Raw genomic sequence first — 108,696 nt, forward strand, 5'->3', positions numbered from 1 at the left:
CGAAGGTCTGCACGTGGTCGCCGCGCTCGCTCTGGCCCCAGCCGTCGGTCACGCGCGCGAGCCGTTCGCCGTCGTCCGGATTCAGCCCCATGTTCCCGAACAGCGCCCGTGCCTTGTCGACGCGTTCGTCGATCGGCCTGGAGGTATCGAAGATCTCGCCGTTGCGGCCGAGGATGGCGTGCATCGCTTCGTGCTCGAGCGTATCCGAGCCGTCTTCGAGCGAGGACACGGGCAGGTAGACGTGATCGCCGACGGTCACTCCGCCCGTGCCGGGGTACCTCTTCTGGTATTCCTCGTCGCTGAGCACCGTCACCGGCACGCCCAGCCGCTTCGCCTCGGCCAGGATCTTCGCCGCCGTCGGCGAGGCCTGCGCCGACTTCGCCTCGTAGCGCTCGAGCAGAACCGGACCCAGCGCCTCCTGGTACGGCGCGATCCGTGCCTGGTAGTCGGCCTTGGCCTGCTCGTAGGCATCGGTGCTCACGAAGTCCCTCGGATCGGGCTCGCCGAGCTTCAACTGCTCGTACTCCACTTCCAGCTTGGCCGTCTTCACCTGGCCGGCATGTAGCGTCTTGGCGAAGTCGTACGCGAACGAGCCGAAAATTCCGCCGGGAAAATCCTCGCGCTTCGGAGGATTGGCTTCGAGGTCGCGCAGGCGCTGCTTGGCCGCGTCCAGTCCGGGAGAAACCGATGGCGCCCCGGCGACACCGCCGATGCCGTTGCCCGTCGCGCCGCCGGCGGCGCCTCCCACGCCGGGAGGTGCGGGATCGTTCGGCTCCGGGTAGTACGGCTGCGCGTCGACGACCCGGGCGGAATCGGCTCGCGCGGGAATGCGGATGGCCTGGTCCGGATAGATCACCTCGGGATTGACGATCGCAGGATTGGCGGCCGCCAGGTCGGTGGCCGACACGCCGAACTTCTCGGCGATCGCCGGCAGCGTATCGCCGCGCTGGGCCACGTGGATCTGTCCCTGTTCGGCCAGGGCGTCGCTGCCGTATCGGACGGCGGATACCGGTGCGATGGACATGCCGTACTCCCGCGCTCGACGCGCTCTCCGTCCCGTTCCGCGGGACTCGAAAACCCAGTACATGCCCCATGCGGCGACGTTTCAATCCGGGTTTGCCCTAGGGAGGCGGCCTCGACGGCCATCATTGCCGCGAAGGCGGCACTTCCATCTTGCGGTTGATCGCGCCGGAGAAAAACACAAAGGCTTCGCCTCCGGCGGCCGAAGAAAAACGCCCCGCGTCCCGTACGGCGGCGACCGAACCCCTGCGGACGCGCTGGAGCAAGCTCCCGGATTGGACGACAATTCGCCTTTTCCGCGACCGGAATCCCCATGGACTACACCGCCCGCCCCCGTCTGGAAGCCGAACTCGATTCGATCCGCGACCAGGGCCTGTACAAGACCGAGCGCATCATCACCACGCCGCAGTCGGCCGAAATCCGCACCACCGACGGGCGCGAGGTGCTGAACTTCTGCGCCAACAACTACCTCGGCCTGGCCGACCATCCGGACATCATCGCGGCGGCCAAGGAAGCGCTCGACACGCACGGCTTCGGCCTCGCCTCGGTGCGCTTCATCTGCGGCACGCAGGACCTGCACAAGCAACTCGAGAAGACCATCTCGACCTTCTTCGGCACCGACGACACGATCCTCTACACCAGCTGCTTTGACGCCAACGGCGGCCTGTTCGAGACCATCCTGTCGGACCAGGACGCGGTGATCTCCGACGCGCTCAACCACGCCTCGATCATCGACGGCATCCGCCTGTGCAAGGCCGAGCGCCGCCGCTACGCCAACGGCGACCTCGACGAGCTGGAAAAGCACCTCAAGGAAACGCAGGACAAGCGCACGCGCCTGATCGCCACCGACGGCGTGTTCTCGATGGACGGCTACATCGCCAAGCTCGACCGCATCGTCGAGCTGAAGAAGAAATACGACGCGCTGCTGATGGTCGACGACTCGCACGCGACCGGCTTCGTCGGCCCGACCGGGCGCGGCTCGGCCGAGCTGCACGGCGTGATGGCCGAAGTGGACGTGTTCACCTCCACGCTCGGCAAGGCGCTCGGCGGCGGCTCCGGCGGCTTCACCACCGGGCGCCAGGCGATCATCGACCTGCTGCGCCAGCGCTCGCGCCCGTACCTGTTCTCCAACACGCTGCCGCCGCCGCTGGTCGCGGCGTCGATCAAGGTGTTCGAGATGCTGTCGTCGAGCACGGCGCTGCGCGACAAGGTCAACGACAACGCGCTGTACTTCCGCAGGCGCATGACCGAGGCCGGTTTCGACATCCGCCCCGGCACGCATCCGATCGCGCCGGTCATGCTCGGCGACGCCAAGCTCGCGCAAGCCTTCGCGCAGGAGCTGCTGGCGGAAGGCATCTACGTGATCGGCTTCTTCTACCCGGTCGTGCCGCAGGGCCAGGCGCGCATCCGCACGCAGATGAGCGCGGCGCACACGCACGAGCAGATCGACCGCGCGGTGGAGGCGTTTATCAAAGTGGGGCGCAAGCTCGGCGTGGTCGCCTGAGGCTCGCGCGAGGACGGCCGCCGCCGCAGCGGCGACCGTCGAGAGGGCTTACTTGCGCTCGAACCAGTCGCGGTATTCCGCTTCCGAAATGCGGCCGTCGCGGTCCGTGTCGATCTGCTCGAACTGCTTGAGCACGGACGGGAACGGAATCAGTTCTTCCTTCGTCAGATAGCCGTCGCGATTGGTGTCGGACTCGGTCCATTCCGGCGCCTTCGGCGGAGGATTGGGATCCTTGGCGGTAGGCACCGCGGTCTGCGCGAACGCGAGCGCCGGAGCACAGGCGATCAGCGTGACCAGCAGCGACGTGCGGAATGTCTTCTTCATGGCGCTCTCCGTGAGGGAACGCCTGCGATGGTCGGCAAGCCCGCCTTGCCCTCGTCTGAACGCGCAGTGCCGCGAGCCAAGCGCGGTTCAGTTTCACGACGCGCTCTCACTCGCGTTCGCGCGCACGCGCGAGCGCCGCGTCGAGAACCGGATCGCGCAGTTTTGCGTAGTCGTCGAACGTGTAGTCCACGCGCAGGTCCGGCTCGAAACTGGCGACACGGGTCGGATACAGCCACAGAATCCAGAAGCAGCCGGCCTGGCCGAAGCACGACTGCGCGTAGTCGTGCAGTCCGGTCGCGTAACCGATCGCGAGCCTGGAGTTCGGCAGCTGCAGCGTGCCGCCCTCGGCCCAGAAGCGGACGCGGTCGCCGACCGGTTCGCCGATCACGCGCAGCTTGCCGCCGGCGTGCTCCTTCAGCAGCGCGAGATTCACGTTGCCGGCCGAGAACGTCCATGCGCCGGTCAGCACGTAGACGCGCTCGATCGAGTCGGTCAGCGTCGCCAGCCGCCGCATGAACGCGGTGGTCTTGAGCAGGTTGCCGCCCTGGTCCAGGCGCAGGTCGAGCACGATCGCGCGCGGCCGCGCGGCGACGATCTCGCGCTCGGCGCGCTGCAGGAACTCGCCGATCGGATGTCCCGGCTCGTCGGAATTGCTGCGCAGCTGCACGTAGTGGATCGAGCCGCCTTCGAGCGGGCCCGACTGGAACGGCGTGGCGTAGTCGCGCAGGAACAGCGGCAGCGGTGCGTCGGCCGACAGCAGCGCGGTCCAGTCGGCGGCCTCGTTCTCGATCCGCTGCGGCGACAGGTAGCTGTCGGAGTAGACGCGCGGAGCGTCAGGGTCGGGCGGATCGGCGGCGAGGCTCAGTTCGCGCTCGGAACCGTCGCGCAGGATTGCGCGCAGGCTCAGGCGCTCGGGCGATTGCGCCAGGCCCGCCGCGTGCAGCAGCGGCGGGGACTCGAGAAAGAACACCGCGGCGAACTGGTCGTAGTGGTTGCGCGGACCGCCGAAGTATTCGTACATGCGCTGCGCGACCTCGTCGACCGGATGGCCGTCGATCGCGACCAGCTTCGCGCCGAGCAGCTCGGCGCAGGCCGGCCGCGCGCGCAGCACGTGGAAGCCGTCGGCGAAGCGATAGAGCCGGCACGGCAGCCGCGCCTGGCTGCGCGACAGCGGGCCGGGATGCACGCGCGAGTGACCGTTGTCGGCCAGCGCGGCCATGCGCGAGACGGCGAGAGCGAACGCCGCCGGCGACAGTGAACCGGCCTGCGCGAGGTATTCCCGGCGCAGCGCTTCGGCGCGCTCGCGCGCCTGCGGCGTGTAGCTTCGATCCAGCTCGAGGTAGTGACGGAAGTAGTCCAGGTCCTGGCGCTGCGCCGTCGCCGCGTCGGCGGGCGGCGGATAGTGCGCCGCCGGCGGATCCGGATAGAACGTGTGCAGGAACGCGTACGCCACGCCCGCGCCCGCGAGCACCAGCACGAGCAGGAAACCGCCCGACCATTTCACCCACCGCCGAATGCCGGCCATCACCACCTCCGAAGTTCAGACGAATCCGCAACGCACCGGCCCGGCGCGTCGGCGGGATTCAAGCCGATGCGCCGGTGCGCGACAGCTGCGCCGCTTCGTCGGCGGTCAATCGGCGCCAGGCGCCCTTCGCGAGGGTGCCCAACGCCAATTCGCCGACCGCCACGCGCACGAGCCGCAGCACGCCGATGTCATGGGCATAGAGCACGCGACGGATCTGTCGGTTGCGCCCTTCGTCGAGAACGACCTCGAGCCAGGCGTTGCGGTCGCCGCGGCGCAGCTCGCGCACGGCCTTCAGCGCAAGGCGTTCGCCGCGGTCCTCGACGCCGGCCTGCAGTGCGGCGAGCAGGTCCGCGTCCGGCAGCCGGTCGATCTGCACGTGGTAGGTCTTGTCCAGGTGCGTTTCGGGCGCGCTGATCGCGGCCGCCCAGGCGCTGTCGTTGCTGAACAGCAGCAGCCCCTCGCTGGCGCGATCGAGCCGACCCACCGGCGCCACCCATGGCAGGCCCGCGTGTTCGAGCAGGGCGTAGACGGTGTCGCGGCCGCGCTCGTCCGAGGCAGTGGTGACGTAGCCGCGCGGCTTGTTCAGCATGAGATAGACGCGTTCGCGCGCCTGGATCGCGGCTCCGTCGACGGTGATGCGTTCGCGCGCCGCGTCGGTCGGCCGCTCCGGATCGCGCACGACGCGCCCGTCCACGCCGACGCGACCTTCCTCGATCCAGCGCGCGGCCTGCGTGCGCGAGGCGACACCGAGCTTGGACAGCACGCGCGCCAGGCCGTGGCGCGGAGCGGCGGGCCGCGAAGGCGCCGTGGACCGCCCGGGAATGCGCGCGGCGGGACGACGCGGCATGCCGTCAGCGACGCGAGAAGCCGTCGTGCCGCTGCTCGGCCAGCTCCTCGCGCAGCACCGACTCGACCTCGGCCGCGGGCGGTCCCTGCTGCAGCCAGGCCTCGAGCTGTGCCAGAGCCTGCATGTCGCCGCTGGCGATGACTTCGACGCGGCCGTCGGCGAGGTTCTTTGCGTAGCCGCTCAGGCCCAGCTGCTGCGCGCGCGCCTGCGTGGAGGCGCGGAAGTACACGCCCTGCACGAGACCGGAAACCAGGAAGCGCGCGCTGGCCACGGCGTTGCGGCTATTTCTTCGCCGCCGCGATCGCCTTGTCCAGGTCGGTCGCGGTGATCGGCCCGGTGAACTTCTTCGCTACGCTGCCGTCCGGCGCGATCAGATAGGTCGTCGGCAGGCCGCGCGGCGTCTCGAAGTCCGCCGGCGGCTTGTACACGTCCACCAGCGCCAGCGGGTACTTCACCGGATGCGCCTTGGCGAACGCCTCGACCTCGGCCTTGTCGGTGTCCTCGTAGGCCAGGCCGATCGCGGCGACGTCCTTGCGGCCGGCGACGAATTCGGAGATGTCCGGCATCTCCTTGATGCACGGCGAGCACCACGTCGCCCAGAAGTTCACGATGACCCACTTGCCGCGCTCGGCGGCGAGATCGAAGGTGCCGCCGTCGAGGGTGGCGACCTTGAGCGCGGGCTGTTTCGGCGTCTGCGCGGTGACCGTTCCCGCGGCCGCGACGAACGCGGCGAGGCCGAACGCGGCGCACAGGCGCAGCAGGCGTGATCGTTTCATGCGGGCTCCGATGGGTGCGCCGGCGGCGCGGACGCGGACGGCGATGGTACCTGCAGCGGGAACAGCGCGGCCAACGGCACCGCGAGCTCCTCGCGCAGGGTGCGGCCGAGTTCGTCGAGCACCTGCCGCGCCGGCGGCTGCAGACTGCCGGCCGAAGCGTGCCGGTCGAGCGGCAGGCGGTAGCCGCCTTCCTCGTAGATCTCCAGCAGGTCGATCGCGGCGAGGTCGCGCACGACCATCCATTCGCCCAGCTCGCCGCGCTGGATCAGGCCGACGCGGTGCAGGTCGCCGAGGTAGCGCTGCAGCAGGTCGTCGGTCAGGTACGGCTCGCTGGCGAGAAGGTTCGTGCTGTGCAGCCCGCGGCCTTCGCGCTGCGCGTCGGCGAAGCACGACAGCACGCGCAGCAGGCCGGTGAATTCCTGCCCGCGCGGCAGCAGCTGGTCGGCCGGACGGTAGTCGAACGCGCTCAGCGAGGCGGTGATCGAGGCGCCGAGCAGCACCACGATCCACGACAGGTAGATCCAGAAGATGAAGATCGGCACCAGCGCGAGCGCGCCGTAGACCTGCTGGTAGCTGGCGTACTTCGTCGCGTACAGCGCGAAGCCGCGCTTGGCCGCCTCGAACAGCACCGCGGCGATCAGCGCGCCGATCACCGCGTGCGCGATGCGCACGCTGCGGTTCGGGATCACCACGTAGGCCGCGATCATCGCCGCCCAGACGATCAGGAACGGCAGCGCGGCGAGCACGCGCGCCTTGATCGAGAACTGCGCCTCGGCCACGTCGATGAACGGCAGCGCGAACGCGTAGGAGCTGATCGCCAGCGCGGCAACCAGCAGCAGCGGTCCGAGCGTGAGCGCGGTCCAGTAGATGATGAAGCGCGAGGTGGCGCCGCGTGCGACCTGCACGCGCCAGATGCGGTTGAACGCGTCCTCGATGCTCATCATCAGCGACACCGCGCTGAACAGCAGCACCAGCACGCCGACCGCGGTCGCCTTGCTCGCGCTGTCGGCGAACTGCGTGATGTAGCCCTGCACCGTGCTGCCGGCGGCGGGCACGAAGTTCTCGAACACCCAGCTGGTGATCTGATCGCGCCAGCCGGCGAAACCGGGGAACGCGGCGAGGATGCCGAGCACGGCGGCGGTCAGCGGCACCAGCGCGAACACCGAGGTGTAGGCCAGCGCGCCGGCGGTCTGCATGCAGCGGTCTTCGAGGAAGCGCTGCCAGGTGAAGCGCAGGAAGGCACCGACGCGATCGCGGTCGCGCAGCGATCTGGCAAACTTCCGGATGGATGCGAACATGACGTCGAGACTAGCGCAGTGCGCCGGCCCGACCAACCCGGAGACTGCAATGGGCGAAATCCTGGTCCTCTACTACAGCCGCACCGGCAAGGTCGCGCAGCTCGCGCGCCTGGTCGCGCGCGGCGTCGAGGAGGCCGGGCTTTCCGCCCGCCTGCGCAGCGTGCCGCCGGTGGCGCCCATCGAGGAATCCGCGGCCGCAGGCCGCGCCGAAGCCCCTTCTCCCGCAAGCGGGAGAAGGTGGTCCGAAGGACCGGATGAGGGGAACCGAAACGCGAGCTTTCTCGTTCCCGATCAAGGCGCGCCGTACGCGACCCGCGGCGACCTGCACGACTGCGCCGGCCTCGTGCTCGGCAGCCCGACGCGCTTCGGCAACATGGCCGCGCCGCTCAAGCACTTCATCGATTCGACCGCGGCCGAGTGGGCCTCCGGCACGCTGGTCGGCAAGCCCGCCGGCGTGTTCACCTCGACCGGCACCATGCACGGCGGCCAGGAGACGACCCTGCTCTCGATGATGCTGCCGCTGCTTCATCACGGCATGCTGATCGTCGGCGTGCCGTACACCGAAGCGGCGCTGCATCGCACGGCCGGCGGTGGATCACCCTATGGCGCCAGCCACGTCGCCGGCGCGGGCGGCGACAACGCGATCAGCGAGGACCAGCGCATGCTCGCGCGCGCGCTGGGCCGGCGCGTCGCCGAAGTCGCCGCCAGGCTCGGAGCCCGCGCATGATGCCGCTTCGGCTCGGATTGCTGGCCTGGGCACTGCTCGTGCTGCTGCAGCCGGCCTGGTACCTGTGGCTGGCGCCGCCGGCCGGAGGCCGCGGCGACCTCGCCCTGCTGCTGACCCTGCCGCCGCTGCTGCTGCCCCTGCTCGCGCTGCGCACGGGCGCGCGACGCGCCCTGCTCTGGGTCGGCGTGCTGGCCCTGTTCTACTTCTGCCACGGCGTCGTCGCCGCCTGGACCTATCCGGCCACGCGCGTGCCGGCGCTGCTCGAAGTGCTGCTGTGCGTCGTGCTGATCGCGCTGCTCGGCTGGGACGCGCGGCGCCGACCGCGCTGACGCCGCCGCCGTGAAGCGCCGCCGGCGCCGCGCCTAGGCCGCCTGGTCGTTGCGCCGCTTGCACTGCTCGTGCTTCACGCGCAGCGCGTCCGGCAGGCGCTCGGCGAGGAAGTCGACGAAGGCGCGCACGCCCGGCAGCAGGCCGCGCCGGCTCGCATAGACGAAGTGCGCGATGCCCTGCGGGATGCTCCACTGCGGCAGCAGCACTTCCAGTTCGCCGCGCGCGATCGCCGGCGCGCAGACGAACTCGGGCAGCGCGGCGACACCCATGCCGCGCTTGGCCGCTTCGTAGAGCACGTTGAACTCGCCGCAGATCAGGCGCGCCTGCAGTTCCACGTTGAGCCGCTGGCCGTCGGCGGCGATCAGCTCCAGTGTCTGCGCGCCCTCGTGTTCGTACCAGGACAGCAGCGGCAGCGATTCGAGATCGGCCGGCGCCGACGGGCGGCCGCGCGCGTCGAGGAAGTCCTTGCTCGCGCACAGCACGATGCGGCTGAGGCCGACGTTGCGCAGGATCAGGCTGGTATCGGTGTCGAGCTTGTCGCGCACGCGGATCGCCACGTCGATGCCTTCGCCGATCAGGTCGACGCGGCGGTCGTTGGCCAGCAGGCGCACCTGCACCTTCGGATGCGCGGTGAGGAAGTCGGGCAGGATGTGCGCGATCACGGTCTGCGCGATCGACACCGGGCAGCTCACGCGCACCACGCCACGCGGTTCGGCGCTGAGTTCGGCGACCGCGTCCTGCGCCGCCTGCGCTTCCTCGAGCATCGCCCGGCAATGCCCGTAGAAGCGCTCCCCCACCTCGGTGACGGCGAAGCGCCGGGTGGTCCGCTGCAGCAGACGCACGCCCAGGCGCTCCTCGAGCAGGGCGACGCGCTTGCTCAGGCGCGATTTCGGCACGCCCAGCGCCCGCCCGGCGGCCGAGAAACCGCCGTGCTCGACCACGCTGGCGAAAAAGCGCAGGTCGTTCAGGTCGGCCAGAGCGCCGACGGTCATCAGGTTCATCGTTTCACCTCGCGAACGATCCATCCGAATATTGCGGACTTATCGAGGCATCGTACACGCAATACCTTGTTCGCGTCGCCGGAAACGGCTTTCCACGAACCGAGGCCAGCCATGAACCTGCTGCATGTCGACTCCAGCGCGCTCGGCGCGCATTCCGTCTCGCGCGAACTGGGTGCGGCCCTGGTCGACGCCTGGAAGCGCCGCAATCCGGGCGCGCCGGTCGTATACCGCGATCTCGCCGCGCAGCCGCTGCCGCACTGGGTGCCGGTCGCCGACGCGAACGACCCGGCCGTGCGCGCCAACGACGAGGTGCTGCAGGAGTTTCTCGCCGCCGACACCGTGGTGATCGGCGCGCCGATGTACAACTTCGGCATCCCCAGCTCGCTGAAGGCCTGGATCGACCGCATCGCGATTTCCGGCAAGACCTTCCGCTACTCCGCCGACGGCCCGGAAGGGCTGGCTGGCGGCAAGAAGATCATCGTCGTCTCCTCGCGCGGCGGCGTCTATTCCGGCGCCTCGCCGTCCGCGACGGCCGACTTCCAGGAACCCTACCTGCGCCAGGTGTTCGGCTTCCTGGGCATCACCGACATCGAGTTCGTGCGCGCCGAGGGCGTCAATCTCGGCCCGGAGCAGAAGGCGCAGGCGCTCGCCTCCGCGCGCGAGTCGATCGAGGATTGCGCCCGCATCGCCGCATGAGCGACCGAACCAGCGTTTAGCCCCCGACGGATTCATGGACCGCATCGGCGCCGTGCTTGCTGCATGAGCCTCCATTTTCGCCTTGGAGGCCAAGAGCGAGATGGACTCCCGCTTGCGCGGGAGTGACGCCGGAAGGGTGGGATGCGTCGAACCTCCGCTCGGGGCGAGTCGCTCAGACTCGCAACTCGCTCAAGCTGGCGACTTGCCCAAGTTCGCGACTTGCCCAGCCTCGCGACAACCCGCCCACATCGGCGTCATGCCCGCGTACGCGGGCATCCATTTTCGCTTTGGAGGCTACGGGCAAGATGGATTCCCGCCTCCGCGGGAATGACGACGCGGGAACACATCATCGCGAGCTACGGAGATTTGTCGGACAATTGCCGACCCGACAGAATCCGTCGCCATGTCCGCACCGCCGCTCCCGCCGTTCGAGACGCACCTCGTCGACAATCAGCCGCCGGAATTCGCGCCGCGCGACCTGTGGGCCGACGACGTCGCCCTGCGCGAGGCGCTCGGGCGTGAAGGCGCCGGCGCGTACACCGGGCGCGTCGCGGCCTACGGCAGGCTCGCCGGCGACGAGCTGTACGCGCTGAGTTTCGACGCGCATCGCGACAAGCCGCGGCTGCGCACGCACGACCGCTACGGCCACCGCATCGACACGGTCGAGTTCCATCCCAACTACCACCGCATCCTGCAGGCCGCGGTCGAGCACGGCGTGGCCGGCCTGTCGTGGGCGGAGGCGGCGCCCGGCGCGCACGTCGCGCGCGCGGCGCTGTCCTACCTGCACCATCAGGTCGAACCGGGCACCAGCTGCCCGCTGACGATGACGCACGCCGCCGTGCCGGTGCTGCGTCACGCGCCGGCGCTGCGCGAATGGGCCGACAAGGTCGCCGCCTGCCGCTACGACCCGCGCGACGCCGCGATCGCGGCCAAGCCCGGCGTCATGCTCGGCATGGGCATGACCGAGAAACAGGGCGGCAGCGACGTGCGCGGCAACCGCACGCAGGCGACACCGGGCGCAGGCGCGGGCGAGTACACGCTGGTCGGGCACAAGTGGTTCTTCTCGGCACCGATGTGCGACGGCTTCCTCGTGCTGGCGCAGGCACCGGGCGGACTGAGCTGCTTCCTGCTGCCGCGGCGCCTGCCGGACGGCACCAGGAACGCGTTCCGCCTGATGCGGCTGAAGGACAAGCTCGGCGACTGGAGCAACGCCTCCAGCGAGGTCGAGTTCACCGGCGCGACCGCCTGGCTGGTCGGCGCGGAAGGACGCGGCATCGCGACGATCCTCGAGATGGTCATGCTGACGCGGCTGGACTGCATGCTCGGCTCGGCCGCGCAGATGCGCATGGCGCTGGCGCACGCGCTGCACCACGCCGCGCATCGCCACGCGTTCGGCCGGCGCCTGCTCGACCAGCCGCTGATGCGCAACGTGCTGACCGACCTCGCGCTCGAATCGGAAGCCGCGCTGGCACTGGCGATGCGCGTGGCGCGCGCGGTGGACGCGTCGCCGCGTGACGCGCGCGAAGGCGCGCTGGCGCGCGTCGCCACCGCGATCGGCAAATACTGGGTGTGCAAGCGCGCGCCGGCCTTCGTCAACGAGGCGCAGGAATGCCTCGGCGGCGCCGGCTACGTCGAGGAATCGATCCTGCCGCGGCTGTACCGCCAAGCGCCGCTGAACTCGATCTGGGAAGGCTCGGGCAACATCCAGTGTCTGGACGTGCTGCGTGCGCTGTCGCGCGAACCGGAATGCGGCGCGGCGCTGCTCGCCGAACTGGACGAAGCGCGCGGCCTCGACGCCGCCTACGACGCCGCGCTGCCCGCGCTGAAAGAGGCGCTGTCGCCGCAGAAGATCGAGGAAGCCGACGCGCGCCGGCTGACCGAGCGCCTCGCGCTGGCCCTGCAGGCCGCCGTGCTGCTGCGCGCCGGCAGCCCGGCCGCGCCGGCGTTCTGCCGCAGCCGTCTGCGCGGCGAACACGGGCTCGGCTTCGGCACCCTGCCCGCCGCGCTGGTCGACGAAGCGCTGATTGCCCGGGCGCTGTAGGCGACGGTCCGCACCGCATGAACTTCTCATCCTCGATGCTCCGGATCTCGGGGCGTCGATGAGAATGCCAAGCTCGAACATCAACCCCGCTTCTGCAACCCTCCAACGGAACGACCCATGCAGCATCTGACCATCGTCACCACCGGCGGCACGATCGACAAGATCTACTTCGACGACAAGTCCACCTTCCAGATCGGTGCACCGCAGATCGGCGAAATCCTGCAGCAGCTCGGCGTCGCCTTCAGCTTCGAGGTGGTGCCGGTGCTGCGCAAGGACAGCCTGCATCTGGACGACGCCGACCGCGCCGCGGTCCGTGCCGCGATCGAACAGCAGACGCACCGCCACATCCTGATCACGCACGGCACCGACACGATGGTCGAGACCGCGCGCGCGCTGGCCGGCCTCGCCGGCAAGGTCATCGTGCTCACCGGCGCGCTCAACCCGGCGCTGTTCAAGGGCTCGGACGCGGTGTTCAACATCGGCTGCGCGGTCGGCGCGGTGCAGACGCTGCCCGATGGCGTCTACATCGCAATGAACGGGCGCATCTGGGACCCGGCACGCGTGCGCAAGAACGTCGAGGCGAACCGCTTCGAAAGCCTGTAGCGGCCTTTCGAAAAGTGCGGCCAGGCCTGGCCGCGGGTGGATGGCGCGAAGGCTCCGCCCGGCCAAGGTTCAACGACTCGCGCGGTGCCACGATCGAGGGCGATCAAAAAAAACGGCGGCCGGATCGCTCCGGCCGCCGTCGTTTCATCGCGTCCTGCGATGGCTTGCCGTCAAGGCGTGTAGCTCGGCGTCAGGGTGACGCCGGAGAACGTCGTGTAGGCGCGCACGCCGACGTAGTACGTCCCGGGCGTCGGCGCGGTCCACGAGCAGGTCTCGTTGTTGCCGGTCAGGTACGGACGGCAGGTGTAGCTCGAGGTCGACGGGGCGCCGCCGAGGCGGACGTACAGGTCCGCATCGCCCGTGCCGCCGCTGATCTTGATCGACAGGTTGCTCGCGCCGGAGGGCACCACCAGCGTGTAGGTCGGCGTCCAGTTGCCGCTGGTCGCGGACAGGCCGGTGACCGGCACGCCGTTGGTCAGCGCGGTGCCGCCACCGCCGCCGGCGGTGTAGCTGCCGGTCAGGCTGAGGCCGCTGAACGTCGAGTACGCGTTCACCAGCACGTAGTAGGTGCCGGCCTGGGCCGTGGTGATGCTGCACGTCTCGCTGTTGCCCGAGTTCCACGAGCGGCAGTCGTAGCTCGCGGTGGTCGGTGCGGAACCGAACTTCACGTACAGGTCGCCGTCGCCGCTGCCGCCGGAGGTGACGAACTTCAGGTTCGTCGCGCCGGCCGGCACGCTCAGCGTGTAGGTCAGCGAATTGCCGGTCGTCGCGGTCAGGCCGGTGACGGCCACGCCGTTCTGCAGCACGTTGCCGCCACCGCCGCTGGAGACCGTCACCGACTGCGTCTTGGTGTTGGTCAGGCCGCCATTGTCGGTCACCGTCAGCGCGACGCTGTAGGTGCCGGCCGCGCCGTAGGTGTGGCTGGGGCTGGTCGCGGTCGAGGTGCCGCCGTCGCCGAAGTTCCACGAACGCGAGCTGATGCTGCCGTCGCTGTCGGTCGAGGAATCGGTGAAGTTCGCGGTCAGGCCGCTGGTCGTGAAGCTGAAGTTCGCGACCGGAGCGGCGTTGGAGCCGCCGCCGCTGACGGCGTCGAGCGTCTTCTTGGCGTCGATGATGCCGGCGCCGCAACCGCCCGAGCAGCTGCCCGGCAGCGGACGCGCGTTGGCGGTGATGTAGTTCTTCACCTGGTCCGGCGTCAGCGAGCCGTTCTTCGACAGCACCGCCGCCGCCAGCGCCGCCACGTGCGGCGAGGCCATCGAGGTGCCGGCGTAGTAGGCGTAGGTCTCGCTGCCCTGCGTCGTGGTACCGGAGTTCAGCGTGGACAGGATGTCCGCGGTGCCGCCGGTGCCCGCGCCGCCCGGCGCCGACACGACGATCGTGCTGCCGTAGTTGGAGTACGACGCGCGCGAACCGGCCTTGGTCGTGGCCGCAACCGAGATCACGCCGCTGCAGTTCGCCGGCGAGGAGTTGGTCACGTTCTGGTTCTCGTTGCCGGCCGCGACCACGAACACCGAACCATTCGTGCGCGCGGTGTTGATCGCCGCCTGGAACGAACCGCAGGCGCCGCCGCCGCCGAGGCTGAGGTTGAGCACGCGCGCCGGATTCGCGTTCGCCGGGATGCCGCTGACCGAGCCGCCCGACGCCCACACGATCGCGTCGACGATGTCGGACACCGAACCGCCGCACTTGCCGAGCACGCGCACCGGCACGACCTTCGCGCCGTAGGCCATGCTGGCCACGCCCTTCGCATTGTTGGTCAGCGCGGCCACCGTGCCGGTCACGTGCGTGCCGTGCCAGCTCGAATCCGCGGCCGGATACGGAGAGCACTCGGTGCTGTTGTTCCAGTCGCCTTCGTCGTTCGGGTTCGAGTCGCGGCCGTTGCCGTCGCGCGCCGTCGCCGAGCTGCTGATGAAGTCGTAGCCGCCGACGATCTGCCCGGTCAGGTCGCTGTGCGGCGTGATGCCGGTGTCGATCACGGCGACGTTGATGCCGCTGCCGGTCGAAACGTCCCACGCGGCCGGCTGGTTCACGCCGCCGGTCGGATCGGTCAGGTCCCACTGGCTGCCGTAGTTGGTGTCGTTGGGGCTCAGCACCGCACGCATGACGCGGTCCGGCTCGACGTATTCGACCGACGGGTTCTTCGCGAACGCGACCATCACCTGGCGCGCGTTCTCCGCGTACGAGGCGAAGCGCTGCTTGTCACCCTTCACGGTGACGAGGTCGGCGCCGGTGGCCAGCACGCGCACGTGCTCGACCTGCAGGCCGGTCTCCGCCGCGACGCGGTCGAAGTCCGACTGCTTGGCGGCCTGCTGCAGGCGCGGCGCGCTGCCTTGCGCGTAGGTCACGATGTAGCTCTGGTACAGCACCTGCTCGGAAGCCGCGGCGAAGTTCGCGCGGTCCGCGTAGGTCTGCAGATCGGCCGCACTCACGATACCGGCGGCCTGGGCTGCCGAAAAATAGCCGGCAGCGAGAATGGCGCCCGCGAGCACGGAGCGCCGCATACGACTGTGCGAAAGGGTCATCACTGGTTGTATCCCCAAGCGTTGGAGTGGACGAAGCCGCCGTACGAGCACGACGGCCGTTCTGCGAATTCCTTCCGCCCCGCGGTCGCGTCCACCTCGGCTTCGGTCTTCCTCTCACAGTCCGCCGCCAGGCTTTGCTGCGACGGTGTCGCGCATCGCTGCCCGACACCGCGGTACCGGCGCTCCGCAATCCACACAGCCGCGGGGCGCGGCCCGACGCTAGCACCGTACCCGGCCGTATGCCATGAACGGCCGCACATAAATGACGAATGGCATTTGCAAAATCTGAACAAATCAGATCGGCGGGAAACCCGCCCGGCGGCCTTCCGGCGAGGCGCCCTTCAGCGGTCCGCGAGCGTACGCACCGGCCTGGGCCGGCGCAGCCACAGCACGAACGTGAGCAGCAGCAGGCCCGGCGGGGCCCAGTACATCGTCTTGATCCAGCGGTGCTGGTTGTTCCAGGCCGGTCCCAGGACCAGGTCCATCGCGACCGTCTTGTCCTCGCCGATGCGGTCGAAGCTTTCGGACAGGGCCGCGGTCAGGCGCGAACGGCCCAGGCTCTGCAGGAGCGGCACCGCCTCGTCGAGCGGCGCGCCGAGCGCGATGTAGGTGGCCGCCAGCGGTGCTTCGCGGCGCGCCGATCCGGCGATCGACGCACCGACCTCGTCCAGCACCGGCACGGCGCCCCACACGACGAGGTCGTAGAGCAGCGCGATCAGAAACAGCGACAGCGAGAACAGGTGCAGACGGCGTCTCATGAGCCCTCCCCGATCCGCCCATGCTAGAACGAAACGCGCCCGCCGGAATGACGGCGCGTTCTCGTTCGGCGCGTGCTCAGTACATCATGCCGGTTTCCAGCCGCGCGGCTTCCGACATCATGGTCTGGTTCCACGGCGGGTCGAACACCAGGTCGACGTCGGCCTCGGCCACCGTCGGGATCATCTCCAGCTTGGTGCGCACGTCGTCGACGAGGATGTCGCCCATGCCGCAGCCGGGCGCGGTCAGGGTCATGCGCACGTTGACCTTGCGGCGGCCGTCGTCCAGGCGCTCCAGGTCGCAGTCGTAGACCAGGCCCAGCTCGACGATGTTGATCGGGATTTCCGGATCGAAGCAGGTGCGCAGCTGCTGCCACACCAGTTTCTCGACCTCGGCGTCGCCGGCGTCCTCCGGCAGCTCCAGCGCGGCCGGCGGCTCCTTGCCGAGCGCGTCCGCGTCGGAGCCCTGGATGCGGAACAGGTTGCCGTCGACGTACACGGTGAAGCTGCCGCCGAGCGCCTGCGTGATGTAGCCGACCTGTCCGGCGGGCAGGGTCACGGCCTCGCCCTGCGGCACCATCACGGCGGCGCAGTCGCGCTCGAGGCGGATCGGTTCGGATGTCTGGCTGTAACCCATGGTTCTCCGTGGTCGGCCGCGGTGCGCAATCGGCCGCGCATTATGCCGGCGGCGGCAGGCCGGCGCTCAGGCTTCTTCGAAATCGGGGCGACCGCGGGCCGCTTCAATGCGCCGTCGTTCAGCGCAGGCCGATTTCCTGCAGGCACTTGCCGAACAGCTTCATCGCCGCCTCGATGTCGGCCGGCGGCAGGCTGGCGTAGCCGAGCACCAGGCCCGGGCGCGCCGGTGGCTTCATGCAGTACGGCGCCACCGTGTACAGGCCCAGGCCGCGCTCGCGCGCGTGTGCGACCAGGCGCTCGCAGTCGCCGTGGTTGGCGCGCGTCAGCCACGCGGTCAGGTGCATGCCGGCATTGGAGTCGACGACCTCGACGGTGTCGCCGGCGTGCTTCGCCAGCCCGTTCAGCATCGCCGCGCGGCGCGCCCGCAGCGCCAGCGCGGCGCGGCGCAGGTGGCGCTCGAAGCCGCCGCTGCTCATCAGGTGCGCGAGCGCGGCCTGCTCGAGCGAGTTGTTGCCGCGGTCCTCCAGCCACTTGGCCGCGACGAAGGCGTCGCGCAACGCCGCCGGCAGCACCATGTAGCCGAGCCGCAGCGCCGGAAACAGCGCCTTGGAGAAGCTGCCGATGTAGATCACGCGGCCGTCGCGGTCGAGCGACTTCAGCGCCGCGAGCGGGCGGCCGCCGTAGCGGAACTCGCCGTCGTAGTCGTCCTCGATCAGCCACGCGCGCTGCGCGGCGGCCCAGTCGAGCAGCTCGACGCGACGCGCGAGCGGCAGCAGCGCGCCGGTCGGGAACTGATGCGAAGGCGTCACCACCGCCAGCCGCGCGCTCGCCGGCAGCGCCGCCGGCACCAGACCGTCGGCGTCGACGCGGCAGCCGCGCGCGTGCGCGCCGTGCGTGGTGAAGGCCTGGCGCGCGCCGCGGTAGTGCGGGTCCTCCAGCACCACGGCGTCGCCGGGCTCGAGCAGCACGCGCGCGGCCAGCGAGAACGCCTGCTGCGTGCCGGACACGATCAGCACGTCCTCGGCGGCGGTCGGCACGCCGCGCCGGCGCGACAGGTAGTCGCAGATCTGCTCGCGCAGCGCAGGCAGGCCCTGCGCGTCGGGATAGTCGAACTCGGCGTGCTCGGCGGCGCGACTGACCTCGCGCCGCCAGACGCTGGCCAGCAGCGGATTCACCAGCGGCAGGCCGTACTGCAGGTTGTAGCGCAGGTCCAGATGCTGGCGGCCGGGAATGCGCCGACCGTCGGTGTGCGTCAGCGCGCGGCGCGCGAACGCCGACAGCGGTGCGATCAGCACGTTGGAGGCACGCCGCGGCGGCGCGGCGCTGCCGACGTTGGCGACGAAGCTGCCCGAACCCACGCGCCCGAGCAGGAAGCCCTCCGCCTGCAGCTGTTCGTAGGCGGCGAGCACGGTGTTGCGCGAGAGATCGAGTTCGCGCGCGAGCGAGCGGCTCGCCGGCAGGCGCGCGCCGGCGGCGATGCGCCCGTCGAGGATCGCGCCCTTCAGCGCGCGGATGAGCTGTGCGTAGCGGGCGCCCTGGCCGTCCAGGTCGAGGTACATGATTGGCCCCATCGATGAGCGGGATCTTGGAACTACATGGTACCAATAAGCGGAGCTACGGTAGGCCACCTTCCGCCACGGAACGCCCATGCCGATCCGCATCGACCTTCGCCGGGCCGTCGAACGCCCTGCTCCCTCCGGCCTCAACCTCGGGATGGCTGCGCATGCAGGCTGAAACCGCGATGCGCACGCCAGCCCGCCACCGCGTCCAGCGCACCAGGCAGCGCGCCAGCTACGAGCGCGAGGCGATCCACGCGATCCTCGACGCCGGCATGCTCGCGCACGTCGGCTTCTGCATCGACGCGCAGCCTTTCGTCATCCCGATGCTGTACGCGCGCGACGGCGACGCCGTGCTGCTGCACGGCTCGATCGCCAGCCGGCTGATGCACCGGCTCGGCGAAGGCATCCCCGCCTGCCTGAGCGTGACACACGTGGACGGGCTCGTGCTCGCGCGCTCGCACTTCCATCACTCGGTCAACTACCGCTCGGTGGTCGCGTTCGGCCGCGCCACGCTCGTCGAGGACCCCGTGCACAAGGCCGCTGCGCTGGCGCACTTCGTCGACGCGCTGATCCCCGGCCGCGCCGCCGAGTCGCGCCCCGCCGACCGCAACGAACTCGCCGCGACGCGCGTGCTGCGCCTGGAGATCGAGGACGCCAGCGCGAAGGTACGCGACGGCGGTGTGAAGGAGGATGCGGCCGATCTCGCCCTGCCGTACTGGGCCGGCGTGGTGCCGATCCGCACGCAGCACGCCGCGGCCCAGCCGGATGCATCGGCGGGCGACATGGGCCTGCCCGCCTCGGTGCTCGCCCTGCTCGCGCAAGGAGCACGCGCATGAGCCGCCATCCGCACACGAAAACAACCGACGTAGCGGCGCTGCGCATCGTCGACGTCAACGACGCGTCGGGATCGGTGCGCGAGCCCGAATGGCTGGCGAAATCCGAAGCGGTCCACCGGCAGCTGCGCCCGCATCTGCCGTCCGACTACGAAGGCAAGATGCTTCGCGTGTTCGCCGGCGGCGGCCGCCTGTGCGCCGCCGTGCGCGACGGCGTGGTCGTCGGCGTCGCGGTGTACCGCATCCACGAGAACACGTTCGACGGCAAGCACATGTACGTCGACGACCTCGTCACTGACGAGGCGCGGCGATCGGAAGGCGTCGGCGAGATCTTGCTCGACCACCTGCAGAAACTCGCACGCGACGCGGGCTGCCAGGCGTTCACGCTCGACTCCGGCACGCAGCGCCAGCGCGCGCACCGCTTCTACTTCCGCCACGGCCTGACCATCGTCGGCTTCCACTTTTCCAGGCCGATGTCCGAACGTTAGCCACGTGCGGAAATCCCACATCGACGAGGCCATCCGATGAAGCTGGATTCCGCCGACAAGGCCGAACGCTTCGCCGCCCTGCACGGGCAGCCGCGCGCCTTCGTCATCGCCAACGCCTGGGACGCCGGTTCCGCGCGCCTGCTCGCCGGACTGGGTTTCGACGCGCTGGCAACCTCGAGCGGCGCCAGCGCCGCGGTGCTCGGCCGCCGCGACGGCCGCATCACGCGCGAGGATTCGCTGGCGCTGGTACGCGCCGTCGTCGAGGCGACCGCACTGCCGGTGTCGGCTGACCTGGAGAACGGTTTCGGCCCGTCCACGCAGACCGTCACCGAGACGATCCGCATGGCGGCCGAAGCCGGGCTCGTCGGCGGCTCGATCGAGGACTTCAGCGGCGACAAGGAACAGCCGATCTACGACCTCGGCCACGCGGCAGAGCGCATCGCGGCCGCTGCCGAGGCCGCCCGCGCGCTGCCGTTCCGCTTCACGCTGACCGCGCGCGCCGAGAACTTCCTGCACGGCCGCGCCGATCTGGACGACACCATCCGCCGCCTGCAGGCCTACGAGCGCGCCGGCGCCGACGTGCTGTTCGCGCCGGGCCTGCCGGATCTGCCATCCGTGCGCGCGGTCTGCGCCGCGCTGTCCCGGCCGGTGAACTTCATGGCCGGCATCCGCGGCCGCTCGTTCGACCTCGCCGCACTGGAGGCTGCCGGCGTGCGGCGCGTGAGCCTGGCGACCTCGCTCTACCGCGCCGCGATGACTGGCCTGCTCGAAGCGGCGCGCGAGGTGCGCGAGAACGGCCGCTTCGGCTATCTCGACCGCAGCCTCACGACGGCGGAACTGAACGCGTTCCTGCGCGAGGAGCGCTGACGCGCCGCGACGCACGACGAATCCGCGGCGCGCCGCTATCATCGGTCGTTTCGCGCCAGGGGTCGGCGCCGGATCGACACGATGAATGCAGCATCCGCCACGCCACGCCTGTTCGGCCTCGCCGTCGCCCTGATGTACGCCCTGGCGGGCGGAGCGATCTGGTGCCTGCTCTCGCTGTACTCGCGCGGCGATCTGGCCGGCTTCTCGTTCCTCGTCGCGCTGGCCGTGGTCTGGCAGCTGCGCGGCAACGGCTACGCCGGCCGCTGGTCCGGCGCGCTGATCGCCGCGTTCTGCGTGGCGCTGGCGTCGGCGTACTCGTTCTACCTGCAGGCCGTCGCGCAGGTCGCGGCGATGCTCGGCCTGCCGATGCGCGCGGCGCTGCTGCAGATGGAGCCGGGCATGGCGCTGGCGATCGCGCGGGCGAACTTCAGCGGCTGGAGCGCCGTCGTGGTGATCCTCGCCGTGCTCTTCGCCGCCGGCGCCACCGGGTTCACGCCGGCGCGCGACCGCGCCGCGTAGGCCGCACGCGACGGGTCGAGTCCACGGCCGCCCGGCGCAGTCCGGCGAACGCCGCCGCATCCGCCTCGAAACACGCGAGCAGCCACTGCGCGACGGCGGCGACACCAGCCTGCCGGCGCGCCTCGCGATGACTGAGCATCCACAACGGCCGTTCGAGCAGCGGTTCGCGCCCGCCGAGCCGGCGCAGACCCGGCAATGCGTCGCCGACGAAGCACGGCAGGATGCCGCGGCCGACACCGCCGGCGATCGCGCCGGCCAGGCTGTGCGGGCTGTTCGAGCGGAAGCGGATGCGGCCGCCCTCGCGATGCCGTTCGAGCCAGTGCATTTCCGGCGTGTGCGCGAGATCGTCCTGGTAGGCGACCCAGCAGCCTTCGGCGCGGCGCGCGGCGTCGGGATCGGCGCTCTCGTACAGGGCGTGACCGCAGTCGACGAGCTTGCGGATCAGAAAGTCGCCGCTGTCCGGACGCGCGAGGCGGATCGCGATGTCCGCCTCGCGGCGCGAGATGCTCAGGTTCTCGTTGCTGGCGATCAGCTCGATCTCCAGGGCCGGATGGCGCTCGTACAGCGGCGCCAGCCGCGGCGTCAGGTAGTCGATCGCGATGGACGCGACCGAGGTGACGCGCACGAGCCCGGCGACGTCGCCGCGGCCGCTTGCGGCGACGCGCTGGATGCCGGCCACGCTTTCCTCGATGCCCTGCGCGCGCTCGAGCACGCGCGCGCCGACCGCGGTCGCGATCCAGCGCCCCTCGATGCGCTCGAACAAGGTCGCGCCGAGCCGCCGTTCCAGCGCGCGCAGGCGGCGCGCGACCGTGGTCTGGTCCACGCGCAGGCGGCGCGAGGCGGCGGCCAGCGAACCGCCGCGGCCGATCTCGACCAGAAAACGCAAGTCGTCCCACTGCATGATCGGCTCCTTCGGTGCCCTGCATTCTTGCAGGTTCGACCTGCGCGTTCGTGAATTCACGCAGGCCTCGGCGGCGGCTAGCCTGCGCTTCCCGACCCGATCTCCGAAGGAGTGCCCATGTCCCGTCCCGTCACCCTGCGCGACCTTTCCGGCCAGTCCGCCGCGCCGGCGCCGCTGTCCGAAACCGCACTGATCCTCGTCGATGCGCAGAACACCTATCGCGAGGGCGTGATGGCGCTCGACGGCGTCGAGGCCGCCCTGCAGCGCTGCGCCGAGCTGCTCGAGCGCGCGCGCCGCGCGAACGTACCGGTGATCCACATCCAGCACGATTCCGGCCCCGGCACGCCCTACGACATCCGCGCGCGCATCGGCGCGATCGCCGGCGAAGTCGCGCCACGCGCCGGCGAGCCGGTCGTGGTGAAGAACTTCCCGAACTCCTTCGTCGGCACCGACCTCGATGCACGCCTGAAGGCAGCTGGTCGGCAGCAGCTCATCGTCGCCGGCTTCATGACGCACATGTGCATCAACTCGACCGCGCGCGGCGCGTTCAACCTCGGCTACGGGGTGACCGTCGCCGGCGACACCACCGCCACGCGCGCATTGCCGGGCGCCGACGGCGGCATCGTCGCCGCGAACCTCGTGCAGGCGGCGGCGCTGGCGGCGCTCGGCGACCTGTTCGCAGTGGTCGTGCCGCAGGCCTCGGACATTCCCGACTGAAGCTCAGGGACGGATCGTGATCGGCGTGCCGACGTCGATCGAGCCGTACAGCTCCTTCATGTCGGCGTCGTCGAGCGCGATGCAGCCCCAGGTCCAGTCCGATCCCGAACCCCTGCCGTGCACGAAGATGTCGCCGCCGAGCGCCGTGTCCGCCGGCGGCGGCCGATGCGCGTCGATCGCGCGCACGATACGGTCGCGCTGCGTCTTCGTGATGCGCTTTTCGCGCAGGCCGCGCTCGGCGTCGTCCGCATTCGGATAACTGACGCCGAGCGACAGGTAGAACTGGCTGCGCGGATTCCTGTGCGAGATGAAGTAGCGCCCTTCCGGCGTCGCGCGATCGCCCTGCCGGCGCTTGGGCGGGACCGGATTGCTGCCCAGGCCGATGCGATAGGTCTTGCGCAGCGCATCACCGGAATACACGCGCAGCTCGCGCCCGGCCTTGAACACCTCGATGCGTGCGTCGGCGATCGGTGCGGCGGCCCGCACGCCGCCGGCGAACACGGCGCAGCCCGCCGCGACGGCGAGCAGGAGCGTCCGCGGCGCGAAGCCGTACACGCGCCGCTCAGTGTCCGCCGCCGCCCTCGATCGCCTTCAGCTCGGCGATCAGCTGGTTCGCCGCTTCCTTGCCGTCGGCGTACAGCATGCGCGTGTTGTCGGCGTAGAACAGCGCGTTCTCGATGCCGGCGAAGCCGGTGCCCTTGCCGCGCTTGATGACGATGGTCTGCCGCGAGTCGACCACGTCGAGGATCGGCATGCCGAAGATCGGCGAGGACTTGTCGGTCTTGGCGGCCGGGTTCACCACGTCGTTCGCGCCGATCACGATGGCGACGTCGCAGGTCTTGAACTCGGGATTGATGTCGTCCATGTCGGCGATCAGGTCGTACGGCACGCCGGCTTCGGCGAGCAGCACGTTCATGTGGCCGGGCATGCGCCCGGCGACCGGGTGGATCGCGAACTTCACTTCCTTGCCGGCCTTGATCAGCGCCTGCGACAGCTCCCAGATCTTGTGCTGCGCCTGCGCCACGGCCATGCCGTAGCCCGGCACGATGATGACCTTCTCGGCCATGTACAGCAGCGAGGCGGCGTCGGCGGCCTCGATCGGCTTCTGCGCGCCGGCGATCGCCGCGCCTTCGCCGCCGCCGCCGAAGTTGGAGAACAGCACGTTGCTGATCGGCCGGTTCATCGCCTTGGCCATCAGCTGGGTCAGGAAGGTGCCCGCCGCGCCGACCACCATGCCGGCGACGATCAGCGCCTCGATGCCCATCGCATAGCCTTCGAACGCGACCGCCAGACCCGTGAACGCGTTGTACAGCGAGATCACCACCGGCATGTCGGCGCCGCCGATCGGCAGGGTCATCAGCACGCCGAAGGCCAGCGCGAGCAGGAAGAACACGACGACCAGGCTCGCGTCGAGCTTCCAGAACACCAGCGCGAGCCCGGCCAGCACCGCCGCCGCGAAGACGAGGAAGTTGACCGCCTGCTGGCCGCCGAAGGTGAAGCGCTTGTCCATGCGGCCGTCGAGCTTGGCCCAGGCGATGATCGAGCCGGTCATCGAGATCGCGCCGATCAGCGCACCGGTCACGGCCAGCAGCAGCGTCGCCAGCGGCGGCGCGATGCCGGCCTGGGTGAACTTGAGCAGCTCGCCGGCGCCGATCGCCGCGGCCGAGCCGCCGCCCATGCCGTTGAACAGCGCGACCATCTGCGGCATGTCGGTCATCGCGACCTTCTTGCCCCACAGCCAGGTCGGGATCACGCCGAGCGCGATCGCGGCGACGATGTAGCCGAGGTTGTGGCCGCGCGTGATCGCGAACGTCGCCAGGGTCGCGATAACCATGCCGACGCCGGCCCAGACGATGCCCTTGCGCGCGGTGACCGGCGAGGACATGCGCTTGATGCCGAGGATGAACAGCACCGCGGCTAGGAAGTAGCTGGCCTTGGCGAGCCAGACGAGCGTGGTCTGCAGGTCCATCGCGCTCATCCCTTCTTCTCGCCCTTGCTCGACTTGAACATCTCGAGCATGCGTTCGGTGACGACGTAGCCGCCGGCCGCGTTGCCGGCGCCGAGCACGACGCCGATGAAACCGATCGCGATCGCCAGCGGCGACTCGGCGTGCGCCAGCGCGATCATCGCGCCGACCAGCACGATGCCGTGCACGAAGTTCGAGCCCGACATCAGCGGCGTGTGCAGGATCACCGGCACGCGGCCAATGATTTCCTTGCCGGTGAAGGCGGCGAGCATGAAGATGTACAGCGCGAGGAATCCGTCGATCATGGCGTCACCTGCATCGAAAGGCACTCAAAGATTGAAACACGAAGGGCACGAAGGGCACGAAGAAATCAAAGGACCAGTCGCCGGATTCCCTTCTTCAGCATTCCGCTGTTGAAATTCATCAGCAACCCGATCTTCCGGCCCGACAACTTCAAATACGTCAGCAGCTGCGACTCGTGGATCGGAAGCAGAGTGTCGACCGCTTTCAGCTCCACAATCAGCTCTCTCTCGATCAACATATCGACGCGGAAGCCGCAATCGATGTCGATCTCCTTGTATCGAACTCTCATCGGCCGTTCGACTTCGACCTGGATTCCCGAACTGACGAGCTCGTAAGCAAGGCATCGCTGATACACCGACTCGAGTAAACCCGGCCCGAGCTGCCGATGCACTTCCAGCGCACACCCAATCACCCGATTGGACAAATCGTCGAACTCGATTCCCACCTTCGATCCAGATCTTCCTTCGTGTTCTTCGTGTTCTTCGTGTTTCAATCTTTCGGCGTCAAGCCCCGTCTACCAGCGCCTTGGTCGGTTCGTGCCGGATCTCGCCCGCGTGCGTCAGGCACGTCTTGGCGATCAGCTCGTCGTCCCAGTCGAGCGTCACCGCGCCGTCCTTGAGCGACAGCTCGAGAAAGTTGAACAGGTTGCGCGCGTACATCTCGCTCGCATGCACCGGCGCCGATGCCGGCAGGTTGGTCGTGCCGATCACGCTGACGCCGTTCGCGCTGACCACCGTCCTGCCGGCCTCGGTGATCTCGACGTTGCCGCCGGTCTCGGCGGCGATGTCGACGATGACGGCGCCCGGCTTCATGCCGGCGACCATCGCCGCGCTGATGATGCGCGGCGCCTTGCGGCCCGGCACCGCGGCGGTGGTCACGACCACGTCGAAGGCCTTCAGCTGCTCGGCCAGCGCATGCTGCTGCTGGTCGCGTTCTTCCTGGGTCAGCTCGCGCGCGTAGCCGCCGCTGCCGGCGGCGCTGACGCCGAGGTCGAGGAATTTCGCGCCGAGCGATTCGATCTGCTCCTTGGTTTCCGGACGCACGTCGAAGCCTTCGACCTGCGCGCCCAGGCGCCTGGCCGTGGCGATCGCCTGCAGGCCGGCGACGCCGGCGCCGACGATGAGCACCTTGCTCGGCCGGATCGTGCCGGCGGCCGTGGTCAGCATCGGAAAGAACTTCGGCGCCGCCTCGGCCGCGATCAGCACGGCCTTGTAGCCGGCGACGGCGGCCTGTGAGGACAGCACGTCCATCGCCTGCGCGCGCGTCGTGCGCGGCAGCAGCTCCATCGCGAATGCAGTGATCCTGCGGTCGCGCAGCGCCCGGATGCGCTCAGGAGCCAGATGCGGCTGCAGGTGGCCGATCACGATCGCCCCTTCCGGCAGCTGCGCGATTTCCTCCAGCGACGGCGGCTGCACCTTGAGCAGCACGTTCGCCTGCGCGAGCGCGGCGGGCGCGGCGGCGAATTCGACGTCGGCGTAGGCGGAATCGGGAAAGGAAGCGGAAGCGCCGGCGCCGTCCTGCAGTACGATGCGGGCGCCGCGCGCGCGCAGCTTCTTGGCGACTTCGGGCGTGAGCGCGACGCGGCGCTCGCCGGGAACGGTCTCGCGCAACGCCACGATCGTCGTCGCCATGCCTGCCTCTCGCACCCCAGGAGGGTTTCGATCCTAGCCTAGTTCGCGGGCGCGTGGCGAGCGCGCGCGGACGATGCTTGAACGCGGCGCGCGCGGCCATCACGTGAAGGAAGCGTCCGCTATGCTCCGGCGCACTTCCCACGACTTCCGGAATGCCCTCTTGTCCGCACTCGACGTACTCAACCAGCGCCGTTCCGTGCCGTCGCGCCAGCTCGGCGAACCCGGCCCCGACGCCGCCGAACTCGACGCCCTGTTCGCCGCCGCGGTGCGCGTGCCCGATCACGGCAAGCTCGTGCCGTTCCGCCTGCTCACGATCCGCGGCGAGGCCCGCGCGCGCCTCGGCACCGCGCTGGCCGGGATCCACGCGCGCAACGAGCCCGATGCGCCGCCGGCGGCGCTGCAGAAGGACCGCGAGCGCTATTCGTTCGCGCCGCTGATCGTCGCCGTGATCGCGCGGCTGGAGGCCGATCACCCGAAGGTGCCCGAGCAGGAACAGCTGCTCTCGGCCGGCTGCGTCGCCTACAACCTGCTGCTCGGCGCCCAGGCGCTCGGCTACGGCGCGCAATGGCTGACCGGCTGGGCCGCCTACGACCGCGACGCCGCCGCCCTGCTCGGCCTGGCGCCGAGCGAGCGCCTCGTCGCCTTCGTGCACATCGGCACCAGCCGCGAGCCCGTGCCAGAACGCAACCGTCCGGCGCTGGCGGAAATCGTCGGCGAATGGAGCGCCTGAGCGCGGGCGCGAATCCCATGTGAGCCGTTGCGGTCCGGAAATCCGAATCCTTGGGTTGGCATCCCTTCCAACCCGGCATTTCGGAGAACACCCATGACCGCGATCGGCTCAGCCGCCTACGTTCCTTCCGTCCAGTTCGCCGCGCAGTCCTACGGCGGCCGTGGCGGCCAGCTGTCCGGCGTCGAGCTGGCGCAGGTGTTCTACGAGGCCGGCTTCCGCGGCGAGGACCTGGTCACGATCGTGGCCATCGCCAAGCGCGAGTCCGACGGCGTGCCGACGGCGCACAACGACAACGGGCGCACGCGCGACGATTCCTACGGCCTGACGCAGATCAACATGTACGGCGACAACGGCCGCTGGCTGATGGAGAAATTCGGCCTGACCTCGCCGGAACAGCTGCTCGATCCCGCCGTCAACGCACGCGTCGCGTTCGGCCTGGCCTACCTGTTCGATCCGCCGTTCCGTCCGTGGGGGCCGTACCGCGGCGAATCGCCGACGTTCAACACCGACCTCCCCGAAGCGCGCGCGGCGGTGGCCGAGGCCGAGCGCCAGGGTCTGCTCGGACAGCCGCTGCCCGATGGCGGTGCTTCGGCGCCGAGTCCGGATCCCGCCGCGACGGCGACGACGAACGCGGCGCCGGCCGCGGCCTCGCATCCGGTGCTGCGCATCGGCGCGCGCGGCGAGGAGGTGAAGGACCTGCAGCGCCAGCTGATCGCCACCGGCTTCGATCCCGGTCCGGTCGACGGCTGGTTCGGACCGCGCACCCAAGCCGCGGTGCGCGCGTTCCAGCACAGCCGCGGCATCGCCGTCGACGGCTGGGTCGGCGCGCAGACCTGGGGCAGGCTCGACGCCGTCGGCGGCGGCAGCGCGGCCACCGGCGGACGCCTCGTGCAGGGCGCCTCCGGCCCGGAGGTTGCGGAGCTGCAGCAGAGGCTGCAATCGCTGGGCTACTACCACGGCAACATCGGCGGCAATTTCGGACCGCAGACCGATGCCGCCGTGCGCGCCTTCCAGCGCGATCGCGGCCTGACCGTCGACGGCTGGGCCGGGCCGCAGACGATGGCGGCGTTGCGCGGAACCGCCGCAGGTGCGCAGCCGGTCACGCCCGTCGCGCCCGGGCCGGGCGTTTCGGGACCCTCCGATGCGCGAATGGATGCGGCCCTGAATTTCGGCCTGAGCCAGCTCGGCGCACCGTACGTCGGCGGCGCCAGTCCGTTCCGCTTCGGCGACCCCGGCGACGGGCGGACGTATCAGATGGACGGACAGCGCGCCTACGTTTCGCCCGCCGGGGTGCGCGGGTACGACTGCTCCGGACTGGTCGTCGCGGTGTACCGGCAGCTCGGCATCGACCTGGCCGCACAGGACATCGCCAACACGCGCGACATGGCGAGCAAGCTTCCGGCCGTCTCGCGCGAAGAACTGCGTCCGGGTGACCTTCTGGTGAAGTCCGGCAGCCACGTCGTCATCTATCTCGGCGATCGCGACGGCGACGGCCGAGCGGAAGTCCTCGAGGCGACGCCGCCGACGGTACAGGTCAGCGATGCGAGCCAGTTCCTGGACAACGCAAGCTATGTCGGCCGGCGCGTTCCGGTGGGCTGATCACGCCCGATCCCGCTCTAGGAGTATCCCTAGTTATGCGACTCTCGTCACAGTGCTACGTTCGAAGCGAACGTCATCGGCCGGAGAGAACGAAATGAGCATTCATGGCGTCGCCAAGGGTCCTCCAACCACCAATCCTCCGTCTGCACCGCAGGATGCCGGATCCGCCAGCAAGAGCCTGCGCGTCGGCGATCTGCCGTTTCGCGACGGCAACGTGACCATCAATCGCTCCGCCGACGGGACTCCCGTGGTCAGTCCGCCTTCCGCCTCGATCCGCTCGACCGGCGACGGAACCTGGGAAATCACCACGCCCGAGGGCAAGGTCTACGAGGTGTCGGCCGACGATGCCGGCAGCTCCGAAGCGGAGGCCTCCTCCGATTCGTCACGACCAGCCGCCGGGCCGCCGACCACCAATCCGCCGCAGGTAATCGAGGCCGGGCCGCCCACGACGAATCCCACGGCCAATTCCTGACCCTCGCGCGGCGGGGCGTGGAGCAGCCGTCAGCGGCCTTTGCTCAGCTCCGCCGCGGCGAGTCGGACCAGCGGATGCGTCGCGCCGCTCTGCTGGATCACGCTCGACCGCGCGGCCTCCAGCAGGCGCCGTCCCTCGACCGGATCGCCGCGCCGCAGCAGGAATGAGCCGAGGCGGATCTCCGCTTCGGCGGTCTTGGGGCTGCTCCGTCCGTACAGATCGCTGCGCTCGGTCAGCGCCCGACGCAGGGATTTCTCCGCTTCGCCGTCGCGTTGCAGCCGATCCTGAGCGATGCCGAGAAGCAGCCGCGCGGTGGATGCGTCCGGCCGGTCGCCGATCGCATCGAAAATCTCCGCCACTTCACGCAGGCGAGACTCGGCCTGCAGGGGTTCGCCGGCCTGCAGCTGGAGATCGGCCAGGTCCAGCGCCGCCGCCGCCGTCAGCGGATGGCGCGGTCCGTCGATCCTGTCCAGGGTCTCCCATGCGCGACGCGCCTGCGCCATTCCCGCTGCGCGCTCCCCGGCGAGGAAGCGCAAGCGCGCCAGCAGTCGAAGACTGTCGGCGCCCAGCGCGCTGTCCGCACCCAACTGGTGCTGGAACAACGCGAACGCCCTTTCGGCCAGCGGCATCGCCTGCGCGACATCCCCCTGGTCGGCCAGCGACTGCGCATATCTGGTGAGGGCGATCGGCGTCCAGGCGTGATCAGGCCCCAGATCCTGCTCGACCAGCGAAAGCCCTTCGCGCAGCAGCGGCATCGCCTGCGCGAAACGCCCGGCTTCGGCCAAGCACCTGCCCAGACTGACGGAGCGGATGCCGATCCGGCTGGGCGCGGCGCCGTTGCGCCTGACCAGCTCCAGCGACTCGCGCAGGTAGCGTTCCGCCTCGTCGAAACGCCCGAGCGAGCACAGCGCGGCGCCGTAGTGGCTGACCGCGTCTTCCAGATTGATCGGATCGCCGGCCTCGCGATAGACGTCGGCGGCGTGACGATACGCCGTCGCGGCCCGCTCGGTTTCCCCCTGCTTCTGCAGGAACATCGCCTGCGCGTTGAGCCCGAGCGCGTAGCGTACGCTGCGGACTCCGTAGAGCTTCTCGTAGATCGCCAGCGCTTGCTCGAACAACGGCCCGGCTTCGGCGCCGCCCCCGCGATCCACGAGCAGGGCCGCCAGTATCCGCATGTCGTCGGCGACCCGCACGTGCGACGGCCCCAGCGCGCGGCGATCGATGTCGAGCGCCTGACGCTGCAGATCGATGGCCTCGACCGCATTGCCCAGCGCCAGCTCGGTGAGGGAGAGACTCGCGAGCGCCGCGGCGGTCCGCGGATGCTCGCCGAACCTCTGGCGCAGGATTCGCAGCGCCTGAACCTGCGCCTGCCGCGCCTGCGTCCAGTCGCCGTTGACGTAGAGCAGATCGGCCAGCTTGCCGAGGGAGTCGGCGTAGCTTTCGCTGTCCTCGCCCGACAGCTCGCGCCGCTGCTCCAGCGAGCTGCGCAGCAAGCGCTCGGCGGGATCCAGGCGCCCCTGATCGAAATACAGCTCGCCGATGATCGCCTGCATCTCGGCGCGCAGCTCGGGATTGCCGGCCAGCTCCTCGTCGACGCGCTTCGCGCCGGCGTCGAGCAGTTCGCGCGCGGTGGGTTCCTTGCCGCGCCATTCGCGCGGTCCGCCGGACTCGAACACCGTGATCAGGAACGCCTTGACTTCCTCCGCGCGCTGCGCCTGGCGCCCGGCTTCCAGCGCGCGCAATTCGGCCCTTCGCGCCTGCCAGGCGGTGGCGACCAGGCCGGCGGCCAGGCTCGCCGCAACCAGGGCGGCGGCGACCACGCCGGTGCGATGGCGCGCGACGAACTTGCGCAGGCGATACCAGCGGCTGTCCGGGCGCGCGTGCACCGGCCGGCCGGCGAGATGGCGCAGCAGGTCGCGGCGCAACGCCTCGGCGGTGCGATAGCGGCGTTCGGGTTCTTCGTGCAGCGCGCGCAGCACGATGGTGTCCAGATCGCCGCGCAAGTTGCGGCGCAGGCGCGGCGTCGTGCTCGCGCGCAGGCGCGCAGCGGCATCGGATGCCTGCGTGGACGGCCGCGTCGGCGCGCGCGCCGACGCCTCGTTCGGTGCCTCCGCCGCGGCGCCGCGCTGGCCGCGCGCAGCGGTCGGACGCAGGCCGGTCAGCAGCTCGTACAGCAGCACGCCGAGCGCGTAGACGTCGGTGGCCGTCGTCACCGCCTCGCCGCGCAGCTGTTCCGGCGCGGCGTATTCGGGCGTCAGCATGCGGAAGCCGAACTGCGTCATCGTCGCCGCGTCGGCGCGCCCGGCGCTGGCGTCGAGTACCTTGGCGATGCCGAAGTCGAGCAGCTTCACCTCGCCCGCCGCGGTGACGAGGATGTTCGACGGCTTCAGGTCGCGGTGCACGACCAGTTGCTGGTGCGCGTACTGCACCGCGTCGATCGCCGACAGCAGCAGGCGGATGCGGTCGCGCACCGACAGGCGGCGGCGGTCGCACCAGTCGGTGATCGGCTCGCCTTCGACCAGTTCCATCGCGAAGTAGGGCCGCCCGTCGCCGGCGATGCCGCCGTCGATCAGGCGCGCGATGTGCGGATGCTGCAGCCGCGCCAGGATGCTGCGCTCGCCGACGAAGCGCGCGAGGATCGCGTTGCTGTCCAGTCCGCGCCGGATCAGCTTCAGCGCCGCGGGCTGTTCGTACGCGCCGTCCGCGCGCTCGGCCCGCCACACGGTGCCCATGCCGCCGCGGCCGATTTCCTCGACCAGCCGCCACGGGCCGATCCTCTCGCCGCGGACGTGCTCCGGCGCCGCCGCGTCGAACCCGCCGCCGTCCGCCAGCGCCCCGGCCCACTCGAGCGCGGGCGCTTCGAACCGCGCATCGGCGACCGCCTCGGCGCGCAGCAGGCTCTCCACTTCGGCGCGCAATCCGGCATCGCCGGCGCAGCGCTCGTCGAGGATCCGCTCGCGCTCGGCGGCATCCACGTCCAGCACCGCGTCGAGGATCTCGCCGACGCGCGCCCAGCGCTCCGCCTGCGGATTGCCCGGCGCGCCGGCGGTCATGTCGGCGCGTCGGCCGCCAGTTCCCGCGCGACGAACAGCCGGGCCTTGTCCCAGTCGCGCTTGACGGTGGCCGGCGCGACTCCGATCAGGTCGGCGACCTCCTCGACGGTGAGGCCGCCGAAGGCGCGCAGCTCGAACACCTGCGCCTGGCGGGAATCGAGCCCGGCCAGGCGTTCGAGCGCCTGGTCGACGACCAGCACTTCCTCCGCCGAAGCGGCCGCCGCGGCGACGTCGGCGGCCGCGCCCATCGTCAGCATCAATGCGGCGCCGCCGCGCTTGTCGGCCGTGTTCATGCGCGCGTAGTCGACCAGCACGAAACGCATCGCGCGCGCGGCCAGCGAGAAGAAATGCTCGCGCCCCTCGACCTCGACCTGCGGGCCGCCGGCCAGGCGCAGGTACGCCTCGTGCACGATCGACGTGGTGCGCAGCGTGTCGCCGCCGCCGCTGCGCGACAGCTGGCGGTGCGCGAGCAGACGCAGCTGCTCGTACAGCGTGGCGAACAGGGTGTCGAATGCGCCGCCCTCGCCGTTTCTCCAGGCCAGGAACAGCGCGTCGAGATCCGTCTCCTGCGGCCGATCCGATGCCTCGTCTGGTTCCGCCATGGCCACCTCGCCTTGCGTCCGGAAGCGATGCCGCGGGAGCGGCAGGAAGCTGCGGGGAGGCTCGAGCGCGGCGCGGCGCGAGGCGCCTGCGGTCACCGGCGCAGCGGCGACGCGCGGCGCGGACCATCCCCGGTCTTGCGAGGGTATCCTAGACCAATCCACAGACGCCGTTCGGCGACGCATCCGGAGAAGACTTGATTCCTGACATTCCCGCCGCGCGGCAAGACGGTGTGCCGCAGTCCGCCCGGCATCGCGCGACCGGTGCGGCGCGATGAAGACCGCGCATCTCGTCGACGGCAGCCTCTACGTCTGCCGCGCCTGGTTCGCGCAGGGCCCGGACGTGTTCGACGCCGACGGCCAGCCGGCGCACGCCGTGCACGGCTTCGCGCGCTTCCTGCTCGACCTGTTCGAACGCGCGCGGCCCACGCACGTCGCCGTCGCCTTCGACGAATCGCTGACCACCTGTTTCCGCAACGCGATCTACGCCGACTACAAGGCGAACCGTCCGCCGGCGCCGCCGGACCTGCTGCGCCAGTTCGACGGCTGCCGCCGCATCGCCGGCGCGCTCGGCGCCGTCGTGCTCGGCGACACGCGCTACGAGGCCGACGACCTGATCGGCAGCGCGCTCGAGGCGCTGCGGCGCGCGGGGCTGCGCAGCGTGATCGTGTCCGCCGACAAGGATTTCGGCCAGCTGATCGGCCTGCACGACGAGCAGTGGGATCCCTCGCGCAACCAGCGCTGGGACGGCGCCGGCGTGAAGGCGCGCCTGGGCGTGCGGCCGGACCAGGTCGCCGATTTCCTCGCGCTGACCGGCGACGCGACCGACAACGTTCCCGGCGTGCCCGGCATCGGCGCGAAGACCGCGGCGATCCTGCTGCACCATTTCGGCAGCCTGGAGGCGCTGCTCGAACGCTCCGACGAGGTCGCCTTCCTGCGCATGCGCGGCGCGGCGACGACGGCGCAGAAGCTGCGCGAGCACGCCGAGCTGGCGCGGCTGTCGCGCCGCCTCACCGGCATCGTGCTCGACGCGCCGGTGCCGGACGACGAGGCGGTCTACCGTCGCGGCACGCTCGCGCCGGATCTGGACGAGCTGCTCGACCGCCTGAACTTCGGCCCGCTGACGCGGGCGCGCGTGCGCGCGCTCGCCGCGACGCAATCGGCCGCCTGAAGGAGTCCGCGCCGCCCGGAGATATCCGCGGCGGGCCGGCCGCTCAGCCGGCCGAAGCGGTGCTCGATCCGCCTTCGACGTTGCGGAACACGCCTTCGCCGGGCTTGGACCTGGCCGCCGGCAGCATCGGCAGGCCGCCGCTCGGCTCGGACGCGCTCATGTTGAAGTTCAGGTCGCTGCGGAACACGCGCACGGCCTCGAGCTTGGCGTCGTCCTTGGGCGTGCCGTAGGTGCCGTAGGCGTTCTTCTGGCTGTTGGCGATGAAGTAGAGGCCATCGCCGTCGATCGCGCCGTAGGTCGGCAGCTTGAGTTCGGGGCTGCCCGCGTCCAGCGGCGTGGCGCGCGCGATCTTGCGTCCGTCGGCGTTGAGCGACAGGCGCATCACGCGGTGCGGCACCATGCCGTTCTCGATCGCCACCAGCGCGTGCTGGTACCAGTACAGGCCGTCGATGCCGCCGAGCACGAGGGTGGCCGGATCGTATTCGACGTCGAAGCCCTTGCCGGCGGCGAGGTCCACGCCGAACAGGCCGAGCGAATAGTCGGCGAAATAGAGCTTCTTGCCTTCGCCGTCGAGGGCCAGGCCGCGGATGCTCGTCAGCTGCGGATTCTGCACGGTGAGCTTGAGCTCGCGGCCGTCGAGGCGGTAGATCTGGTTGCGCAGGCCGTCCGCCGCGAACACCAGGCCGCCGCGGCCGGCCGCCAGGCTCGACAGCGTGCGTGCGTCGCCGTCGGGGGCGAGCAGGTACTTCTCGACGAACTTGCCGCTGGACAGCTTGAACTTGAACACGCCGGCCTTGCCGTAGTCGTCCTTCTTGAAATCCTTGAAATAGACCGACGAGGTGCTGGCGACGTACAGCGCGTCGTCCTCGGGCACCGCCGCCATCGCGTAGACGCTCCACAGGCCGTTCTGCGCGTTGGGCGCGATGAAGTCCTGCAGCTTGCCGTCCTTGCCGACGAGCTGGATGGTGCCGTCGCGCACGCTGCCGACGAGGAGCTGCTTGCGCTGCGGATCGAAGGCGAGCGATTCGTACAGGTGGTCGCCTTGCGGCAGCGTGAAGGCGACCTTGCCTTCGCCGAACGGCTTGAGGTTCGCCTGCAGGCCCTGCACGACGTACTTCCACACTTCGGTGTCGGTGACCTTCTCGAAGTTCTTGTTGTTCGACAGGTCGTAGCCCAGGCCCTGCTTCTGCATCGCCAGCAGTGTCTCGTAGGTCTTGGACTTGTCGCCCTGCGCCGCGTACGCCATCGCCAGCGCGAGCTTGAGGTCGCCGGTGTGCGGACGCAGCGCGATCAGGCGCCGCAGCACCCAGGTGAGCCGCTCGAGGTCGCCGTTCTGCTTGTAGATCGCGGCCAGCTTGAACAGCGCCTGCGGCTTCTGCGTCTGCGCGATCTGCGCTTCGCTCAGCGTGGACGGGTCCAGCTGCGGCCGCTCGCCGGCGGGCGCCTGCTGCGCGATCGCCGTCGCTGCCATCGAGGTGAAAGCGAGCGCGCACAGAATCTGCTTGATCTTCATCTAGGGTACCTCGCAAGCTAGCCGGACGTACGCAGACCGGGCGTGCCCGGAAAAGTTCAGGAAAGCCGCCTAACATGACCGAAACCCAGACACTTTGCAACGGAACCTGGCTGCGCCTGAAGAAGCGCGGACGCTGGGAATACGCCGAGCGCACGAATCCCGGCGGCGGCGTCATGATCGTCGCGGTGACGCCGGAGGACCGCATCCTGTTCGTCGAGCAGTACCGGCCGGCGATCGAGTGCATGACGATCGAGATGCCGGCGGGGCTGGTCGGCGACGTCGCCAGCAGCGCCGACGAAAGCGCGGTCGAGGCGGCGCATCGCGAACTCGTCGAGGAGACCGGCTATCGTGCCGGCCGCATCGAATTCCTGATGGCCGGACCGACTTCCGCCGGCATGAGCAACGAGATACTCGCCTTCGTGCGCGCCTACGACCTCGAACGCGCGCACGCCGGCGGCGGCGACGAGACCGAGGACATCCTCGTGCACGAGATCCCGCGCAGCGAAGCGGCGGCCTGGCTGGTCGAGAAGATCCGCGCCGGCTACTCGATCGATCCGAAGATGTTCGCCGGGCTGTACCTGCTCGACCACGGCGAAGCGCTGTTCGCAAATCCACGCGCCTGACGCGCACGGATGGCGGGAATCCAAGCCGGGCCTCGCGCCCGGCTTCCCTCTTCGCGCCGGATCAGACCACCCGCGCGAAGGCCAGCGCCTGCCACAGCAGCAGCAGCGCCATCGCCAGCATCACCAGCCACGTCAGGCCGATGCCGGCGAAACGGCCGAGGCTGTATCCCGACGTGCGCGACAGGCCGATCGCGTGCGCGACGCGCGCGACGATCAGCACGATGCCGAACGCGTGCAGCCACGCCGGCTGCGTCTGGTTCAGCTCGAGCAGCAGCAGGAGCAGCAAGGCCAGCGGCAGGTTCTCCAGCGCGTTGGCGTGCGCGCGGATGCGCTTGACCAGTTCGTGATCGCCGCCGTCGCCGATGCCGATCTTGCGCGCGTTGCGCACGAGCGCGACGCGCGCGGCCAGGATCAGCACGAGCAGCGTGGCCAGTGCGGCGTAGATTCCGGTGATGCGCATTCTCTCCTCCCCTCGATTGGCCGCGGATCAGTGCGGCGGCGGCGCCTTCAGCCATTGCCCATCCTGCACGCCGCGCAGGCTCGACACCTCGATCGGCCCGACGACGTGGTAGCGCACGCGCACGTCGCCGACCGCGGGATGCTCCGGATCGCCCGTATAGAGCATGCCTTCGCGGTCGCTGAACGTCGCCGCCAGGTTCGGCGGCAGCTGCGAGGCACGCACCGGCAACGGCACCGGACTGTCGTCGTCGAACAGCACCTGCGCGGCGAGTTCCGGATCGAAGCGGAACGCGCCCAGGCGCAGCTCGGCGGCGTTGAACAGCTGGCCGTCGAACGGGGAGCGCTGCGGATTCTGGTGACCCTGGCGCTCGCGAAACCCGCTCGAATCGATCAGCTCGCCCGACCACACCTGCTCGTACTTGCACGAATCCTGCGCGCAGCTTTCCTCCCACTGGCGCATCTCGACGCCTCGCATCAGGCCGATCGCACCGGCCTGCGCGCGGATTCCGAACTGCTCGTCGCGCGGCGGATCGGTTCCCCGCAGCTGGCCGCTGACTTCGATCAGACGGCCCTGGTTGGCCGGGTCGATGCGATCGGACGGCACCGTCGGCGGAGAGGCCTCCGTCGTCGCCGAAACCGGTTCCGGCGCGGGCTCGGCGCTCTGCCGCCAGCCGATCCAGAGCAGGGCCACGATCGCGGCGGCGAGCGCGATGCCGACCAGCACCTGCGCCGGCGTCGCGCCGCGGTTCGCGCGAACGCTCACGCCGCCTCCGCGACGAGCTCGGCGCGCTCGTCGGCGGTCGAGTAGCGGCCCTTGTCGTCGCGCACGACGCGCGCGGCGGCGCAACCGACGTCGTGCGTGAAGAACAGGCGCACGCCGCGCGCGAGCTTGTCGTCGAGGAAGCTGCGCTTCTCGTCGATCAGCAGCTCCGGGTAGCGGTCGTAGCCCATGGTGACCGGCAGGTGCACCCACGGCCGGCCCGGGATCAGGTCGGCGCAGAACACGATGCCGCCGTCGGCGGTGGCGATCTCCGCCAGCATCAGCCCCGGCGTGTGCCCGCTCGAATAGCTGAAGCGCACGCGCGGACCGAGCGCCGCACAGCGTTCACCCTGCACGCGCTCGAGCCGGCCGGAGGCCTCGAGCAGCGGCTGCAGCTCCGGGATGAACGAGGCGCGGTCGCGCGGATGCGGACTGACCGCACGCTGCCAGCATTCCTCGCCGACGACGTAGGTGGCGTTGGGAAACAGCAGCTGCGGCGCCTCGCCATCGCGCCACGCGCCGAGCAGGCCGCCGGCGTGGTCGAAATGCAGGTGCGAGACGACCACCGCGTCGACGTCTTCGTGCGAGAAGCCGGCCGCATGCAGCGAATCGAGCAGCACGTGGCGCTCCTCGACGACGCCGTAGCGCTCGCGCAGCTTCGGCTCGAAGAACGCGCCGATGCCGGTCTCGAACAGCACCGTCCTGCCGTCGAGGTCTTCGACCAGCAGCGCACGGCAGGCGAGCGGAATGCGGTTCTGCTCGTCCGGCACGATCCAGCGCTCCCACATGCCGCGCGGCACGTTGCCGAACATCGCGCCGCCGTCGAGCTTCTGGGAATTGCCGAGGATGGACCAGAGTTTCATCGGAGCCGGGATCCGGGATTGGAAAGAGGAGGCTACAGGTCCCGCAGTTTCGCGCAAGTCACGGCCCGGGATCCGTTCCGCGAAGGTGCGGCCACCCATCCCGAATCACGGCTTCACCACCCCGCTGCCCGAATCGCCGCGCGGATCCGAACCCGCCTGCATCGCGCCGGTCTTGCGGTCCCAGCTGACCGCGTTCATGAAGCCCCAGCGGCGTTCGGCTTCGTTGACCTTGTGGCCCATCGCCTCGAGCGCCTTGACCTCGTCGGGCGAGAACGCGCCCTTCTCCACCGAGATCACGTCGGGCAGGTACTGGTGGTGGTAGCGCGGGTTGGCGACGAATTTCTCCGGCGACTCACCGTCGATGAAGGCCAGGATGCCTTCCAGCACCATGGTGATAATGCGGCTGCCGCCGGGTGTGCCGATCACGCCGACGCGGTCGGCGCCGATCACGAAGCTCGGCGTCATCGACGACAGCGGCCGGCTGCCCGGACGCGGCGCGTTGCGGTCGTTGCCGACCAGGCCGAACGCGTTCGGCTTGCCGGCGACGAGGGCGAAGTCGTCCATCTCGTTGTTCAGCACGAAGCCGGCGCCGGGCACGACGAAGCCGGAGCCGAAGATCAGGTTGACCGTCTGCGTGCCGGAAACGAGGTTGCCGTCCTGGTCGACGATCGAGAAGTGCGTCGTGTGCGTGCCCTGCGCCGGCGCCAGATAGCCGGCGAGCAGGTCGCTCGGCGTCGCCTTCTGCGGGTGGATCGAGGCGCGCAGGCCGGCCGCGTAGTCCGGGCTGGTCAGCTGCGCGATCGGCATCTGCACGAAGTCCGGGTCGCCCAGGTATTCGGCGCGGTCGCGGTACGCTCGGCGCATCGCCTCGACGGTCAGGTGCACGCGATGCACTCGGTCGAGGCCGGACAGGTCGTAGCCGCCGAGGATGTTCAGCATCTCCGCCAGCGCGACGCCGCCGGACGACGGCGGCGGTGCGGTCACGATGCGCCAGCCGCGGTAGTCGAACGCGATCGGCGCGCGTTCCTTGGCTTCGTAGCTGGCCAGATCCTGCAGCGTCCAGTTGCCGCCGGCCGCGCGCACGCCGTCGACCAGCGTTTGCGCCAGCTCGCCGCGGTAGAAGCCGTCGTTGCCGTGCTCGGCGATGCGCTCGAGCACGCGCGCGAGGTCCGGCGACTTGAACGTCCAGCCGGCCTTCGGCGCGTCGCCGCCGACGAGGTACAGCGCGGCCGACGCCGGATAGCGCGCGATGACGTCCTTGCGCATCGCCAGCTCCTTGAGGAAGCGGCCGTCGGGCTTGAAGCCCTTGCGCGCGATGCGGATCGCCGGCGCCAGCGACTTGGCCAGCGGCAGCTTGCCGTAGTGCTGCGCCATCCACACCAGCCCGGCCGGCTCGCCCGGAATCGCCGCCGACAGCGGACCGTTGACGGCATGGTCGCGGTCGGGCTCGCCGTTGGCGTCGAGATAGAGCTTGGAATCGACCGCCGCCGGCGCGGTCTCGCGCGCGTCGATCATGACCTCCTTGCCGTCTCTGGCGCGATGCAGCAGGAACAGGCCGCCGCCGCCGATGCCCGAGCTCTGCGGCTCGACCACCGACAGCGTAGCCGCCACCGCGACGGCGGCGTCGAACGCGTTGCCGCCCTGCGCGAGCACCTCGAAACCGGCGGAAGTGGCCAGCGTGTGCGCGCTGGCGATCGCCGCGCGCGGCTTGTCGGCGGCCGCGGCCGGCACACCGAGGAAGACGAACAGGACCGCCGCAGCGGCGAAGAAGCCGCTTGCGCGCTTCATGGCTTTTCCTCGCGGGTCAGGATCTGGAACTTGGCGAGCAGCTGCTCGCGCGATTCGGGACGTTCGGGATCGTCGATGATGCACTCGACCGGGCACACCTCCACGCATTGCGGCGTGTCGTAGTGGCCGACGCATTCGGTGCAGCGCCCCGGCGCAATCTCGTAGTACTCGGCGCCGAGGCTGATCGCCGAGTTCGGGCAGACCGGCTCGCAGACGTCGCAGTTGACGCACAGTTCGGTGATCTTGAGGGACATGCCTTGGAGCCGGGATTGGAGATGGGGGATTGGAGATTCGGAAAAAGAAACGTGCGGCCGCGACGGCGCCGATCCAATCCCGGATCTCCAATCCGAAATCCCGGCTTACTTGGCCTCGACGAAGCGCACGTCGGCGGCGGAGGCGGCCAGCGCCTGCTTGACCGTCTCGCCGTCGGCCGGCGCGCCGATGAACAGCACGACCACGTCCTTGAACGAACCGGGCTGCGCGTCCTTGAACGCATCGACGACCAGCTGCGCGGTCGCGGCCGAATCCGGGCCGCCGAACGCCATCATGTTGCCCGGCAGGACGCCGCGCGACACCGTGGTCTTGACGTTGTCGAGCTGGTTGGCGCGATCGGTCTTGGCGGTGTCGTCCTCGCCGGCCGGCACGAAGTACATGTACGGGCGGTTGCTCTTGACGCCCTGCATGTTGTCGGTGACGACCGCGCTCAGATACTGCTTCCAGGCGGTCTTGTCGGCCGCGTTGGCCGGCAGCGGCACCTTCGCCGGCTTCTGCTGCTCGACGGCCGCTTCCTGCTTCTGCTCGCCCTGGTCGCAGGCGCTCAGCGCGAAGGCCGCGGCGCAGGCGACGGCGAGAATCGGGAGAAACTTGCGCATGGTGTACCTCACTGGTTGGTCGATTTCAGATAGCGCGTACGGAGCGCCTGTTGCACGGCCGGGTGCACGAACCCGGAGACGTCGCCGCCGAGCCGCGCGATCTCGCGCACCAGCGACGAAGAAATGAAGCTGTACTGCTCGGCCGGCGTCAGGAACAGCGTCTCGGCGGCCGGGATCAGATGCCGGTTCATGCTGGCGAGCTGGAACTCGTACTCGAAGTCCGACACCGCGCGCAGTCCGCGCAGGATCACGCCGGCGCCGATTTCCTCGACGAATTCGGCCAGCAGCACGGAGAAGCCGCGCACTTCAACGTTGCCCAGGTCGGCCAGTGCGGTGCGTGCCAGCGCGATGCGCTCGTCGAGGGTCAGCGCCGGGCCCTTGGTCGAGCTGTCGGCGACCGCGACGACGATGCGGTCGAACAGCGGCGCCGCCCGGCTGACCAGGTCGATGTGGCCGTTCGTGATCGGATCGAACGTGCCGGGGTAGACCGCGATGCGCGCGCGCTGCTGCGAAATCGCCATTGCTCGGGAGCCTGCTGGGGCCGTGCCGGCCGCAAAGCCGCTAGCTTAACGGATCGGCCGGCGAGCGACGATACAAGGCGTAGTGCACCAGGCCGGCGCGGCCTTCGCGGTGCAGGCTCCAGGCCGGCGGCGCGGCGAAACCGGCCTGCGGCGTCGCTTCGACGTAGATCCACGCCGCGTCGGACAGCCAGCCGCCGCGCTCCAGCCGCAGCGCCGCCTCGTTCCACAGCCCGGCATCGAACGGCGGATCGAGGAAGACCAGGTCGAACGGCGTCGCCGCCGGCGCGCCGAGGAAGGCGAACGCGTCGTCGGTGATTACACGCGCCGTGCTCACCTTCAGCCGCGCGAGGTTGTCTTGCAGCAGACGGCACAGCTCGCGGTCGCGCTCGACGAACACGCACTCGCCGGCGCCGCGCGATAGCGCCTCGATGCCGAGCGCGCCGGTGCCGGCGTAGAGGTCCAGGCAGCGCGCGCCGGTGATGACCGGCGCCAGCCAGTTGAACAGCGTCTCGCGCACGCGGTCGGGCGTCGGCCGCAGACCCGGGCGGTCGGGCACCGCCAGGCGCGATCCGCGCAGGCTGCCGGCGACGATGCGCAGGCTGCCGCCCGCCGAGCTGCCGCGTGCTTTGGTCATGGTCGGGCGTGCGTCCTGGGCGCGGGTGTTAGCATTACAGGCTCGCATTCTCGCCTGTCCGCCCGCGATGCTGAAGTTCTGGAAAAGGAAGAAGCCGGCCGATGCAGCGCCGGCGCAGGAAGCGCCCGTCGAAACCGCGGCCGATGCCGATGCGGCGACCGAAGCCGCCGCGCAGGTTCCCGCGCCGGAGCCGTCCGCGCAAGCGGAGCCCGAGCCGGCCGCCGAATCCGCAGCCGTCGCCGACAGCTTCGCGACAGCGCCGGAGGCCGCCGCCGAACCGCCTGCGCCTCCGGCGAAACGCTCGTGGCGCGAGCGCCTCTCCGGCAGCGGCTTCGCACGCGGCCTGTCGTCGCTGTTCACGCGCAATCCGGCACTCGACGACGCCTTCCTCGACGAGCTGGAAACCTGCCTGATTACCGCCGACGTCGGCGTCGCCGCCGCGACCGAGCTGATCGAGAAGCTGCGCAAGCGCGTCGACCGCCGCGAGTTCGCCGATGCCCGCGCCCTGCTCGCCGCGCTGCGCACGGAACTGGTCCAGCAGCTCCAGCCGGTCGAGAAGCCGCTCGACGTCGGTGGGCGCAGACCCTTCGTGCTGCTGATGGTCGGCGTCAACGGCGTCGGCAAGACCACGACCATCGGCAAGCTGGCCCACCGCTTCCGCGGCGAGGGCCGCTCGGTGCTGCTCGCCGCCGGCGACACCTTCCGCGCCGCGGCGGTCGAGCAGCTGCGGACCTGGGGCGACCGCAACGGCGTGCCGGTCATCGCGCAGGGTTCCGGCGCGGACTCGGCCAGCGTGATCTTCGACGCGCTGCAGACCGCGCGCTCGCGCGGCACCGACGTGCTGATTGCCGACACCGCCGGCCGCCTGCACACGCAATCCGGCCTGATGGACGAACTGGCGAAGATCCGCCGCGTGCTCGGCAAGCTCGACGCCGACGCGCCGCACGAGGCCCTGCTGGTCATCGACGGCACCACCGGCCAGAACGCGATCAGCCAGGTACGCCAGTTCCAGCAGGCGATCGGCGTCAGCGGCCTGGTGGTGACCAAGCTCGACGGCACCGCCAAGGGCGGCGTGGTGTTCGCGCTCGCGCGCGAGTTCGGCCTGCCGATCCGCTACGTCGGCCTGGGCGAGTCCGCCGAGGACCTGCGTGCGTTCGACGCCGCGGCCTTCGTCGACGGCCTGCTGCCGGCGGCGTTGGGCAATGGCTGAAAACCCCGCGCCGAAAGCGCGGCCGCGCCGCCGGCGCTGGCCTTACGTGCTGCTGGCGCTGGCCCTGCTGGCCGGGATCGGCGCGCTGGTGCTGCGCCACTACACGCGGCCGGACAAGCTCACCGCGCTGCTGATCGAGCAGGCGCATTCGCAGCTGGGCCTCAAGCTGTCGCTGGCCGACAGCGCCGGCTTCGGCCTGCTGCCGCGGCTGCGCGTGCTGCTGCCGAAATCCTCGCTCGAAGCCGACGCCGGCGACGTGCTGCTCGATGCCGGCTCGATCGGCGTGATCGTGCCCTGGCACACGCTCTGGGGCGAACGCGTCGACATCGAACGCATCGAGATCGAAAGGCCGCGCCTCGACCTCGACGCGCTCTCGCGCTGGCTCGCCGCGCGTCCGTCCGGCGGCGCCGCGCCGGACGTGCGCTTCGCCGTGCAGGTGCGCAACGGCACGCTGCTCGCGTCCGGCAAGCCGCTCGCCGAAGGCCTGAACCTCGAATTCGCCAACGCCGGCGATCTCGCCGCGTGGCTCGGCCGCATGCGCGAGGCGAACTCGGCCCTGCTGCCGCCGCTGAGCGGCAGCGCCGAGGCCGCCAGCGTGCAGATCGGCGACACGCGCATGGAAGGCCTGCGCGTGGAGCTGCGCGACGACGCGCCCGCACCGCAGCGATGACCGCGCAAGGCTCCTTCGCGCCGGACGAGACGTTCGCGGCGCCGCTGCTCGCCTGGTACGACGATCACGGACGCAAGGACCTGCCGTGGCAGCGCGACCGCAGCGCGTACCGCGTCTGGCTCAGCGAAGTGATGCTGCAGCAGACCCAGGTGCGCACGGTGATCCCGTACTTCGAGCGCTTCGTCGCCGCGCTGCCGGACCTGCGCACGCTCGCCGAAGCGCCGCAGGACCGCGTGCTCGCGCTGTGGTCGGGGCTGGGCTACTACAGCCGCGCGCGCAACCTGCACCGCACCGCGCAGATCTGCGTCGCCGAGCACGGCGCCGAACTTCCGCGCGACGTCGAGGCGCTGTCGGCGCTGCCCGGCATCGGCCGTTCGACCGCAGCGGCGATCCTGGCGCAGACCTGGGGCGAGCGCCACGCGATCCTCGACGGCAACGTGCGCCGCGTGCTCGCGCGCTGGCACGGCCTGCGCGGCTGGCCCGGAGAGACCGCGACGCAGCGCGAGCTGTGGCGACTGGCCGAACGCCACACGCCGCACGAGCGCGTCGCAGACTACACGCAGGCGATCATGGATCTGGGCGCGACGCTGTGCGTGCGCTCGCGTCCGCACTGCCTGCGCTGCCCGGTCGCGCCGGGCTGCGTCGCGCTGCGCGACGGGCTGACCGCACAGCTGCCTGCGCGCAAGCCCACTCGCGAAAAACCGACGCGTGCGACGACCATGCTGATCGTGCGCGACGCGCAGCGGCGCACCCTGCTCGAACGCCGCCCTCCGACCGGCGTGTGGGCCGGCCTGTGGAGCCTGCCGGAGACCGACGATGCGGCCGGCGCGTCACGACGCCTGCTCGACCGCTACGCCGTGCGCGTCGACGACGGCGTCGCGCTCGCGCGCTTCGTGCACACGTTCAGCCACTATCATCTGGAGATCGCACCGCTCCTGCTCGAACGCGCCGTGCCGCTCGATCGCGTCGCCGATGCGCCCGACCGGGCCTGGTACGGGCCGGACGAACTGGAATCGCTCGGCCTGCCGGCGCCGGTGCGCAAGCTGCTGCAAACCTTGAACGAGGAAGTCCGATGACGCGCACGGTGCACTGCGTGAAACTGCAACGCGAAGGCGAAGGACTCGCCTTCGCGCCCTGGCCGGGCGAACTCGGCCGGCGCATCTACGAGCAGGTCAGCAAGCAGGCCTGGCAGGAATGGCTCGCGCACCAGACCATGCTGATCAACGAGAACCGCCTGAACCCGCTCGATGCGAAGACGCGCGAATTCATCGCGGCGGAAATGGAGAAGTACTTCTTCGGCGGCGGTTCGGAAAAACCCTCCGGCTACATCGCGCCGGAAAGCTGAAGGCGCGCGCCGGGTTCGGCGCGCGCCGGTCGTTTCGCCTAGCCGCTGATCGCGCGATCCTTCAGCATGCGCGCATAGTCGATCGGCTGGATTTCGACGATGGGGCAGCTGTCGGAGCCGCTGGCGTTGAAGCCCGAGCTTTTCCCGGAAGCCAGGCCGGCGGAATAGCCGCTCACCACCGCATCCGCGCCGCTGACGATCGCGTCCGTCGCGCGTCGCGAGGTGACGTAGATGCCGGGGTTCAGCTGCAAGGCCTGGCACGGCGCCTCGACGGTCAGCAGATACGCCTTCTTGCCTCCGGTGAAGGCCACGATCTTGTCCGGGCCGACCGGCTGCCACCGGGGGATGCCCCGGACCCCGTCGACTCTTTCCACCGGCTCCTGCAGATACGGCGCGAAGCGCTCGAAATTCCTCTTCTGCGTCTGCGGCGTATCCGCCTGTGCGCTGCCGGTCAACACCAGCGCACCGAGCAACAACCCTGCAATCGGACCCTTCATCGCGATTCTCCTTGTCGTGGGCTCATCGAAAGACGGTCCGCACGGCGGCCTGCGACGCTGCTCCCGAACGACGATCGACCCGCGGCTCGACCCTGCATGCATTCGACCGCGCCGCGATCGTCGTCGGACGGAAACCGCGCAAGGCCTGCGCACGCGACCGACGTGATGATCATGCGCCGGGATTTTCACCGCCGCAACGAGAATCCTGAGGCGGTACATGAAGAACGTTTCATCCGCCGGATTCGAAACGCGCCGCGCCGGGGCGCGCCGGAAACCGGCGGTGCCGCGCCCGCGATTTCAGCGCTTCGCGTCCGCGGCATCCCCGGATTCGCCCGCGCTCCCGCGATCGCCTCCCCTGCGCGCGCTTTCCATGCGCCGGTAGTCGACCGGCCGGATCTCGGCGATGCGGCAGCGGTCGTCGTCGGCGAGCACCGCATCCATGCGCCGCATGACGGTATGGCTGGCCTGCGACGTCACGGCGAGATTGCCGCTCCACTGCAACTGCGTGCAGGGCGTCTCGACGGTCAGCAGATAGGCGTCGTTGGGCGTGGTCCAGACCACGACCTTGTCCGGTCCGACCAGCTGCCATTTGTACATCCACCAGAACTTGAACTGCTCCACCGGCTCCTGCAGGTAGGGCGTGAAGCGCTCGAGATTCCTGGCCTGGGTTTCCGGCGTGTCCGCCCGCGCGCCGCCGGCCAGCAGCAGCGCACCGCACAGCAGCCCCGCGATCGGTCTTTTCATGGCTCGTCTCCGTGGATCGGCTCATCCCGCAAGACGTGGCCGGCGGCGGTTCCGACGCAGCGCTTGCCGGCGCCGCTCAGCCGGCGTTGCCGCGGACGTCCGCTCGCGGCGGGGACGGCGCCGGGCCGGAAAGCCGCGCCGCGCTCAGCTGACTTCGTCGCCCGCCGGCTCGGCCGGCTTCGGCGGCTTGCCGTCCATGCGCCGGACGTCGATCGGCTCGATCTCGAGGATGCGGCAGCGGGCGCTGCCGGCGGTCACCGAATCCACCTGACGCGTGACGGTGTGGCTCGCCTGCTGCGTGAGCTCGATCTGCGCGGCCGACTGCAGCTGCTCGCACGGCGTCTGGACGGTGAGCAGGTAGGCGTCGTCGGCGCTCGACCAGACCGCGACCTTGTCCTCGCTGGCGAGCTGCCACTTGTACAGCGACGGGAAGGCGAACTGGTCGACCGGATCCTGCAAGTAGGGCGCGAACTTTTCCAGACTCTTCTTCTGGGTCTGCGGCGTCGCCGCCTGCGCCGCGCCGCCGAGGAGCAGCACACCGCACAGCAGACCTGCGAGCGGGGTTTTCATCGCGATTCTCCGTGGATGGACGTTGCGGGACGGCGCGGAAGCGGGTCCCGAAACGGCCGCCCTCCCCTCGCTCAGGTATCGCCGCGGTCCAGCGCACGCTCGACCGCACCGCGATCGCTGTCGGACAGACGTCGCGCGACGTCCCGGTAGCGCGCGACCAGATCGGCATCCTGCGGCATGACTCTCGCCAGCGCAACGAGCACTTCGCGGCATTCGTGGTCCGAACCGATGCGATCTGCGACGTCCAGCACACTCCGCGCGCCGAGCTTGCCGAATTTCGGCGTGCGCAGCAGCGCCAGCAGGGCTTCGCGGCGCTCGTAGTCCGAGCCGATGCCGTCGACCGCCGTCGCGTACGCCGAGGCGATGTGCTCGCTGTCGCCGGCGCGGCGGATCGCCGCCGCCAGCAGCTCCCGCCGCTCGTAGTCCGAACCGATCGCGTTCGCCGACTGGATGACCTGCCCGATGGTCGCGTCGTCGAGTGGATCGGCGTCGAGCATCGCGCCCAGCGTGCGCCGGCGCTCGTAGTCCGAGCCGATCTCCTCCACGGCCTGGAGCCAGGCCGTGCGCAGCTCCGGCTTGGCGGACAGCCTGGGCAGCAGGCTGGTGAGCATTTCGGCGCGCTCGTAGTCCGAACCGATCTTGTCGACCTGGCTGAGCACGAGCTTCTGCTGCGCCTCGTCGAACGGTGCGACCGCGCCGAGGGCAGTCAGCGCATTGCGGCGCTCGTAGTCGGAATCGAGCCCGTCGATCACCTGCAGCGCGCGCGTGACCTCGGCCGGCTTCAGGCGGCCGAGCGCGAGCAGCTGCTCCAGGTAGATGCGCCGCGCGTAGCCGGACTGGATGTGGCCGATCTCGTCGAACACGGCGTCCGCGCCGCCGGCCGCGTGGATGCGCTTGACGCGCGCCTCGGCGCCGATCGCGCTGTCGCGGATGACGGACGGGATCAGCGCCGCGATCCATGCACGGCCGGCGTCGTCGATCGGCTGCTCGCGATCGTCGACGAAGTAGCGCTGCGACAGCGCACCGTCGCGCATCGTGTACTCGACGCGGCGCTCCACGCCTTTGCGCGTCTCGGCGAACCGCGCGCTGCCGCCATCACTGAGGCTGGCCACGCCGTCCTCGCGATCGTTGAAGGCGACCTTGCCCTTGATCTGCACGTCGAGCTGGCGATCGCCGTCGTCGAGCTTGACGCTGGTGTAGGCGCGCTTGATGCCGAGCACGTCGATGTCGCCGGAGATGTGCACGTGCTTGTCGCTGCCCGCCGGCGGAGGTGGTGGCGGCGGCGGCGGTGGAGGCGGTGAAGGTGCCGGCGGAGGCGGCGGCGCCGGCTGCGCGAACGCCGCGCCGAAACCGGGCAGCGCCACGCTGGCCAGCACCAGCGCGAACATCACGGCGGCGGCAGCGCGCGCGCGCGACAACGTGGTATCCATCGGCGATCCTCCGATCAGGTGGTCGATGCGTTGCAGCAGCGGTGACTCGCGCTGCGCCATGCCCGGAACGAGCATGCTGTCGAAGCCGGCGATGCGGCGCTCGGCACATTCGGCCAGGCATTCCGCCAGCGAGCGGCCGTCGCCGAGATGGCACGCCGCCCATGCATCGCAGGCCAGTTCCGCCGTCTCGTCGAGCCGGCGCCGCGCCAGCGTCGCCAGCGGCAGGAACCAGAGCACGGCACTCCACAACGCAGTGGCGAGTTTCCAATACGGATCGCGCCGCGCGAGATGGGCCGTCTCGTGCGCGAGCATCGCGCGTAGCTGCTCGCGATCGAGCAGTTCCACCGACCAGCGCGGCAGCACGACCCGATCGGCGCCGACCGCGATCGGGCTGGCGAGATCGTCGAGCAGAGCCAACCGCGGCGTCCGGATGCCGGCCTGGATGGCGAGCGCCGCGGCATCGGTCGTCGCGGTCGCATCGTGCAGCGGCTCGGTCAGCGCGAGCCTGCGGCGCAGATGCAGCCAGGCGAACGCGAGGCGCATCAGGACGGCCACGGTGCCGGCGAGCCACGCCGCCAGCACCAGCGCCGGCCACGACAGCCCATGTGCAACCGGACCGGTGTCGGTCGCCGCGATCGCCGGCGCTGCGCGCGACGGCGCCGCGCCGCTGTGCGCAGTCGGAACAGCCGTGGCGACCACGGTTCCGGCGGAAGGCACGAGGCGATCGGATACGGCAGGCTCGCTCACCGCAGGCGCCGTCGACTGCGTCAGCGGCCAGGCGACGCGCAACGGCGTGCGCACGTCGGAAATGGCCTGCGCTCCCGCGGTCAGCAGTGCGCCGAACAGCGCGAACCGCCACAGCAGCTCGCGCCAAGCGGGGTGCCGCCGCAGCAGGCCGCGGTCGACCGCCCAGGCGAGCGTCAGCAGTACCGCCGCATGCGCGGCGACCGTCAGCAGGAACGCCAGCGTCGCTTCAATCGCCATTGCCGCCTCCCCGCGCCAGACGGCGCCTGACCTTGGCCAGATCGCCGGGCTCGATCTCCGATTCCTCGACCAGATGGGCCACAAGCTCGCGCGCGTCGCCGGCGAACAATGCACCGAGCAGACCGGCCACCATCGAACGCCGCACGTCGGCCTCGTCGACCAGGGCGCGATAGAACAGCTGACGCCCGTCGCGGCGCTGCGCGACCACGCCGCGCTTCTCCAGCCGCGTCAACAAGGTCGCCACCGTGGTGTGCTTCAGGCCGCGCTCGTTGGCGAGTTCCGCCGCGACCTCGGCCGTGCTCGTCTCGCCGCGCCGCCACAGCACGCGCATCAGCGCGATCTGCAGCTCGCTCAGGCTCACGTCGCGCGTCTTGCCCATGCCGACTCTCTTCTACCCATGTAGTACTACATTTGTAGTAGAAAGCCCGCGGCGAAGCAACAGGCCGGAAGTCACGCCACCCGGAAGACCGCGCGCGCCCGCCCTCGCCCGCCGGCTTGACGAAATCCCGGCCCGCGGCTCTAATACGCGGCCCCGCTGCGGCCGCCCTCCGGTCGCACGCACGCAGCACGCATGGCCGGGTAGCTCAGTTGGTAGAGCAGGGGATTGAAAATCCCCGTGTCGGCGGTTCGATTCCGTCCCCGGCCACCATATCAGCGTCTGACGATGTCCGAGGACGTCCGCCCAAGACGCGAAAACCGCCTGAAATAAGCCCTCTCGCGTCCGACAATGTCCGGGGACGTCTGGTGGCATCCGGCGGAAATGTGAGTAGCATAGTGAGTATGCCGGAGCACTCGCCGGCCCCCTACTCACTTTGGGGATACTCACCGTGTTGACCGACACGAAGCTGCGTACGCTCAAGCCCCGCGACCGCGTCTACCGCATCGCTGATGCGAATGGCCTCGCGATCGAAGTCACACCAGCCGGCTCGCGGATCTGGCGCTACCGATACCGCCACGCCGGCAAGGCCAGCATGGCAACCCTTGGCGAGTACCCCGCCGTTTCCCTGGTCGCGGCACGCCGACTCCGTGACGAGGCGCGCGCGACGCTACAGACCGGCGTCTCCCCCGTCGCCGCCGCTCGTGCACGCCGTACCGCACAGGCGGAGCGTGCGGAGAACACTTTCGGCGCCATCGCCCTCGAATGGCTCGATACGCACGGCGCCAAGCTCGCTGCGGGCACGCTCAAGCGCGACCGCTCCATGCTGGACCGATTCCTACTGCCGACGCTCGGCAGCCTTCCTGCGACCTCGATCCGCGCAGCCGACGTACTCGCGGCCCTACGACGTATCCAGGATCGAGGCATCGTCGAGACAGCGCATCGTGTGCGCGCGCTCGCCGGCAAGATCATGCGATACGCGGTCGCGACAGGGCGAGCCGAACGAAACCCCGTGGCCGACCTCGCCGGCGCACTGCCGCCGGCGGCATCGACGCACTTCGCCGCGCCGACCGATCCCGCGGAGGTCGGCGAGCTGCTACGCGCGATTCACGGCTACAACGGCCACGCGGTCGTAGCCGCCGCGCTCAAGCTCGCGCCACTGGTATTCGTGCGACCAGGTGAACTCCGCGCAATGCGCTGGGCTGACGTGGATCTAGACGCGGCGGAGTGGCGCTACACGGCCAACAAGACGGGTACGCCGCATATCGTGCCGCTGTCGCGGCCGGCACTGGAGGTTCTGCGAGAGCTGCACCAATTGACGGGAACGGGCGAGTTCGCCTTCCCGTCCGTCCGGTCGCGGCGCCGCTGCATCAGCGACAACACACTGAACGCCGCGCTGCGCCGGCTCGGCTACACGACAGAACAGATGACGTCCCATGGCTGGCGTGCCATTGCACGCACCTTGCTCGACGAGCAGCTCGGCTTCGCACCACATCTGATCGAGCATCAACTTGCCCACGCTGTTCGCGACCCGCTAGGCCGAGCCTACAACCGCACCTCGCATCTGCCTGAGCGCAAGAAGATGATGCAAGCCTGGGCAGACTATCTCGACACATTGCAGGTCGGGACAAACGTATTGCCGATGAAACGCCGGGCGTAAGAACTGATGTTCCGACTAGAGTCGTAGGACTTTCTCCTCAAAAAAACCTGGAAGCTGCAGCACTCCCCCAGGAACGTCACCTACGGGTAAGCTACGATCATCCTTGACCGTTGGACGGCTCGATGCGATCCATCACCTCCGCCAATGACTTCCTCGCCTATATTGGCGGACTGACCTCCAATTCGCATGGAGTATTCCGAGGGGTTAGCCGATATCCCGACTATAAACTAATTCCTACCCTCGGGCGCATGGCCGAGTATAAATCCCGCGATCCCGAAGCAAGAGAAGAATTGGAAGCTGGAATGCTGGAGCGATTTAGAAAAATCGCCATACAATTCGAGCCGTCCATACCTGAGAATCGTTGGGATCTATTGTCCGTCGCGCAACACCACGGCCTGCCAACACGCCTCCTAGATTGGACAACAAATCCACTAGTCGCAATATATTTTGCCTGCGAGAGTGCCTTAGATGCAGACGGCGCACTCTACGCTTTCCAAATCAAACGATTCAACGCGCCGCCAATTGATCCATTCTCGATTGAAGCAGGACTAGTCTTGGAGCTAAGTTATAACTCTCGGCGAGTGGCAGCACAAGCTGGCGTATTCACCGTTCACGCGAATCCGTGCGATGAACTTCGCCTTGGCCAAATTCAGGCGGGCATCCAAACCATAGTGATTAAAAGCGAAGCAAAGTTGCCCACGCTATCACTACTTAATACACTCGGCGTAAATCGCTCACGCCTTTTCCCCGACCTTCCGGGGATATGCACGCACCTTCGATGGGAGATCGAAAACGGGATTCTCCCACTCACCGGTTCTTCAAGGAGCTAGGCCATGTACTTTTCCATTCTCAAGTGGAAGCAAGGTGAGATCCGGGGTCTATCTGAGCTAGCCAACGACTTGCGCCCAGACATATCGGTCGTAGGTGAGATCCCCCCTCCTCCCTGGGATTCGGAAAATGAGCAACCTGCGAAGCCTCTTGACGAGCATCTTCGCAACGTACCGGATCAGATACGAGATATTGAACCGCGCGTCGAGCGAATTTTCCTCGATTTCCGTCAACTTGGCAGCCCAGACGATGTTGCGGCCCTCGATATCATGCTGCCGGGTCTGACAGAATTTCCAACTGTGGGATTCTCTCTCGGCACAACGACTGGCGGCTATAGCGAGCAGTACATTGCACGCGTTCTGCAGATCGCTCGCGACTCTGAGCGCCCGCTGGCCCTCAGGGTATCGAAGAACGATATGGCAACAATCAACTTTTCGGGATTCATCGAGAGCTGGCTCCAAGCTGCGGAGCTGAATTCCGGCCGCTTAAGTCTGCTGCTAGATTGCGGCGATCTAGATCAACCAAATCTTGCTGTGATTACGGCCGTTTGTGCCTCTGCGCTCAAGGACACAAGGCAAAAAGGATTTGCGCACGTTGCGGTTGGTGGAACAAGCTTCCCGTCCAATCTAGCGGGATTCCAGCGAGGCGAGAATGAAATCCCCCGGCACGAACTCAAACTCTGGACCGATACATTACAAGTAATGGGCACTGAGCCATTATCCTTTCTAGACTATGGCGTCACAAGCCGCGACCTCAATGAGCAGCTACCACTCCCGGCAATGCTGCAAATGACAGCGAATATCCGCTATACGGTTAGAAACCGGTTTCTTGTATTCCGGGCAGGACGTTTGCGCGAGCATGGATACGAGCAGTTTCGGGATCTAAGCGCACTCATTACTCAACATCAGGAGTACGCGGGACATACATTCTCATGGGGCGATAGATACATTTGGGATTGCGCAGCCAGTATCGTCACGGTTGGCAACAACACAACCTGGCGTAAAGTCGCAACCAACCATCACGTGACCTTCGTCATTGATGAACTGCGAAAGCTTGCCGCCGATTGAGGTCAAGACCTCGCGCGCAACTCGCCGGGACTTGAGTGCCCTGAGAACCTCACCGCGCAGTTGATCAAAGGGAAGCGACGAGCAAAGCCGTGCCCATAGAATGCGAACTGGCTTAGTGCGCACTCCGTGGTCGAGCCCAAGTCGCTCCAAGATCGATAGCGCCTCATCTCTCCAAAGAAGCTGAGCGAGCGCGAGCTGGTCAGGCGCGGGATTGGCCATTCCTTTCCGCACACTAGACAATACGGGCTGACCCTTGCGCCCTGTCCGTACGGAAATCAACCGCCACCACGCGGGAACGATGTCACGGGCCTTAGCGAGGTGACGCTCATCCACGACCAGCACTACACGATCGAACACGCGCGAATAGTAGTCAGCCTGAGTGGGAAGTCGGCGCAATGTATCCGACGCGCTTTTGATCTCGTACCCGACGAAGCTGCCATTGATGACAGCTATATCGATCCGCACGTCACCAAGGCAAACGGGCAGCTCAGGCACTACCCTAGTGTTCTCACACTGTATTTGGCGCTTCAGCTCTCTGGCGATCAGCGCACTGCGAACATCTGCGTCCTTCATGACACATCCGGCCAGGCTGGGCTCTTAGCCGTCTCCTATACTTTACGACGTCACACGCAAGACATCCATCCATCGGCAGCTCCGTTGGCGTGTGGCGATCGCCCTGGATAGACAGAGAAGCAATCCTAAACAAAACGATAGGAATGCTATCAAAATCAATAACTTGACTAACATTTTGGCGTCTGGAAAGATCGCACTACGCCGACGGTTGCACCCGCCGGCGTAGCACTTCCACAACGCAACCAGGAGTTACGTCATGGCAAACCAATCCTACGATCTCGCCGCCCCGATGTCCGCACTTTTCCTAGCCGAGCAGCAGGCGAGAGTCATCGCCGCGGCTGCAGTCAGCGAGACGAGTGACGAGAACCCTGCCGCGGACCCGACCTGCATCGCGACGCTGCTGACCGACCTGGCCGACCGCATCGCTGCTGCGCACGGTCAGCTCGATGCGCTCGCTTTGCGCGCGGCGGCTTGACGCAGGCTGCACCGGGGAGTCGGTGATAGCGCCGGCTCCTCTCCGCGATGCTCGACCTTGAAGGCGGAAGATGAAGGACAGCTCTGAATTCAATCTGCTCGGAAAGGACTACCTGACCGAAGCCGAGGCGGCGCACTACTGCTGCGTGTCCCTTTCTCACTTCCAGCAATCCACGGACACGCTGGCGGAAGCTGGCGTGCGCGCGCGCCGCAACCTTGGCAAGAAGGTTTTCTTGCGAGCCGAGCTGTCGCGGATGATCGAGAATGCCCCGACTTGGTTTCCGGTTGTCGTCGCAACCGGTCCGCGGATGTTCAACGGACAGACCCCAAACTTCGAGAGCCTCGTCGACCCCTTGGGCAACTTGACGAACGCTCGGCTAAGGCCGTACGTGCCGCGGAAAAAGCGGACTGAGACGCCGAGTTAGGCAAACGTCGTGACTGAGCTTGTCGACCTGGAGGATCTGAACCTCCTCCGCTTCCCTCGATCACCGAGGAATCCGAAGACGCTGCAGCGTCTCGCGCGCAACGGCGATCTGCCGGGCGCGCGGATGATCGGTGGTCGCTGGTTCGTTGACCTTGAGAAGTTCGACGCCCCAGCGACCTCAATGCCGACTGCCTTGGCGTTCGAGCCGATCGAGGTGACACGCGCGCGGGTGCGGATGCTGGTCGAACAAGGGCGGAGGTAGACTCTGCTCAATCCGCGCGTTGCTTGGTAGCCTCTTGGTTCAAGGTTCCATGCGTGCCTCGCGGTCGACATCTGCCGCAATGCGGTTTCGCTCCATCGCTAGCTCGTCCAGCCGTGCACGACGTTCCGCCGGCGTCAGCGCGCGATCCTGCTCGACCTGGCGCTGCTCGGCTCGATTCCGCGCAAGCGCTTTCGCGCCACCGCGATAGAGCCCCAGCTTGTCCAGCTTCGGCGCCAGCGCCTCCGCTGCGACATCGTCGCCGGCGCGCGCTGCCTCGCGGCGGGCAGCGTAGACCTGCTCAAGCTCGCGCTGCATGGCGTACAGGCGCTCGACGTACTTCGAGGATCCGCCGCGCGCTTCCTTGACGAAGTCACCCAGTACCGGCCAGTTCCGCAGCCTGGCCGGATCACGGCCTGGATTCGGCGGGAGATCGGTGAACGGGCGAGCCATGACGTCGGCGACGTTGAGGGCTTGCACGCCGAGCCAGCCGAGATAGCCGCCGACCAAGTGCTCGATCATGTTCGGCGAGGAGTTCGTCAGCTTGCCGAGCTGGACAGCGGCCGCCGATGAGCGTGAGGTGTACCGGTTCTCTGGTGGCAGCCGCTCTTGTCCCTGCGAATCGATGGGGCGGCCGCGGAAGCTGTCGTAGTTGAACGCAACCTCCAGTGCTGGCCGGACAGCTTGGGGGATTGGATTCATCGCGAGCTGCGAGACCACCAATTCCTGCAGCGAGTTCGCGAAGTCACGAGCGCGGTAGTCATCGCGGGCGACGGCCAGCTCGACGCTACGTTCCGCGACCGTGCCGAGGGCGCCGATCTCGAAGGGCTTCGGCAGATAAAGGAACTTGTCGCCGAGCTTGATCGCCCAGTAGGCGTTCCGCACGTAGTCGGGCAGCGCGCGATAGTCCTCGTCTTCGCGCTGCGCGAGATAGAGCGCCACCGATGCGAGTGCGACGGCACCGGTGATGGCAGCAAACCGCTGCGGACTGGCCTTCGCACCGCGGCCAAGCCGATACAGGCCCTGGGCGCGTGCATTCGCGAACGGGACCGTTTGCGCCAGTAGGCGAACGGCAGCCCACTTTCCGGCCATCGTGAAATCGAGGAGATCACGCGCCTCGTAGCTTGCTTCCAAGTGAGATTTGCCGGCGGCGCGAGCGCGTTCGTAGATGGCGGCGCGATTCACCGACTCGCCGCGGTCGCCGAGTTCCTGATACGAGTGCCAGGCTTCGCGCAGCGCCTTCTTGATTTTGGCCGACGAGTCGAGGATTCGGCTTTCGTCGACGCCACTGGCGATCAAGCGCTTGGCCGCCGCGGCGTGATCGCCGTCCGTCAACGAGCCGAAGCGGACCTTCCCGCCGCCGGCGAGCAACCGGATGTCGGTTTCGCTACCTGGTTTTGTGGCAGCCCAGCCGTCGACGAGGTTGCGTATCGGATTGGTGCCGGTATGGTCGCTCACCGCCAGCGCGGTCAGCGTGTCGCGCAACAGGTTGCGGATTCGGAATGCCGGCGACACCGTGACGCCGAAGCTCAGCGCGCGCTTGAATCGGGACGCGACGCGCAGGGCCGGCGACTGCCAGCCATTGAAATGCAGCATCGTCAGTGCATCGACCAACAGCGGATCGCTGACCTCGTAGTGCTCGGCTTTACCGTCGATGCGGACGCGCAGAGACGTCTTGCTCGGTTCCTCGACGCGCCGAGCCTCGCCGACCTTCGCCGCCGCGGCAAGCGCCTTCGTCGCAGCCATGTTGCGCATCGAGGAGACTAAAAGGCGGTTCCAATTCTCCAGCGTATTGGCGAGCAAGTCGCCGAGCGGTTGTGTACCGCCCTTCAGCGCTTCGATCGGCTCCTCGGTTCCTTTCTTCACCAACGGCGGCGTGAGATCGGCTGGATCGAGCGAGCCAGACTCGCCGAGATCGGTGCGCCGAAATGGCACGTAGAACTCCTGAGCCCACTTCTCGCGCGATGCCGCGGAGATCAAGCCGGCTTCTTCGGCGACGTCGAGGATCGCTTTCTGGTATCGATTGAATTCGACCAACGCGCGCGCATAGGCGCCAGCACGACTCCGGCCGTCCGGAAGCCTACCTTGATTGAGCCGCTTCAACGCGGTGATGTCGGCCTCGGTGAACAAGCGTTCGCGACCTTCGCGCGCAAGACGCTCGGCGCGATTGCCGGCGACCCACGCGAAAAAGAGATCGTGCTCGCCGGCCAGCTCAGATAGCACACCCCGAAGTCCCTTACCGTCCGAAGTCACGTCCAGCGCACCGTCGGTGAGCTTTACCGGACCATGGAGGAACGATGCCTCTACGGCCCCGTCGACGCCGCGACTCAACCGTGCCTGCTGGTAGGCGACCGAATCGAGATCTTTGATCGGCGCGAATTGATCGACCAGCCCCTGCACGGCCTTCTCGTGCCAGCGCGAGGAAAGGCTCCTGAATTTGGCGCTCAGAGACTCCGGGCGAGCGCCAATCTTTTCGAGTGCGGCCTGCTGCGCGGGATCGAGGTCGCGTCGCTTCGCTACAGGCGCCAGGGCTTCTCGATCGCCGGCAGCGCGCGACGTGCGCTGGAACATTGGCCGCGACTTCGATTCGGGAGCGTCGGCGCTGAGAGCAGCCTGACGGGCCTCACGCAGGACATGCGCGAGATCGGTGGCACCGTACCGCGATAACTCCGCGAAGCCGTTCCTCCGCAGCCAGTCTCGCAAGGCGCCGACCCATTCCTGCAGGGTACGGTGCAGCGTACCGGTGGTCCGGCTCATGTGAGCCAACAGCTCCTCCATGAGGATCAGCCGTTGATCGCGTGCGGCAATCTTGGAGTTACCGAGCACGCCTGCCTCGTAGTCCGACAAGTCGATGCCCTGGTCGCGGGCGAGCTGGCGGACCCCTTCCAATCCGCCGACGCGATGGAGGATCTCGCCGAGTTTCGCTCCGAGCGCCGAGCCGTACTTGGCGCGAAGCCCGAAATGCGTAAAGTGCTCATGGTAGATCGCCTCGGCGACGTCGCCGACGGACCGAAGCCGATCACCAACGAGATACGTCTTCCCACGCCAATGAACTGCCCGAACATCCTCCGCCGCTGCGCCTTGCTCCTCCGCCGCCTTGCGAATCTCGGCCGGCAGGGAATCCCACGGCGTGACCACGACTCGGTTCGAGGCATTCACGCCAAGGATGCGACTGGCGAGTTCATGCACCTGCTCGTCGCGAAGCGTCGGCGCTGAATCGTCACGCGCGGCACGGGCGAACCGAATGTCCGGATCCGTTGCATCGAACGTCCCCCGGTTGTCGACGCTCTTGACTTGCTCGGGCCGGAAGGCGATCCACGACTTCGCCTCTGGCAATTCGATGCCGTCGAAGCCGCGTCGCTCCAACTTGGCGCGTAGCGCGCGTGCTTCGTCGGCGCTTCGGATGGCCTGTGCTTCATCGAGCGGCATGCGGTACGGGCGACGGATGGCGAGGTAGGCGTCGACGATACGAGCATCCGCCGGCCGTCCCTCGGCCGCGTTCTCGGCGTACCGGCCAGCCACCTCTCGGTTCGTCGTGAAGAAGTGACCGAGCGCCGATGTGGCATGCGCCGTCGCATTGCCGGAGTGCTCGTCTCGGAAGACGGTGAACTCCGCGCCAGTGCCGTGGTGAACGATCCGCGGTGCGCCGGCGTCGTCAATGACTTTCGAGCCGCGGAAGAACTTATTGAAGAAGGGGGAAGTGGTGCCACGTTCCCGCCACTCGCGCGCGGCCGAGGCGATGCGGTTCGGCAGTCGAGCCTCGGCCGAACCTAAGCCAGCTCCTTCTACCGAGCCGAACTCGGTTCGACTGGGATCAAGGCGGCTCGGCGCGCTGCCAGCTCCACCACTTTCGCCGGATCCTTCGGCCACGAGTCCATCAGCGCGAACAGGCGATCCGCTTCCTGCCTCTCCGTTTCGGTCGACTCGGGCCAAGTCTGTGGTGGCGGTCGGATGATCGGAGCCATTTCCTTCTGCGAGCAAATCGCGGACAGCCCGCGCGGCAACGGCATCATCCGTCGAGCGTGTTGCCTCTGCAATCGCCCTGAATGAAATTCCGCTGCTGACGGCTTGGTCAATCAGGGCATCAAGAGGTTGCCCAACCGAAGCATCCTCGCCAGGTATTCGCTGCGCATGCGAGTCCAGCGGGGATGCTTCGGTGCCTTCGCGAGCCGGGACGTCTCCAGTATTCGCGGTGGCGATGGGCTCCGCAGCCGGCTCATCCATGAGCGAGCGGCGGGGTATTGCCAGCGGCTCGGCTTCGGTGCCGGGTCGCTGTAGTTCCGCCAGCGCGTCGTCCACGACGGGCGGCGGCGGAAGGTTCGTAGCACTGGTTTCGCCGAAGGGGCGCGGCGGCAGTGCCTCGTCAGCAGCAGCGACGCCCTCCTTCGGGGCGGCGAGCCAGTCGGGAAGCGGAAGCACCTCGTCTGCGGCGATGCCGTGTTGCTCCGCGATGCGTTCCGCGAGCGAACGGGCCTCGCCGAAGTCGGCAATGTCGCCAAGCGCAGCGTCGAAAGCGGCTCGCGCGGCGATGACCGACTCGCCGGCCGCGGCCGGCGCGGGGATGGCCTCAGGAGGTGGCACGTCGATCGGCTTGGCCGTTCTCGGATCGAACTGGTCGAACAGATTTGCGGTATCCGTGGTTTCGCGCAGCTCTACGCGATCTGGAGCGAAGTCCCGGCGTGAAGGCTTACCGGCGAGGACATCCACATGACCATCGGTTCGGGGCGCTGGCCCCGCGCCGTGCATGCCGCCGATCGCGCCGCCAAAAATGGCCCCTGCCGCCGTGTCGAACGGATCGAACTCTCGTTGAAGCGACTCCGGCGACACTGCGTTCTCGATCTGTCGCTGCGCCTCGGCCGCGCCAGCGCCGATCGCCGCGCCGGAGGCGAGGCGCACCGGCAACGAGGCGCCGACACTGGCGGGCAGCGCGCCAGAGGCCAGGGTCGTGGCGCCCGTCACCGCTGCCCCGCCGAGCGCGTCGATGCGGTTCTGGCCGGCGGCGACTCCCTGCTCGTAGCGCTGCCGCGCATTCTCCGCCGCCGGAAGCGTCATCGCGCGGGCGCCGGCGAGCATGCGCCCCACGACGCCCACCCCTGCCGAGCCACCGGATGCAACGATTGCGGCGAGGTCGGGCACAACAGCGCCGGCGAAATCCGCGCTGCGCGCCGCGTAGTTGTCCTTCGCGACCGCCTCCGGCGCGATGTCGCGCGCGGCCTGGCGCGCCTGGTCGGCGGTCGACGGGATGCCGGTGAACGGCGCCGAGATGGCTTCGGCCATGCCGCTAGGCGTGCCCTGCTGCAGCAACGCAGCGAGGTCGATCGAGCGTGACGCCGCGGAGCGACCAGCGCGCTCCAACCATCCCGAGACGCCGAGCCGATACGGCGCGGTTGAGTCGGCGCCGGCGTCGACGTTGGAGAAGTCAGGGTGCGACGCGTCGAAGGCGTCGAACGGATTGTCCGTTCCCGAGAGTGCCGTATTGTCGAACTGATCGAAGGGGTTGTCGGCCATCGTTATCGCCCCAACACCGAGGCCGCGGCACCGACGCCGTATTTAGCATCAAACTGCGCGCGCAGATTTGGGTTCGATTTCAGCATCGCAACTGCAGCATCCGGGATCACGGGCGTTGTTACGTTGCCCGACGTGGATCCCGCGCGCATACGTTCCACGGGACCGGAACCCTGAGTGCCGCTGAGGTACTGCGACGCGAACTGCCGTGTCAGCTCAGCGGCGTACTGCTGCGCTTCATTAACCTTCGCTGGCGATGAGAAATCGCTGGATGGCAGGAGCTTCGTGAGCGTCGTGCGGTAGAAATCGCTGGCGGCCTGCTGAGGGTCCGCGCTGAGGCGGCGATTCGCCGTCGCATAGGCGCGCATCCATCGATCGGTCGTTGACTCGCCTTCGCGCGGCGGCATGTTCTGGAGGAGAGCATCGACCTCCTGCAGCATCGCCGGCTTCTCGCCCTTGTGATTCAGCGAGCCAACGAATGGCTTCCCGTCGATGCTGGACGTGACGGGCGTGACTCGACCCGTGGAGTAGTCGAGCATCCCCGTCGTGCCGTCCGAGCCGACCACCGGCTCGCCGAAGTTCTTCGGGTTCTTGGCGCGCGCTTCTGCTGCTTCCTGCTGCGCCTTCACGCCGGCGTAGAGCGACTCCATGTAGACGTCGGGGCGGATCAACGTGCGCGCCAGGCGGGCAATCTCGTCGCCGCTCTGCATCGTCTGCGATCCACCGCGCTGCGAATGTATCGTGTACGTGCCATTCTCGTTGGGTTGGATCTCGACCCGGTTTCCGTCGGGCACGTGCGCGTTGTACCAGTCCTGGAAAATGGTCGGATCGCGACTCACTGCGTACTGCTGGAATAGCGGTGCGAGCGAGCGCTCCGCGCGCTTGTACTCCTGTCCGATGCGGGCATCGTCAAGCCCATACTCCGCAAGCTCGGCCTGCATGTTCTGGAGGCGCAGGCGCGAGCCGGACTCCGCGGATTCGCGGCGGTCGCGGTTGTCGGCGAGCCGCATCTCTTGCTGCGCGCGCGCCGCGCTCAGGCCGAAAGCCTGATCCTTCTGCGCCTCCTCGACCGGCCGGCGCGCGAGGCCGTGTTGATAGGCTTCCTGCTGCTGGCCGTACTGTGTGTCCTCACGTCCCTCCGTGACACCGCGACGTTCGAGCGCGTGCGTGCGATCCTCCTGCTGCTGGCCGTATGCGACATCCTCGCGCTGGTCCAGCGTCGCGCGGCGGTCGCGCGCGTATTTGCGCTCCTCGTTTCGGTAGTTGATCTCGTTCTGTCGATCGAGGCCGGAGTAGAAGCCATCGATGATCGCGCCCATGCTGATCGGATTCATGGTCATCCTCATCCTTGAAGATTTCGATTGACGCCGCTGGACTTACCGCTTGACCCGCCAACGCAACGACGTGCCGTCGTACCAGAGCGTGACAGAGTCGTTGGCAGGAACGTTGTAGTTAGCTGAGCCAGGAAGCGCAAACCGGTTCCCCGCAGCCGACCCAGCGCTCTCGTGACTAAGCGTGAGCGCGACGGTTCCTACGTTGAACAACGAGATCGCGCGGTTTGCAGCTCCGCTGGCTATGCCCGTGATCGACGGGGTGCCAGAGGTGGTTACTCGATAGGCGCCTGTGGCTGAAAAATTGACCGGCGCCCAATCGTTTGTAGCCGCAGAGATGGCGACGCTTCTCACCCCGCTGGAGAGGGTCATTCCACCCAGTGACGCAGGACCATTGACGTCCAGGCTATTCGCTGTCAGCGAATTTGCTCCAACGTCGCCCCCTGCAATGACGTTGGCGGTGAAGGTGACAACGCCCGCGAATCTTGCGCCTCCAGCGAACGTCACCGAACTATCGGAGTTGATTCGCAGCGCTTCCGCGCCAACTACCCCATTCACCGGTGCGACACGAAAGACAATCCGGCTCGGCATCGAGGTCGTGGTCTGCGAGCCATCTGTCTCGAACGTGATCGAGGCGACGTTCGACCACGCGGCAGATGTGCGCGCCGCGTAGGCGTCGATTCGCCCCAACGTGTCGCCGTTGATGACAATGGTCTGCGCGACCGGGGTTCCGCGACCCTTGCCGAGCGCGAGAACCGCGCCTGCGGTGTCGGTGCTGGTTCTCAGGATCGCGCCGGCGGCGAGGCCGTTGGTCCCTGAGACGGACGCGAGAGCGCCAGCGACCGGCGACGTGGTCGGCTGCGTGCCGACCCGGAGCGAGGAGCCGTTGATCGTAGCAATCGTCGCGGACGTCGCGCTGACACTGTTCGCCGAGAGAACCGCGGACGAGAAATCCGCCAAGGAGCCAGGAAACACCAGCTCATCCGACCCGATCGTTGTGCTGTTGTCGGCGATGTTGAGGGACAGGAACGGATGCAGCATTCCGTCCGCCGTGATCGCCTGGTACAGGACAGCGCCGGCGGTCCAGTTCTGCGCCGAGGATCCAGCGACGCCGCGCGTGACGCCGGTCAAATCGTAGCGGCCGCCGCCGACGTCGGCCAGCCCGGTGTAGGCGATGATCTCGAACTTGGTCGGCTGCACGATCGAGTCGGTGATCGTCGCGATTCCGACGCCGCCGCTCGGCGCATGCCCGACCGGATCGGCCGGCAGGTTGAAGGGTGCCGCTGCGGCATTGATGCGAATCGTGATGTCGGTCGTCGTCGCGTCGCGCTGCAGCGTTGTGCGCGCGTTGTCGTTCATGGCGTAGCGTCCAAGCATCGCTAGATCTCCTTATTGACGTTCGAGCCGAAGCGACGCGCCGCATCGGCAGCCTGCTTGAGCCATGCCTGCGCGTCGGGGCTGCTGAATGAGCCTTCGTGGCGGGCGTCGACCAGTTGCCACCTCTGCGCGATCGTGGGCTGAAAGACGCCCCAGCCAGAGGTGCGAAGCTCGTCAACTGCAGTGAGGAAGCGGGGAAGGTCTCGGTCGCAGGCGACGTGCCGCGGTGTAACGGCGCGCGAGCGCGCAAGACAGAACAGGATTCGCCCCGCCGTGGTCGTTGGATCGGGAAAGATGAGCTGCATTGCTGGCCTCCCTGGCCGACTGGCACGCGTCCTGCGCGCCGCAATAGATCAGACGTTTCAGACGTTCACGAACGCCGCCGGGCGCACGTCTCGGTACCGGAGGCGGCGCAAGTCGCATACCAGCTCGTGCGCCGCGTCGAGCGCATTCGACAGAGTGCTCAATGCGTTGTAGATCGGCTGACCAACGCTATGCTCGCGAACCACCTCGTGGACGCCGGGCGTATTCCCGATGTGAAGTGCAGAGATCGAGTCGACTAGCGCGCTGGCGGAATTGCGAAACTCGGCGAGATTGCTGCGCACCACTTGGATCTGCTGCGCTACGGTGTCGATTCGGGTTTTCAGCTCGCTCATTGGGCCTCCTTGTCGCTGCCTGATGCCGCTTCTTGCGGCGTGTGGTCGGTGCTATGGGCTGATTCGGGCGCACGCGTTTGCGCGGCGAGCCACAAGTCGAGGTCGGAACAGCGGTAACGAATGGCGCGGCCGACTCGCACGAATGCTGGGCCGATGCCAGCGACCCGCCAGTGCGCCAAAGTGCTCGCGGAGATCGGTGATGTGCCGCCGAGGTAGCGTGCGGCTTCCGCTGTGTCGAGGAGATCGCTCATGCCCGTCCGTGGGTTGCAGTGCTTTCGATCAGTTTGCGTTGACGCATCGTGAGATGTAAGTACATCCGCTGGCGACTTCGGGCGCCAGTACATTGAAGTGCAATGTTTGAGTCAGGCCGCAGACGGGAAGCACGGCGTCTACCCCTCATAGACCCCAAATTTTCCGCGTCTCAATCCGCGAGATCGGCACGAGGTTTGCTTGCCTCGGCTGTCGCGCTCCGCGGCGGATACGGGGGAATGAGGGATGAGAACCATAGCCATTGCTGCGCTCGTTCTGGTGCTTGCTGGCTGCGCTAGCGGGTCAGCCATCGTTACTGGGGAGAAGCGGGCACCGATACCTGCCGATCAGGTGAAGATCTATGCGACGCCGCCCCAGGGCGCTGAGATCGTCGGTGTAGTGCAGGCCAGCAGCGGAAGTGGAATCGGCGAGCAAGCGCGCATGGACTACGTCGTCGCGGAGCTGAAGGCGCAAGCGGGGAAGATTGGCGCAAACGGGATCGTGCTGACAGGCGCCGGCGCACAGACTGGTGCGGCCGTGGTCGTCCCCACTGGGGCCGGTGGCTTCATGGGTTTGCCGTCGAACAAACAGGCGGCGCAGGGACAGGCAATCTTTGTCAGGGAGTGACGTCCTATGCGGAGTCTGCGCAAGCGCTTGCTCACGATTGCGCCGGCCATGGTCGGTGCAATCCTTCTCGCCTCATGGGGCGGGCTTCTTCTGTTGCTGACGATTGCCAAGCGCCCTGACTGGCTGCCGTCACCACATGGCATTTCAATCGAGCACCTGGGACAGTTCGGCGATGCCTTTGCGCCTGTCACGGCGTTGTTCGCCCTCATAGCAGCGGTTGGTGCGTGGCATAGCTATGAGGCGCAGCGCCAGCAGCTTGAGGACGAACGTAAGCGCAATCGTACGCAGCGATTTGACGATGTGTTCTTCAAGTTGCTCAGCTACTACGACGACAAAATCAATCGCTCGATACGGCCGCTGATGAATGACCTTCGTGCGTATGTGTCGGGAACTGAGGATCCCCGCGTTAGCGAAAGGGAGAGGTGGTTAGATAGTTTGTACAAGGTGGACAGATTCGAAGATCTTACGGGTCTTGCTGCTCAAGTTCGTGCAATCGTGGGTTGGCTGCGTTCATCCAGTGCGGAAGACATTGTTTCCCACGTGGATCTCCTCGATGCTCACCTCAGTGACGTCGAGCTATGGTTCTGGCAAAGAGCGATAGCAGATAAAGGGGATGAGTCCCTTGTGGCTGCAGGGGTTCAGTGGCGGATATTTGGGGATGCTCAAGGAATGACGGCTGATGCTGCTCGCGCGTTCAAGGCTCCGTCGAAAGTCACCGAGGAGGAAATAGCAACTTGAGAGTTTTTTCCTGCTGCGGCGCAATACACCAGATTGCACCGGACTCGTGGTGCATCCAGAACCCGCATCGGGGCTTGCTCTGGCGTACTTTTTCTATCAATACACCAGTACCACCCCCCTCTCGACCAAGTAGCCTTTTCTGTTGATCTTTTATGAGGTGCTTGTGCATTGACGGAAATTTCGCTGCAAAGCAAGCTGTGGCGCGGGTTTCTGACGTACCAATCAGCTAGTACATCGCTGGTGCAAACCGGTGTATCCGATCGACGCAACCCTCATGGCGGGGGCGGGGCGAACTCGGCCGCGTACCAGGTCATCGTCCGCTCAGTCGCGGACGGCTGCTGCCGTGCTTCGCCGATATCCTGCAGGTGGTTGAGAATCTCGATCCGCTCCTTGGGGTTGAGCCTTCGGAAGGCTTGCGATCTACGACACATAGTCGTCAATGTGTACCCGCCGCGGCCGGCCGCGCGTAGTGCCATCATGCAGTCTCGTACTTTTCGCTCAAATTCCGACCCGGTCACACGCTCGCGTACGGTACATACTGAACGCGCGCCGTGGAACTTCACAAAATCGCAGGACCACTGCGCTGCCGCTTGCGTGATCTTCGGCTCGATTGGATCTAGCGCTGCGGCAGCGACAAGCGCGAGCTTCAGGGCTTGCTCGTGCCAGCGCACGACGAGGTTGTCGAAGCCGTCACCGTCTGCAGCTAGTCGTACACGCTCAGAGTCGGCGTAGTCATCAAATTCGTCGAGAATGGCTTCGGCTCGTGCGTCGGTGAAATTCACGACTCTCGGCGCCGAAGGGATGCAGCCGGCGAGGCTAAGATTCCTCGGGCTGGCGTGCGCCGCGCTCCGAATCGCCGCCGCCCATTCAACGAACTTTGATGGAACCGCGTCGGACATCGGCCGTTTGATCTTTGCCGGCACACCGGCCGCCTCCACGACGATCATGCGGCCGAGAAATCCATCCCGCACTTGGCCGAGAGTTAGTGCGTCGTAGTAGGTGCTCGGGGTTGTAGCTCCTAGCAAGTTCACGCATGGGAACCGTGCGGTTTTCTTCGATGCGTCGGTTCGTTGAGCGTAGTCTTTCCCGCCGAATACGGGATGCAGACGCCCGGAGAGCTGGAGCAAATACTTCGCTACCTCACGATGATGCCCGCCAAATCTCGGGTCTGCCATCGCGGCGAGATAGTGCCCCCACTCGTCGAGGGCGTACACGGTGTTGGGAGAGTCGACGATACGCGCGATAAGGCCGGCACCCGAAGCAATGTCGCTGCCCCCGCACAAGCCGTCCAGTTCGCATGCCTGGAGCAGAAGCCTGGGGGCTCGGAGGACGTGATCCTTTCCACCCCCTGAAGGCCCTACGATCGTGAGGTAGAGATTCGACGACAGCCCTGTCGGGCCACGCCACAGATTGCCGAGCGCCGCTGCGCAGAACGACAAGGCAGCTAGCGGCGAAAGGAGCGGCTGGGGACGATGCGAGGTCTCGGTTACCCATCGCGCGATGTCACCGAGAATCCCCGGCGGCGCGGTGGTGAAATCAGGCAATCGGTCCAGAGACGGGATTTTGCGTTCGACCGGCTCAGCACTTGCTACGAGCGCTGAGGCGGCTGGTGGCGCCGGTGGATACCTGTGGCTGGCGACGGTCGGCTCGTACGTCGTCGGCTGCCCCGTTTTGATTGTCGCCTGGCAAGGGTTTCCTGCAGCGAGTTGACCAATCGGGTCGTCAGTCGGCGATATGGTGTCCCATGTTGGAACATTGATCGCCCGAGCGATTCGCCACAACGTGTACCACGGGCCGCGGAGTGGATCGCGACTATTCCGATCGAGCGGAATCGTTTCGAAGAACGCTCGCCCGAGGTGCTCGCCTTCGATGACTCGGAATTCGATGTCGAGCACGTGCACGCCAGCATCCTGCGTATAGTGACCGACATCGTTAATTGCTACGGTGTAGTGACCATCCGGCAATGGACTCGCCAGCACGTGAGAAGCATTTGTTGCACTCGCGGAAGCGAGATGAGTAGAATTCACGTCGTAGGTTCCATTCGAAGCCCGCTCGGATTGCCGTCCGGCGGGCTTCTTCGTTTTCCGACGAAGGAGCCCGCGCGCGGATACTGCTCGGCGCGATCCGTGCGCCATTGGCGCCAGCGTTGCGCCGGCTCGTTTCGATCCCTGGTGCGCTAAGCCGCTAGCGGCGCCGGACTCCCGGACGGCGCGTCGGCGCCGCGCGACGCAACCAACGCGGCGAGCAGCGCGTGAACTTCGCGATCGAGCCATCGGCTGGATCGCCCAATCTTGACCGGCCGAAGTCCGTGGGTCCGGCCCAGTTCGTAGATCCGGCTCCGCGCCAACCCGAGGATCTGACCAACCTCGTCGATATCGATCAGTCGCTCGCTTGCGATTGTTGTGCTCACACTCATCTCCTGCCGCGCCGCGGCCTCAATTCCCGAACGTCGCTCGGTACGCCCTGCGTGACTAACCGGACGTCCTCGGAGTCATCGTGCACGCCGGACGTCCTCGGACATAAGTACATCCGCTGGCGACTTCGGGCACCAGTACATTGAGGTGCAATGTTGTTTGGGTCAGGCCGCAGACGGAAAGCGCCAGTAGGCAAGAAACCCGCGCTGCCGGCACTCCGCGCCTACTCGCCAAATTCGACCATCGTCGCGAGATGTTCGCGGTGCAGCGTTGCGTAGACACACGCAGACACTCCCCTCTCCGCGCCGCCTTCGCTGGCGCCGACGCAAACGGTAAGTGACTCCAACTCCTGCGGAGCTACGTGCGACAGGGGTAGCAATATGAATTGTGAGTAGGATCGTGAGTACGGTTCGAGACAGCGATCAAAATAATCTCAATATATCAATTCCTTAGCTTTTCTTTTCGGTTGAGTCCCCGCTTAGCTCAATCCTTCGCGACCCGTTAGCGCTCTGCTGACATGGTGCCCGTATGGCGCCCGTTTGATCTTGGCTTGCAACAACGCTACTGGTGGTAGCGGGGGCGTGATTTGAACCTGCAGCCGGGCTGACCGTCTCATCAACGTCGCAGTACGTGAACTCGCCGCGTCCTGCGCGCGCTACCTCACAAACGCGAATGCCTGGCAGCGTCGTCGCAAGCGCGAGGTGGTCGCTGCCTGCCATCTCGTGCTGGTACGCCTTCCGCGTGACGGTCCTGCGTACCTTCTCGCTCCGCGTTTCGTGCACGTACGGCGGGGCGACGTAGTGCAATGTCTCAACGCCATCGTGCCGACGCGTGACGTCCGGCGGATCTGACGAGGATGCGAATGGTATTACCATTCCTAGAACGCCTACGCTGGCGTGTTCCTCGCCCCAGAACGAGCCGTGACTGACTCTCAACGCCTTCCGCAAGCCATCTCGGCGACCGAGTCGCGGAATTTTCGGCTGGCTCGCTGGACGCTAGTACTCATAGTGTTTGTCGTAGCTCCGCTGCTTGACGGGTCGTACGCGGAAGATCCGTCGATCACATGGATCTTCGCCGGCCTGTTCATCGCAAACTTCGCCTACGTGTCCTTCTGGCGCTGCCCAAGATGCGGAAGAGCATTCTCTATAGGCTTCAGCCCCATCATGATCTCTTGGCCCCTCCCTGGCCTCCAGCGTTGCCTGAACTGCGACAGCATTCTCCTCTCGTCCAAAAGAAAAACCCCGCGCTAGGCGGGGCTTTGCGTTAGTCAGTTGAACCAAACTAGCATCATGGTTTTCGTACAAAGCTTCGCGCAAAGCCGTTTGGCAAAGCACTTCCACCTACTGAGAATTCCGAAGCAGGTACACTGCCGTCTCGATCGCTTGCCGGCGCCCGCCTGGGCGGCACGTTATTCGCGTGAATGGAAGTGATTTCCTCTCCGGAAACGCTGCCATAGCGCCTACGCAGGGGCGTCGAGCCGACGCATGCGAGCTTGCCACTGCAGGACCCGAGGATGATCGGAGCCAAGCGCTGCCTGCAAGCGCGCAACGGCGCGATCGAGGTTGGCGCGTGCGAGTTGCCGGTCCTTGCCGCCCTGCCAGTCGCTGAACGCCAGGATGGCGTCGCAGACGGCGAACTGCCAGCCCTCGGTGTCGGCGATGGCCAGATAGAATTCGCGCGCCTCCTCGACCTTCTTCACGGCGAGATCGGTCTTGCCGACGTCGAGCGCCGCTTCGGCGCCGCCGAGCATCGTCTTGGACAGCACCGGTTTCGACAAGCTGCCCAATTCACGCAATTGGTGTTCCGCGCGCTCGAACCGATCGAACAACTCTTGCGGACTGGATGCCTTGGCCGTGGTCGAGCTGGTTATTTCGACTTCTCGCACCGAGCGTCGCAGGGGATTTTCCGGTGGCAACTTTAGGCTGTCGAGCACGTCGCGTGCTTGGGCGATCTTCGCGATCCGCTCGGCTTCCTGCCCCGCGAACCCCGCCAGGCGTATGCGCAGAATCGACCAATAGACGCCGAAGCGCTCCATCTGCTTCGGCGCATGGTCGCGGACCATGGTCTGCGACCGCTCCAGCAAGGCGGCGGCGTCCTGCGGGCGCGCGAGGTCCAGCGCGATTTGCGCCTGGCCGACCAGCATCACGGCGATGTTGTCGGTAGGCCCGGTGGCCTGCAGGTTCAGTTCAACGCCGCGCCGCATCTCGTCCGATGCCGGCAAGGGGAAGCCGACGCGGGAGGTGCAATACGCCATCTGGCCCCACAAGCCCATCGCATCGGCGCTGCCCTCGCGCCCGAGGCGGGTATACATGTCGATCGCCTTGCGGAACAGGGCGCGCGCTTCGACGGGCTTGTCCACCAGGGTCAGCGTCTCGGCGTATTCGCCGTAGGTCCGCGCATTCTTGCGCGTGTCGCTCGGCGCGCTGCCCATATCGGCAACCGCCTGGCGATAGAACTCCAGCGCCCGGTCGAGCTTGCCCGATTGAACATCGAGGCTGACCAGGACGTGCTGGCAGCTCGCCCGAGCCTCGCGAGCCTGATCGGGCGCCAGCGCCGCCAGGTGCTGCAGGCCCGTTTCGGTCCAGCGGCGCGCCTCGTCCCACTTGTAGAGGTTCCACTCCACGCCGGCGAGCGAACAGGCCAGCTCGGCGCTGACCGAAGGCGGAAAATCATTCTTCGGGTCGGTAAGCAACGGAAGCAGAAACTGTTCGAATGCCTGCCAGTTGCCGCGCTGCCCATAGGCCTGCTTGAGGGTGTCGAGAAGAAGGGGAAAGAGGTCCGGACGGTTTTTGGCTTCTTTCGTGACGCGCTGCGCCGCCAGCGCCAGCAGATCGTCGATCTTGATCGCCTCGTTGTTCGGTGCGGCCGATCCGAGCACCGAGAGCAGAAAGTCGACGGTCATGTCCGAACGCGCGGCCTGCGCCTGCGCATTGGCCTGCTCGGTTTCCGCCACCGCGCGCGCCGCCTGCGCGGCGTCGCGCTGCTCGGATGCGAGGCGCGCCTGCCACAGCGCCACTACGATCCCCGCCGCCAGGCTCAGTCCGATGGCCGCGGAGACGCCCAGCGCCAGCGCGTTGCGGCGGACGAAGCGCCGCACGCGATACAGGCCGCCGTCCAGCGTGCGCGCCCGGATGGGGCGGTGTGCGAACGCATCGTCCAGATCCCGCAGCATGTCCTCGACGTTGGCGTAGCGGTCGTCCGGCGACTTGGCCAGGGCCTTCAGCGCGATGGCGTCGAGATCGGCGATCAGCTCGCGCGGCAGATCCGGGGCGTCGCCGGCCGTGCTCGGCGGTACCGGCAGGTCTTCGCCGATGCGTTTCACGCACGTGGCGATCGACAGGTTGTGGAAGTCGAACGGCGGCTTCCTCGCGATGAGGAAGTAGAGCAGCGCGCCGAGGCCGTAGAGGTCGGTGCGCACGCTGGCCTGGCCGTTGCGGACCTGCTCGGGCGAGGCGTATTCGAGCGTCAGCGGCTGCATGGTGTCCGCCCGGCGTTCCTCGTTGAGCAGGCGCGCGATGCCGAAGTCGAGCAGATGCGCATGGCCGTCGCGATCGACCAGGACGTTGTTCGGCTTGATGTCGCGATGCGCGACCGAATGCGCGTGCGCATGGGCCACGGCGGCGGCCACCTGGCGGAAGACGCCGATGCGCGCGTCGAAGTCCGCCGCCTGGGCGGTCCGGCTCCACGCATCCAGCGGCAGGCCCTCGACGAAGTCGGTGACGAGATAGGGCTGCCCGCCCGCCGTCACGCCGCCGTCGATGAGGCGGGGGATGTTGGGGTGCTGCAGCTGCGCGAGCAGGTGGCGCTCCATCTCCAGCCGCGCGCGCAGTTGCGGCGTGTCGCCGTACAGGAACTTGATCGCCACGCGCTTTTCGTAGGTGCCGTCGCTGCGTTCGGCCATCCATACGTCGCCCATGCCGCCGCGGCCCAGCCGGTGCAGGGCGCGCCAGGGGCCGACGCGCTCGCCGTCGTGGGTATGCGCCAGCGGATCCTGTTCCGCCCGCTCGATGTCGGCCAGCCATTGGCGCAGGGCGCGGGCATGCGCGGATTCGGCGGTGTCGAGCAGTTCGGCCAGGCGCGTCGCGCGCTGCTCCAGCGGCAGATCCAGGATCGCGTCGAGTTGCCGTTCGAGCAATGGCCAGTCGAGGGCGGAGTTGGGCGTCGACATGAGGGAAGTCGGTAGCGGATCGGGATGGACCGGGGGAAAATCGGAATTCGGGGCGAAAGACGGGCATTGCTCGTCGATGAAGAGGCGTCCGGAGCGCCCCGGGGGGCCGGGCGGGCCTCCCGTCGCTTACGGTGCGACGCGCAAGGAAGGATATGAGCGCCGGGCCACCGGCTCCGGAGCGGAGATGCTTGCCGCTGTTCGCGCCCTGCACGAGAACAAGCCGAAGGACCGATGAGCGACGAAGCCGCACCAGCGCCTAGTGCACCGCCCAAGGCAAAGGCCCCGCACTGCGCAAGCTCCGGGTGCCGGCCCTGCCTCAGCGATCCGCGCAATTGACGTTGGCGGCTGCCCGAACGCCAGTCAAAGTGCCGTTCAGGCAGCTCGATCCGAGGAAACGATTGCCCGTGAAAGACGCCTGGCCGGCAGCGTTGAACTGCACGCGCCCGGTCAGATCCGACCCGGTGATCGTGGTGAAGGTGGAAGGGCTGTTGACCGTCACCAGATTGCCTTCACCGGAGCAGTGGGTCACGTTCACGTTGCTCATGCGAAGCCACGAGACTGCCGTCGGCGTGTTGCCGACGATGATCCCCGGCCTGATGCCGGACTGCTGCGGATCTGACCAGAACGCCACGCCGTTGATTGCAACGCGACCTCCGTGCCCGATTTCGACGTAGGGACATGCAGTCTCCCAGTCCTCGATGTCGGAGAGCAGCAGCTCATGAGCGACGCCGTCGCTGCTCTCGACGTACACCGCCGCAGTGCCGGGATTCCACGTGCTGTTCAGGCGGCCGTGCGTAAACGATGCCGACGCTCCGGTACCGCCAGGGCCGTCCGAAAGAATGACTCGACGCCATCCGTTCAAGGCAAAGCTCGTGAAGTAGATGTTCGCCACCCTTCCGTCCAGATGCACGGCGGTGTCGACCGACGGGTTCCAGATGGAAGAGATGTCGGAGTTCGACACGCGGACACCGATCAGGAGGATGTCGCCACCGATGAGGCGCATGCCCTTTTCGAACCCGTCGATCTTGAGACCATCGAACGCAGAATCATCCGCCGTGGGTAGCACGCGAATACCTTCCGATCCCACGACGGCGCGTCCGGGGCCGACCAGATGGACATCACGCACCTTGAGGTTGAGCCGGCTGCCGTTGTCCGCCGCGTTGCTGCCCACCTTCAGGCAAGGCGCAGCGCCCGTCTGGCAGGTGATGACCGTGGGAGCGCCCTTGAGCGTGAGCGGAGTCGTGCCGGGATCGCAAACCAGGTTCAGCGTGGTGGTGACCGTCACTGCCGGAGGCATCTGCACGGTTCCCCCTGTCAGGCACGCGGCATTGATGTCCGATTGAACGTCGGCTTGCGCGATCGTCGGATGCCCTGCGAAAGCGACGACAGCCAATAGCAGCACGGCAAGAGTACGCATCACTATTCCCCCTGTTGGAAAGTGGCAAATTGCACTTCTACAATAATCTCTGGCGCCCTCCGAGGAAACTGCGCAGCCCCTCACAGACCGAGGCCCACTTCACCATGCCCCGGCAGCATCAGGTACGACCCAGCCTCGGGGTCAACTCGCCCGTACCTGAAGCGCAATGAGCGACCTCTCCGATCGCAGAGGCTGCCGTCGATCACAGGGCTACGGCGCCGGCAGTTCCGCGCTCTCCCGCCGCCTCGGCTCCCTTCCTGCTCGGCGACGAGCCCTTTCAGGCATGCGTGAACGAAGTCACAAGCGCCCTTTCGGGGCGTTGACCATCCCGCGAAGAGATCGTCCACTTGCTTGCGACAGCCTGCACAATCGCAAGCTCTGGCATAAGGAACGCTCGATACTCCCCGGCGTAATCATATTCTCGAGCTTGCTTTACCCATGGTACGGAGACCAAAAGCAATGAATGGATCTTTTGTCGTTGGACTTTTCCTGGCTTCATTTCTTGCCTCCCCGGCGGCTGGAGCAACGGACATCGCTTGCGAGGGATGCAGCTATTCCCGGATGATGTCCCGCGCCCAAACTCAAGGCAAAGGAACACACAGGATATTCAGCTATTCGTCCGGAGTGATTTATCGATTCTCCGTGACCTGTCCCGGCAATGTCGTCGAAGGCTCCGGCGGAGAATTCGCTGCCGACTCTTCATCATCCGACACGGATGACCTCGGCGAACCAGCCACCGGCTCCACGCAGGGCGCGTGCCCGCTCGACAAGCCACTGGAAGTTGCGGAAATACCGCTCGATTCCGCGATGGCGGATGCGTGGCCAAAAATACTGGCGTTCATCCAGGCCAGGAACGCGAACTACCCAGGCTCGAGATACGATTTTGAGGTCAATTCCGGAGACAACGACCAGAACTACGCCAACGACGGCAGTGTATACAACGTCATCCGGGACTATCCCGCCCGAACCTCCCTGTTCAACGACATCTCGCGATTCTTTTCTCCCATCCAGCAATTTCTAGCCGCAGCCGGCGCCGCCGCGAGAGCTCATTTCACGAATTTCTCCAATACCCTGCTCATCAAGTTCTCGTTCAAGGACGGAACCAGCATCGTAATGAAATTCGACTATACGACGCAGCAATTCGAATTCGTCAAGAATTCCGCCAGACAGCCCGACGGCCTGACGCCCATCGTCGAAGCCAATACCGACGAATATTCGGGCAATTACGGTTATGGCGGAGCGGATCCCCGGACGTACGAGAAATATCTCAGGGACTCCGTGGGAATCACCCTCGTCGGAGGCGGGGGAGTTTCCACGATGTCCTGCACGTGGAACGGCGAGAAGCTGACCTGCAAGATTCCCAGGATGAACAACTGAAACGGAACCTGCAGTGATGCAGCACCGTGCCCTGCACGGTGCTTTTCTTCACCGCGCCCGGCAACCCTCGGCGTACCAGAACCCTTCCACGTCCAGTTCCACGTTGGGCGTGGCCGCGCTGCAGATCGGGTAGCGTTCGTCGCCGCTCCGCTTCAGGGCGAGTTCGCGTATGCGGGCCTTGCGGTCCTCCGCCCGTTGCTCCGCGTATTCCCTTTTCTCGTCCGAGCGCTCCATGCAGGTCGCGAAGGCGTCGGTTCCCTCCTGATAGCCGTAGTCCGCGCAGCGCTGCCGGTCCGCAGCGCGGTTCTCGGCCCGAACCTGGGCGGGATCCGCGCATCCGGACAACGAGACCGCCACGACCATCGGTACACCCCAAGCCAACAGCTTCATGTTTCTCCTCCCGTAGAGCGGCGGCGCATTCTAGGCGCGGGGAGGATTCAGCCAATGTGAACTCCACGCCACCCTGCCGGCCGTCGCAGCCGCTTCCGCACGGCGCATCGACACGCACGGAGAACGCGCCCCGGGACACGCGCCGCAGCAAAAGGAGTGCACAGACCACCCGAAGCCGGCCACGATCGCGGTAGGCTTGCACCCCCTCTCAAACCTTGCGCGACCGGAGAAAAGAATGGCTGGAGAACAGGAGTGGCGGATCTACGAGATTCAGAACATGGGCGAGCGGATCGTGGTGCAGGCCTTGCTCAGGGCACTGCTTTCCAGCCACCCCAACCCGGCCGCGCTCCACGCCGCGTGGGCCGAGTCGACAGCCAGGATGTGGCAGGACTACCCGTCCCTGCTCGGGGACATCCCGGCCAACGAGCGAGACCTGCTCGTCCAGTCGATGCAGCGCGCCGTGGGCGGCTACGAGCCCCACCTGCCGCCGATTGCGCCTTGAGAACGGAGGATTCGGTGCATCGCCCTGCCGTTCCAGGCGCCCTCGCGCCCGGAACGGCAGGTTCCGCCGGGCTCGCGCGAACGGCGCGGGCCCGGCGAACGCCCGACGGATTCGCTCAGTTCATCTTGCCCACGCCCTGCGGCGCGCCGACGATGACGATTCCGTCGCCCAGCTGCTGCCACTGCGTGTCCTGCCACTTCCAGTACGCCTGCGGCTCCCAGTACTCCGCGGCGTAATACTTCGAGCCGTCGATGAAGTTGCTGAAGGTGCCGAGCGCCTCCACCTTCCTTCCCTCGAACTGCGGCTGCTGCTTGGGCACGTGGATCTGGCTCGGCAGCGACAGCGTGCCCACGCGGCCGAGACGGCTGCCGGTGGCCTGGTTGCGTCCACGCAGGAGTTCGCGCTCGAGCCTCGGCTTGGAGACGTCGTCGGCGTACTCGGCGTAGACCTTCTGGCCGATCTCGACGGCACGCGCGCGCTCGGCCTCACCCATCTGCGACCAGTAGCGCTCGCGCAGCACGATCAGCGAGGGATACTTGCGCTCCGCGGCCAGGTCCATCCAGGCATAGGCCAGCGGCCGATCCTGCGTCACGCCCTCGCCCTTCCACAACATCTCGGCGACCATCGCCTGCGAAGTCTTGTCGGCGTAGCGCGACGCATCGCGGAAGTATCCATAGGCATCGCCGAAGCGCTGGCGCTCGTAAGCCTCCATGCCGGACCGGCGGTAGCGCAGATCGGGATGGGCGCGAATGAAGGACTCGTTGTTGACGATCTTCGGATCGTCGCTGGGCACTCCGCTCGCCGCATTCGCCATTCCCATGGCGAATGAAATACCGAACAGCAAGGCAAAAGGAATCGCTTTCATGACCGCCTCCTCGTGACGAGGCCGCACAGGGCCCCTGGGAAACGCCGTGGGGTCGGGGCCGGTTCGTCGCGAGGGCCGATGGCGCGCAGCGGGTGCCATCGGCGAAGGCCACGCGCCATGTCGACCGCGGCGCAGCGATCCTAGCAAGCCTCTGCGCATAAATCACGAACTTATTCGTACTTAAGACATTCTTCATCTTCCGCCGCGCGGCGGGCGGCTCCGCACCTCTGCCGGCCTGCGCCTTGGCAGTTTTCCGCACCGGACGACGTAACCCCCTCTGCCGCCGCCGCTCCGGCGACGGTGTTCACCGAGGAATCGCCATGCCGACCCAGAATGCCGCCCGCGACGTGATGACCGCCGTCGCCGTGCTCGAACGCGCCAAGGCGGCGTGCGCGCACCTGTGCAAGCCCGGCCAGATGCGCCGCCACGACGATCTGCTGCAGCGTGCGCAGCTGATGCATGCGGTGATCCGCTCGCGCGCGCAGTTCAAGGCGCTGCATGAACGCAGCCTCGAGCTGCAGGCCGCGCTGGAGCGCTTCAAGGCGCGCCGCGCCGCATTGCGGTCCTGACGCACGCGGCACCGGCGATTGAAAATTTTCGTGTCTCCCCCGCTGCGCCGTCGGCGCTCCCGTTTCCCGCAGCGCTCGTTGCCCGGCTCGCCCGTCGTCGCCGTGCGCCGCCATTCGCCGTGTCGCAGCGGCTGCCATACCCGCCCGCGCGCGGCGGACATCGGCGGCCCGGCGGCGGGATCGCGAGCGATGCACCTATGGATGACCCTAATGGACGGTCCTCCGACCGCCTGCCAAGGTCGAGTCTCCACGCTCACCCCTGACTGGAGACATGCATCATGGAATGGACACGAACCGCATGCGGATTCGGCGAACCTCTCGCACGCCGATTGCCGCGGACGATCCGGGGCTTCGCCCTCGCCGCACTGACCAGCCTCGCCACCGCCCTGCCGGCCACGGCGTCCGCCGCACCGCAGGTGCCGGCGGGCAGCGTCGTGAACGGCTACGCCATCGTGACGAGAAACGAGACCAGCACGCTCGTCTCGCTCGATTTCAACGCTCCCGGCAGCGTGACGCCGATCGGACCATCGCCGAACGGAGCCACGATCTGGGGCACCGGCTTCCTCGGCGGCAAGCTGTACGCGCTGGGCGACAGCGGCTTCTACACGATCGACGTCGCGACCGGCGCGCTGGCGCGGATTTCCGACGCGCCCAGCCCGACCGACGACATCTGGGGCATGACCGTCGATCCGACCACGCAGACGCTGTACTGGATCGGAGGCGATTTCGGCGAACAATTGTCGACCATCGACCCGGCGACGGGCGCGACGACGTTCGTGGCCGCGGTTTCCGGACTCGCCACCCCCATCAACATCACCGCGATCGCCGTCGACGCGGACGGACAGCTCTACGGGATCGAGCAGCAGAACGACAACCTGGTCAGGATCGACAAGGTCACCGGCGCCTCCTCGGTGGTCGGCCCGCTCGGCGTCAACGCGCTGTTCACCTCGGGGCTGGCGTTCGATCCATCGAGCGGAACGCTGTACTTCTCCAATCTCGAATTCGCCGGCAACGGCGTGTACCGGGTCGACAAGACCACCGGCCAGGCGACCCTGATCGACGTGCCGCACGTGGACCAGGACGAAGTCGACCTCGTCGGCCTGGCCATTCCCGCCACCTGCCGCACCGGCGACACGATCTTCTGCAACGGCTTCGAAGCCGGCCCCTGAACGATCCCGGCACACGGACGTGCCGTCTCCCGCGCGCCGCGGCGCGCCCCTGCGGGCCCGCTTTGGCGCACCGGCAGCTCGGTGTATCGTCGGGGCATGAAACCCACCCGCCTTTTGCACGAAATCGGCCAGAGCCTCTGGCTCGACAACATCACCCGCGAGATGCTCGACGACGGCACGCTGCAGCGCTACATCACCGAACTCTCGGTTACCGGCCTGACCTCCAACCCGACGATCTTCGACGAGGCGATCGCCCGCACCGCCGCCTACGACGCCGGAATCGCGCAGAAGGCCCGCGCCGGCCTCGCCGGCGAAGCGCTGTTCACCGAGCTGGCGCTGGAGGACCTGCGCCGCGCCGCGGATCAGTTCCGTCCGATCTTCGAGGCCAGCCGCGGCGAGGACGGCTGGGTCTCGATGGAGGTCTCGCCGCTGCTCGCCGACGATGCCGCCGGCACGGTCGAGGCGGCGAAGGCGATCCACGCCCAGGCCGCGCGTCCGAACCTGTTCGTGAAGATCCCGGGCACCGCGGCCGGCATCGCCGCGATCGAGGAAACCATCTACGCCGGCGTGCCGGTCAACGTGACCCTGCTGTTCTCCCGCGAACACTACCTCGCGGCCGCCGAGGCCTACCTGCGCGGCATCGAACGGCGCGTCGCCGCCGGGCTCGATCCGCAGGTGCGCTCGGTCGCCTCCGTGTTCGTCAGCCGCTGGGACCGCGCCGTGGCGGACGGGGTGCCGGCCGCGCTGCACAACCGGCTCGGCATCGCGATCGGACGGCGCACCTACGTGGCGTACCGCGAACTGCACGCGAGCGCGCGCTGGGCCGCGCTCGCCGCCGCCGGCGCGCGCCAGCAGCGCCTGCTGTGGGCCAGCACCGGCGTGAAGGATCCGAACGCGCGCGCCACGCTCTACGTCGAGGCCTTCGCCGCGCCGGACACGATCGACACGATGCCCGAGAAGACGCTGCACGCGCTCACCGAGCACGGCGAGATCAAGGGCGCGATGCCGGCCGACGGCGGCGACGCGGACGCGGTGCTCGCCGAGTTCGCGCAGGCCGGCGTCGACGTGGAGGCGCTCGCGGCGCGCCTGCAGGGCGAAGGCGCGCAGGCGTTCGTGAAGTCCTGGCGCCAGCTGATGCAGCGCATCGCCGACAAGAGCGCCGACCTCGGACCGCAGCGGGCCGCCTGATGAACGACCGCACGCCTCCGGCGCGGCCCGGACTGACCGCGCGCCCGCAGTGGCGCGCCCTGCAGGCCCACGCCGAGCGCTGCGCGCAGCTTCACCTGCGCGAATTTTTCGCCGCCGATCCCGCGCGCGGCGAGCGTCTGGCCGCCGAGGCCGCCGGGCTCTACCTCGACTACTCCAAGCAGCGCGTCGACGACGACACCCTGCGCCTGCTGCGCGAACTCGCCGACGCGGCCGGCCTGCGCGAACGCATCGAGGCGATGTTCCGCGGCGAACGCATCAACACCACCGAACACCGCGCGGTGCTGCACACGGCGCTGCGCGCGCCGGCCGGCGTGGTCGTCGACGTGGACGGCGTCGACGTGGTGCCGGAAGTGCACGGCGTGCTCGCGCGCATGGCCGCGTTCGCCGAACGCGTGCGCGGCGGCGAGTGGAAAGGCCACGACGGGCGGCCGGTCCGCGCCGTCGTCAACATCGGCATCGGCGGCTCCGATCTCGGGCCGGTGATGGCCTACGAGGCGCTGCGCCACTACAGCCGGCGCGAGCTGACGTTCCGCTTCGTCTCCAACGTCGACGGCGTCGATTTCGTCGAAGCCACGCGCGACCTCGATCCGCGCGAAACCCTGTTCATCGTCTGCTCCAAGACCTTCACCACGCTGGAAACGCTCGCCAACGCGCATGCCGCGCGCCGCTGGTCGCTGGCCGCGTTCGGCGGCGACGAAGCGGCGGTCGCCCGGCACTTCGTCGCGGTGTCGACCAACGCGCAGGAAGTGGCCAAGTTCGGCATCGACACCGCCAACATGTTCGGCTTCTGGGACTGGGTCGGCGGCCGCTACTCGATGGACTCGGCGATCGGGCTGTCGACGATGCTGGCGATCGGCGCCGACGCGTTCGGCGACCTGCTCGCCGGTTTCCGCGCGATGGACGAGCATTTCCGCCATGCGCCGTTCGAGCGCAACCTGCCGGCGCTGATGGGCCTGATCGGCGTGTGGAACACCAATTTCCTCGGACTCGACAGCGTCGCCGTGCTGCCGTACGAGCAGTACCTCAAGCGCTTCCCGGCCTACCTGCAGCAACTGACGATGGAGAGCAACGGCAAGAGCGTGACGCGCGACGGCGTGCGCGTGGACTACGCCACCGGCCCGGTGTACTGGGGCGAGCCCGGCACCAACGGCCAGCACTCGTTCTATCAGCTGATCCATCAGGGTACGCGCGGCATCGCCTGCGACTTCATCGGCTTCTGCGACGCGCTGGCGCCGCTCGGCGACCAGCACGACCTGCTGATCGCCAACCTGTTCGCGCAGAGCGAGGCGCTGGCCTTCGGCAAGACCGCCGACGAGGTGCGCGCCGAAGGCACGCCGGCGGCGCTGGTGCCGCATCGCGTGTTCGAGGGCAACCGGCCGAGCAGCACGATCCTCGCCGACCGCCTGACACCGCACGCGCTCGGCGCGCTGGTTGCGCTGTACGAGCACACCGTGTTCGTGCAGGGCGCGATCTGGGACATCGACTCGTTCGACCAGTGGGGCGTCGAGCTGGGCAAGGCGCTGGCGAAGACCACCGCGGCGGAACTGGCGGGCAAGGAAGAACCGGAACTCGCGCACGACAGCTCCACCAATGCGCTGATCCGCCGCTACCGGGCGCGCCGGAGCGCACCGTGAGCGCCGCAATCTCGCCGCTCGCCGGACACCCGGCCACCGAAGCGCCGCGGGTCGACGTCGCCGCGCTGGTCGACGCGTACTACGCCCTGAAGCCCGATCCGGCGACGGCCGCGCAGCGCGTCGCGTTCGGCACCTCCGGCCATCGCGGCAGTTCGCTCGAGGCCAGCTTCAACGAGAGCCACGTGCTCGCCATCACCCAGGCGATCTGCGAATCGCGCCGCGCACGCGGCGTCGATGGGCCGCTGTTCATCGGCATCGACACCCATGCGCTGTCGGCGCCGGCGTTCGAGTCCGCGCTCGAGGTGCTGGCCGCGAACGGCGTCGAGACGAGGATTTCCCTGGACGGCGAGTACGTGCCGACACCGGCCGTGTCGCAGGCGATCCTGGCGTACAACCGCGGCCGCGAAGGCGGCCTTTCCGACGGCATCGTCGTCACGCCCTCGCACAATCCGCCCGGCGACGGCGGCTTCAAGTACAACCCGCCCAACGGCGGCCCGGCCGACACGCACCTGACCTCGGCGATCGAGGCGCGCGCGAACGCGCTGATCGCCGGCGGCCTGCGCGAAGTGCGCCGCCTGCCGTTCGCGCAGGCGCGCAAGGCCGCGACGACGCACGAATACGACTTCCTCGGCCGCTACGTCGACGGCCTCGCCGAGGTGATCGACTTCGAAGCGATCCGCGCCGCCGCGCCGAGGCTCGCCGTCGACCCGCTCGGCGGTGCCGGCGTGCGCTACTGGGCGCGCATCGCCGAGCGCCATCACATCGCCCTGGACGTGCTGAACGAGTGCGTCGACCCGGCCTTCGCCTTCATGACGCTGGACTGGGACGGCCGCATCCGCATGGATCCGTCGTCCAAGTACGCAATGCGCGGCCTGATCGACCTGAAGGACCGCTACGACGTCGCCTTCGCCTGCGATACCGACCACGACCGCCACGGCGTCGTCGCGCGCAGCGTCGGGCTGATGCCGGCCAACCACTACCTCACCGTGATGGCGGACTACCTGCTGCGGCACCGCCCGCAGTGGCGCGCCGACGCCGGCATCGGCAAGACCGCGGTCAGCAGCGCGCTCATCGACCGCGTCGCCACGCGCCTCGGACGGCGGCTGTACGAGACGCCGGTCGGCTTCAAGTGGTTCGTCGACGGGCTCGCCGACGGCTCGCTCGGCTTCGGCTGCGAGGAAAGCGCCGGCGCGTCCTTCCTGTGCCGCGACGGCCGCGCCTGGAGTACCGACAAGGACGGCATCGCCGCCGCCCTGCTGTCGGCCGAGATCACTGCGCGCAGCGGCCACGACCCGGGCGAGTGCTACGCACGGATCACCGCGGAACTGGGCGTCTCGCACGCGAGCCGCATCGACGCGCCGGCGACGCCGGAGCAGAAGAAGCGGCTGTCGAAGCTGTCGCCGGCCGAAGTTCGCTCCGATTCGCTGGCCGGCGAGAAGATCGAAGCGGTGCTCGACCGCGCACCGGGCAACGGTGCGGCGATCGGCGGCATCAAGGTCGTCGCGCCGAACGGCTGGTTCGCGGCGCGTCCGTCCGGCACCGAGAACATCTACAAGATCTACGCCGAGAGTTTCCGCGACGAGGCGCACCTGGGCGAACTGCTGCGCGAGGCGCAGGGGATGGTCGACGAAGCGCTGACGAGTTCTTGAGGAATCGCGTGCCCGTGATCGCGGCATGACCTTGCGGGAGTCCAGGAGAGATTTTCTCGCAGAGACGCAGAGACGCGGAGAGAAAGAACTTCTTTTCTTCGCGTCTCTGCGCCTCTGCGAGAGATTGCTTTGCGGGACTCGCCAAGATGTATGTCAGACCGCGGCGGCATCCCAATCGATGCCCGCGTTCGCGGGCATGACCTCGAGTGCTCGCGGGCGCCCTCCCGGAAGGCGTCCTCACCCCGCCGGCATCGGCTTGGCGTGATTGATCATCCACGGCACGCCGAAGCGGTCGACGGTGATGCCGTAGCGGTGCGCCCAGAAGGTTTCCTGCATCGGCATCTCCACTTCGCCGCCGGCCGACAGCGCGGCGAAGATGCGCTCGGCGTCCGCCGAGCTGTCGGCGTCGAACACGACGTAGGCACAGCGGATCCGGTGGTACGGGTACTGCGGCGTGCTGTCGGTGGCCATCAGCGCGTCGCCGCCGATCTCCAGGCGCGCGTGCATGATCTTGCCGCGATCGGCTTCGGCCATGTCCTCGCAGCCGGGCGTTTCGCCGTAGGTCATCATCGCGACGATGCGGCCGCCGAGCAGGCCGGCGTAGAACTCGAAAGCCTCGCGCGTGTTGCCGTCGAAATTGAGATAGGTCGTGAGCTTCATCGGATTGTCCTGTGCGTCGGTTCGGGTCAGCGCGCGGCAATCTGTTCGCGCAGGCGCTCTTCCTGCTCGCGCAGCTCGGGCGTGAACTCGGCGCCGAAGTCCTCGGCCTCGAACACCTGGCGGATCTCGATCACGTCGCCCGGCTCGAACGGCGCGCGCTTGATCCACTCGATCGCTTCTTCGCGCGAGCGCACCTGCCACAGCCAGAAGCCGGCAATGAGTTCCTTGGTCTCGGCGAACGGGCCGTCGACGACGGTGCGCTTGCCGTCCGCGCCGAAGCCGACGCGCACGCCCTTCGAGCTCGGGTGCAGCCCCTCGCCGGCCAGCATCACGCCGGCCTTGACCAGTTCCTCGTTGTACTTGCCCATCGCAGCCAGCATCTGCTCGCTCGGCATCACGCCGGCTTCGGTATCCTGGTTCGCCTTCACGATCACCATGAATCGCATGTCGCCTCTCCTCGGGTGTGAGCGGGTCACGGCGGTCCCGTTTCCTGCGCTCTTGCAGGGACGACGAGCGGACGGCGGCGGAATCGACACGCCCGGCGAAAAATTTTCCCGCTCGCGCGAAGCCGCATCTGGCGCGACGCAGCGCGACGCCGCCCGCCGCGCTGGAGTAGGCTTTTGGGCGGTCCCTCCGAGAATCGACGCATGGCGAAGATCGTGCTCGCTCCCGCATTGGCGCGCTGGCTGCAGGAACCGGCCGGCGCGCAAGGCACGGAGACGACGACCGTCGCGCAGGCCGCGCACCTCGATGCGGCGCTGGAGGAATTGTTCGCGCGATACCCGCGCCTGCGCAGCTACGTGCTCGACGAGCACGGCGCGGTGCGCCACCACGTCGCGATCTTCGTCGACGGCACCGCGATCGGCGACAAGCGGCGCCTGCATCAACCGCTCGCGGTGGACTCGGAGGTCTACGTCATGCAAGCGCTTTCCGGAGGCTGAGATGTCCGACCGCCTGCTGGTTTCCACGCGCAAGGGCCTGTTCGTGTTCGCTGCCAAGAGCGACGCCTGGGAGATCGAACGCCACGCCTTCCTCGGCGAGAACGTCACGCTCGCGCTCGCCGACGCGCGCGACGGCCACTGGTACGCCGTGCTCAACCTCGGCCACTTCGGCGTCAAGCTGCATCGCTCGGCGGACCTCGGCCGCAACTGGACCGAGATCGCCGTGCCGGCCTACGCCGAAGGCGACACCTGCGCCACCGGCGACGGCAAGCCGCCGGCGCCGGCGAAGCTGCAGCTGCTGTGGTCGCTGGCCTGCGGCGGCGCCGGCGAACCGGGGCGGCTGTGGGCCGGCACGATCCCGGGCGGCCTGTTCCGCTCCGACGACCGCGGCGACAGCTGGCAGCTCGTGCGCGCGCTGTGGGACCGCCCGGAACGCTCGCAGTGGTTCGGCGGCGGCTACGACGCGCCGGGCATCCATTCCATCTGCGTCGATCCGCGCGACGCGCGCGTGCTGCGCGTGGCGATCTCCTGCGGCGGCGTCTGGCATAGCGCCGATTCGGGCGCGAGCTGGAACGTGACCACCCGCGGCATGTTCGCCGCCTACATGCCGCCGGAGCGGCGCGAGGATCCGGCGATCCAGGATCCGCATCGCCTGGTGCAGTGCGCGCACGCGCCGGACCACCTGTGGGTGCAGCACCACAACGGCGTCTTCCGCAGCGTCGACGGCGGGCGGCAGTGGCACGAGGTCGCCGACGTGCCGCCGTCGGTGTTCGGCTTCGCCGTCGCCGTGCATCCGCGCGATCCAGCCACCGCCTGGTTCGTGCCCGCGCTCAAGGACGAGTGCCGCGTGCCGGTCGACGGCCGTCTCGTCGTCGCGCGCACGCGCGACGGCGGCGCCAGCTTCGAGCTGCTGCGCGACGGCCTGCCGTCGCACGCCTACGACCTGGTCTATCGACACGGGTTGGCGGTCGACGACTCCGGCGACCGCCTGGCCTTCGGCTCCACCACCGGCGGGCTGTGGACCAGCCCGGACCAGGGCGAACGCTGGCGGGCGAGCCAGACGCGCCTGCCGCCGGTGCACGCCGTCGCGTTCGCGCGGGCGGCCGCTTGATGCCGCCGCGATCGGCCGCATCCGTGATTGGGTCATGACCTGCGCAACCGTGTTCGACACCGAACTGCCGATCGTCCAGGCGCCGATGGCCGGCGTGCAGGGCAGCGCGCTGGCGATCGCCGTGTGCGAAGCCGGCGGCCTCGGCTCCCTGCCCTGCGCCACGCTCCCGCCCGACGCGCTGCGCGAAGAACTGGCCGCGATCCGCGCGCGCACGCGCGGCGCGTTCAACGTCAACTTCTTCTGCCACGTTCCGCCGGAGCCGGACGCGCGGCGCGAAGCGGCCTGGCGCGAGCGGCTCGCGCCGTACTACCGCGAGGCGGGCCTGGACGCCGACGCGACTGCCGGCGGACCGTCGCGCCAGCCGTTCGACGCGGCGAGCTGCGAGATCGTCGAGGCATTCCGGCCGCCGGTGGTCAGCTTCCATTTCGGGCTGCCCGCGCCGGACCTGCTGGCACGCGTGCGCGGCTGGGGCGCGAAGATTCTTTCCTCGGCGACGACCGTCGAGGAGGCGCGCTGGCTCGAGGCGCACGGCGTCGACGCGATCATCGCGCAGGGGCTCGAAGCGGGCGGCCATCGCGGGCATTTCCTGTCCGACGATCTGAGCCTGCAAGCCGGGACTTTCGCCCTGCTGCCGCAGATCGTGCGCGCGGTGCGCGTGCCGGTGATCGCTGCCGGCGGCATCGCTGACGCGCGCGGCGTCGCCGCGGCACTCGCGCTCGGCGCCGCCGCCGTGCAGGTGGGCACGGCCTACCTGCTGTGCCCGGAAGCGACCACCGGCGCCGTGCATCGCGCGGCCCTATGCAGCGACGCCGCGCGCCACACCGCGCTCACCCGCCTGTTCAGCGGCCGCGCCGCGCGCGGCATCGTCAATCGCCTGATGCGCGAGCTGGGGCCGCTCGACGCCGCCGCGCCCGCGTTCCCGCTCGCCTCGGCCGCGCTCGCGCCGCTGCGCATGCACGCCGAGGCACACGGCAGCGGCGATTTCTCGCCGCTGTGGGCTGGCCAGAACGCCAGCGGCTGCCGCGCGATCGCCGCCGCGGAGCTGACGCGCCAGCTCGCGCAGGGCCTGGCCTGAACCGCGCGATCGAGACGCTCGGCCGTCACTTCGACTCGCCGCGACGGTTCATCGACCAGATCACCGCGACGATCTTCCAGCCCTCGCCGGTGTTGACCAGCTGCCAGGCTTCGCGGCCGTGGTTGGTCTCGCGGCCGTTCTCGAGGAAGGCGTAGTCGAACTGCACCGCGGCGATGTCGCCGTCGGTGTCGATCTTCACGTTGCGGAACGTTTCCTCGGTACGCGCCTCGTCGGAGACGATGCCGTCGATGAAGGAGCGCATGCCGTGCTTCGGATCGACCTCGACCTTGCGCGCCTGCGGGTTCCGCGCGCGCCGACGCTGCAGGAAGGCGTCGCTGTCGACCGACTGCCAGGTGACCGCATCGTGCAGGAACAGCGCGACGAAGCGCGGCTTGTCCTTTTCGATGATCGACGTGCGGAATGCTTCCACCACCGCTTCGATCTCGCGCACGGCGCCGTCCCGTGGCGCGGCGTGGGAGAAGAGTGGAAGGCACAGCAGGAAGGCGGCGAGAACGACGGATTTCATGAACGCTCCTGGGTCGGGGGAATCGGTCACGGCGCAGCCTTGCGCCGGTAGTAGGCGCGCGAAACGCCGTTGTCCAGGCTCAGCGCGCTGGTCGTGCCGTGCGCGTCGCGATGGAATTCGATCTGCAGGGATTCCCAATCGGGCGAGGTGTAGCGGTTCGGCGCCAACGGCAGCAGCTCGACGGGCTTGGAGTTGCCGCTCCAGTAGCCGGTCAGCCGGCCCTGCGCGGCCTCCACGCGCAGCTCGCGCGGCGCTTCGTTCAGGCGCTTCTGCCAGGCCTGCGGGATGCCGTCGTCGAAGACGTAGGTGCCGGCGTCGCGCGCAGCCTGCGGATCGTCGGGGACGATCGGGATCGTCCGCAGCGGGCGCTGCGTCGGCCAGCCCCAGGCGTCGGCGACCGCGTTGCGGATCTCGCCAGCGAGATCGTCGCCGCGCGCGCCGTTGGTCAGGATCACCACGCCGTCGCCGCTGTACAGGTTGCCCTCGATGAAGGCGCGGTAGCTGTCGTTGGCTCCGCCGTGGTGGAACACGCGCCTCTGTGCGGTACCGGCCAGGCGCGGGCCGAGGCCGTGCTCGCTCGGCGACACCTCGGTCATCATCTCTCTGGCGAGAGCGCGCGGAAGAAAATCGCCGCTGCCGCGATAGCTGCGGATCAGCGCGCGCACGTACAGCGCCAGATCGTTCGCGCAGGTCCACAGGCCGGACGCGGCGAGTTCCGGAAAGGTCTCCCAGCCGCGCGGCTGCGCGCGCGGCCGGCCGTCGGGTCCATGCGCCTTGGCGATGTTGCCGCGCGTGGCCGGGAGCGGGCTCTCGAACGTGCTTCGGCTCATGTGCAGCGGATCGAACACCGCTTCGCGCGCGAGCGACTCGAACGGGCGGCCGGTGGCGTCGGTCAGCACCAGCTGCTCGACGGTGACGCCGCCGCCGGAGTAGTCCAGTCTTTCGCCGGGCGGATGCACCAGCCGGACCGGCTCGTGCTTCGCCGGCGCCTTGCCGTCGAGCGTCTGCAGCGCGTCCGGCACCGTGGCGCCGGGCTGGAAATCCTCGAAGCCGTGCACGTTGAAACCGGCGGTATGCGACAGCAGCATGCGCAGCGTTACCTTCGGCGCGGGATCGCCGCCGAACCGCGGAATCTTCCACGAACGCAGGTAGGCGCCGACGTCGCGATCGAGATCGAGCCGGCCCTGCGACACGAGCCGCAGCGTCGCGCCGGCCGCCACCACCTTGCTCACCGAGCCGACCGAGAACAGCGTGTCGGCGTCGACCTTCTCCACCGTGCCGGCTTCGCGCAGGCCGTAGCCGGCCGCGTGCACGACTTCGCCGTCGCGCAGAACGGCCACCGCGACGCCGGGCACACCGTAGTGCCGCATGCGCTCGGACAGCGACCATGCCGGCGCCGGCTGGTCGGCGCGCAGCACGCTCGGGCGCAGAGCGCGCTCGAAGCCGCGCGAGGTCTGCGCGCTGCCCGCGTCGTCGGTGGCGCGCGCCGGTGCGATCGCGACCAGCAACGCGAAAGCGGCGGCCAGCGAATGAAGCCGGATCGTCTGCACCTGGAATTCCCCTCGTCCGAAAGCCGTGTTCCGGACCTGGATGCCGTGCTGCGCGAAACGGTCGCAACCTGAACGTGTCGACCTAGGGCTTGCACCAGCTAGGGTCGGCCCGGTCTTGTCCGCGCACGAACGCCGCCGCTAGCTTGATGCCCCGGAGAATCGTGCGAGGAGAAGTGCGGCATGACTGCGATCGGCGGCGCGAACATCTGGAATCCCGTTTCCCTGTCCGGTGAGGCGACACCGCAGGGCAATCCGTCCGGGCAAACCTTCGAGCCGCTGCTGCGCCGGGACGATACCGTGATGTCCTGGGGCTGCGAGTACGGCAAGGGCATCTTCATCGTGCTCGACACGGGTCGCGAGGGACCGGATGACGTCAAGATCGTGATCCACGAGGACGGCAGCTCGACGGTGACCGTCAACGGCGTCGAGTACGAGTTCGATCGCGAGCAGACGCAGAACCTGCGTGTGCGCGTCGACGACAACGACCGCGTGCAGGTCGACGACCGCCGATCGGGCCTCGAGAAGGCGCTGGACCCGAATCCGATCCAGGTCTTCGAATACCCCGAGTGAGCGGCGCAACAGCGGCCGCACCCACCGCGCAGCCGGCAACCGACCGCTAGGGCCGGGCCGGCCGTGAACGCAGCGCGGCGCGCAGGTGCGCGCCGAGGTGATAGCTGCGGTAGCGGCAGACGTCGAAGCCGCGCTGGATCAGCACGCGCCCGTCGGCGAATTCGGCGCGCAGGTCGCGCAGGCAGTTGCGCGAATCCCCTTCGATCGCCACCGTGGCCGAGTCGCCGCCGCCGCGCAGCGCGCCGCCCAGCGGCAGATCGAGAAACGCGCCGCTGCCGGCCGGCGCCTCGGCGAACGCGACGAGACTGTCCTTGGCGGTGTTGACCACGTCGACGTAGTGAACGGTTGCGGCGCATCCCGCACCCGGTGCGGCGAACAGAGCGGCGAGCAGACACGAACGCATGGCAATCTCCCGTCGTCGAGAAGCTGTCGAGCAGCGCCGGGAAACGATCGCCGGCACGGGAAATCTGCCCGCCCAGGGCCGTGCGTCGACAGCGAAACGGGACGAATCGTCGTCGCGCAAGGACCAATCGTAGCCGTCCGCGGCGAGGCTTCTCAGGCCCCGGGCCGGCCACTACGATGGCCCGATGGAGAACCCGCCGCCGCTTCGCACGGAACCGGATCCGAGCCCGCTGCTCGACCGCGTGCTGCTGCGCGGTCCGCGCCATCTGGTGCTATGGGCGCTGATCGTCGCGCTGTTCGCCGCGCAGTGGTACCTGCACGACTGGCTGTTCTCCGGCGGCCATCCGTGGCCGGCGATCGAATACGTGCGCTGGTCGTTCCTGCGCTGGTTCGCCTGGGTGCCGCTGGCGCCTCTGGTCTTCCGGCTGGCCGAACGCTTTCCGATCGATTCGCCGCTGCGCCTGCGCTTCCTCGGCCTGCATCTGGCGGCGAGCGTCGCGGTCACCGCGTTCTCGGTCGCCGCCGGCGCCCTGCTCTCGCACTGGCTGCTGCCGGACCAGCCGTCGTTCGGGGACCAGCTGCGGCACTTCGCCGGCAAGTACGCGCTGATCGACTTCCTCGTCTACTGGGTGCTGGTGTCGATCCGCCAGACCGTGCACTTCTACCGCGAGAAGAACCGCAGGGAACTCGAATCGAGCCGGCTGGCCACCGAGCTGGCGCAGTCGCGCCTGCAGGTGCTCAAGATGCAGCTGCAGCCGCACTTCCTGTTCAACACGCTGCACACGATCGGCACGCTGATCGACGAGGACCCGGCCGCCGCCGAGGAAATGCTGCTGCGCCTGAGCGAACTGCTGCGCGCGTTCCTGGAGGACTACCGCGGGCAGGAAATCCCGCTCGGCCACGAACTGGAACTGGTCGACCTGTACCTCGGCATCCAGCGCACGCGCTTCAAGGACCGCCTGACGACGCGCATCCACGCGGCGCCGGACACGCTCGATTGCGCCGTGCCGAGCCTGATCCTGCAGCCGCTGGTGGAGAACGCGATCCAGTACGGCATCGGCCGCAACGTCGGCGAAGACTGCATCGAGATCGACAGCCGCCTCGAAGGCGACCAGCTGTGCCTGGAGGTGCGCAACCGCAACAGCGCGCTCGAACGCATTTCCACCGGCACTTATCGGCGCGGCATCGGCCTTTCCAATTCGCGCCTGCGGCTGAGGGAACTCTACGGCGACGCCGCGCAGATCCAGCTGGTGGCCGCGGCGCCGCACGGCGTGGTCTGTCGCGTGCGCCTGCCGGCGCGCCGGCTCGACCTGGACGACCTCGCGCGGCCGGGCGAGGAAACCGCGTGAAGCTGCGCGCGCTGGTGGTCGACGACGAGCCGATCGCGCGCCACGCCATCGTGCGCCTGCTGCGCGACGACGGCGAGATCGAGCTGGCCGGCGAGTGCGGCGACGGTGCCGGCGCGGTCGCGGCAATCCGCCGGCAGGCGCCGGACCTCGTCTTCCTCGACATCCAGATGCCGGCGATGAGCGGCATCGACGTCGTCGCCGCGGTCGGCCAGGAACGCATGCCGGCGACCGTGTTCGTGACCGCCTACGAGCACTACGCGGTGCGCGCGTTCGAGTCGAACGCGGTCGACTACCTGGTCAAGCCGTTCAGCCGCGAGCGCTTCCAGAAGATGCTCGCGCGCGCCAAGGCGCGCATCGCCGCCGCGCCCGATCCGGCCCACGCCGTCTCGCAGCAGGTGCTGCGCGCGCTGGCCGAACTCACGGCGCGGCCCGACTATCCGGCACGCATTCCCGTTCCCGTCGACGAGCACATCGAGCTGATCGAAGTCGACGACATCGTGTGGATCAAGGCCAACCGCAACACCGTCAACCTGCACCTGGACGGGCGCGTGTACGTCCTGCGCGAGACCATGAGCGGCCTCGCCGCACGGCTCGATCCGAAGCACTTCGCCCGCGTGCACCGTTCGGCGATCGTCAACGCGCGGCGCATCAAGGCGATCCATCCGTGGTTCAACGGCTACCACGTGCTGGTCATGGACACCGGCCAGGAGCTGCGCATGAGCCGCTACCAGCACGAGAGCTTCCTCAAGCTCGTCGGGCGGCGCGCGGAAGCGGACTGACGCGAGCGCCCCTCAGGAGCGCTTCACCGCATGCCCGCCGAACTCGTTGCGCATCGCGGCGAGCAGCTTGTCGGCGTAGGAATCGTCGTCGCGCGAGCGCAGGCGCTCGAGCAACGCCTGGGTGATCACCGGCGCCGGCACGTCGAGCGCGATCGCCTCGGCGACGGTCCAGCGACCCTCGCCGGAATCGGCCACGTGCGGGGCGATGCCGTCCATCGACGGGTTCTTCGCCAGCGCATCGGCGGTGAGGTCGAGCAGCCACGAGCGCACGACGCTGCCGTGGCGCCAGATCTCGGCGAGCTGGTGCAGGTCGAAACCGAACTCGGCCTTGTGCCGCAGGATCGAGAAGCCTTCCGCGTAGGCCTGCATCAGGCCGTACTCGATGCCGTTGTGGATCATCTTGGCGTAGTGGCCGGCGCCGGAGGGACCGACCCGGCCCCAGCCGCGGTCAGCGGCCGGCGCGAGGGTTTCGAACACCGGCCGCAGGCGTTCGACCGCCGCGGCGTCGCCGCCGATCATCAGGCTGTAGCCTTCGGCCAGTCCCCAGACGCCGCCGCTGGTGCCGCAGTCGACGTAGTCCACGCGCTGCTGCGCGGCCTGTTGCGCGCGCCGCAGGGTGTCGTGGTAGTTCGAGTTGCCGCCGTCGATCACGGCGTCGCCGGCGTCGAGCAGCGGCAGCAGCGATTGGATCGTGCGATCGGTGATCTCGCCGGCCGGCACCATCAGCCACAGCGCGCGCGGCGCAGCGAGCAGGCCGACCAGTTCCTGCAGCGAAGCGGCCGCTTCGCCGCCGTGCGAGACGATCGCGGCCCGCGCGTCCGCGTCCGGATCGAAGCCGACCACGCGGTGCCCGCCGCGCAGCAGCCGCTGCGCCATGTTCGCGCCCATGCGGCCGAGGCCGATCATGCCCAGTTCCATCGCGATGCTCCGTTGGCGGCACTGCCGCAGTCGGCCGCGATGATAGCCCGCAAAGAAAATCGCGGCGCCGGCCGATGCGCTGCCGGCCGGCGCTGCGGCGGGCGTCAGTCGGAGGTGGCGCCACCGAAGCGGTCGGCGAAGATCGTGTCGGTGGCGACGAAGCGCGCGATGGTCATGTCGAAGTCGCTGGCGGCCGCCGGATTGGCCTGCGTCCAGCGCCGGTAGCCGGCGGTCACGACCTGCGTGCCGTCCATGATCAGGTCGGAGCCGTACGAGAGCTTCTGCGCGTCCGTGAAGGCCGAGAAATCCAGCACCGCCGCCGCGTGCAGCGGCGTCCCGTTGGAGCCGAACTGCACGACCGACTGCATCGGATGGCCGTCGCCGAACAGATCGTCCTTGATGTCCAGCCCGACCACCAGATCGCGCGTGTCGGCGCGCTCGGCGATGCCGTAGGGCACGTTCGTTCCGCTGAGCACCAGCTGGTGCCGCATGTTGCTGCTGCCGCCGCCGAAGGCGTTGTCCAGGTCGCCGTTCGGCTGGTACGCCGCGAGCAGCAGTTCGTACTGCGGCGAGGGGCTGGCGCTGTCGTTGTAGGCGAAGCCGGCGACGACGAAGCCGCCGTCGTGGCGCCGCGCGATGCGCGTCACCGAGTCCTGCTTGCTAGTGCCCAGGTCGCCGTAGACGGAGTCGTTGATGAAATCGTCGGCCTGCCCGCTGACGCCGTTCACGCTGATCACGAAGCCGTCGATGTCGCCGCCGGACGGCGCGCGCTGCTTCTGGCCGACGATCACCAGCCGGTAGGCGAACGGCGACGGCGAATAGGCCAGCACGTCGAACGCGGCGTCGCGGCCGTTCGGCGTCATGTCCGGGTTGTAGAGGAACACGCCGGGATGGGCGGGCGTGTTGCCGAACGTCATGTCGCGCGCACCGGTGACCGGATTGAGATGGATCGCGAACGCGGCCGGATTCCTGGTCGTGCCGACGCCCGAATCGGTGTCCGTTTCGCCGACGACGTACAACTGCGCGGCGTACCAAACGATGCGCATCGGACGGTCGTTGCGGTTCGCCGCGTCGGCGCCCAGGTCCAGCCAGACTCCCGCGATGCCGGCCGAGCCGAAGCCCTGGCACGGCGTGCCGTCACCGTCGACGCAGGCGATCTGGATGTCGAGGTCAGTGCTGGAACCGGTGTGCTGCATGCCGACGAAGTAGAACGTGTCGCCCGGCCCCTTGGCGACGTCCACGACGTCGATCATGGTCGACGGAATCAGCCGGCGCCCGGTGCCGTTGTAGGTCAGGTCGTAGGAGCCGTCGTCCTTGATGCGGGCCATCGCCAGTTTCCGGCCACCGGAGGAATCGGCCTGGTAGCCCAACAGCCAGTAGCCGCCGTCGGCGCTCGGGAAGACGCGCAGGCCGACGTCGAACTTGGCCGCGCCCGAGTTGAAGTCGGCGGTGCGCGAACCGGTGCCGTCGAACGAGCCGTCCGGGGTCAGGTCGCTGAACGCGAGCGAGCCGAACGGCTGTCCGTCCGCGTCGAGCACGCGCGCCTGCAGGATGTCCTTGTCGAAGTCGGTGGCCTGCGCCGGCGCGAACGCCAGCAGGCCGAGAGCGAGCAGCATGGTTTTCATGGCATTCCCCGTCGAATGAATGGAATGCCCGGTAGTACGCAACGCTGCGGCGGATCGGGACATGCGCCGCACGCCGCTCGAAAGCCGCCCGAAAGACGTGCGCTTCAAGCTAGCGGCAGGATTCGGCGACAGGCTCCGGACGAGCGGACCGGTCACCGATCAACTCATTGATTATCCGAAGATATTCATGATCAAACCTGCGGAGTTCTACCTCAGCGGCGGACGCGCCGGCGTACTGCTGATCCACGGACTGACCGGCACGCCGACCGAGATGCGCTTCGTCGGCAACGGCCTCAACCGCGCCGGCTTCAGCGTGCTTGGCATGCAGCTGGCAGGGCACTGCGGCGACGAAGCCGACCTGCTCGCGACCGGCTGGCGCGACTGGACCGCCAGCGTCTCGGCCGCCGCCGACCGCCTGCGCGCGCAGGTCGATCATCTGTTCGTCGCCGGCCTGTCGATGGGTGCGGTGCTCGCGCTCAAGCTCGCCATCGATCGTCCGCACGACGTTGACGGCCTCGGCCTGTACGGCACCACGTTCTTCCACGACGGCTGGGCCACGCCGGCGATCGGCCGCCTCGCCTTCCTGCTGCCGCTGATCACCTCGCTCGGCTTCGGCCGCGACCGCGTGTCGGAAGAAGTCGAGCCGTACGGCATCAAGGACGAGCGCATCCGCAACCGCATCGTCGGCGCGATGCTCTCCGGCGACAGCCATGCCGCCGGCCTGGCCGGTTTCCCGTGGCCGTCGCTGGCCCAGTTCCAGCGCCTCTCGCTGCACGTGCGCAACCGCCTCGGCCGCGTGCGCGCGCCGTGCCTCGTCGCGCATTCCTCGCACGACGATGTCGCGAGCTTGCGCAACGTGCGCGTGGTCGAGCGCGGCGTGAACGCGCCGGTCGAGACGCTTCTGCTCGACAACAGCTACCACATGGTCACGGTCGACCAGGAACGCGGCAAGCTGATCGAACGCTCGGCCGCGTTCTTCCGGCACGTCGCCGAGCAGAATCCGGCCGAGCTGCCGCGCGGCGCCGCGGTCGCGACGGCGATCGACTGAGGGTGGCACTGCCCGCCTGGGCATTCCCGGCTCGACGGGCCAAGTTTTTTCCTTCTCCCGCGTGCGGGAGTAACGTGCCGAAGGCGGATGAGGGATTCCTGGTGTGTCATTGCAAGCATTTCCCTCACCCGGCGCGCTGCGCGCGCCGGCCTCTCCGGCGAGCGGCCGAGGTGAACCGCGAGAATCGCGAAGGCGGGAGGCGTTCGCTGCGATCGCCCGCGTCGCGATGACGGGCCGCCGATGACGGCCGCCGAGTCGTACCACAACCTGCTCGAGCCGCCTGCGCTGGTGCGCCATTTCCTCGCGCATCCGCCGCTGGATTTCCGCGCCTCGACGCTGCCGTCCGGCACGCCGGTGTTCGTCGCGCGCTTCGATCTCCTGACCACCGCCGACGACGACCTGCGCCGCCGCGTGAGCGCGCTGCCGCTGTATCGCTGGTGGAGCCGCCTGCTGCGTCCGCGCACCTGCTTCGTCGGCACCACCGTGTCCGAGTACGCGCTGCTGCCGCGCGGCGGCGACGCCGATGCGCTGGTGCGCGAGTGGCGCGCCGCGCCGCAGGCGCGCCAGCCGTTCCTGATCGTCAAGGACCTGCCGCAGGAATCGCCCCTGCTCGACCAGGCCAGCAACGCCGCCGCGCGCGAGGTCGCCGCCGCCTGCGAACGCGCCGGCTTCGTGCTGCTCGAAGGCCAGGCGCTGGCCTGGGTGCCGATCGATTTCGAATCGACCGACGACTACCTCGCGCGGCTGTCCTCCGGCCGGCGCAAGGACATCCGCCGCAAGCTGCGCGCGCGCGCCGAGCTGGAGATCTCCGAGATCCCGACCGGTAGCGACTACTTCGCCGATGCCGCCGTGCGCGAGGAATTCTACGCACGCTATCTGGAGGTCTACGCGCAGAGCGAGATCCACTTCGACCAGCTCAGCGGCGAGTTCTTCGACGCGCTGCTGCAGGACGCATCGTGCGGCGGCATCGTGTTCGTGTATCGTCACCGCGGTGAACTGATCGGCTGGAACCTGTGTTTCGTCGTCGGCGACGCGCTGGTCGACAAGTACGTCGGCTTCCGCTATCCGCAGGCACGCGAGCAGAACCTGTACTTCGTGAGCTGGATGCACAACCTCGACTACGCGCGCCGCCGCGACCTGTGCTGCTACGTCGCCGGCTGGACCGATCCGCAGATCAAGTCCTACCTCGGCGCGCGCTTCACCTTCACGCGCCACGCCGTGCGCCCGCGCAGCCGCGTGCTGCGTGCGCTGCTGCAGCGTATCGCCGGCCGCTTCGAGAGCGACCGCGCGCGCCTGGACGGCAGCGCCTCCGCGCCTGCAGCCAACGACGATGCCTGACCGCCCGCCCTCGGCCCTCAGTCCTCAGCCCTGCCCTCCGGCACCGCTCGTCCTTGATTTCGACCGCTCGGTCGGCGCGCTGCCCGATGCGCACGTCGTCGACCTGGGCGACTGGCAGGAAGCGATCCGCTTCGGCTGCACGCTGCGCCGCTTCCGCAACGTGGTGCGCGCGATCGAGACGCGCCTGCCGCCGAGCTACGGCACCGTCTTCCTCGGCAGCGGCGACTACCACCATCTGAGCTGGCCGCTGATCGGGCGCTGCGCCGCGCCGGCGCCGTTCGAGGTCGTGGTGTTCGACAACCACCCGGACAACATGCGCTTCCCGTTCGGCGTGCACTGCGGCTCGTGGGTGCGCAAGGTCGCGCTGCTGCCGCAGGTCGTGCGCGTGCGCGTGCTCGGCATCGGCTCGGCCGACGTGTCCGCCGCGCACGCGTGGGAGAACTACCTGACGCCGCTGCGCCGCGGCAAGCTCGAATACTGGACCGTCGGCGTCGACACCGGCTGGTCGCGCCGTCTCGGCCTGCAGTCCGCGTTCCGCGGCTTCGACACGCCGCAGGCGCTGGTCGAGCGCTTCGCCGAGGAACAGCGCGGCTCGACCGTGCCGGTCTACCTGTCGATCGACAAGGACGTGCTCAGCCCCGAGGTCGCGCACACCAACTGGGACCAGGGCCGCATGCTCGAGGCCGATCTCGCGCGCGGCATCGACGCCCTGCACGGACGCCTCGTCGGCAGCGACATCACCGGCGACGTCTCCGCCTACCGCTACCGGACGTGGTGGAAGCGCAAGCTCAGCGCGCTCGACGAGCAACCGGAGATCGACGCGGCGCAACTGGCGCAGTGGCAGGCGCAGCAGCATGCGTTGAATCTGCGGTTGCTGGAGAGGATCGAAGCGGCAACGCGGGGATGACAGGGGCAAACTTCAGAAGCACATGATCAAGATCATTGCGTTGCTCATCGGTTTCGCCGTATCTGTTTTCGTAGCGGCACATGCCGCCACCTTCTTCGAGGAGGACTCCTGCCTGGACGCGGGAGGGAAAATCGAGTCCCCAACCGGGGCGTGCAGCTTGAATCGAGACGGCTCTTACGTGCCGTTGCTCTCACGACCGGACCTCTACGCCTTCTGGACTTTGTTCACCTTCATCATGCTCACTCCGGGCTGCGCGTCAGCATGGATTCTCCAGAAGATGCTTACCCGAGCCAGGGATCGATTCGGCAGCACCAAGCTCGACGGAAGCGTAGGTTCAATTTGAACGCCCGACTGGACGACCTTCACCATCCCGGCAACCGAAGATGAATTTCGACAAACGCTCGAGTGCTCTGGGCTTGGCCCTGCTGTTCCTTTCCTCTTTCGCCTCCGCCGAACCTGCGTCTGCCACGACCGCCTCCGTCGCCCCACCCCCTTTCCAAATCGAACGCAGCACCGTCCACACCATCGACTCGACCAAGCTCGAGCGCAGCTACGACCTCTACGTGAAGCTGCCGCCGGGCTACGAAAAGCCCGAGAACGCGCAGCGCACGTATCCGGTGCTGTACCTGACCGACGGGCCGTACACGTTCCAGGTCGCTTCGGGCGTCACGCGCGTGCCGTTCAACCACGGCACGTTCGAGGATTTCATCCTGGTCGGGCTGTCGTACGCACGCGGCGACGATCCGGTGGTCAGCCGCGAACGCGATCTGACGCCGCTGGTCGACCGGCGCAACAAGCCGACGCCGACCGGCGGCGCGCCGGCCTTTCTCGACTTCATCCGTGACGAAGCGATCCCGCTGATCGAGAAGACCTACCGCGCCGATCCGCGTCGGCGCAGCCTGGCTGGCCAGTCGTACGGCGGGCTGTTCGGCATCTGGGTGATGTTCAACGAACCGGAACTGTTCCAGAACTACATCCTGACCAGCGCCTCGCTCTGGTACAACAGGAAAGCGATGTTCGACGCCGAGGCGGCGTACGCGAAGACGCACGCCGACCTGAAGGCGAACCTGTACATGGCGATCGGCTCGACCGAATACCCCGGCGGCTGCGGTGATGCGCCTTCGCAATGTCCGGACGGCTCGAACATGGTCGCGCAGCAGGCACAGATGCTCGAGCGCCTCGCCTCGCGCAAGTACAAGAGCCTGAAGCTGCATGGCAAGGTCGTCGAGGGCGCGTTCCACACGACCACGTTCCCGGTCGGCCTGCTGTGGGCGCTGCAGGACGTATTCCTGCTCCGGAAATGATCCGCTAGGCGGCGGCGACGGCCGCTTGCAGGCGCGCGCAGATCGTCTCGAACGCCGCGTCGGCAAGCCAGGGGCTGTTGGACACCGTCAAGGTCGTCGCCGCGAACGCGCGCGCGTTCGGTATCGCGCCGCTTTCCTCAGCGCGCTTGCCGACGAAGGGCTGCAGGTAGCCGTAATCCGGCAGCGCGTGGATGAACAGTCGGCTGACGCCGAGGCCGGCGCCCCACAGGTCGCGCAGCGCCGCGTCGCGGCTTGCCTCGTCGCGCAGACGCAGCAGCAGGAACGGCCAGGTGCCCTCGGCGCCGGGCCGATCGTCGACGACGTCGACGCCATCGATGCGCGCCAGCCTCGCCTTGCGCCGCGCCGCCTGCGCGGTGCAGGTCTCGAGGAACGCCGGCAGACGTGCGAACGCACGAGCGCCGACCGAGCGGCGCCAGCGCCCCAGCGTGTGCAGCGGAATGTCGGCGTCGAAATCGTCGCCGACCGCGGCGACCGGATCGCCGCGCCGCAGCGCGCGGCGCAGCGGCGCGCCGTAGGCGAGGCCGAGCAGCGAAGGCCGGTACAGCGCGTGGTAGCCGAGCAGCTGCAGCGAACGCCGCAGCTCCCAGCCGAAGCGATACGGCACGATCTCGCGGCTCGTGCGCGCGAGTTCCCGCCGCAGCGTGGCATCGCGCGCGACTATCAGCCCGCCCTCGAAGGTGGTCAGGCCTTTTCCGACCGCGAGGCTGAAGAAGCCGACGTCGCCGTCGAGCCCGACCGGCCGGCCATCGCGCCGGGCGCCGAGTGCCTGCGCGGCATCCTCGATCACGAAGGCGCCCACCGCGCGCGCGATCGCGAGCGCCGCGTCGACGTCGGCGACGCGACCGGCGAGGTGCGTCGGCACGACCGCCAGCGTGTCGCGGTCGCAGGCCTGTTCCAGCTGCTGCGCGTCGAAGTCGATCGAGCCCGGCGCGAGGTCGCACAGGCGCAGTTCCAGCCCGCAATGCGCGACGGCGAGCGCGACCAGCGGACAGGTGTAGGCCGGCACGACGACGACGCTGCGGCCGCTCAGGCGATGCAGGGCGGTCAGCGCGACGACGAGGCTGGCGGTGCCGGAGCATTCGACCTGCACGTCGTCGACGCCGAGGAAATCGGCAGCGGCGCGCGCGAGGTCGCCGCGCGCTGCGGCGGAGCCGGCGAACGGCGAAAGATCGCCCCAGTACGGCGGCAGGCCCGCGGTGGGAGGAACTTCGAGGAAGCTAGGCGGGTGGCTTTTCGCCATCGGTTTCGCTGATCGCCAGGCAAACGATGCCGGCGATGATAAGCGCGCAGCCGAGCAGCTGCGGCGTGCCGATCTTTTCGTCGAACAGCACCACCGACAGCGCCATCACGCTGATGACCTCCAGGTGCGAGGCGGCGAAGGCCGGTCCGATCGGCGCGTGCTCGAGCAGGGTCATCCAGCTCAGGAACGCGCCGACGTAGCAGGCGATCGCGCAGTACACCCACGGCGTCGACAGCAGGCGCAGCACCCAGTCCAGGTTCGCCTCCGGCGGCATCGCGTGGTTCGCGGTGAGCTTGAAGCACACCTGCGCGAACGTGTCGAAGCACATCAGCACCAGGAATCCGATCAGGTAGAAGCGGCGCATCAGGCGAGCCCCACGACGGCGACGCCGGCCGCGACGAGGAGGATTCCGGCGGTGCGCAGCGGCGAGAACCGCTCGTTGAACAGGATGCGCCCGGCGATCATCACCGCGACGATGTTGATCGAGCCGAGCAGCACGCCCTCCGACAGCGGCACCAGCGAGAGGAAGGCGAGCCAGACCAGGAACTCGCCGACGTAGCAGCCCACGCCGATCCAGATCCACGGCCGCCGCGCCATCGCGCGCCAGCGCGCGGCGCCCTCGCCCAGGCCCGGCGCGGCTGCGGCGGCCTTGAACGAAAGCTGCCCGAAAGTATCGAGCAGTACATTGAGCAGCCACAGCGTGACCACGGTCGCGGACATCGAGGACCTGCGGGAGTCGGACCGGCGCTGCGGCGCCGGCTGCGGTTGGAGGCGGCGCAGTATGCCCGCGCCGGACGACAGCGTCGACCGTTCCGCACCGTCCTTGAAGATCGCGCCGGGCCCGGCGATGATGCCGGCGACGCATCGCGCCGCCGATGCGCGAGGACCCCGAGGAGAGACGGAATGAGCAGCGTGCAGGACACCGTGTTCGACATCATCGCGAAGGAGTCGGGCATCGATCGCGCGCGCATCACGCCCGAGGCGACGCTGAAGGATCTGGAGATCCAGTCGCTCGATGCCGTGCAGATCATTTTCGAGATCGAGGACCACTTCAAGATCACCATGCCCGACCGCGATCCGAACTTCGACACGGAGTCGGTCAAGGGCCTGGTCGAGGCGGTCGAGAAGCTCGTCGCCGAACAGCCGGCGCAGTCCTGAACACGACTGCGCCAGGATCGCGCATGCATCGCGTCGTCATCACCGGCATCGGCGCCGTCACGCCGCTCGGACCCAACGCCGCCGACTCCTGGCGCGCGATGCGCGAAGGACGCGCGGCGATCGGCCCGATCATCAGCCTGCCGCGCGAATCGCTGCGCTTCGGCATCGCCGCCGAAGTGCGCGACTTCGATCCTGCCGCGCATTTCGACGACAAGCGCCTGCCCCTGCTCGATCGCGTCTCGCAGTTCGCGCTGGTCGCGGCGCGCGAAGCGGTGGCGCAGTCCGGCATCGATTTCGCCGCGGATGGCCTCGGCGAGAACACCGCGGTCGTGATCGGCAGCGGCATCGGCGGCGAACAGACCCACGACGCCTCGTTCAAGCGCCTGTACGGCGAGAACAATCCGCGCCTGCATCCGCTGACGATCGTGCGCCTGATGGCGAACGCGCCGGCCTCGCACGTGGCCATCGAGTTCGGCCTGCACGGTCCCGCGTTCGCCACCGTCAGCGCGTGCTCGTCGGCCAACCACGCCCTCGCCCAGGCCTTCCACATGGTGCGCAGCGGCGTCGCCGACGCCGCCCTCGCCGGCGGCACCGAAGCGTGCATCACGCTCGGCACGGTCAAGGCCTGGGAAGCGATGCGCGTGATGGCCGACGACACCTGCCGGCCGTTCTCCAGGCAGCGCCGCGGCATGGTGCTCGGCGAAGGCGCCGGCGTGATCGTGCTGGAAACGCTCGAACACGCGCAGCGCCGCGGCGCGACGATCCTGGCCGAATTCGTCGGCGCCGGCATGTCGGCCGACGCCGGCGACATCGTGTTTCCGTCCGAGGCCGGCGCGGCGAAGGCGATCGAGCGCGCGCTGAAGGACGGCGGCCTGGCACCGGAAGACGTCGACTACGTCAACGCCCACGGCACCGCCACGCCGGCGAACGACCCGACCGAAACCAAGGCGATCCGCCGCGCGTTCGGCGCGCACGCGGACCGCCTCGCCGTCTCGTCGACCAAGTCGATGCACGGCCATGCGCTCGGCGCGGCCGGCGCGGTGGAACTCGTCGCCGCGATCGGCGCCCTGCGCGACGGCGTCGTGCCGCCGACCGCGAACTTCGGCGACGCCGATCCGGAATGCGATCTCGACTACGTGCCCAACGTCGCACGCGAGATGCCGGTGCGTGCCGCGATCAGCAACTCCTTCGCCTTCGGCGGACTCAACGCGGTCGTGGCGCTGCGCCGCGCACCTTAGGGCACGCCGGAACCGGTACGCCACGCTTTTGCGCGCCCGTCTTTACGTCGGTTTGCATGGGCGAGATTCAGCGCCGCGCGGCTAATTTCTGCTCCGAACCACGCGCTCCGTCGAGCGCATCGAAGCAGGAGAACATCATGCACCGCCCGATTCTGTCGTCGCTGATACTGGCCGCCGCACTCGTCGCCGGCGGCACCCTGAGCGCCACGCCGGCGCAGGCACGGGGAGGCGTCGTCGTCTACGCCACGTCCGCGCCGCCGCCGTTGCGCGCCGAACGGATTCCGCCGCCGCGCCGCGGCTACGTCTGGGTCGGCGGCTCGTGGGACTGGTCGCACGGCCGCTACCGCTGGGTGCCGGGCTACTGGACGCACGTGCGTCCGGGCTACCACTACGCTCCCGTGCGCTGGACGCACGGCCCGCGCGGCTGGCATCGCGAGCGCGGCCGCTGGCACCGTTGAGTCCGCCGCTGCGTGAGCGAAAAAAGGAAAGGGCCCGCATTCGCGGGCCCTTTTTTTACCTGCCGTGCGCAGCGAGGGATCAGAAGCGCAGGCGGGCGAACAGCGACGGACCGTCGAGGTCGAGATCCAGGTTCGCATCGTAGCCGCTGCGCTTGTGGTCGAGGCTGATCTCGGTCTTGCCGTATTCCGCACCGAGCCCGAGGTTGTGGAACGGGAACCACTCCACGCCGATGCGCCCGTCGTAGATGTGACCGGACAGGCTGCCGCCGTTCTTCTTCACGCCCGAGGCATTGACGTAGAAGCGCAGGGAATCGGAGAACGCATGCTTGTACGCCAGCGTGACCATCGGCGCGACCGCATCCTCGTCCCACTTGGCGCTGGCCTCGTAGGTCTGCCCGTCCGCGGTGGCGCTGCCGCTCAGGCCGAGCTTGGCGCGATAGTAGGCGGCGCCGAGACCGATGCCGAACACGTCGCTGCCGCTGCCGAACCACCAGTGGTAGGCGGCGCTGCCGATGTCGAAGTCGAACTTGCCGCGCACGCGTGCGTTGAGGTCGAACGGAACGCCCTGGAAGTTGAACTGCTCGGTCAGCGTCTGCGTTTGCGAACGGCTGAGCCGGTAGAAGTCGAAGGTGAAGCCCTGCGTGTCGAACAGCAGCAGGTCCAGTCGCGCGCGCGCGACCGATTCGTGACCGCTGCCGAGGTCGAGCCTGCCGGTCGACAGATCGTCGCTGTCGGCCTTCAGATGGGCGTCGGTGTTCAGATAGGAGCCGCCGAGCCAGATGCTGACGCGATCGAGCGCCGGCGACGGATCGGCGAACGCCGCCGGGCTGGCGGCGAGCAGGCCCAGCGCGCACAGCGCCGGCAGGGATTTGGAGTTTTTCTTCGCCACGGTCTTCCTCGCGAGTCGATCTTGATGGACCTTGAATACTGCCGCCGCGGCGGATTTGCAGAATGAACGAAGCCGTAACGAAGGAACGCGGCGCATGCGCGCAATGGCGTGCGAAGCGCGGCTTTTCTCAGCGCATCGCCGCGCGCGCGTACTGCGCCGGCGTGCATCCGACGATCCGCTTGAAGTCGCGGATCAGGTGCGCCTGGTCGGCGTAGCCGAGATCGAGCGCAAGCGCGGCCCAGTCGACGTCGCCGCCGGCGTCGATGCGCGCAGGCGCCTCGTGCAGGCGGTAGCGCTGGATCACCCATTTCGGCGACACGCCGACGTAGTCGCGGAACTGGCGCTGCAGGCTGCGCAGGCCGATGCCGAAGCGCTGCGCGACCTGCTCGATGCGCGTGATGTCGCGCTCGGCGGCCATGCACGCGGCGATGCGCGTCATCGACGCCGCGGTCGCGTCGATGTGCGCCTCGCGTGCGCGCAGGAACGCTTCCAGCTCGACGATCGTCGCGCGATGGTCGGCGCTCGCCAGTGCCCGCGGCGCGAGTTCTTCCGCCGCCTCGCCGAAGACGCGACCCAGGTCGATCGTGCGGTCGGCATAGGCGGATACCGGTCCACTCGCGAAAGGACGGAAGCCGCCCGGATGAAACTTGATGCCGAACACGCGCCCGCGGCCTTGCAGCTTCGCCGTGAAGCGGCGCGTGGTCGGGCCGGTCAAGGTGGCGCGATCGTCTTCGAGCACGATGTGCACGACCGGATGCGGCAGCGTCTCGCGCACACACGGGCGGTCGAGGTCCCATTCGACCGTCCAGTAGTGCTCGACGAACGGCGCGAGATCGGGCGAAGGCCAGTAGCGCGCGTGCGCGAAGCCCGCCGCGGAGTCGGCAGCGCGCAGAACGCCGCGCGGCGGATCGTGTTTCGGCTGGACCATGTCGCGTTTCTTCAATCCCGACGCTCGGGTGCTCGCTAGCCTGTTACCGCCGCGGTCGTCCGCACCGCGCAGGCGAAGAACCCGGCATGCGACTGACGACGCTCTGCCTGATCGCACCGGTCTTGTTCGCCGGCCCGATTCCATCCAGCATCGACCGGACCCGCTCCGGCCATTCCGCCATCCATCAGGGAACCGCCATGAAACAGCCTGCGAAGGGCGCTTTCGACGTGAAAGTGCAACCGCTCGAAGCCTACAACAAGAATCCGGACGCCGGCCTCGGCCGCATGTCGATCGACAAGCAGTTCCACGGCGACCTCGACGCGGTCAGCCAGGGCGAGATGCTGTACGCCGGAAACAGCAAGGACACCGGCGGCTACGTCGCGGTGGAACGCGTGACCGGCACGCTGCACGGCAAGCGCGGCGCTTTCTCGCTGCAGCACAATGCGACGCGGACGCCCGGCGAGGCCCATCTGAACATCATCGTCGTGCCCGGCTCGGGCACCGGCGAACTCGCCGGGCTCGACGGCACGATGAAGATCGTCATCGCCGAGGGCGGCAAGCACTACTACGAATTCGATTACGAACTTGCCGAGTGAGCACCACTGGCGAGGCTGTCGAAGAAGCATCTCTCGCAGAGACGCGGAGGAAAGAAAAGCCTTCTCGCCGAAACGCTTTCTCTGCGCCTCTGCGAGAAAGCTTTCTTGCCGCGGCGTCAGCCGAATGTCCGCCGCGGCGCTGCCGTCACACGCTGCGCGCGAGATCCGCCGCCACCTGCTTCGCCGCGGCCAGCGTCGCCGCCACGTCCTCGCGCGTGTGCGCGGTGGAGACGAACAGGTTCTCGTACGCGCCCGGATGGAACAGCACGCCGCGCTCGAGCATGCCCTGCCACCAGCGGCGGAAGATGTCCTGGTCGGCGCGGCGCTCGGCGTCGCGGTAGTTGTGGATCTCTTCCTTGGCGAACCACACCTGCATCAGCGGGCCGAGGCCAACGACGTAGGCCGGCAGGCCCGCCTCGCTCAGCACCTTGCCCAGGCCCAGGCGCAGCTCGTCCGACACCGCGTCGAGCTTTTCGTACAGGCCCGGAGTCGCCAGTTCGTCGAGCGCCGCGTTCGCCGCCGAGATCGCGATGCCGTTGGCGCTGTAGGTGCCGGCCATCGAGACGGTGCCGTTGGCGACCAGCGCCATGATGTCGGCGCGCCCGCCCATCGCGGCGACCGGGAAGCCGCCGCCGATGCCCTTGGCGAACACCGACAGGTCCGGCGTGACGCCCAGACGTCCCTGCGCGCCGGCCAGGCCGAGGCGGAAGCCGGTGATCACCTCGTCGAAGATCAGCACGATGCCGCGCTCGCGCGTCAGCTCGCGCATCGCCTCGAGATAGCCGGGCCTGGGCAGGATGCAGCCGGTGTTGCACATCACCGGCTCGGTCAGCACCGCGGCGATGGAATCGCCCTCGCGCGCGATCGCATCGGCCAGCGCCTGCGGATCGTTCCACGGCAGGATGAGCAGGTTCTCCTCCACGCCCTTCGGCATGCCCGGGCCCTGCGGCACGGCCACCGGACGGTCGTCGGGACCGGCCTTGGCGATGGACGGATGCTTGCTCCAGTACACGCCGTCGGAGAAGCCGTGGTACATGCCTTCGAAGCGGATGATCTTGTTGCGCTTGGTGAACGCGCGAGCGAGCCGCGTCGCATAGAGCACCGCCTCGGTACCGGTATTGCACAGGCGCACCTGCTCCACGCTCGGCACCGCGGCGACGATCTTCTCGGCCAGGCGCGCTTCGTCGGCGGTCGGCAGCGCGAACACGGTGCCGCGCGACTGGATGAAGTCGACCACGGCCTGCGTCACGCGCGGCGGCCGGTGGCCGAGCAGCATCGGCCCGAGGCCGAGCAGGTAGTCGATGTATTCGTTGCCGTCGACGTCGGTGAGGCGCGAACCCTGCCCGCTCTCGACGAACAGCGGATAGGGTGACCATCCCGACCACGTCGCGCGCGCGGTGCTGTTGACGCCGCCCGGGATCAGCTTGCAGGCGGCCTCGAACAGGCCGGCGCTGCGGGCCGTGTCGAGGCCGGCGACCAGGGGAGTTTTCGAGCTGTCGATGTTCAAGGGATGCGACTCCAGAATGACGGACCGGCCCGCGCCGGGCGCGGAGGATCGAAAAGGCTTCGGAACAATGGCGGCGCGCCGGATGCCGGCGCGGCCGCTGCGGCTCAGGCCGCCTGCAGCGACGCCGCCAGCGGCACTTCGCTGCCGTGCGCGGCGAGTTCGCCGGCGATCAGGGTCGGCAACAGGTCGACCGCGTCGGCGAAACTGGTGATCGGCACGTACGGGATGCCGGCCGAGCGGCAGTGTTCGATCAGGCGATGCTTGGCGAACACGAGATCCGCTTCGCCGGCCACGCAGAAATCGGACGCTCCGTCACCGATCAGCAGCACGCGCTGGCGTTCGGCGTGCGCGCGACCGGCGCACGAGCACTTGCAGTTGCCGCTGCGGCAATCCGCGCTGCCGTACGGGAACTGGAGTTTCCAGCTGCGCGCGCCGACCGCTTCCAGACGATTCGCCACGATCGGCAGGTCGCCCAGGTCGTAGGCGCCGAGGATGCGGCGGATCGCGTAGTCCAGGCCGTCGCTGACCACCGCCAGCGGCATGCCCGCCTCGCGCGCGGCGGCCGCGAACGCGGGGAAGGCGCGATCGATCGCCATACCGTCCAGATGCGCGTCCAGTTCCTCGCGGCTGGCGTCGAGCAGGGCGATCTGGCGCTCCATGCATTCGCGCGAGCCGATCTCGCCGCGCTTCCAGGCCTGCTCGATCGCCTGCCAGCCGGGCCGGCCGAAGCGCTCGAGCAGGGAATCGGTGATGTCCTCGACCGAGACGGTGCCGTCGAAGTCGCACAGGATCGTCCAGTGGGACATGGATCTGCGTTTTCCGCGAATCCCGGCGGGATTCTTCGCGGCGAACAGGGTAGTGGCGGGTGTCTTTCAGCCGGCTTTCGGCAACGCGGCCTTGCCGGCGCGCGTTCAGCGCCGCGAATAGGCCTGCTCGCGCGCGGTCTGCAGCTGCCGGCGCAGGTATTCGTCGCGCTCGATGCCGCCCGGAATCTCGCGCATCGCCATGACCTGCGCGACGATCTCCTTTTCGCGCGCCTTGTAGTCGAGGAAGCGAGGATCGGGCGAGGAAGCGCGCTCCTGTGCCGCCTGTTCGGCTTCGACGCGGTAGCGCGCGGCAATGTCGGCGATGCGGCCGTCGCGCTCGGCGGGATCGTCGATGCCGCTGCGCGTCAGCGCCACCTCGAGCATCATCGCCTCGCCGCCGGCGAGGTAGCGCCCGGCCGCGTACTGCCGTACCTGCTCGCGCAACGCGTCGGCTTCCGCACGGCGCCGCTCGGGTTCCAGCCCGGCGCCGGCGCGCAGGAAACTCAACGTGCGTTCCTTGAAGCGCGTGAACGACCGCCAGCGCGCGGCCGCGCCGTCCTCGTCCTCGTTCACGACGGCGGCGCCACCGGTCGCCGGCGCCACTGCGTCGCGCACGGGCGCAGCATCGGTCGCCGTCGCGACAGCCGGGACGGTCGGCGCGGCGCGATTCTCCGCCGGACGCATCGCGCGGTAGCCGAGCGCCAGGATCAGCGCGCCGACGGCGAGGCCGACGAGCACGCGTGGCCAAG

The 108,696-nt window shown here is 68.4% G+C and carries 111 protein-coding genes, 1 tRNA gene and 1 pseudogene (2 of these 113 running past the window's edge); 51 read left to right on the top strand and 62 right to left on the bottom strand.

Annotated features, from left to right (window positions below; genetic code table 11):
- Positions 1-1,024, bottom strand: partial view of a LysM peptidoglycan-binding domain-containing protein gene (locus ACFO6Q_RS02330; protein WP_380018888.1) — the 5' portion only. Its footprint begins 317 nt before the window's first position; 1,024 of the gene's 1,341 nt are visible here — the first part of the coding sequence; its start codon is at positions 1,022-1,024; its stop codon lies beyond the left edge, outside the window.
- Positions 1,025-1,333: 309 nt separating this feature from the next.
- Here ACFO6Q_RS02330 and kbl point away from each other — a divergent pair, with 309 nt between their 5' ends.
- The gene (gene kbl / locus ACFO6Q_RS02335; RefSeq protein ID WP_380018889.1) at positions 1,334-2,524 is read left to right on the top strand and encodes a glycine C-acetyltransferase; all 1,191 of its coding nucleotides are present in this window, start codon (positions 1,334-1,336) and stop codon (positions 2,522-2,524) included.
- 48 nt (positions 2,525-2,572) lie between these two features.
- On the opposite strand, the gene ACFO6Q_RS02340 is transcribed toward kbl, so the two are convergent.
- From ACFO6Q_RS02340 to ACFO6Q_RS02365, 6 genes are all read right to left on the bottom strand, one after another.
- On the bottom strand, positions 2,573-2,848 hold the full coding sequence (locus ACFO6Q_RS02340) for an EF-hand domain-containing protein (RefSeq protein WP_380018890.1): 276 nt from the start codon (positions 2,846-2,848) through the stop codon (positions 2,573-2,575).
- Positions 2,849-2,954: 106 nt separating this feature from the next.
- Positions 2,955-4,373, bottom strand: a complete 1,419-nt coding sequence (locus tag ACFO6Q_RS02345; protein WP_380018891.1) for a S41 family peptidase — start codon at positions 4,371-4,373, stop codon at positions 2,955-2,957.
- A 58-nt stretch (positions 4,374-4,431) separates the two neighbouring features.
- Complete coding sequence (locus tag ACFO6Q_RS02350; protein WP_380018892.1) at positions 4,432-5,220, bottom strand: pseudouridine synthase; 789 nt, start codon at positions 5,218-5,220, stop codon at positions 4,432-4,434.
- 4 nt (positions 5,221-5,224) lie between these two features.
- Positions 5,225-5,491, bottom strand: a complete 267-nt coding sequence (locus tag ACFO6Q_RS02355; RefSeq protein ID WP_380018893.1) for an acylphosphatase — start codon at positions 5,489-5,491, stop codon at positions 5,225-5,227.
- A 10-nt stretch (positions 5,492-5,501) separates the two neighbouring features.
- Positions 5,502-5,996, bottom strand: a complete 495-nt coding sequence (locus tag ACFO6Q_RS02360; protein ID WP_380018894.1) for a TlpA family protein disulfide reductase — start codon at positions 5,994-5,996, stop codon at positions 5,502-5,504.
- Positions 5,993-7,294 (bottom strand): YihY family inner membrane protein, encoded by a 1,302-nt coding sequence (locus ACFO6Q_RS02365; RefSeq protein WP_380018895.1) that lies wholly within the window; start codon positions 7,292-7,294, stop codon positions 5,993-5,995. The genes ACFO6Q_RS02360 and ACFO6Q_RS02365 overlap by 4 nt, the downstream gene beginning before the upstream one ends.
- Before the next feature lie 49 nt (positions 7,295-7,343).
- Here ACFO6Q_RS02365 and wrbA point away from each other — a divergent pair, with 49 nt between their 5' ends.
- Positions 7,344-8,021: an NAD(P)H:quinone oxidoreductase gene (gene wrbA, locus ACFO6Q_RS02370; protein ID WP_380019288.1), complete on the top strand. Its 678-nt coding sequence runs from the start codon at positions 7,344-7,346 to the stop codon at positions 8,019-8,021.
- A complete protein-coding gene (locus tag ACFO6Q_RS02375) occupies positions 8,018-8,350 on the top strand; it encodes a DUF2069 domain-containing protein (RefSeq protein WP_380018896.1) in 333 nt (110 codons plus the stop codon). Before wrbA ends, ACFO6Q_RS02375 begins: the two co-directional genes overlap by 4 nt.
- Positions 8,351-8,383: 33 nt before the next feature.
- Here ACFO6Q_RS02375 and ACFO6Q_RS02380 read toward each other — a convergent pair whose 3' ends face one another.
- Positions 8,384-9,343, bottom strand: coding sequence for a LysR substrate-binding domain-containing protein (locus ACFO6Q_RS02380; RefSeq protein WP_380019290.1), 960 nt, complete (start codon positions 9,341-9,343; stop codon positions 8,384-8,386).
- A gap of 120 nt (positions 9,344-9,463) precedes the next feature.
- Between ACFO6Q_RS02380 and ACFO6Q_RS02385 the strand changes: the two genes are divergently transcribed.
- The 3 genes from ACFO6Q_RS02385 (at position 9,464) to ACFO6Q_RS02395 (ending at position 12,692) form a co-directional block, all read left to right on the top strand.
- Complete coding sequence (locus ACFO6Q_RS02385) at positions 9,464-10,048, top strand: FMN-dependent NADH-azoreductase (protein ID WP_380018898.1); 585 nt, start codon at positions 9,464-9,466, stop codon at positions 10,046-10,048.
- 403 nt (positions 10,049-10,451) lie between these two features.
- The gene (locus tag ACFO6Q_RS02390) at positions 10,452-12,089 is read left to right on the top strand and encodes an acyl-CoA dehydrogenase family protein (RefSeq protein WP_380018899.1); all 1,638 of its coding nucleotides are present in this window, start codon (positions 10,452-10,454) and stop codon (positions 12,087-12,089) included.
- A gap of 117 nt (positions 12,090-12,206) precedes the next feature.
- Positions 12,207-12,692 carry an asparaginase domain-containing protein gene (locus ACFO6Q_RS02395; RefSeq protein ID WP_380018900.1) on the top strand — a complete coding sequence of 162 codons (486 nt, stop codon included), beginning with the start codon at positions 12,207-12,209 and terminating at the stop codon, positions 12,690-12,692.
- A gap of 170 nt (positions 12,693-12,862) precedes the next feature.
- On the opposite strand, the gene ACFO6Q_RS02400 is transcribed toward ACFO6Q_RS02395, so the two are convergent.
- The 4 genes from ACFO6Q_RS02400 to pdxR form a co-directional block, all read right to left on the bottom strand.
- Complete coding sequence (locus ACFO6Q_RS02400; protein ID WP_380018901.1) at positions 12,863-15,121, bottom strand: S8 family serine peptidase; 2,259 nt, start codon at positions 15,119-15,121, stop codon at positions 12,863-12,865.
- Positions 15,122-15,555: 434 nt separating this feature from the next.
- Positions 15,556-15,972, bottom strand: a complete 417-nt coding sequence (locus ACFO6Q_RS02405; RefSeq protein WP_380018902.1) for a hypothetical protein — start codon at positions 15,970-15,972, stop codon at positions 15,556-15,558.
- Between the two features lie 76 nt (positions 15,973-16,048).
- Positions 16,049-16,606, bottom strand: a complete 558-nt coding sequence (sufT, locus tag ACFO6Q_RS02410) for a putative Fe-S cluster assembly protein SufT (RefSeq protein WP_380018903.1) — start codon at positions 16,604-16,606, stop codon at positions 16,049-16,051.
- Between the two features lie 118 nt (positions 16,607-16,724).
- Positions 16,725-18,176 (bottom strand): MocR-like pyridoxine biosynthesis transcription factor PdxR, encoded by a 1,452-nt coding sequence (pdxR, locus tag ACFO6Q_RS02415; RefSeq protein WP_380018905.1) that lies wholly within the window; start codon positions 18,174-18,176, stop codon positions 16,725-16,727.
- A 170-nt stretch (positions 18,177-18,346) separates the two neighbouring features.
- Between pdxR and ACFO6Q_RS02420 the strand changes: the two genes are divergently transcribed.
- The 4 genes from ACFO6Q_RS02420 to ACFO6Q_RS02435 all read left to right on the top strand — a co-directional run bounded on the left by ACFO6Q_RS02420 (position 18,347) and on the right by ACFO6Q_RS02435 (position 20,871).
- Positions 18,347-19,000: a pyridoxamine 5'-phosphate oxidase family protein gene (locus ACFO6Q_RS02420; protein ID WP_380018906.1), complete on the top strand. Its 654-nt coding sequence runs from the start codon at positions 18,347-18,349 to the stop codon at positions 18,998-19,000.
- Positions 18,997-19,485, top strand: coding sequence for a GNAT family N-acetyltransferase (locus ACFO6Q_RS02425; protein WP_380018908.1), 489 nt, complete (start codon positions 18,997-18,999; stop codon positions 19,483-19,485). The genes ACFO6Q_RS02420 and ACFO6Q_RS02425 overlap by 4 nt, the downstream gene beginning before the upstream one ends.
- 36 nt (positions 19,486-19,521) lie before the next feature.
- The gene (locus ACFO6Q_RS02430) at positions 19,522-20,352 is read left to right on the top strand and encodes an isocitrate lyase/PEP mutase family protein (protein ID WP_380018909.1); all 831 of its coding nucleotides are present in this window, start codon (positions 19,522-19,524) and stop codon (positions 20,350-20,352) included.
- An 81-nt stretch (positions 20,353-20,433) separates the two neighbouring features.
- Complete coding sequence (locus tag ACFO6Q_RS02435; RefSeq protein WP_380018911.1) at positions 20,434-20,871, top strand: hypothetical protein; 438 nt, start codon at positions 20,434-20,436, stop codon at positions 20,869-20,871.
- Here the strand turns inward: ACFO6Q_RS02435 and ACFO6Q_RS02440 are convergent.
- Positions 20,843-21,772 (bottom strand): LysR family transcriptional regulator, encoded by a 930-nt coding sequence (locus ACFO6Q_RS02440; RefSeq protein ID WP_380018912.1) that lies wholly within the window; start codon positions 21,770-21,772, stop codon positions 20,843-20,845. The genes ACFO6Q_RS02435 and ACFO6Q_RS02440 overlap by 29 nt on opposite strands.
- A 117-nt stretch (positions 21,773-21,889) precedes the next feature.
- Here ACFO6Q_RS02440 and ACFO6Q_RS02445 point away from each other — a divergent pair, with 117 nt between their 5' ends.
- A complete protein-coding gene (locus tag ACFO6Q_RS02445) occupies positions 21,890-22,489 on the top strand; it encodes a cysteine hydrolase family protein (protein WP_380018913.1) in 600 nt (199 codons plus the stop codon).
- Between the two features lie 3 nt (positions 22,490-22,492).
- On the opposite strand, the gene ACFO6Q_RS02450 is transcribed toward ACFO6Q_RS02445, so the two are convergent.
- The 5 genes from ACFO6Q_RS02450 to ACFO6Q_RS02470 all read right to left on the bottom strand — a co-directional run bounded on the left by ACFO6Q_RS02450 (position 22,493) and on the right by ACFO6Q_RS02470 (position 26,389).
- Positions 22,493-23,044: a L,D-transpeptidase family protein gene (locus tag ACFO6Q_RS02450; protein WP_380018914.1), complete on the bottom strand. Its 552-nt coding sequence runs from the start codon at positions 23,042-23,044 to the stop codon at positions 22,493-22,495.
- 7 nt (positions 23,045-23,051) lie between these two features.
- The gene (locus ACFO6Q_RS02455) at positions 23,052-24,458 is read right to left on the bottom strand and encodes an NAD(P)(+) transhydrogenase (Re/Si-specific) subunit beta (protein ID WP_380019291.1); all 1,407 of its coding nucleotides are present in this window, start codon (positions 24,456-24,458) and stop codon (positions 23,052-23,054) included.
- 5 nt (positions 24,459-24,463) lie between these two features.
- Entirely contained in the window at positions 24,464-24,760 is a 297-nt protein-coding gene (locus ACFO6Q_RS02460) for an NAD(P) transhydrogenase subunit alpha part 2 (protein WP_380018916.1), read from the bottom strand.
- Between the two features lie 65 nt (positions 24,761-24,825).
- Entirely contained in the window at positions 24,826-25,203 is a 378-nt protein-coding gene (locus ACFO6Q_RS02465; protein ID WP_380018918.1) for a GxxExxY protein, read from the bottom strand.
- A 58-nt stretch (positions 25,204-25,261) separates the two neighbouring features.
- Entirely contained in the window at positions 25,262-26,389 is a 1,128-nt protein-coding gene (locus tag ACFO6Q_RS02470; RefSeq protein ID WP_380018919.1) for a Re/Si-specific NAD(P)(+) transhydrogenase subunit alpha, read from the bottom strand.
- A gap of 121 nt (positions 26,390-26,510) precedes the next feature.
- Here ACFO6Q_RS02470 and ACFO6Q_RS02475 point away from each other — a divergent pair, with 121 nt between their 5' ends.
- From ACFO6Q_RS02475 to ACFO6Q_RS02485, 3 genes are all read left to right on the top strand, one after another.
- Complete coding sequence (locus tag ACFO6Q_RS02475) at positions 26,511-27,119, top strand: nitroreductase family protein (protein ID WP_380018920.1); 609 nt, start codon at positions 26,511-26,513, stop codon at positions 27,117-27,119.
- A gap of 93 nt (positions 27,120-27,212) precedes the next feature.
- Positions 27,213-28,718, top strand: a complete 1,506-nt coding sequence (locus tag ACFO6Q_RS02480; protein ID WP_380018921.1) for a peptidoglycan-binding protein — start codon at positions 27,213-27,215, stop codon at positions 28,716-28,718.
- A 94-nt stretch (positions 28,719-28,812) separates the two neighbouring features.
- Entirely contained in the window at positions 28,813-29,190 is a 378-nt protein-coding gene (locus tag ACFO6Q_RS02485) for a hypothetical protein (protein WP_380018923.1), read from the top strand.
- A 29-nt stretch (positions 29,191-29,219) separates the two neighbouring features.
- Here the strand turns inward: ACFO6Q_RS02485 and ACFO6Q_RS02490 are convergent, their stop codons facing one another.
- A complete protein-coding gene (locus tag ACFO6Q_RS02490) occupies positions 29,220-32,243 on the bottom strand; it encodes a serine/threonine-protein kinase (RefSeq protein WP_380018924.1) in 3,024 nt (1,007 codons plus the stop codon).
- A complete protein-coding gene (locus tag ACFO6Q_RS02495) occupies positions 32,240-32,845 on the bottom strand; it encodes an ECF-type sigma factor (RefSeq protein WP_380018925.1) in 606 nt (201 codons plus the stop codon). The genes ACFO6Q_RS02490 and ACFO6Q_RS02495 overlap by 4 nt, the downstream gene beginning before the upstream one ends.
- A gap of 271 nt (positions 32,846-33,116) precedes the next feature.
- Between ACFO6Q_RS02495 and ACFO6Q_RS02500 the strand changes: the two genes are divergently transcribed.
- Complete coding sequence (locus tag ACFO6Q_RS02500) at positions 33,117-34,013, top strand: 5'-3' exonuclease (protein WP_380018926.1); 897 nt, start codon at positions 33,117-33,119, stop codon at positions 34,011-34,013.
- Between the two features lie 43 nt (positions 34,014-34,056).
- Here the strand turns inward: ACFO6Q_RS02500 and ACFO6Q_RS02505 are convergent, their stop codons facing one another.
- Positions 34,057-35,526, bottom strand: a complete 1,470-nt coding sequence (locus tag ACFO6Q_RS02505; protein ID WP_380018927.1) for a hypothetical protein — start codon at positions 35,524-35,526, stop codon at positions 34,057-34,059.
- Between the two features lie 74 nt (positions 35,527-35,600).
- Between ACFO6Q_RS02505 and ACFO6Q_RS02510 the strand changes: the two genes are divergently transcribed.
- On the top strand, positions 35,601-36,149 hold the full coding sequence (locus ACFO6Q_RS02510; RefSeq protein WP_380018928.1) for an NUDIX hydrolase: 549 nt from the start codon (positions 35,601-35,603) through the stop codon (positions 36,147-36,149).
- Positions 36,150-36,210: 61 nt separating this feature from the next.
- On the opposite strand, the gene ACFO6Q_RS02515 is transcribed toward ACFO6Q_RS02510, so the two are convergent.
- The 8 genes from ACFO6Q_RS02515 to rsmD form a co-directional block, all read right to left on the bottom strand.
- Entirely contained in the window at positions 36,211-36,609 is a 399-nt protein-coding gene (locus ACFO6Q_RS02515; RefSeq protein WP_380018929.1) for an MAPEG family protein, read from the bottom strand.
- 27 nt (positions 36,610-36,636) lie between these two features.
- The gene (locus ACFO6Q_RS02520) at positions 36,637-37,371 is read right to left on the bottom strand and encodes a TMEM43 family protein (protein ID WP_380018930.1); all 735 of its coding nucleotides are present in this window, start codon (positions 37,369-37,371) and stop codon (positions 36,637-36,639) included.
- Complete coding sequence (locus ACFO6Q_RS02525) at positions 37,368-38,231, bottom strand: MBL fold metallo-hydrolase (protein ID WP_380018931.1); 864 nt, start codon at positions 38,229-38,231, stop codon at positions 37,368-37,370. The genes ACFO6Q_RS02520 and ACFO6Q_RS02525 overlap by 4 nt, the downstream gene beginning before the upstream one ends.
- Positions 38,232-38,336: 105 nt before the next feature.
- The gene (ggt, locus tag ACFO6Q_RS02530) at positions 38,337-40,019 is read right to left on the bottom strand and encodes a gamma-glutamyltransferase (RefSeq protein WP_380018932.1); all 1,683 of its coding nucleotides are present in this window, start codon (positions 40,017-40,019) and stop codon (positions 38,337-38,339) included.
- On the bottom strand, positions 40,016-40,273 hold the full coding sequence (locus ACFO6Q_RS02535; RefSeq protein WP_380018933.1) for a YfhL family 4Fe-4S dicluster ferredoxin: 258 nt from the start codon (positions 40,271-40,273) through the stop codon (positions 40,016-40,018). Before ACFO6Q_RS02535 ends, ggt begins: the two co-directional genes overlap by 4 nt.
- 105 nt (positions 40,274-40,378) lie before the next feature.
- On the bottom strand, positions 40,379-40,891 hold the full coding sequence (locus ACFO6Q_RS02540; protein WP_380018934.1) for a hypothetical protein: 513 nt from the start codon (positions 40,889-40,891) through the stop codon (positions 40,379-40,381).
- Positions 40,892-40,899: 8 nt separating this feature from the next.
- Complete coding sequence (coaD, locus tag ACFO6Q_RS02545) at positions 40,900-41,406, bottom strand: pantetheine-phosphate adenylyltransferase (protein ID WP_380019292.1); 507 nt, start codon at positions 41,404-41,406, stop codon at positions 40,900-40,902.
- 46 nt (positions 41,407-41,452) lie between these two features.
- On the bottom strand, positions 41,453-42,046 hold the full coding sequence (gene rsmD / locus ACFO6Q_RS02550) for a 16S rRNA (guanine(966)-N(2))-methyltransferase RsmD (protein ID WP_380018935.1): 594 nt from the start codon (positions 42,044-42,046) through the stop codon (positions 41,453-41,455).
- Between the two features lie 67 nt (positions 42,047-42,113).
- Here rsmD and ftsY point away from each other — a divergent pair, with 67 nt between their 5' ends.
- Genes ftsY through ACFO6Q_RS02570 form a run of 4 tightly spaced genes read left to right on the top strand, consistent with a single transcriptional unit; the run spans position 42,114 to position 45,271 of the window.
- On the top strand, positions 42,114-43,256 hold the full coding sequence (gene ftsY, locus ACFO6Q_RS02555; RefSeq protein WP_380018936.1) for a signal recognition particle-docking protein FtsY: 1,143 nt from the start codon (positions 42,114-42,116) through the stop codon (positions 43,254-43,256).
- The gene (locus ACFO6Q_RS02560) at positions 43,249-43,926 is read left to right on the top strand and encodes a hypothetical protein (protein ID WP_380018937.1); all 678 of its coding nucleotides are present in this window, start codon (positions 43,249-43,251) and stop codon (positions 43,924-43,926) included. Before ftsY ends, ACFO6Q_RS02560 begins: the two co-directional genes overlap by 8 nt.
- Positions 43,923-45,002, top strand: a complete 1,080-nt coding sequence (gene mutY / locus ACFO6Q_RS02565) for an A/G-specific adenine glycosylase (RefSeq protein WP_380018938.1) — start codon at positions 43,923-43,925, stop codon at positions 45,000-45,002. The genes ACFO6Q_RS02560 and mutY overlap by 4 nt, the downstream gene beginning before the upstream one ends.
- Entirely contained in the window at positions 44,999-45,271 is a 273-nt protein-coding gene (locus ACFO6Q_RS02570; RefSeq protein WP_380018939.1) for an oxidative damage protection protein, read from the top strand. Before mutY ends, ACFO6Q_RS02570 begins: the two co-directional genes overlap by 4 nt.
- A gap of 38 nt (positions 45,272-45,309) precedes the next feature.
- Here the strand turns inward: ACFO6Q_RS02570 and ACFO6Q_RS02575 are convergent, their stop codons facing one another.
- The 5 genes from ACFO6Q_RS02575 to ACFO6Q_RS02595 form a co-directional block, all read right to left on the bottom strand.
- Positions 45,310-45,987 carry a DUF6491 family protein gene (locus tag ACFO6Q_RS02575; RefSeq protein WP_380018940.1) on the bottom strand — a complete coding sequence of 226 codons (678 nt, stop codon included), beginning with the start codon at positions 45,985-45,987 and terminating at the stop codon, positions 45,310-45,312.
- A gap of 78 nt (positions 45,988-46,065) precedes the next feature.
- Positions 46,066-46,512: a DUF6491 family protein gene (locus tag ACFO6Q_RS02580; RefSeq protein WP_380018941.1), complete on the bottom strand. Its 447-nt coding sequence runs from the start codon at positions 46,510-46,512 to the stop codon at positions 46,066-46,068.
- Between the two features lie 144 nt (positions 46,513-46,656).
- The gene (locus ACFO6Q_RS02585) at positions 46,657-47,082 is read right to left on the bottom strand and encodes a DUF6491 family protein (protein ID WP_380018942.1); all 426 of its coding nucleotides are present in this window, start codon (positions 47,080-47,082) and stop codon (positions 46,657-46,659) included.
- A 71-nt stretch (positions 47,083-47,153) separates the two neighbouring features.
- Positions 47,154-49,496, bottom strand: coding sequence for a M56 family metallopeptidase (locus tag ACFO6Q_RS02590; protein ID WP_380018943.1), 2,343 nt, complete (start codon positions 49,494-49,496; stop codon positions 47,154-47,156).
- Complete coding sequence (locus ACFO6Q_RS02595) at positions 49,486-49,875, bottom strand: BlaI/MecI/CopY family transcriptional regulator (protein ID WP_380018944.1); 390 nt, start codon at positions 49,873-49,875, stop codon at positions 49,486-49,488. The genes ACFO6Q_RS02590 and ACFO6Q_RS02595 overlap by 11 nt, the downstream gene beginning before the upstream one ends.
- Before the next feature lie 194 nt (positions 49,876-50,069).
- Between ACFO6Q_RS02595 and ACFO6Q_RS02600 the strand changes: the two genes are divergently transcribed.
- The 4 genes from ACFO6Q_RS02600 to ACFO6Q_RS02615 all read left to right on the top strand — a co-directional run bounded on the left by ACFO6Q_RS02600 (position 50,070) and on the right by ACFO6Q_RS02615 (position 53,427).
- A tRNA-Phe gene (locus ACFO6Q_RS02600) sits at positions 50,070-50,145 on the top strand.
- Positions 50,146-50,323: 178 nt separating this feature from the next.
- Positions 50,324-51,532: a tyrosine-type recombinase/integrase gene (locus ACFO6Q_RS02605; protein WP_380018945.1), complete on the top strand. Its 1,209-nt coding sequence runs from the start codon at positions 50,324-50,326 to the stop codon at positions 51,530-51,532.
- A gap of 122 nt (positions 51,533-51,654) precedes the next feature.
- A complete protein-coding gene (locus tag ACFO6Q_RS02610) occupies positions 51,655-52,362 on the top strand; it encodes an FRG domain-containing protein (RefSeq protein WP_380018946.1) in 708 nt (235 codons plus the stop codon).
- Positions 52,363-52,365: 3 nt separating this feature from the next.
- On the top strand, positions 52,366-53,427 hold the full coding sequence (locus ACFO6Q_RS02615; protein WP_380018947.1) for a beta family protein: 1,062 nt from the start codon (positions 52,366-52,368) through the stop codon (positions 53,425-53,427).
- A 33-nt stretch (positions 53,428-53,460) separates the two neighbouring features.
- Here the strand turns inward: ACFO6Q_RS02615 and ACFO6Q_RS02620 are convergent.
- Positions 53,461-54,000, bottom strand: a pseudogene (locus ACFO6Q_RS02620) (sce7726 family protein); the annotation flags it as partial.
- A gap of 256 nt (positions 54,001-54,256) precedes the next feature.
- Between ACFO6Q_RS02620 and ACFO6Q_RS02625 the strand changes: the two are divergent.
- The 3 genes from ACFO6Q_RS02625 to ACFO6Q_RS02635 all read left to right on the top strand — a co-directional run bounded on the left by ACFO6Q_RS02625 (position 54,257) and on the right by ACFO6Q_RS02635 (position 55,160).
- A complete protein-coding gene (locus tag ACFO6Q_RS02625; protein WP_380018948.1) occupies positions 54,257-54,475 on the top strand; it encodes a hypothetical protein in 219 nt (72 codons plus the stop codon).
- A gap of 70 nt (positions 54,476-54,545) precedes the next feature.
- A complete protein-coding gene (locus ACFO6Q_RS02630) occupies positions 54,546-54,899 on the top strand; it encodes a hypothetical protein (RefSeq protein ID WP_380018949.1) in 354 nt (117 codons plus the stop codon).
- A 9-nt stretch (positions 54,900-54,908) separates the two neighbouring features.
- Positions 54,909-55,160 carry a hypothetical protein gene (locus ACFO6Q_RS02635; RefSeq protein WP_380018950.1) on the top strand — a complete coding sequence of 84 codons (252 nt, stop codon included), beginning with the start codon at positions 54,909-54,911 and terminating at the stop codon, positions 55,158-55,160.
- A 39-nt stretch (positions 55,161-55,199) separates the two neighbouring features.
- On the opposite strand, the gene ACFO6Q_RS02640 is transcribed toward ACFO6Q_RS02635, so the two are convergent.
- From ACFO6Q_RS02640 to ACFO6Q_RS02665, 6 genes are read right to left on the bottom strand one after another with little or no spacing between them, the layout of a single operon-like run.
- Complete coding sequence (locus ACFO6Q_RS02640) at positions 55,200-60,665, bottom strand: LPD38 domain-containing protein (protein WP_380018952.1); 5,466 nt, start codon at positions 60,663-60,665, stop codon at positions 55,200-55,202.
- A gap of 2 nt (positions 60,666-60,667) precedes the next feature.
- Complete coding sequence (locus ACFO6Q_RS02645; RefSeq protein ID WP_380018953.1) at positions 60,668-61,996, bottom strand: hypothetical protein; 1,329 nt, start codon at positions 61,994-61,996, stop codon at positions 60,668-60,670.
- A gap of 42 nt (positions 61,997-62,038) precedes the next feature.
- Positions 62,039-63,370 carry a hypothetical protein gene (locus ACFO6Q_RS02650; protein ID WP_380018954.1) on the bottom strand — a complete coding sequence of 444 codons (1,332 nt, stop codon included), beginning with the start codon at positions 63,368-63,370 and terminating at the stop codon, positions 62,039-62,041.
- Positions 63,371-63,372: 2 nt separating this feature from the next.
- The gene (locus ACFO6Q_RS02655; protein WP_380018955.1) at positions 63,373-63,675 is read right to left on the bottom strand and encodes a hypothetical protein; all 303 of its coding nucleotides are present in this window, start codon (positions 63,673-63,675) and stop codon (positions 63,373-63,375) included.
- Positions 63,676-63,732: 57 nt separating this feature from the next.
- Positions 63,733-64,026, bottom strand: coding sequence for a hypothetical protein (locus tag ACFO6Q_RS02660; protein ID WP_380018956.1), 294 nt, complete (start codon positions 64,024-64,026; stop codon positions 63,733-63,735).
- Positions 64,023-64,277 (bottom strand): helix-turn-helix domain-containing protein, encoded by a 255-nt coding sequence (locus ACFO6Q_RS02665; protein ID WP_380018957.1) that lies wholly within the window; start codon positions 64,275-64,277, stop codon positions 64,023-64,025. Before ACFO6Q_RS02665 ends, ACFO6Q_RS02660 begins: the two co-directional genes overlap by 4 nt.
- A gap of 244 nt (positions 64,278-64,521) precedes the next feature.
- Here ACFO6Q_RS02665 and ACFO6Q_RS02670 point away from each other — a divergent pair, with 244 nt between their 5' ends.
- Complete coding sequence (locus tag ACFO6Q_RS02670) at positions 64,522-64,902, top strand: YdgH/BhsA/McbA family protein (RefSeq protein ID WP_380018958.1); 381 nt, start codon at positions 64,522-64,524, stop codon at positions 64,900-64,902.
- Between the two features lie 27 nt (positions 64,903-64,929).
- On the top strand, positions 64,930-65,640 hold the full coding sequence (locus ACFO6Q_RS02675; protein ID WP_380018959.1) for a hypothetical protein: 711 nt from the start codon (positions 64,930-64,932) through the stop codon (positions 65,638-65,640).
- A 272-nt stretch (positions 65,641-65,912) separates the two neighbouring features.
- Here ACFO6Q_RS02675 and ACFO6Q_RS02680 read toward each other — a convergent pair whose 3' ends face one another.
- The 4 genes from ACFO6Q_RS02680 to ACFO6Q_RS02695 form a co-directional block, all read right to left on the bottom strand.
- Positions 65,913-67,667 carry a hypothetical protein gene (locus ACFO6Q_RS02680; protein WP_380018960.1) on the bottom strand — a complete coding sequence of 585 codons (1,755 nt, stop codon included), beginning with the start codon at positions 67,665-67,667 and terminating at the stop codon, positions 65,913-65,915.
- Positions 67,668-67,816: 149 nt separating this feature from the next.
- Positions 67,817-68,050, bottom strand: a complete 234-nt coding sequence (locus ACFO6Q_RS02685) for a helix-turn-helix transcriptional regulator (RefSeq protein WP_380018961.1) — start codon at positions 68,048-68,050, stop codon at positions 67,817-67,819.
- Between the two features lie 1,463 nt (positions 68,051-69,513).
- The gene (locus ACFO6Q_RS02690) at positions 69,514-72,222 is read right to left on the bottom strand and encodes a serine/threonine protein kinase (RefSeq protein ID WP_380018962.1); all 2,709 of its coding nucleotides are present in this window, start codon (positions 72,220-72,222) and stop codon (positions 69,514-69,516) included.
- Positions 72,223-72,538: 316 nt separating this feature from the next.
- Positions 72,539-73,639, bottom strand: coding sequence for a hypothetical protein (locus ACFO6Q_RS02695; RefSeq protein WP_380018964.1), 1,101 nt, complete (start codon positions 73,637-73,639; stop codon positions 72,539-72,541).
- 459 nt (positions 73,640-74,098) lie between these two features.
- Between ACFO6Q_RS02695 and ACFO6Q_RS02700 the strand changes: the two genes are divergently transcribed.
- Entirely contained in the window at positions 74,099-75,016 is a 918-nt protein-coding gene (locus ACFO6Q_RS02700; RefSeq protein ID WP_380018965.1) for a hypothetical protein, read from the top strand.
- 48 nt (positions 75,017-75,064) lie between these two features.
- On the opposite strand, the gene ACFO6Q_RS02705 is transcribed toward ACFO6Q_RS02700, so the two are convergent.
- Positions 75,065-75,406, bottom strand: coding sequence for a hypothetical protein (locus ACFO6Q_RS02705; protein WP_380018966.1), 342 nt, complete (start codon positions 75,404-75,406; stop codon positions 75,065-75,067).
- A gap of 235 nt (positions 75,407-75,641) precedes the next feature.
- On the opposite strand from ACFO6Q_RS02705, the gene ACFO6Q_RS02710 reads away from it, so the two are divergent.
- Complete coding sequence (locus ACFO6Q_RS02710) at positions 75,642-75,908, top strand: hypothetical protein (RefSeq protein WP_380018968.1); 267 nt, start codon at positions 75,642-75,644, stop codon at positions 75,906-75,908.
- 115 nt (positions 75,909-76,023) lie between these two features.
- On the opposite strand, the gene ACFO6Q_RS02715 is transcribed toward ACFO6Q_RS02710, so the two are convergent.
- A complete protein-coding gene (locus ACFO6Q_RS02715) occupies positions 76,024-76,773 on the bottom strand; it encodes an SEL1-like repeat protein (protein WP_380018970.1) in 750 nt (249 codons plus the stop codon).
- A gap of 320 nt (positions 76,774-77,093) precedes the next feature.
- Here ACFO6Q_RS02715 and ACFO6Q_RS02720 point away from each other — a divergent pair, with 320 nt between their 5' ends.
- The 5 genes from ACFO6Q_RS02720 to pgm all read left to right on the top strand — a co-directional run bounded on the left by ACFO6Q_RS02720 (position 77,094) and on the right by pgm (position 83,003).
- Positions 77,094-77,342: a hypothetical protein gene (locus tag ACFO6Q_RS02720; RefSeq protein ID WP_380018971.1), complete on the top strand. Its 249-nt coding sequence runs from the start codon at positions 77,094-77,096 to the stop codon at positions 77,340-77,342.
- A 329-nt stretch (positions 77,343-77,671) separates the two neighbouring features.
- Positions 77,672-78,511: a DUF6923 family protein gene (locus ACFO6Q_RS02725; RefSeq protein ID WP_380018972.1), complete on the top strand. Its 840-nt coding sequence runs from the start codon at positions 77,672-77,674 to the stop codon at positions 78,509-78,511.
- 96 nt (positions 78,512-78,607) lie between these two features.
- The gene (tal, locus tag ACFO6Q_RS02730; protein WP_380018973.1) at positions 78,608-79,699 is read left to right on the top strand and encodes a transaldolase; all 1,092 of its coding nucleotides are present in this window, start codon (positions 78,608-78,610) and stop codon (positions 79,697-79,699) included.
- Positions 79,699-81,354 (top strand): glucose-6-phosphate isomerase, encoded by a 1,656-nt coding sequence (gene pgi / locus ACFO6Q_RS02735; protein WP_380018974.1) that lies wholly within the window; start codon positions 79,699-79,701, stop codon positions 81,352-81,354. The genes tal and pgi overlap by 1 nt, the downstream gene beginning before the upstream one ends.
- Positions 81,351-83,003 carry a phosphoglucomutase (alpha-D-glucose-1,6-bisphosphate-dependent) gene (gene pgm / locus ACFO6Q_RS02740; RefSeq protein WP_380018976.1) on the top strand — a complete coding sequence of 551 codons (1,653 nt, stop codon included), beginning with the start codon at positions 81,351-81,353 and terminating at the stop codon, positions 83,001-83,003. The genes pgi and pgm overlap by 4 nt, the downstream gene beginning before the upstream one ends.
- A gap of 237 nt (positions 83,004-83,240) precedes the next feature.
- On the opposite strand, the gene ACFO6Q_RS02745 is transcribed toward pgm, so the two are convergent.
- Both ACFO6Q_RS02745 and ACFO6Q_RS02750 read right to left on the bottom strand, forming a co-directional pair.
- Positions 83,241-83,663, bottom strand: a complete 423-nt coding sequence (locus tag ACFO6Q_RS02745) for a VOC family protein (protein WP_380018977.1) — start codon at positions 83,661-83,663, stop codon at positions 83,241-83,243.
- Between the two features lie 26 nt (positions 83,664-83,689).
- The gene (locus tag ACFO6Q_RS02750) at positions 83,690-84,109 is read right to left on the bottom strand and encodes a YciI family protein (RefSeq protein ID WP_380018978.1); all 420 of its coding nucleotides are present in this window, start codon (positions 84,107-84,109) and stop codon (positions 83,690-83,692) included.
- A 201-nt stretch (positions 84,110-84,310) separates the two neighbouring features.
- Between ACFO6Q_RS02750 and ACFO6Q_RS02755 the strand changes: the two genes are divergently transcribed.
- From ACFO6Q_RS02755 to ACFO6Q_RS02765, 3 genes are read left to right on the top strand one after another with little or no spacing between them, the layout of a single operon-like run.
- Positions 84,311-84,604: a MoaD/ThiS family protein gene (locus ACFO6Q_RS02755; protein ID WP_380018979.1), complete on the top strand. Its 294-nt coding sequence runs from the start codon at positions 84,311-84,313 to the stop codon at positions 84,602-84,604.
- Between the two features lies 1 nt (position 84,605).
- The gene (locus ACFO6Q_RS02760) at positions 84,606-85,715 is read left to right on the top strand and encodes a WD40/YVTN/BNR-like repeat-containing protein (RefSeq protein WP_380018980.1); all 1,110 of its coding nucleotides are present in this window, start codon (positions 84,606-84,608) and stop codon (positions 85,713-85,715) included.
- Between the two features lie 34 nt (positions 85,716-85,749).
- On the top strand, positions 85,750-86,790 hold the full coding sequence (locus ACFO6Q_RS02765; protein WP_380018981.1) for an NAD(P)H-dependent flavin oxidoreductase: 1,041 nt from the start codon (positions 85,750-85,752) through the stop codon (positions 86,788-86,790).
- Positions 86,791-86,815: 25 nt separating this feature from the next.
- Here the strand turns inward: ACFO6Q_RS02765 and ACFO6Q_RS02770 are convergent, their stop codons facing one another.
- Positions 86,816-87,316 (bottom strand): nuclear transport factor 2 family protein, encoded by a 501-nt coding sequence (locus ACFO6Q_RS02770; RefSeq protein ID WP_380018982.1) that lies wholly within the window; start codon positions 87,314-87,316, stop codon positions 86,816-86,818.
- Positions 87,317-87,342: 26 nt separating this feature from the next.
- Positions 87,343-88,866 (bottom strand): serine hydrolase domain-containing protein, encoded by a 1,524-nt coding sequence (locus ACFO6Q_RS02775; RefSeq protein ID WP_380018983.1) that lies wholly within the window; start codon positions 88,864-88,866, stop codon positions 87,343-87,345.
- 180 nt (positions 88,867-89,046) lie between these two features.
- Here ACFO6Q_RS02775 and ACFO6Q_RS02780 point away from each other — a divergent pair, with 180 nt between their 5' ends.
- Entirely contained in the window at positions 89,047-89,436 is a 390-nt protein-coding gene (locus ACFO6Q_RS02780; RefSeq protein ID WP_380018984.1) for a hypothetical protein, read from the top strand.
- A gap of 46 nt (positions 89,437-89,482) precedes the next feature.
- Here ACFO6Q_RS02780 and ACFO6Q_RS02785 read toward each other — a convergent pair whose 3' ends face one another.
- A complete protein-coding gene (locus ACFO6Q_RS02785; RefSeq protein WP_380018985.1) occupies positions 89,483-89,839 on the bottom strand; it encodes a hypothetical protein in 357 nt (118 codons plus the stop codon).
- Between the two features lie 184 nt (positions 89,840-90,023).
- On the opposite strand from ACFO6Q_RS02785, the gene ACFO6Q_RS02790 reads away from it, so the two are divergent.
- Both ACFO6Q_RS02790 and ACFO6Q_RS02795 read left to right on the top strand, forming a co-directional pair.
- Positions 90,024-91,187 (top strand): sensor histidine kinase, encoded by a 1,164-nt coding sequence (locus ACFO6Q_RS02790; RefSeq protein ID WP_380018986.1) that lies wholly within the window; start codon positions 90,024-90,026, stop codon positions 91,185-91,187.
- Entirely contained in the window at positions 91,184-91,966 is a 783-nt protein-coding gene (locus tag ACFO6Q_RS02795; RefSeq protein WP_380018987.1) for a LytR/AlgR family response regulator transcription factor, read from the top strand. Before ACFO6Q_RS02790 ends, ACFO6Q_RS02795 begins: the two co-directional genes overlap by 4 nt.
- Positions 91,967-91,978: 12 nt before the next feature.
- On the opposite strand, the gene gnd is transcribed toward ACFO6Q_RS02795, so the two are convergent.
- Entirely contained in the window at positions 91,979-92,884 is a 906-nt protein-coding gene (gnd, locus tag ACFO6Q_RS02800; protein WP_380018988.1) for a phosphogluconate dehydrogenase (NAD(+)-dependent, decarboxylating), read from the bottom strand.
- 104 nt (positions 92,885-92,988) lie between these two features.
- Positions 92,989-94,509, bottom strand: a complete 1,521-nt coding sequence (locus ACFO6Q_RS02805; protein WP_380018989.1) for a hypothetical protein — start codon at positions 94,507-94,509, stop codon at positions 92,989-92,991.
- Between the two features lie 187 nt (positions 94,510-94,696).
- Between ACFO6Q_RS02805 and ACFO6Q_RS02810 the strand changes: the two genes are divergently transcribed.
- From ACFO6Q_RS02810 to ACFO6Q_RS02830, 5 genes are all read left to right on the top strand, one after another.
- Positions 94,697-95,557 carry an alpha/beta hydrolase gene (locus ACFO6Q_RS02810; protein ID WP_380018990.1) on the top strand — a complete coding sequence of 287 codons (861 nt, stop codon included), beginning with the start codon at positions 94,697-94,699 and terminating at the stop codon, positions 95,555-95,557.
- Between the two features lie 240 nt (positions 95,558-95,797).
- Positions 95,798-96,895: a peptidogalycan biosysnthesis protein gene (locus ACFO6Q_RS02815; protein WP_380018991.1), complete on the top strand. Its 1,098-nt coding sequence runs from the start codon at positions 95,798-95,800 to the stop codon at positions 96,893-96,895.
- Positions 96,888-97,802 (top strand): arginase family protein, encoded by a 915-nt coding sequence (locus ACFO6Q_RS02820; protein ID WP_380018992.1) that lies wholly within the window; start codon positions 96,888-96,890, stop codon positions 97,800-97,802. Before ACFO6Q_RS02815 ends, ACFO6Q_RS02820 begins: the two co-directional genes overlap by 8 nt.
- 22 nt (positions 97,803-97,824) lie before the next feature.
- Positions 97,825-98,145, top strand: coding sequence for a hypothetical protein (locus ACFO6Q_RS02825; RefSeq protein WP_380018993.1), 321 nt, complete (start codon positions 97,825-97,827; stop codon positions 98,143-98,145).
- A 40-nt stretch (positions 98,146-98,185) separates the two neighbouring features.
- Positions 98,186-99,106: an alpha/beta hydrolase gene (locus tag ACFO6Q_RS02830; RefSeq protein ID WP_380018994.1), complete on the top strand. Its 921-nt coding sequence runs from the start codon at positions 98,186-98,188 to the stop codon at positions 99,104-99,106.
- A 4-nt stretch (positions 99,107-99,110) separates the two neighbouring features.
- Here the strand turns inward: ACFO6Q_RS02830 and ACFO6Q_RS02835 are convergent, their stop codons facing one another.
- Genes ACFO6Q_RS02835 through ACFO6Q_RS02845 form a run of 3 tightly spaced genes read right to left on the bottom strand, consistent with a single transcriptional unit; the run spans position 99,111 to position 101,087 of the window.
- Positions 99,111-100,367, bottom strand: a complete 1,257-nt coding sequence (locus tag ACFO6Q_RS02835) for a DegT/DnrJ/EryC1/StrS family aminotransferase (RefSeq protein WP_380018995.1) — start codon at positions 100,365-100,367, stop codon at positions 99,111-99,113.
- On the bottom strand, positions 100,345-100,731 hold the full coding sequence (locus tag ACFO6Q_RS02840; RefSeq protein ID WP_380018996.1) for a DMT family transporter: 387 nt from the start codon (positions 100,729-100,731) through the stop codon (positions 100,345-100,347). The genes ACFO6Q_RS02835 and ACFO6Q_RS02840 overlap by 23 nt, the downstream gene beginning before the upstream one ends.
- Positions 100,731-101,087, bottom strand: a complete 357-nt coding sequence (locus tag ACFO6Q_RS02845; RefSeq protein ID WP_380018997.1) for an EamA family transporter — start codon at positions 101,085-101,087, stop codon at positions 100,731-100,733. The genes ACFO6Q_RS02840 and ACFO6Q_RS02845 overlap by 1 nt, the downstream gene beginning before the upstream one ends.
- 183 nt (positions 101,088-101,270) lie before the next feature.
- Between ACFO6Q_RS02845 and ACFO6Q_RS02850 the strand changes: the two genes are divergently transcribed.
- From ACFO6Q_RS02850 to ACFO6Q_RS02860, 3 genes are all read left to right on the top strand, one after another.
- Complete coding sequence (locus ACFO6Q_RS02850) at positions 101,271-101,525, top strand: acyl carrier protein (RefSeq protein ID WP_380018998.1); 255 nt, start codon at positions 101,271-101,273, stop codon at positions 101,523-101,525.
- A 23-nt stretch (positions 101,526-101,548) separates the two neighbouring features.
- A complete protein-coding gene (locus tag ACFO6Q_RS02855; protein WP_380018999.1) occupies positions 101,549-102,763 on the top strand; it encodes a beta-ketoacyl-[acyl-carrier-protein] synthase family protein in 1,215 nt (404 codons plus the stop codon).
- A 137-nt stretch (positions 102,764-102,900) separates the two neighbouring features.
- Positions 102,901-103,221 (top strand): YXWGXW repeat-containing protein, encoded by a 321-nt coding sequence (locus ACFO6Q_RS02860; RefSeq protein WP_380019000.1) that lies wholly within the window; start codon positions 102,901-102,903, stop codon positions 103,219-103,221.
- A gap of 79 nt (positions 103,222-103,300) precedes the next feature.
- Here ACFO6Q_RS02860 and ACFO6Q_RS02865 read toward each other — a convergent pair whose 3' ends face one another.
- Both ACFO6Q_RS02865 and ACFO6Q_RS02870 read right to left on the bottom strand, forming a co-directional pair.
- Positions 103,301-104,110 carry a hypothetical protein gene (locus ACFO6Q_RS02865; RefSeq protein WP_380019001.1) on the bottom strand — a complete coding sequence of 270 codons (810 nt, stop codon included), beginning with the start codon at positions 104,108-104,110 and terminating at the stop codon, positions 103,301-103,303.
- Between the two features lie 127 nt (positions 104,111-104,237).
- Positions 104,238-105,038: a DUF6597 domain-containing transcriptional factor gene (locus ACFO6Q_RS02870; RefSeq protein ID WP_380019002.1), complete on the bottom strand. Its 801-nt coding sequence runs from the start codon at positions 105,036-105,038 to the stop codon at positions 104,238-104,240.
- 197 nt (positions 105,039-105,235) lie between these two features.
- Between ACFO6Q_RS02870 and ACFO6Q_RS02875 the strand changes: the two genes are divergently transcribed.
- Positions 105,236-105,634: a DUF3224 domain-containing protein gene (locus tag ACFO6Q_RS02875; RefSeq protein ID WP_380019003.1), complete on the top strand. Its 399-nt coding sequence runs from the start codon at positions 105,236-105,238 to the stop codon at positions 105,632-105,634.
- Positions 105,635-105,779: 145 nt separating this feature from the next.
- Here ACFO6Q_RS02875 and ACFO6Q_RS02880 read toward each other — a convergent pair whose 3' ends face one another.
- The 3 genes from ACFO6Q_RS02880 to ACFO6Q_RS02890 all read right to left on the bottom strand — a co-directional run.
- Entirely contained in the window at positions 105,780-107,141 is a 1,362-nt protein-coding gene (locus ACFO6Q_RS02880; protein ID WP_380019004.1) for an aspartate aminotransferase family protein, read from the bottom strand.
- Positions 107,142-107,245: 104 nt separating this feature from the next.
- Positions 107,246-107,947: an MtnX-like HAD-IB family phosphatase gene (locus ACFO6Q_RS02885; protein ID WP_380019005.1), complete on the bottom strand. Its 702-nt coding sequence runs from the start codon at positions 107,945-107,947 to the stop codon at positions 107,246-107,248.
- Between the two features lie 105 nt (positions 107,948-108,052).
- Positions 108,053-108,696, bottom strand: the 3' portion of a protein-coding gene (locus ACFO6Q_RS02890) for a hypothetical protein (RefSeq protein WP_380019006.1). The gene runs 19 nt beyond the window's last position; the window shows 644 of its 663 coding nt (coding positions 20-663); the start codon falls outside the window, past its right edge; the stop codon is at positions 108,053-108,055.

The sequence above is a fragment of the Dokdonella ginsengisoli genome (assembly GCF_042652785.1).
GTDB classification, from domain to species: Bacteria; Pseudomonadota; Gammaproteobacteria; order Xanthomonadales; family Rhodanobacteraceae; genus Dokdonella_A; species Dokdonella_A ginsengisoli.

What these genes read in the sequence shown, in the direction of transcription:
- ACFO6Q_RS02855 (WP_380018999.1), top strand. Translation starts at nt 101,549, where the DNA reads ATGCATCGCGTCGTCATCACCGGCATCGGCGCCGTCACGCCGCTCGGA.
- ACFO6Q_RS02490 (WP_380018924.1), bottom strand. Translation starts at nt 32,243, where the DNA reads ATGACCGCCGGCGCGCCGGGCAATCCGCAGGCGGAGCGCTGGGCGCGC.
- ACFO6Q_RS02630 (WP_380018949.1), top strand. Translation starts at nt 54,546, where the DNA reads ATGAAGGACAGCTCTGAATTCAATCTGCTCGGAAAGGACTACCTGACC.
- ACFO6Q_RS02705 (WP_380018966.1), bottom strand. Translation starts at nt 75,406, where the DNA reads ATGAAGCTGTTGGCTTGGGGTGTACCGATGGTCGTGGCGGTCTCGTTG.
- ggt (WP_380018932.1), bottom strand. Translation starts at nt 40,019, where the DNA reads ATGAAGCGCGCAAGCGGCTTCTTCGCCGCTGCGGCGGTCCTGTTCGTC.
- tal (WP_380018973.1), top strand. Translation starts at nt 78,608, where the DNA reads ATGAAACCCACCCGCCTTTTGCACGAAATCGGCCAGAGCCTCTGGCTC.
- ACFO6Q_RS02580 (WP_380018941.1), bottom strand. Translation starts at nt 46,512, where the DNA reads ATGAAAAGACCGATCGCGGGGCTGCTGTGCGGTGCGCTGCTGCTGGCC.
- ACFO6Q_RS02595 (WP_380018944.1), bottom strand. Translation starts at nt 49,875, where the DNA reads ATGGGCAAGACGCGCGACGTGAGCCTGAGCGAGCTGCAGATCGCGCTG.
- ACFO6Q_RS02695 (WP_380018964.1), bottom strand. Translation starts at nt 73,639, where the DNA reads ATGCGTACTCTTGCCGTGCTGCTATTGGCTGTCGTCGCTTTCGCAGGG.
- ACFO6Q_RS02655 (WP_380018955.1), bottom strand. Translation starts at nt 63,675, where the DNA reads ATGCAGCTCATCTTTCCCGATCCAACGACCACGGCGGGGCGAATCCTG.
- ACFO6Q_RS02360 (WP_380018894.1), bottom strand. Translation starts at nt 5,996, where the DNA reads ATGAAACGATCACGCCTGCTGCGCCTGTGCGCCGCGTTCGGCCTCGCC.
- ACFO6Q_RS02535 (WP_380018933.1), bottom strand. Translation starts at nt 40,273, where the DNA reads ATGTCCCTCAAGATCACCGAACTGTGCGTCAACTGCGACGTCTGCGAG.
- ACFO6Q_RS02495 (WP_380018925.1), bottom strand. Translation starts at nt 32,845, where the DNA reads ATGGCGGAACCAGACGAGGCATCGGATCGGCCGCAGGAGACGGATCTC.
- ACFO6Q_RS02790 (WP_380018986.1), top strand. Translation starts at nt 90,024, where the DNA reads ATGGAGAACCCGCCGCCGCTTCGCACGGAACCGGATCCGAGCCCGCTG.
- pgi (WP_380018974.1), top strand. Translation starts at nt 79,699, where the DNA reads ATGAACGACCGCACGCCTCCGGCGCGGCCCGGACTGACCGCGCGCCCG.
- ACFO6Q_RS02515 (WP_380018929.1), bottom strand. Translation starts at nt 36,609, where the DNA reads ATGCGCATCACCGGAATCTACGCCGCACTGGCCACGCTGCTCGTGCTG.
- ACFO6Q_RS02480 (WP_380018921.1), top strand. Translation starts at nt 27,213, where the DNA reads ATGACCGCGATCGGCTCAGCCGCCTACGTTCCTTCCGTCCAGTTCGCC.
- ACFO6Q_RS02780 (WP_380018984.1), top strand. Translation starts at nt 89,047, where the DNA reads ATGACTGCGATCGGCGGCGCGAACATCTGGAATCCCGTTTCCCTGTCC.
- ACFO6Q_RS02835 (WP_380018995.1), bottom strand. Translation starts at nt 100,367, where the DNA reads ATGGCGAAAAGCCACCCGCCTAGCTTCCTCGAAGTTCCTCCCACCGCG.
- ACFO6Q_RS02405 (WP_380018902.1), bottom strand. Translation starts at nt 15,972, where the DNA reads ATGAGACGCCGTCTGCACCTGTTCTCGCTGTCGCTGTTTCTGATCGCG.
- ACFO6Q_RS02625 (WP_380018948.1), top strand. Translation starts at nt 54,257, where the DNA reads ATGGCAAACCAATCCTACGATCTCGCCGCCCCGATGTCCGCACTTTTC.
- ACFO6Q_RS02670 (WP_380018958.1), top strand. Translation starts at nt 64,522, where the DNA reads ATGAGAACCATAGCCATTGCTGCGCTCGTTCTGGTGCTTGCTGGCTGC.
- ACFO6Q_RS02840 (WP_380018996.1), bottom strand. Translation starts at nt 100,731, where the DNA reads ATGCGCCGCTTCTACCTGATCGGATTCCTGGTGCTGATGTGCTTCGAC.
- ACFO6Q_RS02505 (WP_380018927.1), bottom strand. Translation starts at nt 35,526, where the DNA reads ATGAAGATCAAGCAGATTCTGTGCGCGCTCGCTTTCACCTCGATGGCA.
- ACFO6Q_RS02870 (WP_380019002.1), bottom strand. Translation starts at nt 105,038, where the DNA reads ATGGTCCAGCCGAAACACGATCCGCCGCGCGGCGTTCTGCGCGCTGCC.
- ACFO6Q_RS02650 (WP_380018954.1), bottom strand. Translation starts at nt 63,370, where the DNA reads ATGCTTGGACGCTACGCCATGAACGACAACGCGCGCACAACGCTGCAG.
- ACFO6Q_RS02815 (WP_380018991.1), top strand. Translation starts at nt 95,798, where the DNA reads ATGACGGCCGCCGAGTCGTACCACAACCTGCTCGAGCCGCCTGCGCTG.
- ACFO6Q_RS02720 (WP_380018971.1), top strand. Translation starts at nt 77,094, where the DNA reads ATGCCGACCCAGAATGCCGCCCGCGACGTGATGACCGCCGTCGCCGTG.
- ACFO6Q_RS02765 (WP_380018981.1), top strand. Translation starts at nt 85,750, where the DNA reads ATGACCTGCGCAACCGTGTTCGACACCGAACTGCCGATCGTCCAGGCG.
- ACFO6Q_RS02345 (WP_380018891.1), bottom strand. Translation starts at nt 4,373, where the DNA reads ATGGCCGGCATTCGGCGGTGGGTGAAATGGTCGGGCGGTTTCCTGCTC.
- ACFO6Q_RS02390 (WP_380018899.1), top strand. Translation starts at nt 10,452, where the DNA reads ATGTCCGCACCGCCGCTCCCGCCGTTCGAGACGCACCTCGTCGACAAT.
- ACFO6Q_RS02785 (WP_380018985.1), bottom strand. Translation starts at nt 89,839, where the DNA reads ATGCGTTCGTGTCTGCTCGCCGCTCTGTTCGCCGCACCGGGTGCGGGA.
- ACFO6Q_RS02700 (WP_380018965.1), top strand. Translation starts at nt 74,099, where the DNA reads ATGAATGGATCTTTTGTCGTTGGACTTTTCCTGGCTTCATTTCTTGCC.
- ACFO6Q_RS02830 (WP_380018994.1), top strand. Translation starts at nt 98,186, where the DNA reads ATGAATTTCGACAAACGCTCGAGTGCTCTGGGCTTGGCCCTGCTGTTC.
- ACFO6Q_RS02750 (WP_380018978.1), bottom strand. Translation starts at nt 84,109, where the DNA reads ATGCGATTCATGGTGATCGTGAAGGCGAACCAGGATACCGAAGCCGGC.
- sufT (WP_380018903.1), bottom strand. Translation starts at nt 16,606, where the DNA reads ATGGGTTACAGCCAGACATCCGAACCGATCCGCCTCGAGCGCGACTGC.
- ACFO6Q_RS02560 (WP_380018937.1), top strand. Translation starts at nt 43,249, where the DNA reads ATGGCTGAAAACCCCGCGCCGAAAGCGCGGCCGCGCCGCCGGCGCTGG.
- ACFO6Q_RS02435 (WP_380018911.1), top strand. Translation starts at nt 20,434, where the DNA reads ATGAATGCAGCATCCGCCACGCCACGCCTGTTCGGCCTCGCCGTCGCC.
- ACFO6Q_RS02820 (WP_380018992.1), top strand. Translation starts at nt 96,888, where the DNA reads ATGCCTGACCGCCCGCCCTCGGCCCTCAGTCCTCAGCCCTGCCCTCCG.
- ACFO6Q_RS02615 (WP_380018947.1), top strand. Translation starts at nt 52,366, where the DNA reads ATGTACTTTTCCATTCTCAAGTGGAAGCAAGGTGAGATCCGGGGTCTA.
- ACFO6Q_RS02455 (WP_380019291.1), bottom strand. Translation starts at nt 24,458, where the DNA reads ATGGACCTGCAGACCACGCTCGTCTGGCTCGCCAAGGCCAGCTACTTC.
- ACFO6Q_RS02810 (WP_380018990.1), top strand. Translation starts at nt 94,697, where the DNA reads ATGATCAAACCTGCGGAGTTCTACCTCAGCGGCGGACGCGCCGGCGTA.
- ACFO6Q_RS02745 (WP_380018977.1), bottom strand. Translation starts at nt 83,663, where the DNA reads ATGAAGCTCACGACCTATCTCAATTTCGACGGCAACACGCGCGAGGCT.
- ACFO6Q_RS02375 (WP_380018896.1), top strand. Translation starts at nt 8,018, where the DNA reads ATGATGCCGCTTCGGCTCGGATTGCTGGCCTGGGCACTGCTCGTGCTG.
- ACFO6Q_RS02510 (WP_380018928.1), top strand. Translation starts at nt 35,601, where the DNA reads ATGACCGAAACCCAGACACTTTGCAACGGAACCTGGCTGCGCCTGAAG.
- wrbA (WP_380019288.1), top strand. Translation starts at nt 7,344, where the DNA reads ATGGGCGAAATCCTGGTCCTCTACTACAGCCGCACCGGCAAGGTCGCG.
- ACFO6Q_RS02860 (WP_380019000.1), top strand. Translation starts at nt 102,901, where the DNA reads ATGCACCGCCCGATTCTGTCGTCGCTGATACTGGCCGCCGCACTCGTC.
- ACFO6Q_RS02825 (WP_380018993.1), top strand. Translation starts at nt 97,825, where the DNA reads ATGATCAAGATCATTGCGTTGCTCATCGGTTTCGCCGTATCTGTTTTC.
- ACFO6Q_RS02350 (WP_380018892.1), bottom strand. Translation starts at nt 5,220, where the DNA reads ATGCCGCGTCGTCCCGCCGCGCGCATTCCCGGGCGGTCCACGGCGCCT.
- ACFO6Q_RS02575 (WP_380018940.1), bottom strand. Translation starts at nt 45,987, where the DNA reads ATGTACCGCCTCAGGATTCTCGTTGCGGCGGTGAAAATCCCGGCGCAT.
- ACFO6Q_RS02610 (WP_380018946.1), top strand. Translation starts at nt 51,655, where the DNA reads ATGCGATCCATCACCTCCGCCAATGACTTCCTCGCCTATATTGGCGGA.
- ACFO6Q_RS02340 (WP_380018890.1), bottom strand. Translation starts at nt 2,848, where the DNA reads ATGAAGAAGACATTCCGCACGTCGCTGCTGGTCACGCTGATCGCCTGT.
- ACFO6Q_RS02470 (WP_380018919.1), bottom strand. Translation starts at nt 26,389, where the DNA reads ATGGCGACGACGATCGTGGCGTTGCGCGAGACCGTTCCCGGCGAGCGC.
- ACFO6Q_RS02710 (WP_380018968.1), top strand. Translation starts at nt 75,642, where the DNA reads ATGGCTGGAGAACAGGAGTGGCGGATCTACGAGATTCAGAACATGGGC.
- ACFO6Q_RS02640 (WP_380018952.1), bottom strand. Translation starts at nt 60,665, where the DNA reads ATGGCCGACAACCCCTTCGATCAGTTCGACAATACGGCACTCTCGGGA.
- ACFO6Q_RS02420 (WP_380018906.1), top strand. Translation starts at nt 18,347, where the DNA reads ATGCGCACGCCAGCCCGCCACCGCGTCCAGCGCACCAGGCAGCGCGCC.
- ACFO6Q_RS02485 (WP_380018923.1), top strand. Translation starts at nt 28,813, where the DNA reads ATGAGCATTCATGGCGTCGCCAAGGGTCCTCCAACCACCAATCCTCCG.
- ACFO6Q_RS02645 (WP_380018953.1), bottom strand. Translation starts at nt 61,996, where the DNA reads ATGAATCCGATCAGCATGGGCGCGATCATCGATGGCTTCTACTCCGGC.
- ACFO6Q_RS02665 (WP_380018957.1), bottom strand. Translation starts at nt 64,277, where the DNA reads ATGAGCGATCTCCTCGACACAGCGGAAGCCGCACGCTACCTCGGCGGC.
- ACFO6Q_RS02885 (WP_380019005.1), bottom strand. Translation starts at nt 107,947, where the DNA reads ATGTCCCACTGGACGATCCTGTGCGACTTCGACGGCACCGTCTCGGTC.
- gnd (WP_380018988.1), bottom strand. Translation starts at nt 92,884, where the DNA reads ATGGAACTGGGCATGATCGGCCTCGGCCGCATGGGCGCGAACATGGCG.
- ftsY (WP_380018936.1), top strand. Translation starts at nt 42,114, where the DNA reads ATGCTGAAGTTCTGGAAAAGGAAGAAGCCGGCCGATGCAGCGCCGGCG.
- ACFO6Q_RS02500 (WP_380018926.1), top strand. Translation starts at nt 33,117, where the DNA reads ATGAAGACCGCGCATCTCGTCGACGGCAGCCTCTACGTCTGCCGCGCC.
- ACFO6Q_RS02875 (WP_380019003.1), top strand. Translation starts at nt 105,236, where the DNA reads ATGAAACAGCCTGCGAAGGGCGCTTTCGACGTGAAAGTGCAACCGCTC.
- ACFO6Q_RS02690 (WP_380018962.1), bottom strand. Translation starts at nt 72,222, where the DNA reads ATGTCGACGCCCAACTCCGCCCTCGACTGGCCATTGCTCGAACGGCAA.
- ACFO6Q_RS02395 (WP_380018900.1), top strand. Translation starts at nt 12,207, where the DNA reads ATGCAGCATCTGACCATCGTCACCACCGGCGGCACGATCGACAAGATC.
- ACFO6Q_RS02445 (WP_380018913.1), top strand. Translation starts at nt 21,890, where the DNA reads ATGTCCCGTCCCGTCACCCTGCGCGACCTTTCCGGCCAGTCCGCCGCG.
- ACFO6Q_RS02570 (WP_380018939.1), top strand. Translation starts at nt 44,999, where the DNA reads ATGACGCGCACGGTGCACTGCGTGAAACTGCAACGCGAAGGCGAAGGA.
- ACFO6Q_RS02590 (WP_380018943.1), bottom strand. Translation starts at nt 49,496, where the DNA reads ATGGCGATTGAAGCGACGCTGGCGTTCCTGCTGACGGTCGCCGCGCAT.
- ACFO6Q_RS02585 (WP_380018942.1), bottom strand. Translation starts at nt 47,082, where the DNA reads ATGAAAACCCCGCTCGCAGGTCTGCTGTGCGGTGTGCTGCTCCTCGGC.
- kbl (WP_380018889.1), top strand. Translation starts at nt 1,334, where the DNA reads ATGGACTACACCGCCCGCCCCCGTCTGGAAGCCGAACTCGATTCGATC.
- ACFO6Q_RS02715 (WP_380018970.1), bottom strand. Translation starts at nt 76,773, where the DNA reads ATGAAAGCGATTCCTTTTGCCTTGCTGTTCGGTATTTCATTCGCCATG.
- ACFO6Q_RS02385 (WP_380018898.1), top strand. Translation starts at nt 9,464, where the DNA reads ATGAACCTGCTGCATGTCGACTCCAGCGCGCTCGGCGCGCATTCCGTC.
- ACFO6Q_RS02755 (WP_380018979.1), top strand. Translation starts at nt 84,311, where the DNA reads ATGGCGAAGATCGTGCTCGCTCCCGCATTGGCGCGCTGGCTGCAGGAA.
- ACFO6Q_RS02525 (WP_380018931.1), bottom strand. Translation starts at nt 38,231, where the DNA reads ATGAAACTCTGGTCCATCCTCGGCAATTCCCAGAAGCTCGACGGCGGC.
- ACFO6Q_RS02365 (WP_380018895.1), bottom strand. Translation starts at nt 7,294, where the DNA reads ATGTTCGCATCCATCCGGAAGTTTGCCAGATCGCTGCGCGACCGCGAT.
- ACFO6Q_RS02760 (WP_380018980.1), top strand. Translation starts at nt 84,606, where the DNA reads ATGTCCGACCGCCTGCTGGTTTCCACGCGCAAGGGCCTGTTCGTGTTC.
- ACFO6Q_RS02475 (WP_380018920.1), top strand. Translation starts at nt 26,511, where the DNA reads ATGCTCCGGCGCACTTCCCACGACTTCCGGAATGCCCTCTTGTCCGCA.
- ACFO6Q_RS02540 (WP_380018934.1), bottom strand. Translation starts at nt 40,891, where the DNA reads ATGCGCAAGTTTCTCCCGATTCTCGCCGTCGCCTGCGCCGCGGCCTTC.
- ACFO6Q_RS02660 (WP_380018956.1), bottom strand. Translation starts at nt 64,026, where the DNA reads ATGAGCGAGCTGAAAACCCGAATCGACACCGTAGCGCAGCAGATCCAA.
- ACFO6Q_RS02430 (WP_380018909.1), top strand. Translation starts at nt 19,522, where the DNA reads ATGAAGCTGGATTCCGCCGACAAGGCCGAACGCTTCGCCGCCCTGCAC.
- ACFO6Q_RS02440 (WP_380018912.1), bottom strand. Translation starts at nt 21,772, where the DNA reads ATGCAGTGGGACGACTTGCGTTTTCTGGTCGAGATCGGCCGCGGCGGT.
- ACFO6Q_RS02770 (WP_380018982.1), bottom strand. Translation starts at nt 87,316, where the DNA reads ATGAAATCCGTCGTTCTCGCCGCCTTCCTGCTGTGCCTTCCACTCTTC.
- rsmD (WP_380018935.1), bottom strand. Translation starts at nt 42,046, where the DNA reads ATGACCAAAGCACGCGGCAGCTCGGCGGGCGGCAGCCTGCGCATCGTC.
- ACFO6Q_RS02425 (WP_380018908.1), top strand. Translation starts at nt 18,997, where the DNA reads ATGAGCCGCCATCCGCACACGAAAACAACCGACGTAGCGGCGCTGCGC.
- ACFO6Q_RS02845 (WP_380018997.1), bottom strand. Translation starts at nt 101,087, where the DNA reads ATGTCCGCGACCGTGGTCACGCTGTGGCTGCTCAATGTACTGCTCGAT.
- pdxR (WP_380018905.1), bottom strand. Translation starts at nt 18,176, where the DNA reads ATGGGGCCAATCATGTACCTCGACCTGGACGGCCAGGGCGCCCGCTAC.
- ACFO6Q_RS02460 (WP_380018916.1), bottom strand. Translation starts at nt 24,760, where the DNA reads ATGATCGACGGATTCCTCGCGCTGTACATCTTCATGCTCGCCGCCTTC.
- ACFO6Q_RS02380 (WP_380019290.1), bottom strand. Translation starts at nt 9,343, where the DNA reads ATGACCGTCGGCGCTCTGGCCGACCTGAACGACCTGCGCTTTTTCGCC.
- mutY (WP_380018938.1), top strand. Translation starts at nt 43,923, where the DNA reads ATGACCGCGCAAGGCTCCTTCGCGCCGGACGAGACGTTCGCGGCGCCG.
- ACFO6Q_RS02805 (WP_380018989.1), bottom strand. Translation starts at nt 94,509, where the DNA reads ATGAAAACCATGCTGCTCGCTCTCGGCCTGCTGGCGTTCGCGCCGGCG.
- ACFO6Q_RS02850 (WP_380018998.1), top strand. Translation starts at nt 101,271, where the DNA reads ATGAGCAGCGTGCAGGACACCGTGTTCGACATCATCGCGAAGGAGTCG.